108 protein-coding genes and 12 tRNA genes (2 of these 120 cut by a window edge) are annotated in these 115,343 nt (G+C 54.4%); 55 read left to right on the top strand and 65 right to left on the bottom strand.

The window, feature by feature from the left end; translation table 11 throughout:
- Positions 1-40: the 3' end of an Ig-like domain-containing protein gene (locus ACQG22_RS06130; protein ID WP_369706362.1), read on the top strand. It extends 4,118 nt beyond the left edge of the window; 40 of the gene's 4,158 nt are visible here — the last part of the coding sequence; its start codon lies beyond the left edge, outside the window; its stop codon occupies positions 38-40.
- A 30-nt stretch (positions 41-70) separates the two neighbouring features.
- On the opposite strand, the gene mtnK is transcribed toward ACQG22_RS06130, so the two are convergent.
- Positions 71-1,270: an S-methyl-5-thioribose kinase gene (mtnK, locus tag ACQG22_RS06135; RefSeq protein WP_040020582.1), complete on the bottom strand. Its 1,200-nt coding sequence runs from the start codon at positions 1,268-1,270 to the stop codon at positions 71-73.
- A gap of 104 nt (positions 1,271-1,374) precedes the next feature.
- Here mtnK and mtnA point away from each other — a divergent pair, with 104 nt between their 5' ends.
- Together mtnA and ACQG22_RS06145 are read left to right on the top strand one after the other, a co-directional pair.
- Positions 1,375-2,391 (top strand): S-methyl-5-thioribose-1-phosphate isomerase, encoded by a 1,017-nt coding sequence (mtnA, locus tag ACQG22_RS06140; RefSeq protein WP_114519091.1) that lies wholly within the window; start codon positions 1,375-1,377, stop codon positions 2,389-2,391.
- A 43-nt stretch (positions 2,392-2,434) separates the two neighbouring features.
- Positions 2,435-2,905 (top strand): SRPBCC family protein, encoded by a 471-nt coding sequence (locus ACQG22_RS06145; RefSeq protein ID WP_020685647.1) that lies wholly within the window; start codon positions 2,435-2,437, stop codon positions 2,903-2,905.
- Positions 2,906-2,970: 65 nt separating this feature from the next.
- Here the strand turns inward: ACQG22_RS06145 and ACQG22_RS06150 are convergent, their stop codons facing one another.
- The 3 genes from ACQG22_RS06150 to ACQG22_RS06160 are packed head-to-tail and all read right to left on the bottom strand — an operon-like array spanning position 2,971 to position 4,810.
- Entirely contained in the window at positions 2,971-3,513 is a 543-nt protein-coding gene (locus ACQG22_RS06150) for a 1,2-dihydroxy-3-keto-5-methylthiopentene dioxygenase (RefSeq protein WP_100168718.1), read from the bottom strand.
- Complete coding sequence (gene mtnC / locus ACQG22_RS06155; RefSeq protein WP_020685649.1) at positions 3,510-4,199, bottom strand: acireductone synthase; 690 nt, start codon at positions 4,197-4,199, stop codon at positions 3,510-3,512. The genes ACQG22_RS06150 and mtnC overlap by 4 nt, the downstream gene beginning before the upstream one ends.
- Entirely contained in the window at positions 4,196-4,810 is a 615-nt protein-coding gene (locus ACQG22_RS06160; RefSeq protein ID WP_038418893.1) for a methylthioribulose 1-phosphate dehydratase, read from the bottom strand. The genes mtnC and ACQG22_RS06160 overlap by 4 nt, the downstream gene beginning before the upstream one ends.
- Positions 4,811-4,932: 122 nt before the next feature.
- Between ACQG22_RS06160 and ACQG22_RS06165 the strand changes: the two genes are divergently transcribed.
- Positions 4,933-6,093, top strand: a complete 1,161-nt coding sequence (locus ACQG22_RS06165; RefSeq protein ID WP_038418894.1) for a pyridoxal phosphate-dependent aminotransferase — start codon at positions 4,933-4,935, stop codon at positions 6,091-6,093.
- Here ACQG22_RS06165 and ACQG22_RS06170 read toward each other — a convergent pair whose 3' ends face one another.
- From ACQG22_RS06170 to citR, 3 genes are all read right to left on the bottom strand, one after another.
- Positions 6,094-6,720, bottom strand: a complete 627-nt coding sequence (locus tag ACQG22_RS06170; protein WP_013097610.1) for an IbrB-like domain-containing protein — start codon at positions 6,718-6,720, stop codon at positions 6,094-6,096.
- Positions 6,705-7,928 (bottom strand): phosphoadenosine phosphosulfate reductase, encoded by a 1,224-nt coding sequence (locus ACQG22_RS06175; protein WP_045902315.1) that lies wholly within the window; start codon positions 7,926-7,928, stop codon positions 6,705-6,707. The genes ACQG22_RS06170 and ACQG22_RS06175 overlap by 16 nt, the downstream gene beginning before the upstream one ends.
- Positions 7,929-8,099: 171 nt before the next feature.
- Positions 8,100-8,999 carry a DNA-binding transcriptional repressor CitR gene (gene citR, locus ACQG22_RS06180; RefSeq protein WP_045902314.1) on the bottom strand — a complete coding sequence of 300 codons (900 nt, stop codon included), beginning with the start codon at positions 8,997-8,999 and terminating at the stop codon, positions 8,100-8,102.
- Between the two features lie 638 nt (positions 9,000-9,637).
- Here citR and ahpC point away from each other — a divergent pair.
- A complete protein-coding gene (gene ahpC, locus ACQG22_RS06185) occupies positions 9,638-10,201 on the top strand; it encodes an alkyl hydroperoxide reductase subunit C (RefSeq protein WP_008501015.1) in 564 nt (187 codons plus the stop codon).
- A 188-nt stretch (positions 10,202-10,389) separates the two neighbouring features.
- The gene (gene ahpF, locus ACQG22_RS06190; protein ID WP_013097607.1) at positions 10,390-11,955 is read left to right on the top strand and encodes an alkyl hydroperoxide reductase subunit F; all 1,566 of its coding nucleotides are present in this window, start codon (positions 10,390-10,392) and stop codon (positions 11,953-11,955) included.
- A 59-nt stretch (positions 11,956-12,014) separates the two neighbouring features.
- On the opposite strand, the gene uspG is transcribed toward ahpF, so the two are convergent.
- Complete coding sequence (gene uspG, locus ACQG22_RS06195) at positions 12,015-12,443, bottom strand: universal stress protein UspG (protein WP_013097606.1); 429 nt, start codon at positions 12,441-12,443, stop codon at positions 12,015-12,017.
- Positions 12,444-12,623: 180 nt separating this feature from the next.
- On the opposite strand from uspG, the gene ACQG22_RS06200 reads away from it, so the two are divergent.
- Entirely contained in the window at positions 12,624-13,862 is a 1,239-nt protein-coding gene (locus tag ACQG22_RS06200; RefSeq protein ID WP_369706363.1) for a zinc-dependent alcohol dehydrogenase, read from the top strand.
- 107 nt (positions 13,863-13,969) lie between these two features.
- On the opposite strand, the gene rnk is transcribed toward ACQG22_RS06200, so the two are convergent.
- The gene (rnk, locus tag ACQG22_RS06205) at positions 13,970-14,380 is read right to left on the bottom strand and encodes a nucleoside diphosphate kinase regulator (RefSeq protein ID WP_013097604.1); all 411 of its coding nucleotides are present in this window, start codon (positions 14,378-14,380) and stop codon (positions 13,970-13,972) included.
- Positions 14,381-14,647: 267 nt separating this feature from the next.
- Here rnk and ACQG22_RS06210 point away from each other — a divergent pair, with 267 nt between their 5' ends.
- A complete protein-coding gene (locus ACQG22_RS06210) occupies positions 14,648-15,265 on the top strand; it encodes a flavin reductase family protein (protein ID WP_013097603.1) in 618 nt (205 codons plus the stop codon).
- Here ACQG22_RS06210 and rna read toward each other — a convergent pair.
- Both rna and dcuC read right to left on the bottom strand, forming a co-directional pair.
- On the bottom strand, positions 15,259-16,068 hold the full coding sequence (gene rna, locus ACQG22_RS06215; RefSeq protein ID WP_013097602.1) for a ribonuclease I: 810 nt from the start codon (positions 16,066-16,068) through the stop codon (positions 15,259-15,261). The two genes, ACQG22_RS06210 and rna, sit on opposite strands and share 7 nt — an antisense overlap.
- 93 nt (positions 16,069-16,161) lie before the next feature.
- Entirely contained in the window at positions 16,162-17,529 is a 1,368-nt protein-coding gene (gene dcuC / locus ACQG22_RS06220; protein WP_020685657.1) for an anaerobic C4-dicarboxylate transporter DcuC, read from the bottom strand.
- Between the two features lie 581 nt (positions 17,530-18,110).
- On the opposite strand from dcuC, the gene pagP reads away from it, so the two are divergent.
- Both pagP and cspE read left to right on the top strand, forming a co-directional pair.
- On the top strand, positions 18,111-18,728 hold the full coding sequence (pagP, locus tag ACQG22_RS06225; RefSeq protein ID WP_155687007.1) for a lipid IV(A) palmitoyltransferase PagP: 618 nt from the start codon (positions 18,111-18,113) through the stop codon (positions 18,726-18,728).
- 190 nt (positions 18,729-18,918) lie between these two features.
- On the top strand, positions 18,919-19,128 hold the full coding sequence (gene cspE / locus ACQG22_RS06230) for a transcription antiterminator/RNA stability regulator CspE (RefSeq protein WP_002439184.1): 210 nt from the start codon (positions 18,919-18,921) through the stop codon (positions 19,126-19,128).
- 219 nt (positions 19,129-19,347) lie between these two features.
- Here the strand turns inward: cspE and crcB are convergent, their stop codons facing one another.
- Positions 19,348-19,731 (bottom strand): fluoride efflux transporter CrcB, encoded by a 384-nt coding sequence (crcB, locus tag ACQG22_RS06235; protein WP_029882131.1) that lies wholly within the window; start codon positions 19,729-19,731, stop codon positions 19,348-19,350.
- Between the two features lie 67 nt (positions 19,732-19,798).
- On the opposite strand from crcB, the gene ACQG22_RS06240 reads away from it, so the two are divergent.
- Complete coding sequence (locus tag ACQG22_RS06240) at positions 19,799-20,587, top strand: deaminated glutathione amidase (RefSeq protein ID WP_045902313.1); 789 nt, start codon at positions 19,799-19,801, stop codon at positions 20,585-20,587.
- Positions 20,588-20,712: 125 nt separating this feature from the next.
- Positions 20,713-20,916: a twin-arginine translocase subunit TatE gene (gene tatE / locus ACQG22_RS06245; RefSeq protein WP_013097596.1), complete on the top strand. Its 204-nt coding sequence runs from the start codon at positions 20,713-20,715 to the stop codon at positions 20,914-20,916.
- A gap of 81 nt (positions 20,917-20,997) precedes the next feature.
- On the opposite strand, the gene lipA is transcribed toward tatE, so the two are convergent.
- The 14 genes from lipA to leuS form a co-directional block, all read right to left on the bottom strand.
- Positions 20,998-21,963 (bottom strand): lipoyl synthase, encoded by a 966-nt coding sequence (gene lipA, locus ACQG22_RS06250; protein WP_013097595.1) that lies wholly within the window; start codon positions 21,961-21,963, stop codon positions 20,998-21,000.
- A gap of 207 nt (positions 21,964-22,170) precedes the next feature.
- Positions 22,171-23,124: a YbeF family transcriptional regulator gene (locus ACQG22_RS06255; protein ID WP_013097594.1), complete on the bottom strand. Its 954-nt coding sequence runs from the start codon at positions 23,122-23,124 to the stop codon at positions 22,171-22,173.
- Between the two features lie 291 nt (positions 23,125-23,415).
- Positions 23,416-24,057 (bottom strand): lipoyl(octanoyl) transferase LipB, encoded by a 642-nt coding sequence (gene lipB / locus ACQG22_RS06260; RefSeq protein WP_013097593.1) that lies wholly within the window; start codon positions 24,055-24,057, stop codon positions 23,416-23,418.
- A gap of 94 nt (positions 24,058-24,151) precedes the next feature.
- Positions 24,152-24,415 carry a DUF493 family protein YbeD gene (ybeD, locus tag ACQG22_RS06265; protein WP_003858718.1) on the bottom strand — a complete coding sequence of 88 codons (264 nt, stop codon included), beginning with the start codon at positions 24,413-24,415 and terminating at the stop codon, positions 24,152-24,154.
- 105 nt (positions 24,416-24,520) lie between these two features.
- Positions 24,521-25,732, bottom strand: coding sequence for a D-alanyl-D-alanine carboxypeptidase DacA (gene dacA, locus ACQG22_RS06270; RefSeq protein ID WP_013097592.1), 1,212 nt, complete (start codon positions 25,730-25,732; stop codon positions 24,521-24,523).
- Positions 25,733-25,871: 139 nt separating this feature from the next.
- Positions 25,872-26,984: an endolytic peptidoglycan transglycosylase RlpA gene (gene rlpA / locus ACQG22_RS06275; protein ID WP_040020605.1), complete on the bottom strand. Its 1,113-nt coding sequence runs from the start codon at positions 26,982-26,984 to the stop codon at positions 25,872-25,874.
- 16 nt (positions 26,985-27,000) lie between these two features.
- Positions 27,001-28,113, bottom strand: coding sequence for a peptidoglycan glycosyltransferase MrdB (mrdB, locus tag ACQG22_RS06280; protein ID WP_013097590.1), 1,113 nt, complete (start codon positions 28,111-28,113; stop codon positions 27,001-27,003).
- A 2-nt stretch (positions 28,114-28,115) separates the two neighbouring features.
- On the bottom strand, positions 28,116-30,017 hold the full coding sequence (gene mrdA, locus ACQG22_RS06285) for a peptidoglycan DD-transpeptidase MrdA (RefSeq protein WP_013097589.1): 1,902 nt from the start codon (positions 30,015-30,017) through the stop codon (positions 28,116-28,118).
- Positions 30,018-30,045: 28 nt separating this feature from the next.
- Positions 30,046-30,513, bottom strand: a complete 468-nt coding sequence (gene rlmH, locus ACQG22_RS06290) for a 23S rRNA (pseudouridine(1915)-N(3))-methyltransferase RlmH (protein WP_003858701.1) — start codon at positions 30,511-30,513, stop codon at positions 30,046-30,048.
- Between the two features lie 3 nt (positions 30,514-30,516).
- The gene (rsfS, locus tag ACQG22_RS06295; protein ID WP_003858696.1) at positions 30,517-30,834 is read right to left on the bottom strand and encodes a ribosome silencing factor; all 318 of its coding nucleotides are present in this window, start codon (positions 30,832-30,834) and stop codon (positions 30,517-30,519) included.
- Positions 30,835-31,102: 268 nt separating this feature from the next.
- Entirely contained in the window at positions 31,103-31,768 is a 666-nt protein-coding gene (gene nadD / locus ACQG22_RS06300; RefSeq protein ID WP_038420893.1) for a nicotinate-nucleotide adenylyltransferase, read from the bottom strand.
- Positions 31,761-32,792, bottom strand: a complete 1,032-nt coding sequence (holA, locus tag ACQG22_RS06305) for a DNA polymerase III subunit delta (RefSeq protein ID WP_369706364.1) — start codon at positions 32,790-32,792, stop codon at positions 31,761-31,763. The genes nadD and holA overlap by 8 nt, the downstream gene beginning before the upstream one ends.
- Entirely contained in the window at positions 32,792-33,361 is a 570-nt protein-coding gene (gene lptE, locus ACQG22_RS06310) for an LPS assembly lipoprotein LptE (RefSeq protein WP_095440206.1), read from the bottom strand. Before lptE ends, holA begins: the two co-directional genes overlap by 1 nt.
- Positions 33,362-33,375: 14 nt before the next feature.
- Positions 33,376-35,958 (bottom strand): leucine--tRNA ligase, encoded by a 2,583-nt coding sequence (gene leuS / locus ACQG22_RS06315; RefSeq protein WP_213382720.1) that lies wholly within the window; start codon positions 35,956-35,958, stop codon positions 33,376-33,378.
- A gap of 214 nt (positions 35,959-36,172) precedes the next feature.
- Between leuS and ACQG22_RS06320 the strand changes: the two genes are divergently transcribed.
- Positions 36,173-36,655, top strand: a complete 483-nt coding sequence (locus tag ACQG22_RS06320) for a zinc ribbon-containing protein (protein ID WP_014831082.1) — start codon at positions 36,173-36,175, stop codon at positions 36,653-36,655.
- Between the two features lie 149 nt (positions 36,656-36,804).
- On the opposite strand, the gene rihA is transcribed toward ACQG22_RS06320, so the two are convergent.
- The 10 genes from rihA to miaB form a co-directional block, all read right to left on the bottom strand.
- On the bottom strand, positions 36,805-37,746 hold the full coding sequence (rihA, locus tag ACQG22_RS06325; protein ID WP_029882138.1) for a pyrimidine-specific ribonucleoside hydrolase RihA: 942 nt from the start codon (positions 37,744-37,746) through the stop codon (positions 36,805-36,807).
- 120 nt (positions 37,747-37,866) lie between these two features.
- Complete coding sequence (locus ACQG22_RS06330) at positions 37,867-38,592, bottom strand: amino acid ABC transporter ATP-binding protein (protein WP_014831084.1); 726 nt, start codon at positions 38,590-38,592, stop codon at positions 37,867-37,869.
- Positions 38,592-39,266, bottom strand: coding sequence for a glutamate/aspartate ABC transporter permease GltK (gene gltK / locus ACQG22_RS06335; protein ID WP_013097580.1), 675 nt, complete (start codon positions 39,264-39,266; stop codon positions 38,592-38,594). Before gltK ends, ACQG22_RS06330 begins: the two co-directional genes overlap by 1 nt.
- Complete coding sequence (locus tag ACQG22_RS06340) at positions 39,266-40,006, bottom strand: amino acid ABC transporter permease (RefSeq protein ID WP_013097579.1); 741 nt, start codon at positions 40,004-40,006, stop codon at positions 39,266-39,268. The genes gltK and ACQG22_RS06340 overlap by 1 nt, the downstream gene beginning before the upstream one ends.
- A 155-nt stretch (positions 40,007-40,161) precedes the next feature.
- Positions 40,162-41,067, bottom strand: coding sequence for an amino acid ABC transporter substrate-binding protein (locus ACQG22_RS06345; protein ID WP_014883004.1), 906 nt, complete (start codon positions 41,065-41,067; stop codon positions 40,162-40,164).
- A 400-nt stretch (positions 41,068-41,467) separates the two neighbouring features.
- Complete coding sequence (gene lnt / locus ACQG22_RS06350) at positions 41,468-43,006, bottom strand: apolipoprotein N-acyltransferase (RefSeq protein ID WP_038985235.1); 1,539 nt, start codon at positions 43,004-43,006, stop codon at positions 41,468-41,470.
- Positions 43,007-43,011: 5 nt separating this feature from the next.
- Positions 43,012-43,890 carry a CNNM family magnesium/cobalt transport protein CorC gene (corC, locus tag ACQG22_RS06355; protein WP_013097576.1) on the bottom strand — a complete coding sequence of 293 codons (879 nt, stop codon included), beginning with the start codon at positions 43,888-43,890 and terminating at the stop codon, positions 43,012-43,014.
- An 89-nt stretch (positions 43,891-43,979) separates the two neighbouring features.
- Positions 43,980-44,447: an rRNA maturation RNase YbeY gene (gene ybeY, locus ACQG22_RS06360; protein ID WP_003858677.1), complete on the bottom strand. Its 468-nt coding sequence runs from the start codon at positions 44,445-44,447 to the stop codon at positions 43,980-43,982.
- Positions 44,444-45,490 carry a PhoH family protein gene (locus tag ACQG22_RS06365; RefSeq protein ID WP_102751676.1) on the bottom strand — a complete coding sequence of 349 codons (1,047 nt, stop codon included), beginning with the start codon at positions 45,488-45,490 and terminating at the stop codon, positions 44,444-44,446. Before ACQG22_RS06365 ends, ybeY begins: the two co-directional genes overlap by 4 nt.
- A 163-nt stretch (positions 45,491-45,653) precedes the next feature.
- Positions 45,654-47,078: a tRNA (N6-isopentenyl adenosine(37)-C2)-methylthiotransferase MiaB gene (gene miaB, locus ACQG22_RS06370; protein WP_013097574.1), complete on the bottom strand. Its 1,425-nt coding sequence runs from the start codon at positions 47,076-47,078 to the stop codon at positions 45,654-45,656.
- A 135-nt stretch (positions 47,079-47,213) separates the two neighbouring features.
- On the opposite strand from miaB, the gene ubiF reads away from it, so the two are divergent.
- Positions 47,214-48,389 carry a 3-demethoxyubiquinol 3-hydroxylase gene (gene ubiF / locus ACQG22_RS06375; protein WP_058680561.1) on the top strand — a complete coding sequence of 392 codons (1,176 nt, stop codon included), beginning with the start codon at positions 47,214-47,216 and terminating at the stop codon, positions 48,387-48,389.
- Between the two features lie 105 nt (positions 48,390-48,494).
- On the opposite strand, the gene ACQG22_RS06380 is transcribed toward ubiF, so the two are convergent.
- The 12 genes from ACQG22_RS06380 to nagB form a co-directional block, all read right to left on the bottom strand.
- Positions 48,495-48,569 (bottom strand) — tRNA-Gln (locus ACQG22_RS06380).
- Between the two features lie 36 nt (positions 48,570-48,605).
- Positions 48,606-48,680: transfer RNA gene (locus tag ACQG22_RS06385), tRNA-Gln, on the bottom strand.
- 39 nt (positions 48,681-48,719) lie between these two features.
- Positions 48,720-48,796: transfer RNA gene (locus ACQG22_RS06390), tRNA-Met, on the bottom strand.
- A 17-nt stretch (positions 48,797-48,813) separates the two neighbouring features.
- Positions 48,814-48,888, bottom strand: a tRNA-Gln gene (locus ACQG22_RS06395).
- A gap of 32 nt (positions 48,889-48,920) precedes the next feature.
- Positions 48,921-48,995: transfer RNA gene (locus ACQG22_RS06400), tRNA-Gln, on the bottom strand.
- A gap of 23 nt (positions 48,996-49,018) precedes the next feature.
- Positions 49,019-49,103: transfer RNA gene (locus tag ACQG22_RS06405), tRNA-Leu, on the bottom strand.
- Positions 49,104-49,111: 8 nt separating this feature from the next.
- A tRNA-Met gene (locus tag ACQG22_RS06410) sits at positions 49,112-49,188 on the bottom strand.
- A 227-nt stretch (positions 49,189-49,415) separates the two neighbouring features.
- The gene (gene asnB, locus ACQG22_RS06415; RefSeq protein ID WP_013097572.1) at positions 49,416-51,080 is read right to left on the bottom strand and encodes an asparagine synthase B; all 1,665 of its coding nucleotides are present in this window, start codon (positions 51,078-51,080) and stop codon (positions 49,416-49,418) included.
- 249 nt (positions 51,081-51,329) lie between these two features.
- Entirely contained in the window at positions 51,330-52,082 is a 753-nt protein-coding gene (gene nagD, locus ACQG22_RS06420) for a ribonucleotide monophosphatase NagD (protein WP_013097571.1), read from the bottom strand.
- Positions 52,083-52,127: 45 nt separating this feature from the next.
- On the bottom strand, positions 52,128-53,348 hold the full coding sequence (gene nagC, locus ACQG22_RS06425; RefSeq protein WP_061771999.1) for a DNA-binding transcriptional regulator NagC: 1,221 nt from the start codon (positions 53,346-53,348) through the stop codon (positions 52,128-52,130).
- A gap of 8 nt (positions 53,349-53,356) precedes the next feature.
- Positions 53,357-54,505: an N-acetylglucosamine-6-phosphate deacetylase gene (gene nagA / locus ACQG22_RS06430; protein ID WP_013097569.1), complete on the bottom strand. Its 1,149-nt coding sequence runs from the start codon at positions 54,503-54,505 to the stop codon at positions 53,357-53,359.
- Positions 54,506-54,560: 55 nt separating this feature from the next.
- Positions 54,561-55,361 carry a glucosamine-6-phosphate deaminase gene (nagB, locus tag ACQG22_RS06435; protein ID WP_013097568.1) on the bottom strand — a complete coding sequence of 267 codons (801 nt, stop codon included), beginning with the start codon at positions 55,359-55,361 and terminating at the stop codon, positions 54,561-54,563.
- Positions 55,362-55,690: 329 nt separating this feature from the next.
- Here nagB and nagE point away from each other — a divergent pair, with 329 nt between their 5' ends.
- The 4 genes from nagE to chiQ all read left to right on the top strand — a co-directional run bounded on the left by nagE (position 55,691) and on the right by chiQ (position 61,695).
- Entirely contained in the window at positions 55,691-57,640 is a 1,950-nt protein-coding gene (gene nagE, locus ACQG22_RS06440) for a PTS N-acetyl glucosamine transporter subunit IIABC (protein ID WP_020684946.1), read from the top strand.
- A gap of 169 nt (positions 57,641-57,809) precedes the next feature.
- Positions 57,810-59,477 (top strand): glutamine--tRNA ligase, encoded by a 1,668-nt coding sequence (gene glnS / locus ACQG22_RS06445; protein WP_013097566.1) that lies wholly within the window; start codon positions 57,810-57,812, stop codon positions 59,475-59,477.
- 446 nt (positions 59,478-59,923) lie between these two features.
- Positions 59,924-61,321, top strand: a complete 1,398-nt coding sequence (chiP, locus tag ACQG22_RS06450) for a chitoporin ChiP (protein WP_038418907.1) — start codon at positions 59,924-59,926, stop codon at positions 61,319-61,321.
- A gap of 44 nt (positions 61,322-61,365) precedes the next feature.
- Positions 61,366-61,695: a ChiQ/YbfN family lipoprotein gene (chiQ, locus tag ACQG22_RS06455; RefSeq protein ID WP_013097564.1), complete on the top strand. Its 330-nt coding sequence runs from the start codon at positions 61,366-61,368 to the stop codon at positions 61,693-61,695.
- 106 nt (positions 61,696-61,801) lie between these two features.
- On the opposite strand, the gene fur is transcribed toward chiQ, so the two are convergent.
- The 4 genes from fur to ybfF all read right to left on the bottom strand — a co-directional run bounded on the left by fur (position 61,802) and on the right by ybfF (position 64,414).
- Positions 61,802-62,248, bottom strand: coding sequence for a ferric iron uptake transcriptional regulator (gene fur / locus ACQG22_RS06460; protein ID WP_010428651.1), 447 nt, complete (start codon positions 62,246-62,248; stop codon positions 61,802-61,804).
- A gap of 290 nt (positions 62,249-62,538) precedes the next feature.
- Complete coding sequence (gene fldA / locus ACQG22_RS06465) at positions 62,539-63,069, bottom strand: flavodoxin FldA (protein ID WP_008501067.1); 531 nt, start codon at positions 63,067-63,069, stop codon at positions 62,539-62,541.
- A 155-nt stretch (positions 63,070-63,224) separates the two neighbouring features.
- On the bottom strand, positions 63,225-63,512 hold the full coding sequence (ybfE, locus tag ACQG22_RS06470) for a LexA regulated protein (protein WP_013097563.1): 288 nt from the start codon (positions 63,510-63,512) through the stop codon (positions 63,225-63,227).
- Positions 63,513-63,640: 128 nt separating this feature from the next.
- Positions 63,641-64,414, bottom strand: coding sequence for an esterase (gene ybfF / locus ACQG22_RS06475; protein ID WP_102751679.1), 774 nt, complete (start codon positions 64,412-64,414; stop codon positions 63,641-63,643).
- A 183-nt stretch (positions 64,415-64,597) separates the two neighbouring features.
- On the opposite strand from ybfF, the gene seqA reads away from it, so the two are divergent.
- The gene (gene seqA, locus ACQG22_RS06480) at positions 64,598-65,146 is read left to right on the top strand and encodes a replication initiation negative regulator SeqA (protein WP_020684949.1); all 549 of its coding nucleotides are present in this window, start codon (positions 64,598-64,600) and stop codon (positions 65,144-65,146) included.
- Positions 65,147-65,170: 24 nt separating this feature from the next.
- Positions 65,171-66,811 (top strand): phosphoglucomutase (alpha-D-glucose-1,6-bisphosphate-dependent), encoded by a 1,641-nt coding sequence (gene pgm, locus ACQG22_RS06485; RefSeq protein ID WP_020684950.1) that lies wholly within the window; start codon positions 65,171-65,173, stop codon positions 66,809-66,811.
- Positions 66,812-66,914: 103 nt separating this feature from the next.
- On the opposite strand, the gene potE is transcribed toward pgm, so the two are convergent.
- The 9 genes from potE to kdpF all read right to left on the bottom strand — a co-directional run bounded on the left by potE (position 66,915) and on the right by kdpF (position 78,850).
- Positions 66,915-68,228: a putrescine-ornithine antiporter gene (gene potE / locus ACQG22_RS06490; protein WP_013097559.1), complete on the bottom strand. Its 1,314-nt coding sequence runs from the start codon at positions 68,226-68,228 to the stop codon at positions 66,915-66,917.
- Complete coding sequence (speF, locus tag ACQG22_RS06495) at positions 68,225-70,423, bottom strand: ornithine decarboxylase SpeF (protein WP_029883013.1); 2,199 nt, start codon at positions 70,421-70,423, stop codon at positions 68,225-68,227. The genes potE and speF overlap by 4 nt, the downstream gene beginning before the upstream one ends.
- A 258-nt stretch (positions 70,424-70,681) precedes the next feature.
- On the bottom strand, positions 70,682-70,786 hold the full coding sequence (gene speFL, locus ACQG22_RS06500; RefSeq protein WP_003858645.1) for a leader peptide SpeFL: 105 nt from the start codon (positions 70,784-70,786) through the stop codon (positions 70,682-70,684).
- 279 nt (positions 70,787-71,065) lie between these two features.
- Entirely contained in the window at positions 71,066-71,743 is a 678-nt protein-coding gene (gene kdpE / locus ACQG22_RS06505) for a two-component system response regulator KdpE (RefSeq protein ID WP_040020625.1), read from the bottom strand.
- A complete protein-coding gene (gene kdpD / locus ACQG22_RS06510; protein ID WP_102751680.1) occupies positions 71,740-74,427 on the bottom strand; it encodes a two-component system sensor histidine kinase KdpD in 2,688 nt (895 codons plus the stop codon). Before kdpD ends, kdpE begins: the two co-directional genes overlap by 4 nt.
- Positions 74,428-75,003 (bottom strand): potassium-transporting ATPase subunit KdpC, encoded by a 576-nt coding sequence (gene kdpC, locus ACQG22_RS06515; protein ID WP_013097555.1) that lies wholly within the window; start codon positions 75,001-75,003, stop codon positions 74,428-74,430.
- Between the two features lie 12 nt (positions 75,004-75,015).
- On the bottom strand, positions 75,016-77,064 hold the full coding sequence (kdpB, locus tag ACQG22_RS06520; protein ID WP_102751681.1) for a potassium-transporting ATPase subunit KdpB: 2,049 nt from the start codon (positions 77,062-77,064) through the stop codon (positions 75,016-75,018).
- 17 nt (positions 77,065-77,081) lie between these two features.
- Positions 77,082-78,761, bottom strand: a complete 1,680-nt coding sequence (kdpA, locus tag ACQG22_RS06525; RefSeq protein WP_369706365.1) for a potassium-transporting ATPase subunit KdpA — start codon at positions 78,759-78,761, stop codon at positions 77,082-77,084.
- The gene (gene kdpF / locus ACQG22_RS06530) at positions 78,761-78,850 is read right to left on the bottom strand and encodes a K(+)-transporting ATPase subunit F (protein ID WP_014069365.1); all 90 of its coding nucleotides are present in this window, start codon (positions 78,848-78,850) and stop codon (positions 78,761-78,763) included. Before kdpF ends, kdpA begins: the two co-directional genes overlap by 1 nt.
- 309 nt (positions 78,851-79,159) lie before the next feature.
- Here kdpF and ACQG22_RS06535 point away from each other — a divergent pair, with 309 nt between their 5' ends.
- From ACQG22_RS06535 to nei, 7 genes are all read left to right on the top strand, one after another.
- Entirely contained in the window at positions 79,160-79,366 is a 207-nt protein-coding gene (locus tag ACQG22_RS06535; RefSeq protein ID WP_369706366.1) for a YbfA family protein, read from the top strand.
- Between the two features lie 236 nt (positions 79,367-79,602).
- A complete protein-coding gene (gene phrB, locus ACQG22_RS06540; protein ID WP_369706367.1) occupies positions 79,603-81,015 on the top strand; it encodes a deoxyribodipyrimidine photo-lyase in 1,413 nt (470 codons plus the stop codon).
- A 10-nt stretch (positions 81,016-81,025) separates the two neighbouring features.
- A complete protein-coding gene (locus ACQG22_RS06545; RefSeq protein ID WP_023621132.1) occupies positions 81,026-81,769 on the top strand; it encodes a type 2 GTP cyclohydrolase I in 744 nt (247 codons plus the stop codon).
- Positions 81,770-81,783: 14 nt separating this feature from the next.
- Complete coding sequence (gene pxpB / locus ACQG22_RS06550) at positions 81,784-82,440, top strand: 5-oxoprolinase subunit PxpB (protein WP_023621133.1); 657 nt, start codon at positions 81,784-81,786, stop codon at positions 82,438-82,440.
- Positions 82,434-83,366 carry a 5-oxoprolinase subunit PxpC gene (gene pxpC, locus ACQG22_RS06555; protein ID WP_013097548.1) on the top strand — a complete coding sequence of 311 codons (933 nt, stop codon included), beginning with the start codon at positions 82,434-82,436 and terminating at the stop codon, positions 83,364-83,366. The genes pxpB and pxpC overlap by 7 nt, the downstream gene beginning before the upstream one ends.
- On the top strand, positions 83,353-84,090 hold the full coding sequence (gene pxpA, locus ACQG22_RS06560) for a 5-oxoprolinase subunit PxpA (protein WP_020684961.1): 738 nt from the start codon (positions 83,353-83,355) through the stop codon (positions 84,088-84,090). Before pxpC ends, pxpA begins: the two co-directional genes overlap by 14 nt.
- 19 nt (positions 84,091-84,109) lie before the next feature.
- On the top strand, positions 84,110-84,901 hold the full coding sequence (gene nei, locus ACQG22_RS06565; RefSeq protein ID WP_058682128.1) for an endonuclease VIII: 792 nt from the start codon (positions 84,110-84,112) through the stop codon (positions 84,899-84,901).
- 99 nt (positions 84,902-85,000) lie between these two features.
- Here the strand turns inward: nei and ACQG22_RS06570 are convergent, their stop codons facing one another.
- Complete coding sequence (locus ACQG22_RS06570; RefSeq protein WP_369706368.1) at positions 85,001-86,284, bottom strand: citrate synthase; 1,284 nt, start codon at positions 86,282-86,284, stop codon at positions 85,001-85,003.
- Between the two features lie 639 nt (positions 86,285-86,923).
- On the opposite strand from ACQG22_RS06570, the gene sdhC reads away from it, so the two are divergent.
- From sdhC to sucD, 8 genes are all read left to right on the top strand, one after another.
- Positions 86,924-87,328, top strand: a complete 405-nt coding sequence (sdhC, locus tag ACQG22_RS06575; protein WP_020684965.1) for a succinate dehydrogenase cytochrome b556 subunit — start codon at positions 86,924-86,926, stop codon at positions 87,326-87,328.
- Positions 87,322-87,669, top strand: coding sequence for a succinate dehydrogenase membrane anchor subunit (gene sdhD / locus ACQG22_RS06580; RefSeq protein ID WP_008501088.1), 348 nt, complete (start codon positions 87,322-87,324; stop codon positions 87,667-87,669). The genes sdhC and sdhD overlap by 7 nt, the downstream gene beginning before the upstream one ends.
- A complete protein-coding gene (gene sdhA, locus ACQG22_RS06585) occupies positions 87,669-89,435 on the top strand; it encodes a succinate dehydrogenase flavoprotein subunit (protein ID WP_014831113.1) in 1,767 nt (588 codons plus the stop codon). The genes sdhD and sdhA overlap by 1 nt, the downstream gene beginning before the upstream one ends.
- A 15-nt stretch (positions 89,436-89,450) precedes the next feature.
- Complete coding sequence (sdhB, locus tag ACQG22_RS06590; protein WP_008501090.1) at positions 89,451-90,167, top strand: succinate dehydrogenase iron-sulfur subunit SdhB; 717 nt, start codon at positions 89,451-89,453, stop codon at positions 90,165-90,167.
- 227 nt (positions 90,168-90,394) lie between these two features.
- The gene (gene sucA / locus ACQG22_RS06595; RefSeq protein WP_023622290.1) at positions 90,395-93,202 is read left to right on the top strand and encodes a 2-oxoglutarate dehydrogenase E1 component; all 2,808 of its coding nucleotides are present in this window, start codon (positions 90,395-90,397) and stop codon (positions 93,200-93,202) included.
- A 14-nt stretch (positions 93,203-93,216) separates the two neighbouring features.
- The gene (gene odhB / locus ACQG22_RS06600) at positions 93,217-94,437 is read left to right on the top strand and encodes a 2-oxoglutarate dehydrogenase complex dihydrolipoyllysine-residue succinyltransferase (protein WP_095439893.1); all 1,221 of its coding nucleotides are present in this window, start codon (positions 93,217-93,219) and stop codon (positions 94,435-94,437) included.
- A gap of 95 nt (positions 94,438-94,532) precedes the next feature.
- Positions 94,533-95,699, top strand: coding sequence for an ADP-forming succinate--CoA ligase subunit beta (gene sucC, locus ACQG22_RS06605; protein WP_006809579.1), 1,167 nt, complete (start codon positions 94,533-94,535; stop codon positions 95,697-95,699).
- Positions 95,699-96,568: a succinate--CoA ligase subunit alpha gene (sucD, locus tag ACQG22_RS06610; RefSeq protein WP_008501094.1), complete on the top strand. Its 870-nt coding sequence runs from the start codon at positions 95,699-95,701 to the stop codon at positions 96,566-96,568. Before sucC ends, sucD begins: the two co-directional genes overlap by 1 nt.
- A gap of 82 nt (positions 96,569-96,650) precedes the next feature.
- Here sucD and ACQG22_RS06615 read toward each other — a convergent pair whose 3' ends face one another.
- Positions 96,651-97,367 carry a GntR family transcriptional regulator gene (locus ACQG22_RS06615; RefSeq protein ID WP_013097539.1) on the bottom strand — a complete coding sequence of 239 codons (717 nt, stop codon included), beginning with the start codon at positions 97,365-97,367 and terminating at the stop codon, positions 96,651-96,653.
- Between the two features lie 171 nt (positions 97,368-97,538).
- Between ACQG22_RS06615 and mngA the strand changes: the two genes are divergently transcribed.
- From mngA to pnuC, 20 genes are all read left to right on the top strand, one after another.
- Positions 97,539-99,455, top strand: a complete 1,917-nt coding sequence (gene mngA / locus ACQG22_RS06620) for a PTS 2-O-a-mannosyl-D-glycerate transporter subunit IIABC (protein WP_148790822.1) — start codon at positions 97,539-97,541, stop codon at positions 99,453-99,455.
- 23 nt (positions 99,456-99,478) lie between these two features.
- Complete coding sequence (mngB, locus tag ACQG22_RS06625) at positions 99,479-102,109, top strand: mannosylglycerate hydrolase (RefSeq protein ID WP_350362585.1); 2,631 nt, start codon at positions 99,479-99,481, stop codon at positions 102,107-102,109.
- A 670-nt stretch (positions 102,110-102,779) separates the two neighbouring features.
- Positions 102,780-104,348: a cytochrome ubiquinol oxidase subunit I gene (gene cydA / locus ACQG22_RS06630; protein ID WP_369706369.1), complete on the top strand. Its 1,569-nt coding sequence runs from the start codon at positions 102,780-102,782 to the stop codon at positions 104,346-104,348.
- Positions 104,349-104,363: 15 nt separating this feature from the next.
- Complete coding sequence (gene cydB, locus ACQG22_RS06635; protein ID WP_013097535.1) at positions 104,364-105,503, top strand: cytochrome d ubiquinol oxidase subunit II; 1,140 nt, start codon at positions 104,364-104,366, stop codon at positions 105,501-105,503.
- Positions 105,504-105,517: 14 nt separating this feature from the next.
- A complete protein-coding gene (cydX, locus tag ACQG22_RS06640) occupies positions 105,518-105,631 on the top strand; it encodes a cytochrome bd-I oxidase subunit CydX (RefSeq protein WP_003858598.1) in 114 nt (37 codons plus the stop codon).
- On the top strand, positions 105,631-105,921 hold the full coding sequence (gene ybgE / locus ACQG22_RS06645; protein WP_013097534.1) for a cyd operon protein YbgE: 291 nt from the start codon (positions 105,631-105,633) through the stop codon (positions 105,919-105,921). The genes cydX and ybgE overlap by 1 nt, the downstream gene beginning before the upstream one ends.
- Positions 105,922-106,068: 147 nt before the next feature.
- On the top strand, positions 106,069-106,473 hold the full coding sequence (ybgC, locus tag ACQG22_RS06650; RefSeq protein WP_003858593.1) for a tol-pal system-associated acyl-CoA thioesterase: 405 nt from the start codon (positions 106,069-106,071) through the stop codon (positions 106,471-106,473).
- Positions 106,470-107,162: a Tol-Pal system protein TolQ gene (gene tolQ / locus ACQG22_RS06655; RefSeq protein WP_013097532.1), complete on the top strand. Its 693-nt coding sequence runs from the start codon at positions 106,470-106,472 to the stop codon at positions 107,160-107,162. The genes ybgC and tolQ overlap by 4 nt, the downstream gene beginning before the upstream one ends.
- Before the next feature lie 3 nt (positions 107,163-107,165).
- Positions 107,166-107,594 carry a colicin uptake protein TolR gene (tolR, locus tag ACQG22_RS06660; protein ID WP_003858589.1) on the top strand — a complete coding sequence of 143 codons (429 nt, stop codon included), beginning with the start codon at positions 107,166-107,168 and terminating at the stop codon, positions 107,592-107,594.
- 28 nt (positions 107,595-107,622) lie between these two features.
- On the top strand, positions 107,623-108,903 hold the full coding sequence (gene tolA, locus ACQG22_RS06665) for a cell envelope integrity protein TolA (protein WP_102751686.1): 1,281 nt from the start codon (positions 107,623-107,625) through the stop codon (positions 108,901-108,903).
- A 133-nt stretch (positions 108,904-109,036) separates the two neighbouring features.
- Positions 109,037-110,329 carry a Tol-Pal system beta propeller repeat protein TolB gene (gene tolB / locus ACQG22_RS06670; RefSeq protein ID WP_369706446.1) on the top strand — a complete coding sequence of 431 codons (1,293 nt, stop codon included), beginning with the start codon at positions 109,037-109,039 and terminating at the stop codon, positions 110,327-110,329.
- A 35-nt stretch (positions 110,330-110,364) separates the two neighbouring features.
- On the top strand, positions 110,365-110,886 hold the full coding sequence (gene pal / locus ACQG22_RS06675) for a peptidoglycan-associated lipoprotein Pal (RefSeq protein ID WP_006177214.1): 522 nt from the start codon (positions 110,365-110,367) through the stop codon (positions 110,884-110,886).
- Between the two features lie 9 nt (positions 110,887-110,895).
- Entirely contained in the window at positions 110,896-111,690 is a 795-nt protein-coding gene (cpoB, locus tag ACQG22_RS06680; RefSeq protein WP_013097528.1) for a cell division protein CpoB, read from the top strand.
- A gap of 161 nt (positions 111,691-111,851) precedes the next feature.
- Positions 111,852-111,927, top strand: a tRNA-Lys gene (locus ACQG22_RS06685).
- Between the two features lie 27 nt (positions 111,928-111,954).
- A tRNA-Val gene (locus ACQG22_RS06690) sits at positions 111,955-112,030 on the top strand.
- Between the two features lie 3 nt (positions 112,031-112,033).
- A tRNA-Lys gene (locus ACQG22_RS06695) sits at positions 112,034-112,109 on the top strand.
- A 46-nt stretch (positions 112,110-112,155) separates the two neighbouring features.
- Positions 112,156-112,231 (top strand) — tRNA-Lys (locus tag ACQG22_RS06700).
- Positions 112,232-112,253: 22 nt separating this feature from the next.
- A tRNA-Lys gene (locus ACQG22_RS06705) sits at positions 112,254-112,329 on the top strand.
- 191 nt (positions 112,330-112,520) lie between these two features.
- Positions 112,521-113,564 (top strand): quinolinate synthase NadA, encoded by a 1,044-nt coding sequence (gene nadA, locus ACQG22_RS06710; protein WP_045901305.1) that lies wholly within the window; start codon positions 112,521-112,523, stop codon positions 113,562-113,564.
- A gap of 22 nt (positions 113,565-113,586) precedes the next feature.
- Positions 113,587-114,306, top strand: coding sequence for a nicotinamide riboside transporter PnuC (gene pnuC, locus ACQG22_RS06715; protein ID WP_020685075.1), 720 nt, complete (start codon positions 113,587-113,589; stop codon positions 114,304-114,306).
- Here pnuC and zitB read toward each other — a convergent pair.
- Positions 114,303-115,235 (bottom strand): CDF family zinc transporter ZitB, encoded by a 933-nt coding sequence (gene zitB, locus ACQG22_RS06720; RefSeq protein WP_013097525.1) that lies wholly within the window; start codon positions 115,233-115,235, stop codon positions 114,303-114,305. The two genes, pnuC and zitB, sit on opposite strands and share 4 nt — an antisense overlap.
- Before the next feature lie 106 nt (positions 115,236-115,341).
- Positions 115,342-115,343: a 2-nt sliver of a YbgS-like family protein gene (locus ACQG22_RS06725; RefSeq protein WP_020685076.1), read on the bottom strand. Its footprint extends 376 nt past the window's final position; just 2 of its 378 coding nucleotides fall inside the window; its start codon lies beyond the right edge, outside the window; the stop codon is cut by the window's right edge — 2 of its three bases fall inside, at positions 115,342-115,343.

The raw sequence follows: 115,343 nt of genomic DNA on the forward strand, positions 1-115,343 counted from the left end.
TCTCGATTACACCGTGACCACCACGCTCACCAAAAACTGATGCAAAAACCTCCCGAAAGGGAGGTTTTTTTTAACTGTACTGGCGCACTCTTGCCACCAGCTCTTCCACGCTGTCGATGCGATCGGCAATCACAATCAGCGCTTTACCCAGCGTGATGGCGTGGCGCAGACATTCGTGGCGCATCGCGTCGTCCTGAATGGTATCGATGTCCGCGACGTGAGACAGCCCCACACTGCGGCGGATCAGCTCCGTTCCGCAGAAACCAATGGTATCTCTCCAGACCTTTTTCAAAAATTCAGAGGCATAGCCCGGCGCACTCAGCGCGGCATCCCGGGTTTTCTCGTGCGCCAGCGCCTGGAAGCGCTCCGCAAAGGTATTCCATAACGCCTGAATGTCGATCAGACGCTGTTCCCGGGCGGCCGCGGCATCGCGGATGCCTAAATGCCCCGGCAGGCCACAGAAGTTCAGCAGCAGGTTGCCGATGGCGGTACCCACGTCAAACCCAATCGGGCCAAAGTAACCGAATTCGGCGTCGATTGCTTTCAGGCTGCCCTCGGCCACGAAAATCGATCCGCTGTGGATATCCCCGTGCAATAGCGCTTCGGCGTGGGAGAAGAAGCGATGCTTCAGGGAGGCCACGGCAATTTTCAACTGGGCGTCATCGCGCAGGGCGGCGACATCGTTTTCCAGCTCTGCCGGATAGTTGTTGCGCTCGTGGATCTGGTACGGATCGTTAAAGAACAGATCTTCAGTGATCTCGCACATCTCCGGGTTAATGAACTGGGCAACCTGCGCTTTTTTCTGGTGTGGGTGCAGGTAAAAATCGCTGGTGTGGAACAGCGTGTGCGCCAGGTACTCCCCCAGTTGACGCGCAGCCTGCGGGTAGGCGTTATTCTTAATCAGCTCCCCGCGCCAGATGCGATGGTCGGAGAGATCTTCCATCACCATGACCGCCAGTTCCGGGTCAAAATGATGAATTTTCACGGTATGCTGCGGGCTGTGCTTGTAATGCTCCACCAGCGTTTGCGCCTCAAGACGGGCGCGGTCCAGCGTCAGCGGCCAGGACTCACCGACGCAGCGAACGTATGGCAGCGCCTGTTTTACGATGATGCGGCTCACGCCCTGAGCATCGAAAATTTTGAAGACCAGATTGAGGTTGCCGTCGCCCACTTCCTGCGCCTCTACCAGTGATGATGGATTATCAAGGCCGCCAAACTGCCTGGCATACTCCACGGCGTCCTGGGCGGTAAAGGTACGGTATTGCGACATTGCCTGCTCCTCACTGATTTGCGAATAAAGACATTTAGACGTCTATACATCTGGATTTCATCCTGACACAATGTGCTACAACAACGCAACAGGGAATTAACGACATGCAGACATTACAGACGACCAGCCTGCGGGTGGCGGATAATCAGCTCTTTATTCTCGACCAACAGGCCCTTCCGCAGGAGAAACGCTGGCTTGACGCCTCAACGGTTGAGGCGCTGGTGGGGCATATTCACGCCCTTAGGGTGCGCGGTGCGCCGCTGATTGGTCTCTCTGCAAGTCTGCTGCTGGCGCTGCTGGCGGAAAAGGGGAAAAGCCGCGACGAGCTGGCGCTGGCGCTGGAAACGCTGCGCGCTGCCCGCCCAACGGCGGTCAACCTGATGAACAATCTCGACCGCATGAAGCAGGCGCTCTGGCAGGAAGATTTCGTTCCGGCGCTGGTGACGGAAGCTCTGCGACTGATTGACGAAGACAGGCAGCTTTGTGACGCCATTGCGACAGCGGGCAGCGCGCTGGTGAAGCCCGGTAGCCGCTTGCTGACCCACTGTAACACTGGCGGTCTGGCGACCGCAGGCGTCGGCACTGCGCTGGGTGTTATTGCTCGCGCACATCAGGAGGGCAACGTCAGCAACGTCTGGGTGGATGAAACCCGTCCGCTGCTGCAGGGCGGCAGGCTGACCGCGTGGGAGCTCGGCGAGCTGGGCGTGCCGTATCAGCTGATTACCGACTCCATGGCCGCCAGCCTGATGGCAAAAGGGGAGGTGGATGCCGTGTGGGTGGGGGCAGATCGTATTGCCGCCAACGGCGATGTGGCGAACAAAATCGGCACCTATTCTCTGGCGGTGCTGGCGAAATTTCACGGCATTCCGTTCTATGTCTCCGCCCCGCAAACCACCCTCGACCCGGCGTGCCCGAACGGTGAGGCGATCCCGATTGAGCAGCGCGCGGCCAGTGAAGTGACGGGCGTGGCGGGAAGCTTCGGCGCGGTACAGTGGGCACCGGAAAATGCGCAGGTTTACAACCCGGCGTTTGACGTCACCCCAGCCTCGCTGATAAGCGGCTGGGTACTGGATACGGGCGTGGTCACGCCGGAAGCGGTAGCAAACGGGAAATTCGCCTGAGTCCGGCTATCCTTGTAAGGGGTTCCCCTGAGAGGACAACATCGTGACGCTCGATCCCGAAACAGACTTAAAACTGGAACGCGTGGTGGATGCACCGCGCGACCTGCTGTGGCTTTGCTGGACGACGCCAGAGCACATCAAAAACTTCTTTATTCCTGCCCCCCATAAAGTGACCGAATGCGACCTCGACCTGCGCGTGGGTGGACGGTTCAATACCGTTTTCGACGTGGACGGGCAAAAAATGGACAATAAAGGTGTTTTCCTGGAAATCGATCCCGGTAAAAAGCTGGTCTTTACCGACGGCTATACCGAAGGGTGGAAACCAGCCGAAAAGCCGTTTATGACGGCGATTTTGTTGCTGGAAGATCTTGGGGAGGGCAAAACCCGCTATACGGCGATTGCGCGCCATCCCACGAAAGAAATCCGTGAGCAGCATGAACAGATGGGCTTCCATGAAGGCTGGGGGATCGTGCTGGATCAGCTGGTGGGGTATGTGAAGGGATTGAAGCATTGAAGATAGAGCGGCCTGGTGCCCTCACCCCAGCCCTCTCCCACAGGGAGAGGGAGCAATGCTTTCACCTATGCCAGACGCGGATACGCTTCCGCAATCGCATCACCGGTAAACTGCGCCACCCAGCCCTCCGGATTATCGAATATACGGATGGCCGTAAAGTTTGGCTCTGAGCCCATATCAAACCAGTGCGGTGTGCCCGCTGGCACCGAAATCAGGTCGTTTTTTTCGCACAGCACCTGATACACCTCATCGCCAATGTGCAGGCAGAACAATCCCGCGCCTTCCACGAAAAAGCGCACTTCATCTTCGCCGTGGGTGTGCTCGTTGAGGAATTTCGCGCGCAGCGCTTCTTTTTGCGGGTTGTCGGCGCGCAGGCTGATCACATCCCAGCTCTGATAGCCTTTCTCCGCGACCAGCTTGTTGATGGCATGCTGGTAAGCGTCAATGACCACTTCTGGGGCAGGGTCGCGCCCTAAATCACGGTCAGCCGCCCAGCGTTCAAAACGCACGCCTTTGGCGTTGAGCTGTTGGGCGATCTCGGCGGCGTCGGTGCTGTGCCACAGGTGCTTACTCGCGTCTTTATCGGAATAAATGGTTAATGCGCTCATGAAGGGATCTGCTCCGGGTTAATCTCGTCGAACTGGTGAACCTGATGATGGTGGCTTGCACCGTCATCATCACCGCGAATCAGCTGCAGGGTGCGAAAACCGGCCTGTTCAGCAGCGTCCAGCTCCTGATGGATATCCGACAGGAACAGGATCTGCGACGGGGCGATGCCCGTCTGCGCCGCAATATTCTGATAAGACTGCACCTCACGCTTGGCACCAATATGGGTATCAAAGTAGCCGCTGAACAGATGAGTAATATCACCTTCATCGCTGTAGCCAAATAACAGTTTCTGCGCAGCGACGGAACCAGAGGAATAAACATAGAGATCAATGCCTTGCGCTTTCCATTTTTCCAGCGCCGGCAGCACGTCCGGGTAGAGATGGCCGGTAAAGTCGCCGTTGACGTAACCGTCGTGCCAGATAATTCCCTGCAGGGCCTTCAGCGCCGTCGATTTACGGTCTTCATCCATAAAGGTGAAGAGGGTCTCGATAAGATCGCTGACGCTGGCGTGCGGAGTGTCGATTTCATCGCGCAGGTTGTCCAGAATCGATTTGACCGGCTCGGCGTACTGCTGGGCGGTGACGAAGGCCGCCAGACGCTCACGCGCATAAGGGAACAAAACATCATGGACAAAACGGATATCGCTGGTGGTTCCCTCAATATCCGTCACAATCGCGCGAATCATATCTTCTCCAGTTGTCGTAAACGCATTTCGCATTCAAATAAGAATTCCAATCCTTCCAGATGACGGCGGGCTTCGGCCACATCACGTCCCCAGCAGGTTAAGCCATGGCCGCGCAGAAGAAAACCATAATTAAGCGGGCGCTCCTGCACGTAATGGGCGATTCGCGAAGCGAGGGCGTCTATATCCTGGTCGTTATCGAATACCGGAATGGCAACCGTAGCCAGATGCGTGGTCTGCCCGGTGAGGGATTTTTGCATCTCAAAGCCGCTGATGTGCAACTCCGCCTCTTTCACCAGCCGCGAGAGCACCGTGGCGTTCACCGTGTGGACGTGCAGTACGGCGTTGGCCTCCGGGAAAAGACGATAGATGAGCGTGTGTAACCCGGTTTCGGCCGAAGGTTTACGGCCAGAGGGGGCGCGATTGGTGGCGATCTCCACCTGCAGAAAATCATCCGGCGTGAGGCTGCCTTTGTCTTTGCCGGATTCACTGAGCCAGCACAGGTTTTCATCCTGACGTACCGACATGTTGCCGCCGGTGGCGGGGGCCCAGCCTTTGGTACCAATCCAGCGGCAGGCTTCGACCAGTTGCGTGAGTTGCAGGTTGTCTGTCATTTCCTTTTACCCTCTCGGTCAGGAATATTCATATTGTTTAGACGTCTAAGCGTCTTGATTGCCAAAGACTAACATCGTGTTATAGTGGCAGCAACATAAGTATTACAAGCAGGCACCCCACAATGAGCAATAACGCATTGATTCCGCAAAGCAAACTTCCCAACCTGGGCACCACTATCTTTACGCAGATGAGCGCTCTGGCCCAGAAGCACAACGCCATTAACCTCTCGCAGGGGTTCCCGGATTTTGATGGTCCAGGCTATTTGCAGGAGCGTCTGGCCTGGCACGTTGCCCAGGGGGCGAATCAGTATGCGCCGATGACCGGCGTGCAGGCATTGCGTGACGCCATTGCGGATAAAACGGCGGAATGCTATGGCTATCAACCGGATGCCAACAGCGACATTACGGTGACGGCAGGTGCGACCGAAGCACTGTATGCGGCCATCACCGCGCTGGTTCGCACGGGCGATGAGGTTATCTGCTTTGACCCAAGCTACGACAGCTATGCGCCTGCCATCGAACTGTCCGGCGGCGTGGTGAAGCGCGTGGCATTACAGCCGCCGCATTTTCGCCCCGACTGGCAGGCGTTTGCTGCGCTGCTGAGCGACAAAACCCGGCTGGTCATTCTGAATACACCACACAACCCGTCGGCGACGGTGTGGCAGAAGTGCGATTTCGCCGCGCTGTGGCAGGCCATTGCGGAACGTGAAATTTATGTTCTTAGCGACGAAGTGTATGAGCACATCTGCTTTGCCGGGGAAGGGCACGTCAGCGTGCTGGCCCATCCGCAGCTTCGCGAGCGCGCTGTGGCGGTGTCGTCATTTGGTAAAACCTATCATATGACCGGCTGGAAGGTGGGGTACTGCGTGGCACCGGCGGCCATCAGCGCGGAGTTGCGTAAAGTGCACCAGTACCTGACGTTTGCGGTGAACACGCCTGCCCAGCTGGCGCTGGCCGATATGCTGCGCGCTGAGCCTGAGCATTACCGTGAGCTGCCCGAATTTTACCGCGCACGCCGGGATCGGTTTGTGAGTGCCCTGAGTCAGAGCCGTCTGGAGATCCTGCCGTGTGAAGGCACCTATTTCCTGCTGGCCGATTACAGCGCCATTTCCGATCTGGACGACGTCAGTTTTTGCCAGTGGCTGACCAAAGAGGTGGGCGTGGCGGCGATCCCGTTATCCGTCTTTTGCGCCGATCCCTTCCCGCATAAGCTGATTCGTCTCTGCTTTGCGAAACAGGAATCGACGCTGCTGGCGGCGGCAGAGCGTCTTAACGCGCTCTGATTATTTGACCGTCCAGGCTTCTGAATAACGGCGGTCTGCAAAGAGTTCCAGCAGGCCGTTGATTTGCTTGAGGCGTAATACCTCGTCGCTATCCATTCCCAGTTCCTGACTGATTCTCTCGTCGTCCCAGCCAAGCTGCACCAGCTCGCGGACAATATCGGACATCGCATTAATTTGGTGGCGGCCGCGCGCCCGATTGTGGCGAATGGTGGCCGCTATCCGGTCGAACTTTTTCTGCCGCTCTTTACGCAGACAGGTGACAGGCAGATAGCCTTTAAGCTGGCGTTTTAATACCGCCCGGTTGGACCCAATTTCATGCCGATGGAAGCCATCGACAATTTCATAATGCCGGGCCTCACTTTCCGTCACTACAATGGGTTGGGTAAAACCGTCCATCTCCAGCGATTTACAGAGCAGCCGTTTTTCCGGCGGGGCAACGTTGTTGGGGTTGTAATCGTTCGCGGTAATCTCGTCCTGTTTGATCCACAGCACGCAGTCGACAGGCTGTTCGCGAAAAGGGCTATTTTCATGGATGGCCTGGCGAAAGGCGTTAATGGCTTCAATGCGTTTATCTTCGGGAAGAGACTGAAGATAATTTTTCATCTCGTTAATTAATTGCTGCTGCATAAGATCCCCCACTCCTTGCGTTTTGATTTCATCCGTTCGCTGTAACGCTGGTAATGCCTGGGTTTGTTCGGACTGAATGACAGCGCCCGGCACCAGTAGTCATTGTTGAGTAATACCTTGCACACGCGTCGCCAGGACGGGATATCCTTGGCGCCGATATCGCCCTCCTGGGTGTCGGGAATATCGGCCATGCCTCTCTTCTGGTACCAGTGCAAATAGATCGCGATTTTATTGCGGTAATGTTCTGCGGTGGTGTGCGGCATGCTGTCGAGAAGCAGCATGGCGTATTCCCGCCAGCTGAGCGCGTCGGGTTTCAGAATTTTGCGGTGGCCATAGAAGTGATTGTCCTGCCCCGCGTAGACCCCGCCACTGTGCACGCCGTTTACCCGCTCACACATCGCCGCCCAGCGTTCGGGCTCCACAACATGATAGAGCCACAACCCCTGACGCTGCTCCGGGCCAAAGGGTTCACAGATGCGCATATAGCGCGGCGGCACGCCAGCCTGAAACATCAGGTCGTAAAGCGGGTTATAGCACCCGCCTGTTTTCGCAAACCAGGTCCAGATATCGGCGGTTTTCCAGTCATAAAGCGGATAGACATACCAGGCGTGCCCGCCGGGGGCGACGGTGGTCCAGGGTTTGTCATCGGCAAAGCGCTGCTTTCGTGCGTTGGCGATAGTCAAAAAGCGATTGTAGGATTCATCGGCACGAATACCGATCATCATTGCTGCCGGGCGCCTTTTGGCAAACCAGTCGGAAAATTCGCGAACAAAGGCCTCGAAGGTCATGCCGGGCTGGTAGAACGAGAAGTAATCTGGATCGGTTACCGCCTCTTCCGGGGGCGTGCGTACCCAGTTTTTACCCGGCTCCCAGCACTGCCATTCGGGCTGGAATTGTGAAAGTGAATTTTGCGTGGTCAACGGGAGCGCTACCCACCAGCATTTTTCAATCACATCGGCGTATTGTACGATCATGTTATTCACATGCTGAATGGTACAGGTGAACTGTGCTTCCCAGTCGATAAATAACAGACAGATTTTCTTTCCCATTTTTCGGGCTTGTCGGGCCGTTAAATGGAACATAATGGTGGAATCTTTTCCGCCAGAAAATGAAACACAGACCCTTGGCAGATTCTCAAGCGTCCATGTTATGCGCTCTGTGGCAGCGTCAAGGACATTTTGATTAAGTGGATGCTTATAAATTGACAAAGGCAACTCCTCCTGGAAATAAATACCGGACGTTCATGTCAATGCAGGAGAGAGAATAATAGTAGTGAAAATAAAGGCAGGTAAATCAAAAAAGGCAGATTTTTTATTATCTATAAATGAGGGTTATATTTTGATGAGAGAAATGGCTGTAAATATTACAGCCATTCGGATTTATTTTTGCGTAATCTGCTCAACAAACTTCGAGAAAACCGAGCTGTTAAGCGCTGAGCGGTTATAAACCATGAAGACTTCCATTTGAGGCAGCGTAAAGGGTGCGTCAACTTTTTTCAGTCGCAATACGTCACGGTATTTTTCATACAGGACTTCCGGGATATATCCCACTAAATGCGATGCGCTGATCATGGTCATGATTGAAAAGAGAGAGTCGCAGCGAAAACCGATTGTCCTGTCGGCATGCACTTCCTCAGTCTTTGACTGATAGTGTTTCACACCCGCTTCATCGCTCAGGAAGATCGTAAACTTCTCTTTCTGCAGCTCTTCCAGGGTAGCGGTCTCCTGCAGGCGGGGGTGATCCTGACTGCACACCAGAATCATTCGGTAATTAACATAGGGAACGCATACCATTGAGCGATTGTTGATAGGCGCAATGGAGAAAATTAAGTCTGCTTTGCGGTAGGCAAGCAGGTCTTCTGCGGAATCCGCGGACAGCAGCATGTCATGAAGCTCTATTTCATAATTGTGCTCTCGCATCAATAGCTTCATGGGGCTGAGCAGATTGTCGGTTGTCAGAACCTGCGGGCAGTAGATGACAAAATTCTTTTTGAGCGATGAGCCATGCATGATGTTGATGGTCTGCTCAAGCTGATTGAGGTTTTGCTCAAGATGATGATGCAAATTTGCCCCGACGGTGGTGGGAGTGATCCCTTTTCCCGAACGGATAAACAGCGGATCGTTCAGCTGGTTACGCAGCCGCTGCAGGGATTGACTGACCGCGGAAGGCGTTATGTAGAGCGTTTCTGCTGCCTTGCTGATGCTCAGGTGTTGGTAGATGCATTCGAAAATGACCAGCAGATTGAGATCGAATTTTTTTAAGTCGTAAAGATTTGCCATGTTTCATCCTGAGTGTGCTGCGTTGCGTTATCACATCACTGATAACTATAGAAGGAACGTAACCATTTACCATCCTTGATGGTTAGCTCGCTTAATTATGATTGAAAACCAACTTAATATATCACGAACGTAGATTAATGAAATAGAACTTCAATAATGGTTAAGATATTTTTACCTTTAAAATAGAAAACAGAACTGAATAAAAATAGTCAGATTTATATATGGACAAGTAATTATCACTCATTTTTATTTTTACTGGCGTGAGCATTAGCGGCGAAGGGGAATGCTTAGTTTGGTAAAACCTATCACAGCCATAGATATGATTATCCCTTCAATCCATTGCCCTGTCCCGACACGAGTGCTGTAATCGGGGGGCTGTAACGACCTTGATATAAAGGTATGTAGAGCGCAACGCAACGCCAGTCTCACTGGCACTGAAAGTTCCTGTGGAAAGTTCAGGTATCAGGGCCGCCCACCAGGGCGGCCTTTTTACTTTCGGGCTTTTATTCATTGGGTTCACAACGTTGTCTTGTTCGGGTTGTTAGGTATGGCTGATTGATTTGATAAAGCAAACGCATTAGCCCATGTAGCGAAAGTTCGTTACCTTACATCTCAACGAAAACACGGAGGAAGTACAGATGTCTTTGATTAACACCAAAATTAAACCTTTCAAAAACCAGGCGTTCAAAAACGGCGAATTCATTGAAGTCACTGAGAAAGATACCGAAGGCCGCTGGAGCGTGTTCTTCTTCTATCCGGCTGACTTCACTTTCGTTTGCCCGACCGAACTGGGTGACGTGGCCGATCACTACGATGAACTGCAGAAGCTGGGCGTAGACGTGTACTCTGTCTCTACCGACACCCACTTCACCCACAAAGCGTGGCACAGCAGCTCTGAAACCATCGCGAAAATCAAATACGCGATGATCGGTGACCCGACTGGCGCCCTGACCCGTAACTTCGACAACATGCGTGAAGATGAAGGCCTGGCAGACCGTGCGACCTTCGTTGTTGACCCGCAGGGCATTATCCAGGCTATCGAAGTTACCGCTGAAGGTATCGGCCGTGATGCATCTGACCTGCTGCGTAAAGTGAAAGCAGCTCAGTACGTGGCGTCTCACCCAGGCGAAGTGTGCCCGGCGAAATGGAAAGAAGGCGAAGCGACGCTGGCTCCATCTCTGGACCTGGTCGGCAAGATCTAAGTCTGTAAAGTCTGGCGGCGCTGCGCTTGCACAGGCCTACAGTATCGTAGGCCGGGTAAACGACGTGCCACCCGGCAACCCATGGGCGCCCCCCGCGCCCATTTCATTCCAGCACCATGATGCAAGTTGCATTCAGGCCGCCCGTATAAGGCAGCTTGCATGATGACGTTTTTAGAGAGGGAAGAACAATGCTCGACACTACAATGAAAACCCAGCTCAAGGCATACCTTGAGAAACTGACCAAACCTGTTGAGCTGATTGCCACGCTGGACGACAGCGCTAAATCGGCAGAAATCAAGGAACTGCTGGCGGAGATCGCCGAACTGTCACCGAAAGTGACCTTCAAAGAAGCGAACGATCTGGCGGTGCGTAAGCCATCTTTCCTGATCACCAACCCGGGCTCTGATCAGGGGCCGCGTTTTGCCGGCTCACCGCTGGGCCACGAATTTACCTCACTGGTGCTGGCTCTGCTGTGGACCGGTGGGCATCCGTCGAAAGAGGCGCAGGCGCTGCTGGAGCAGATCCGCGATATCGACGGGGATTTCACCTTCGAAACTTACTATTCACTCTCCTGCCACAACTGCCCGGACGTGGTGCAGGCGCTGAACCTGATGTCAGTCCTGAACCCGCGTATTAAACACACCGCAATTGATGGCGGCACTTTCCAGAACGAAATCACCGATCGCAACGTGATGGGGGTTCCGGCAGTGTTCCTGAATGGGCAGGAGTTTGGCCAGGGCCGTATGACCTTGTCCGAAATTGTGGCCAAAGTGGATACCGGCGCCGAAAAACGTGCCGCAGAAGAGCTGAACAAGCGCGATGCGTATGATGTACTGATTGTCGGCTCTGGCCCGGCGGGCGCCGCGGCAGCGGTCTATTCCGCACGTAAAGGTATTCGTACCGGTCTGATGGGCGAACGCTTTGGCGGCCAGGTGCTGGATACCGTGGATATCGAAAACTACATCTCTGTGCCGAAGACCGAAGGCCAGAAACTGGCTGGCGCACTTAAAGCGCACGTCAATGATTACGCAGTGGATGTGATCGACAGCCAGAGCGCCAGCAAGCTGGTTCCTGCCGCAGTCGAAGGTGGCTTACACCAGATTGAAACTGCTTCCGGCGCGGTGCTGAAAGCCCGCAGTGTTATCATTGCCACCGGTGCCAAATGGCGAAACATGAACGTGCCGGGTGAAGATCAGTATCGCACCAAAGGCGTGACCTACTGCCCGCACTGCGATGGTCCGCTGTTTAAAGGCAAACGCGTGGCGGTGATTGGCGGCGGTAACTCCGGTGTTGAAGCGGCTATCGACCTGGCGGGCATTGTTGAACACGTTACCCTGCTGGAATTTGCACCAGAGATGAAGGCAGACCAGGTACTGCAGGATAAAGTACGCAGCCTGAAAAACGTCGACATCGTGCTGAATGCGCAGACCACGGAAGTGAAGGGCGACGGCAGTAAAGTCACCGGTCTGGAGTACCGCGACCGCGTCAGTGGCGATGTGCACAGCGTTCCGCTTTCGGGGATCTTCGTGCAGATTGGTCTGCTGCCAAACACCACCTGGCTGGAAGGCGCCATTGAGCGTAACCGCATGGGCGAGATTATCATCGATGCCAAATGTGAAACCAGCGTGAAGGGCGTATTTGCGGCGGGCGACTGTACTACCGTGCCGTACAAGCAGATCATCATCGCGACCGGTGAAGGGGCGAAAGCGTCTCTGAGCGCGTTCGACTACCTGATTCGCACCAAAACAGCATAATAAAAGTCAGTAAGACTGCACCTGCACCAGGAGAGGCCACCAGAAGGTGGCCTCTTTTTTTATCTCACGACCATCACCGGAATGTGGGTGTGACGGATAACGCTGGAGGCGTTTGAACCCAGCAGATGCGTGGTAATGGACGGATTGCGTGAACCGATAACCACCACGTCGGCGTTCAGCTCGCTCGCCAGCTCGTTAACGGCATCGCGCACGCTGCCAAACCGGACATGCGTTTTAATGCGGGAAGGGTCGATGGTGAAGTGCCCGACCATCGTTTGCAGGCGATTTTCCGCCTCGTGCTGCAGATGCTCTTCAAAGCGGCGTACATCGGCGGCGAAGCGATGCAGACTCAGGCTGGCAGAACCCGGCAGCACGTGTAGAAGATGAATAATCCCGTCCTGCTGCGCCAGAAATTCCGCATGGCGTACGGCCTTGTCGCTCAGCTCCATCTCAAAAACATCAACCGGCATAATAATTCTTTGATACATACCCGTTTCTCCTTGTTTATAAACGCTGGAATCATTCAACCATAAAATGAATATGGTTTTTGTAAGCGCTGCGGCACTTTTCTGTTTTTCCCAGGATAAATCTCAAAAGCCCGCTAATCCCGGGCAGGTCGTCAGGGAACGCTACCCTTAAATACTTACCCGGATCCTTTCGGAGGTCGCATGAAAGCACTCACGTACCACGGTCCACATCATGTTCGTGTCGAGAATGTCCCCGATCCTGTTATTGAACAACCTGACGATATTATCCTGCGTGTAACGGCCACGGCGATCTGCGGTTCGGATCTGCATCTCTACCGCGGGAAGATCCCCAAAGTTGAGCACGGCGATATTTTTGGCCACGAGTTCATGGGCGAAGTGGTGGAGACGGGCAGGGAAGTGAAGACGCTGCAAAAAGGCGACCGGGTGGTGATCCCGTTTGTCATCGCCTGTGGTGACTGCTTCTTTTGCCGCCTGCAGCAGTACGCGGCCTGCGAGAGCACCAACGCCGGGCAGGGCGCCGCGCTGAATAAAAAGCAAATTCCCGCGCCCGCCGCGCTGTTTGGCTACAGCCATCTTTATGGCGGCGTGCCCGGTGGACAAGCGGAATACGTTCGGGTGCCCAAAGGTAACGTCGGGCCGTTCAAAGTGCCTCAGTTGCTCTCCGATGATAAAGCGCTGTTCCTCTCCGATATCTTGCCTACCGCCTGGCAGGCGGCGAAAAATGCCCAGATTGAAAAAGGCTCCAGCGTCGCCGTTTTTGGTGCAGGGCCGGTGGGGTTACTGACCATCGCCTGCGCGCGGCTGTTAGGTGCCGAACAGATCTTTGTGGTTGACCATCACCCGTATCGTCTGCGTTTTGCCGCAGAGCGCTACGGCGCCATCCCCATCAACTTTGATGAAGACAACGACGCAGCGGAAAAAATCATTGAGCAAACCGCAGGCCAGCGCGGCGTGGATGCCGTCATTGATGCCGTGGGGTTTGAAGCCAAAGGCAGCACCACGGAAACCATCCTCAGCAACCTTAAAATTGAGGGCAGCAGCGGTAAAGCGCTGCGTCAGTGTATTGCTGCTGTTCGACGGGGCGGGGTGGTGAGCGTGCCCGGCGTGTATGCGGGCTTTATCCATGGCTTCCTGTTTGGTGATGCCTTCGATAAGGGGCTCAGTTTTAAGATGGGCCAGACCCACGTCCACGCCTGGCTTGGCGAGTTGTTACCGCTGATCGAAAAGGGGCTGCTGACGCCGGAGGAGATTGTCACCCACTATCTGCCGCTGGACGATGCCGAACGCGCCTACCGGATCTTTGAAAAACGGGAGGAGGCGTGCCGGAAGGTGATTCTGGTGCCCGGTGCAGAAACGCCGGAAGCGGCGGAACAGCAGGTTAAAGGGCTGGTGAATGCGTTTCCGGGTGGGGGGGTTTAAGACGGTTCCCTTACCTGCGGCACGATATAGGACGTCCAGGTGAATCTGCGGAAAGAGGATGCGCAGGCATCCTCTGTGCAACGCGGGTCGCGCTTGTTCAGATGGGATTAACGCAGGTAATCGCCTGCCGCTTCTGGCTGGTAGAGCAACGCCAGCACTTCCAGATGGGTCGAGGCACCGCCCGGTAATTCCCAGTGAATGGTATCCCCCGTACGCAGGCCCAGCAGGGCCGCGCCGACCGGTGCCAGCACGGAAAGCTGAGCGCTGCTGTCGGTCATTTGCGCCGGGTAGACCAGCGTGCGGGTTAACTCTTCGCCCGTTGTCAGGTTGCGGAATTTGACCTGGCTGTTCATGGTGACCACGTCATGCGGCATGGACTCCGGGGTACACATCTGCGCCCGGTCGAGCTCTTCATTCAGGGCATCGGCAACCGGGAGCGAGGCGAATTCTGGTTTTTCCAGAAGTCGGTCAATACGTTCTGCGTCAAGTTCATTGATAATGATGGTGGGTCTGGACATTTTTTACTCCATGTCGTTAATGCTGCGTGTAACGCAGAAACCAATCCAAAAGAAAACCCTCGCCGTCTGGCAGCGAGGGTTTAACTCTCCCGATGATACTGTCTGCGCACGCAACTTTGAAGTGATAGAGGTCACATTCATGGGCCATATGAATTTTCGCTGAAATTTATTCAGTCTGTATTTCTGGCGGATTGCGTTACGCTGAACGTTCTGAATCAGGATAGTGGGTAAACGCAGTTCGCGTCTGACCCTCATTAAGAGAGCGCTATGTACTTTTATCAACCGTCACAGGGGCATGGCCTGCCGCATGACCCGCTGAATGCCATTATTGGTCCGCGTCCGATTGGCTGGATCTCCTCCTGCGACCAGGCAGGACAGATCAACCTGGCACCGTATAGCTTCTTTAACTGCTTTAACTACCGCCCACCGATTATTGGCTTTTCCAGCAACGGCTGGAAAGACAGCGTGCGTAATATTAACGAAACGGGTGAGTTTGTCTGGAACCTTGCCACGCGCGATCTGGCTGAGGCGATGAATCTCACCTCCGCTACGCTGCCTCACGATCAAGACGAGTTCTCTTTTTCCGGATTGACGCCAGCGGCAAGCCAGCTTGTAAAGGCGCCACGCGTGGCCGAGAGTCCGGTGAACTTTGAGTGCCGCCTGTCGCAGTGTATTCAGCTGACCGGCGCCGACGGCACGCCGGTAGACACCTGGCTGGTGCTGGGCGAAGTGGTGGGGATTCATATTGCCGAATCGCTGCTGGAAGAGGGGATCTACCAGACGGCGAAAGCGCAGCCCATCCTGCGTGCGGGTGGGCCGACGGCCTATTATGGCATCAGTGATGAACACCGCTTCGATATGGTGCGCCCGATTGTGGATCAGTAACCCACTTTATCGATAACAAACTGTTTGCCACAGTTACCCGGATGTGGCTGTGGCGCAAAAGAGCCGGCAGACAGCGGGTTATTAATGGTGCTGGCCTTAAGCGAGATCTGCATTTCGGTCAGGTAGGCCGGATTACCATTGCAGGTCAGTTTGAACGCTTTGACGTTGTCTTTGCTCCAGCTTTTCGCCACGGCGTTATCAAAATCTTTACGGCTTACCGTTTTACCGTAGTTATCCGCCAGGAATTTACCCACCGCGCTGTTTTTTATCTCCTGATTCATCCGCACCATGGTGCCGAAATAGGCGTCAGGATCAAAGCCGAAGCAGACGCCGTGTTTGGCGTACTCATAGCGTTCCAGGCAGGAGTTACCGCCAGCCCCGGGCATGACGCTGTTCAGCTTTGCGGCACCCGACAGTGATAGCCCGGTTTCGGCGGCTGAGCATTTGCGGCTGGCTTTGGCTTCCGGCATGTTCGGGATTGGGCGGGTCGCGCAGCCAAAACGCATCCAGCGGCGTTCATCCACGCCGCGTGCGGCGATGGATTTTGGCAGGCCAGGCCATAATCCGTGTACGGTTAGATAATCGGTCTTGTTATTGCTCTCTTTTTGCAGACGGCACTCTTCGGGTTCGTTACGGTTACGTTCAGCCATGCTCTGGCAGAACCCGGTTTGCCAGGAAAGCGCCAGAACGTAGCGATCGAAATCGCCATACTGCGTGGCTTTGAGCGGATCCGCCTGCGCGGAGAAGACACAGAGTGCAAGCGCCATGGCGCCAGACGGGATAACGATATCCTTCCTGAACATGTGATTTCCTGATGGGTTAACGCGATAGATTTCTGGAAGTTATTAAAGCACAAAAAGCGCCCGCAGGCGCTTTTTGGATATCGGTCATTTTACTCAGGCTGCGCCAGGAACCAGCACTTCGGTTGCGATAATCACGATGATCAGGCCCACAAGCACCGGGACCGACGTGCGTTTTACCACTTCGAACGGCGAGATTTTTGCCATCCCGGCGACCGCGACTACGACACCTGATACCGGCGAAATGGTACGACCGAGGTTAGACGCCTGCAGCATGGGAATGGAGAGGTAAGCCGGGTTAATACCGGAAGAATGTGCCAGTTTTGGGATCATCTCAACGAAGGCGTAGAACGGCGCGTTGCCTGAACCGGTGGTCATAGCTGCCAGCATGGTCAGCACCACCAGTACCAGCATCAGGATAATGCTGGCAGAGCCGAACGACGTGGCGATGGAGATGAGGCTCTGAATAAAGCCGATAGTGCTCAGACCCTGCGCGAAGACGCCTGCCGCCACCAACAGCATCACGACGCCTGCAAACGCATCGGCCATACCGCGATACGCCACTTCCAGGCCAGAAAATACCTTCTGAGTGTTGAAACCGCGAATAAATTCCAGCATGGCGGCCAGCAGCATACAGATAACCAGAATGGTAATGATGTGCAGCTGTGGTCCCCATTTGCCGTCAAAAATCAGCACGCCGATGATAGGCGTGAACGGCAGAATGGAATAGAACGCCGGGGCGGTGGTGGTGATTTCATTCACGTCCATCATTTCGTGGCTGATGTGCTCTTTTTTATCGAGATAACGCTGCCAGAAGAAATGCGCGATGCCCATGCCCACGATAGCCACAATGGAAATCGGCAGCGTGGTTTTAAAGGCGAAATCGATGAGTGACATTTCCGCGGCTTTCGCCGCCAGTACGACGTCGCCAGAGGTAGGGGAGAGAATAATGGCCGCCGGAGAGGCGCAGATAGCCGCCGCTGCACCACGGCTAATGCCGACGTTAACCATCACCGGGAACAGGGTAGCCATTAACAACACCCCCAGGCCAGTGGCGGACGACACGGCCAGCGACATCAGACAGGCAAGGAAGTAGGCTGCCACCATCAGCAGATACGGGGAGTTGATGTACTGCAGCGGTCTGGAGGCCAGCTTCACGACCATATCGTTGGCACCAATATGGGTCATGTAGGCGGCAAAACCGCACAGCATCATGATCATCATGCCCAGATCGCCACCGCGGCTCATGAGCAGAATTTTAATGTATTCAACAATGTCTGTGGCGGTATACCCGGTGCTCGCTGCGCTGGCGGGTAAGACCTGGTGACCCATCAGGGCGCTAACGATCAGCAAGGCCAGGCCGCCGACAAATAACACGCCCGTGGCGGAATACCCCTTAATGATGTAGCGTGCTACACCGACAATGACGACGACTCCGATAAGGAGCTCGAAAAACGTAAGCATGATTTCCCCTGTATCCTTGCTGCCCGAGAGCACAAATAATCAATAAAAAAGAAGGATGAGAATGTGCCGAATTAATGGCCAGTCCTTGCTGATTAAAATCAATAAATATACTACTAAAGCAGATGTTAGCGATATTTTTGCCATGGTGACGGCAATAATGACATATGGGTATTGACCGGTGACAACAGTGGAGTATGTCATTTAAATGCTAATGAGTTGTTAATTTATTGATTCTATATTAACACGTTCCTGAATAAGAGGGGAAAAGACTTTTCCTGCCGGTGCGCGTTGGTGAGTGGGTCCGTACAGCGTTTCGTGAGAAAGGGGCTGAGCAGCACGAAAACACTGGCTGTAGAGGCTAATGATAATCTTTATACCTTGCAGACAGGGCGTTATGTTTGTCCTGGAAGCCATATTAAATGAAGGGTTATTTTTACCGGTAGGCATTATTAAAAAAGGTTTGAACGCGCCCGTGAGATGATTATTCAACAGGCCACCGTGCCGCTCTCAGAATATTCTCGCAAAGTGGCTGATTAATTAGGAGTAATGCCGATGCCGTTAAGGCTCCATTCAACTATTGTATGGTAAACTTTGCCTCGAATACTAAGAATGGTAATTGCATTGTGATCGTACGTAATAAATTTTTCTTCATTTTTCTGTTTATTTTTGCACAGTTAACGCTCTCTTCTGTGGCACAGGCTGAAGAGAACGCGACGGATAAGGGCTGGTTCTCCACCTTTACGGATAATGTTTCGCAGACCTGGAATGCGCCAGAGCACTATGATCTCTACGTGCCGGCCATCACCTGGCATGCACGCTTTGCCTACGACAAAGAAAAGACCGATAAATATAACGAGCGCCCGTGGGGGGCAGGTTTTGGTCAGTCGCGCTGGGACGAAAAGGGCAACTGGCACGGTATTTATCTGATGGCCTTTAAAGACTCCTTTAACAAATGGGAACCGATCGGTGGCTATGGCTGGGAGAAAACCTGGCGTCCGTTAGCTGACGACAACTTCCACGTTGGCCTGGGCTATACCGCCGGGGTGACTGCACGCGACAACTGGAACTATATCCCCATTCCGGTTCTGCTGCCGCTGGCCTCAATTGGTTATGGTCCTGCAACGTTCCAGATGACCTACATTCCCGGTACGTACAACAACGGTAACGTTTACTTCGCCTGGATGCGTTTTCAGTTTTAACTGAAAAAAGCTGACAAAGCGGTGAAAAAATGCGCAGTCGTTGATTCATATGGGATAAAAATCCGCCAGCGAAAATTAACGCGACTTTAGTCACTTTTTATCAAAGATCCGCTGGACAAAAGGTCCCACAATTGTTGTACTGGTAACCGACACAGCATTTGTGTCGTTTTTTAATGTAAAGGTAATTTTGATGTCTAAGATTAAAGGTAACGTTAAGTGGTTTAATGAGTCCAAAGGATTCGGTTTCATTACTCCTGAAGATGGCAGCAAAGACGTGTTCGTACACTTCTCTGCAATCCAGTCTAATGGTTTCAAAACTCTGGCTGAAGGTCAGCGTGTAGAGTTCGAAATCACTAACGGTGCCAAAGGCCCTTCTGCTGCTAACGTAATCGCTCTGTAATTCAGACGCGTCAGCAAGAATTTCAAAACCCGCTCACTGAGCGGGTTTTTTTCGTTTTGCATCAGCCAAGCAGATACATCTTCAGGAAGCTGGCAACGATCAGCACGCTCAACAACACCACGCCTGCGCTCATCAAACTCTCTTTCATTCTGTCACCCTCGTTCTGTATTGGCACCAGAGTGACAGAGAAAAATTAAGCCAACATTAACGCTTCGGCAGTTAGTGGGGGCTGGCGGAAGAAAATAGCCAGAATGCGATCCCGGTCATCGCAAAAGAGCCGAGCATATTTATCGCAACGTTCAGCAACGCCCAGCCGATACGGCCTTCCTGAAACAAAAACACCGTTTCCGCAGAAAAGGTGGAGAAGGTGGTTAAACCGCCGCAGAACCCGGTGGTAATCAATACTTTCCACATGGGATCGATGTGCGTCATACGGTTAAACCAGGCCAGACCCATGCCAATGATAAACGCACCAATCAGGTTTGCGGCCAGTGTTCCCATTGGAATCGCCTGATGCAGTGGATTAAACCGCATACTCAGGAACCACCGCGCAACGCTTCCCGTCCCCCCACCAATAAAAACAGCTAAAAGGAGTTGTAACACTGTAAATACCTGCTATTTGATGTGTAAGAGTGGCGAGTTTAACGCTGTTTATAATCAGGGGACAAATATGTATGTTGCGGTAGGGCAGTTTGCGGTCACGCCTCGCTGGCATGAGAACGCGGCGCAGTGTGTCTCGCTTATGAAACAGGCACAACAGAAGGGGGGGTCATTGCTGGTGCTGCCGGAGGCCTTGCTGGCACGCGATGATAACGACCCGGATTTGTCGGTGAAATCCGCGCAGCCGCTTGATGGCGCGTTTTTACAGCAATTACTGGCCGAGAGTGCGGGTAATGACATGACCACAATGTTGACGGTCCATGTGCCGTCAACCCCTGGCCGGGCAGTTAACACACTGGTAGCCATCCGTGGCGGCGTCATCATCGCCAGCTATGCCAAGCTTCATCTCTATGATGCGTTCAGTATCCAGGAGTCGCGCCTGGTTGACCCGGGGGAGTGCGTTCCGCCCCTGATCGCGGTTGATGGTTTAAACATTGGGCTGATGACCTGCTACGATTTGCGCTTTCCTGAGCTGGCGTTGAGCCTGGCACTACAGGGAGCGGATGTGCTTGTTCTGCCTGCCGCGTGGGTTAAAGGGCCGCTGAAAGAGCATCACTGGGCCACGTTGCTTACGGCGCGCGCGCTGGATACCACCTGTTATGTGGTCGCGGCAGGGGAGTGCGGCAATAAAAATATCGGGCAGAGCAGGGTGATTGACCCGCTGGGCGTCACGATTGCCGCCGCAGCGGAAGGTCCGGTTTTACTGATGGCGGAGATAATTTCGGAAAGGATAGCGCTTGCACGGCAGCAATTACCTGTTCTTCGCAACCGACGTTTTGCGCCACCGCAATTATTGTGATGTTTTTTTCAACAATGCTTGATTCACCTTGTTACAGGTTGCTATTGTGTGCACGCGCCAAATGACCGTTAATATGATCCGGTTTTGACGCTGAATGCAGCCTGTTTTAAGTAAAGAAGGTATCTATGGGTGAGATTAGTATTACCAAACTGCTGGTGGTTGCCGCACTGGTCGTCCTGCTGTTTGGTACCAAGAAGTTACGCACGCTGGGTGGTGACCTGGGTGCCGCCATCAAAGGCTTTAAGAAAGCGATGAACGACGATGACGCGGCAGCGAAGAAAAGCGCCGAGGATACCGTTCCGGCTGAAAAGCTCTCTCACAAAGAGTAACGGCAATGCCTTAAGGCTTGCGAAAAAAAACCGGCTCAACAGGCCGGTTTTTTTGTATTCCTGTAAGTGAATATTACAGGGTTATTTAACTTCTTCGCCTTTTGCCTGCATATCGGCATGGTAAGAGGAGCGCACAAACGGACCGCAGGCAGCATGGGTGAAGCCCATCGCCATCGCTTCCGCTTTCATCTCATCAAATTCATCCGGGCTAACGTAGCGCTGCACCGGCAGGTGATGACGGCTTGGCTGCAGATACTGGCCCAGCGTCAGCATGGTCACGCCGTGGCGACGCAGATCGCGCATCACTTCGATGATTTCGTCATTGGTCTCACCAAGGCCGACCATCAGACCTGACTTGGTAGGGATATGTGGATGCGCTTCTTTAAAACGCTCCAGCAGCTTCAGGGACCAGTTGTAGTCAGCACCCGGACGCACCTGACGGTAGAGACGCGGTACGTTCTCCAGGTTGTGGTTAAAGACGTCTGGTGGCGTTGCAGTCAGGATATCCAGCGCGCGGTCCATACGACCACGGAAATCCGGCACCAGCGTCTCAATCTTAATGTTCGGGCTTTTCTCGCGAATGGCAGTAATGCAGTCAGCAAAGTGCTGAGCACCCCCATCACGCAGGTCATCACGGTCAACGGAGGTAATGACCACATAACGCAGCGCCATATCAGCGATGGTCTGCGCCAGTTTTTGAGGTTCGTTTGCATCTGGTGCCACCGGGCGGCCATGAGCAACATCGCAGAACGGGCAACGGCGGGTACAGATAGCACCCAGAATCATAAACGTCGCGGTGCCGTGGTTGAAACACTCAGCAAGGTTCGGGCAAGAGGCTTCTTCACATACAGAGTGAAGGCCATTCTTACGCATCGCCGCTTTGATCCCCTGGATACGCGAAGAGTCGGCCGGAAGTTTGATTTTCATCCATTCCGGTTTTCTTAACAGCGCCTCGCGCTCTGTAGCCACGTTTTTAACCGGGATAAGGGCCATTTTATCGGCATCGCGGTATTTAACACCGCGTTCCATCACAATGGGTTTACTCATAGCGTGCGTGTTCCAGTTGCGAATATCGAAGGAAAGCGTTTCAATTCAAGGGAATGTTGTATTTATCAACTATTTTTGAACGAACGACAGGCAGTATATCATTGAAACGGTCGTTAAAGCAGCCTGCCAGGTCGCCAATTTGTAAAATAGTTGTTGTTTTGTGCCTTTTGCCCTGCGTGCGGCAGGGGCTTGTGCTGCGTCAACCTGTCAGAAGGCCTGGCGGATGATGCGGATCACATTTTCAAGTACCGGATCGCGCAGACTGAGCTTATTGTAATGCAGTGAAATCTCAATAGATTCTGCATTCAACTGGCTGAGCGGAATACTTTCCAGCGGCCAGCATTTCCGCAGCAGATGATACAGGCGCGAAGGCATGATGCAGAGCATGTCACTGCTGCCAATCAGGGACGCGGTAGTGAACATATTGTAACTGCTGAAGCTTATCTGGCGCTCCGGGAAAATGTCATCGATACGCTGGCGCAGCGCATGATGTGACTGTCCTTCCGTCATAAATGACGAGTGATCGTAGTTACGCAGATTTTCTATGGTGAGCGGCTCGCTGAGCACCGGATGCTGCTGGCGACAGACCAGCACCAGGTTGTCGGCATAGAGGACATTTTGCCCCAACGCGCGGGCGCTGAAGCTGCCGCTGTCGATAATTAAATCGGTCTGGAACTGGGCAAGCTGCACGTCAGGTTCGCTGATCGGTACATTACGCAGCAGCAGCTGCGGCGCATGCTCTTTTACGGCCTGGTAAATTGCAGGCATAACCAACACCCCCACAGAGGGAGAGCAGCCGATGGTGATGGTTCGCTGTTTGTCGTAGCTTCCGGTTAAATCCAGCGCGCCCAGAATCGACTCCAGCCCCTGGCTGATGTACTCATGCAGATGCGTGGCGTAAGCCGTGGGGGTGACACCCTGTCCCTTACGAATAAATAACGGGTCCGGAAATATAGCGCGCAGCTTTTGAATTGACTGGCTTATTGCAGAGGGCGTGAGATTAAGAATTTTCGCAGCGTTAACGATACCCTTATGGACATATACCGCCTCAAAAATAGTCAATAAATTGAGATCAATATTACGTAAAGTCCGAAAAATTTGCGGCTTGTCTTCGCCACCGGGTTCATTCAGGCGTTTGGCTGGTAAATTATTATACTCCACGCTTTTACTCCGTACACATTCACAACATGAATGATAGTTGAATTTATTTATTATGCTTGTAGAGATTCGTAAAGTGTTGGTTTTGTTTCACTTGTTTATCAAAAACAACCAGTTGAGTGATTATCACGCAAGTTACTTAGGTCCTGCACGCAGCGCTGACGGGAGGCTAAATAATATGGATCGGTAATATTCGAGCGCTTCGAAAATATAGAATCTGCGGATTATTGTAAAGTGTAAAAGCGGCAATTAAATCGTGGCCCGTCAAATTATCGAGCCACAATGTATAATATATTAAGCAGTGATATATTCGTGTGGGGGATTGTTAAGTAGTGCTAACATATTAGCTAAAAGCACAGGACGGATATTTTCTGTTGTTGCCGTATCAACCCACTGGCACATTTGCGTCATTTCCATCCCGGCATAGCCGCAGGGGTTGATGCGCTGGAAGGGCTTCAAATCCATATTAATGTTCAAAGCCAGCCCGTGAAACGAGCAGCCTTTACGGATACGCAGCCCCAGCGAGCAGATCTTCATCTCGCCCACGTAGACTCCCGGTGCGTCGGCCCGCGGATGCGCATCAATACCGTATTCCGCCAGCGTGTTGACGACCGTTTGCTCAAGCAGAGTGACCAGTTCACGTACGCCCAGCTTTCTGCGTTTGAGGTTCAGGAGAACGTACATCACCTGTTGCCCTGGGCCATGGTACGTAACCTGCCCGCCGCGGTCGCTCTGAATAACCGGGATATCGCCCGTCATCAATAAATGTTCCGCTTTTCCCGCTTGCCCCTGCGTAAACACTGGCAGGTGTTCTACCAGCCAGATTTCATCAGGGGTGGTGTCATCGCGTGAGTCGGTGAAGTCATGCATAGCCTGGGAGACAGGCTCATAAGGTTGCAGCCCGAGATGACGGACAAGAATTTTATCCTGATACAAAACGACGTCTCCGAAGACGAGGGACAAAAGATGAGGGGGAGTATATCACAGCGGGGAGAGGGGTTACCCGGCAAACCGGGTAACCGCAGGGGGACTACAGCACCATACGAACAATTTCGATATTGCCGAGCTCTTCGTACAGCGTCTCAACCTGTTCAATGTGTGTTGCGGTAATGGTAATGGATACCGAGTGGTAGTTGCCCTTGCTGCTTGGTTTTACTGACGGAGAGTAGTCACCCGGCGCATGGCGCTGTACCACTTCAACCACCTGATCAACCAGCTCAGGTTTCGCCAGACCCATTACTTTGTAAGTAAATGGGGTAGGGAATTCAAGCAGTTCGTTAAGTTTGGTTTTCATGTCAGCTCCGGCGTAACGTCAAAAAGAATAACTCCCACGTCAGGTGGGAGTTATCAGGATACTTAGTATATGGGGATCAAAATCACACTTTCAAGTGTTCGATTTTTAGCCAAACCAGTGATGGAACATCAATTTAATGTAATCAATGATTTTGCCGAAGAAATTGCCTTCAGGAATTTCCTGCAGGACAACCAGCGGGCGCTGATCGATAGTTTTGCCATCCAGCTGGAAGTTAATGGTGCCTACAACCTGGTTTTTCTGCAGCGGTGCATGCAGCTCGGTGGTGTTCAGCACGTAGCTGGCTTTCAGGTCTTTCATGCGTCCGCGTGGAATGGTCAGGTACAGATCTTTGTCCACGCCCAGGGAGGCGCGATCGTTATCACCGAACCAGACCGGCTCAGAGGCAAACTCTTTGCCTGCTTTTAGCGGGTTCACGGTTTCGAAGAAACGGAAACCCCAGGTCAGCAGTTTTTTGCTTTCTGTCTCACGGCCTTTAAAGGTACGACCGCCCATCACGGCAGAGATCAGGCGCATCTGACCTTCGGTAGCAGAGGCGACCAGGTTGTAACCCGCTTTGTCGGTATGACCGGTTTTGATGCCGTCAACGTTCAGGCTGTTATCCCACAGCAGGCCGTTACGGTTGGTCTGGCGAATACCGTTGAAGGTAAACTCTTTCTCTTTATAGATGGCGTATTCGTTCGGTACATCGCGGATCAGCGCCTGGCCAATCAGCGCCATATCGCGCGCAGAGCTGTACTGACCCTCCGCATCCAGGCCGTGAACGGTCTGGAAGTGGCTGTTTTTCAGGCCCAGCGCAGAAACGTAGCTGTTCATCAGGCCCACAAACGCATCCTGGCTGCCCGCAGCGAAATCGGCCATGGCGACACAGGCGTCGTTACCGGACTGCAGGTTGATACCACGAATCAGCTGAGAGACAGGAACCTGCATACCCGGTTTCAGGAACATTAAAGAGGAGCCTTTAAAGACCGGGTTCCCGGTTGCCCACGCATCGTTACCGATGGTGACCAGGTCTGTTTCTTTAAATTTACCTGCCTTCATCGCCTGGCCGATAACGTAGCTGGTCATCATTTTCGTCAGGCTGGCCGGATCGCGGCGGGCATCGGCATTCTGTTCTGCCAGAACTTTGCCAGAGTTGTAATCGATCAGGATGTAGGATTCCGCATCGATTTGCGGAACGCCAGGGATCATGGTCTTGATGTTCAGGTCATCGGCGTGAGCTGCGGAGAGCGCAGCAGCGCAAAGGGCCGTGGTCAGCGCCATGCGCTGCACAAAACGAGCAGAAAAAGTGGTCTTCATGGTCAGAACTACGACATCCGTGATGGAATTAAAAAAAGTGCCTTACTATAGCAAATGCTATTCAGGCAGGCATCCGACTTTAAGCATGAGTTTGTGAATGACTTTTACACAAACTGACAATTCGGATGCCGCCGATACATTACTTCGCTACAGCGATAAATGACTGGAGTTGCGCTTCATTTTGCAGACGCTGCTGCAGGGTCGCTGCCTGCGATTTGCTGGCAAACGGTCCCATCTGAATACGCCACACAGCCCCGTTTTGCTCAACGCGGCCTGGAACGCCAAACTGCTGGCTCAGGCGCTGTTGATACTGCTGCGCGCGGGCCTGATCGCTGACGGCGCCCACCTGAACGACAAAGCCGCCGCTGGAAGCGGCAGCAGGCGCTGCTACCGCTGCGCTCTGGGTCGTTGCCGGAGCGGTGACGGGGGCAGGCTGCTGCGCGACGGGGGAGGCAACAGGCGCCGGGGCAGGTTCACTGCCTTCCAGCACGCCGGAGGCTAAGGTCGTTGGAGCCCCCAGGAAACCGCTACTCTTTACCGGTGCGCCAGTGCTGTCATCGCTTTGCAACGTGTCGTTGCTGATAGGACGCACTTCGCCTGCTGGCTGAGAAGGCTCGGCCGGCGATGAGACGCTCCCCATGCCACCGTCAAGATTCGGACGGTCGGGAAGGGCGTAGGTCTGTTTCGCCACTGTCGTACACGCGGTACCCGGCCCGGAGAGCGAGCCATCCGGTGCCACGATAATGGGGTCGATACGAACCTTGGTATTGTTCGAGGTGTTCAGGCGGTCGGCGGAGGCGCGCGACAGCGAAATCACACGGTCGTTACCGTACGGACCGCGATCGTTAATGCGGACCACGATCATACGGCCATTCGCCAGGTTGGTGATACGCGCGTAGCTTGGGATAGGCAGCGTCGGGTGTGCCGCAGTGAGTTGCGTCGGGTCGAACGCTTCTCCTGATGCCGTCAGGTTGCTCCCGGGTTCCGCATCATAAATGGCGGCGAAACCCGCCTGGCTGAAACGGGAAGGGTCCTGAACGATTTTGTAGCTTTTGCCGTCGCGCTCATAATCCTGATTCGCGCTGGCGTTGAGCGGTTCATAAACGGGATCGGCGCCGCTGATTTCAACGATTGGGCCATTACACACCGCAGGCTGCGGCGGCGCGACGGTTGCCTGTTGCTGACCATCATCACTTGTGCACGCCGCAAGTAAACTTGCCGCAATGCAGATCCCCAGCCACTGCTTACGCATTCCGATCCCCTTATTTTTATACGCTTTTTGACAACATTTTTCTGTGGGTATGGATCGACATCACGATACCAAACCCGGCCATCAACACGATCAGTGCCGAGCCTCCGTAACTCACCAGCGGAAGCGGAACGCCTACAACCGGCAGAATACCACTCACCATACCAATATTTACGAAGACATAAACGAATAAAATCAACATTAACCCGCCCGCCATGACGCGGCCAAAGGTGGTTTGCGCGCGCGCGGCAATCCACAACCCGCGCATGATTAACAGTACATACAGCGCGAGTAAGATCAAGATGCCGACCAGCCCAAGCTCTTCCGCCAGGACCGCAAAGATAAAGTCGGTATGGCGCTCTGGTAAGAACTCCAGCTGCGACTGGGTGCCGTGCAGCCATCCTTTACCGCGCAGGCCTCCGGAGCCAATCGCGATCTTGGACTGAATAATGTGATAGCCCGCACCCAGCGGATCGGTTTCCGGATCGAGCAGCATCATCACGCGCTGGCGCTGATAATCATGCATCAGGAAGAACCAGAGAATAGGGATGAACGCGGCAACCAGCACCACCGCAATACCAATCAGACGCCAGCTCAGGCCCGACAAGAAGAGAACAAACAGGCCAGAGAGTGCGATGAGGATCGAGGTACCAAGGTCAGGCTGCGCCGCCACCAGCAACGTTGGCAGGAAAATCAATACCAGTGCGATGGCCGTGTTTTTCAGTGATGGCGGACAGACATCGCGGTTGATAAAGCGTGCCACCATCAGTGGAACGGCGATTTTGGCAATTTCCGAGGGCTGGAAGCGAACTACGCCCAGATCCAGCCAGCGCTGTGCGCCTTTGGAGATGGCCCCAAAGGCATCTACCGCAACCAGCAAAATAATACAGAAGATGTAGAGATAGGGGGCCCAGCCTTCGTAGACGCGTGGCGGGATCTGCGCCATGACGACCATAATGACCAGCCCCATCGCGATCTGGCCAATCTTGCGCTCCATCATGCCGATGTCCTGGCCGCTGGCGCTCCAGATAACCAGAGCGCTGTAGACCAGCAGAGCCAGCAGGATCAGCAGCATGGCTGGGTCGATGTGGATTTTATCCCACAGCGATTTTTTATTTGGATTATCCGTCATGATTATTGGTCCTCCGCCGCAGCGGCCGCCGGGTTTTCAGCCGGCAGTTCGGTGTTGTTATCACCCAGCATGATGTGGTCGAGGATTTGGCGCATGATGGTGCCCACGGCTGGCCCTGCGCCACCGTTTTCCAGAATCATTGCCACCGCCACCTGCGGGTTATCATAGGGTGCAAATGCCGTCATGAGCTTATGGTCACGCAGTCGTTCGGCAATGCGGTGTGCGTTATAGGTTTCGTTGGCCTTCAGGCCGAAGACCTGCGCCGTACCGGATTTGGCGGCCACTTTATACGGCGCACCGGCGAAATACTTATGCGCGGTACCGTTCGGGCGGTTTGCCACCCCGTACATCCCGTCTTTGGCGATCTCCCAGAAGCCGGAGTGAATATCCCCCACTGGCGGTTCATGCGGTTGGATCCACGGCACTTTTTTGCCCTCTTCAACGGTACTTTGCAGCAGGTGCGGGACTTTCACCACCCCGTCGTTGATGAGGATCATCATCGCTTTGTTCATCTGCAGCGGGGTGGCGGTCCAGTAGCCCTGGCCGATACCCACCGGAATGGTATCACCCTGATACCACGGCTTTTTAAAGCGCTTTAGCTTCCACTCGCGGGTTGGCATGTTGCCGGAGCGTTCTTCGGCGAGATCGACCCCGGTGTAATGGCCGTAGCCAAATTTGCTCATCCACTCTGACAGGCGGTCAATACCCATGTCGTACGCCACCTGATAGAAGAAGGTATCCGCAGACTCTTCCAGCGATTTCGTCACGTTCAGATGACCGTGGCCCCATTTTTTCCAGTCGCGATAGCGTTTCTCTGAACCCGGTAACTGCCACCAGCCCGGGTCAAACAGGCTGGTGTTGCGGTTGATGACACCCGCGCTCAGCGCCGAGACGGCGACGTAAGGTTTCACCGTGGACGCCGGCGGATAGACCCCCTGCGTGGCGCGGTTGACCAGCGGCGTGTTCGGGTCATTAAGCAGGCCGGAGTAGTCCTTACTGGAAATCCCATCGACAAAGAGGTTAGGGTCGTAGCTTGGCATGGAGACCATCGCCAGAATGCCGCCGGTACGCGGATCGGTCACGACAACTGCCGCACGGCTGCCCGCCAGTAAGGTTTCAATATACTGCTGGAGTTTCAGGTCGAGCGTCAGGTAGACGTCATGCCCTGCCTGCGGCGGCACCTCTTTCAACTGACGAATAACGCGGCCACGGTTGTTAACTTCCACCTCTTCATAGCCGGTCTGCCCGTGCAGGACATCTTCGTAATAGCGTTCAATTCCCAGCTTACCGATATCGTGCGTCGCGGCGTAGTTTGCCAGCTTGCCGTCTTTATCGAGACGCTCAACGTCTTTATCGTTGATCTTGGAGACGTAGCCGATCACGTGCGTCAGCGCGGAACCGTAAGGGTAGTAGCGACGCTTGTAGCCTTTCACTTCCACACCGGGGAAACGGTACTGGTTGACCGCAAAGCGGGCGACCTGGACTTCCGTCAGGTTGGTTTTAACCGGAATGGAGGTAAAACGGTGAGAGCGGGCGCGTTCTTTCTTGAAGGCAGCAATATCGTCATCGTTAAGATCGACAACGCTTCGCAATGCTTCCAGCGTATCCTGCACGTTGTCGACTTTTTCCGGCATCATCTCAATCTGGTAGATGGTGCGGTTTAAGGCCAGCGGGGTGCCGTTTCGGTCGTAAATAATGCCGCGGCTGGGGGCGATAGGCACCAGCTTGATGCGGTTTTCGTTTGAGCGCGTCTGGTAATCGGTATAGCGGACAATTTGCAGATTATAAAGGTTGGCGATCAGCACGCCGGTAAGCAGCAAAATCCCCGTAAAGGCGACCAGCGCCCGGCGCACAAACAGCGCGGACTCAGCCGTATAGTCGCGAAAAGAATTCTGTAGTTTCATCCGCTGCTTAATCTACCCTGGTCAGTCATTACTCGCGGTGATAGGGGTGGTTGGTAGTAATGCTCCACGCGCGGTACAGGCTTTCTGCCACCAGTACCCGAACAAGCGGGTGGGGAAGCGTCAGCGCGGAGAGAGACCAACTTTGTTCTGCCGCCGCTTTACAGGCAGGGGACAACCCTTCAGGCCCGCCAATCAACAGACTGACGTCACGACCATCCTGCTTCCAGCGCTCCAGTTCGTGCGCCAGCTGCGGCGTATCCCAGGGCTTGCCTGGAATATCGAGGGTCACGATGCGGTTTTTGCCTGCGGCAGCCAGCATCAGTTCTCCCTCTTTATCAAGAATGCGTTTAATATCCGCGTTCTTGCCGCGCTTTCCGGCGGGGATCTCCACCAGCTCGAACGGCATATCTTTAGGGAAACGACGCAGATATTCAGTAAAACCGGTTTGTACCCAGTCCGGCATTTTGGTGCCGACGGCGACCAGCTGCAACTTCACGCATTAACCCCAGAGTTTTTCCAGCTCATACAGGCGACGGCTCTCTTCCTGCATGACGTGGACAATCACATCGCCAAGATCGACAACCACCCAGTCAGCGGTTGCTTCACCTTCAACACCGAGCGGTAACAGCCCTGCTGCACGTGATTCCTGCACAACATGATCGGCAATTGAAACCACATGGCGAGTAGACGTACCGGTGCAGATGATCATGCAGTCGGTGATGCTGGATTTACCCTTAACGTCGATAGCGATGATGTCCTGACCTTTCAGGTCATCAATTTTGTCGATAACAAAATCCTGGAGTGCTTTACCCTGCAAGTTTTCCCCCTGGGTGAATGAGATTGTGCAACTATGAATTCGTAGCCAGACAGTATACCTGAACTGACGCCCCTGTCGGGACAAATGTCACCGGCCGGGCTTTTGAAGGCGGGTATCATCCCACCCTCCGCCGGAGATTGCATCGCCATTTTTGTAAAACAATTTCTGTAAAGCAATGAGCGGCGGGAAAGTCTGGCAGCGGAGGATAACAGTATGGCTTACTCTGTCAAGGCAGGATAATCAATAAGGCGCTTTTTGTGCGCCCGGATTATGCGTCTGCGCTTTTCTGATACAACCCGTGCGCGTGGATATAGTCCAGCACTGACGATGGCAGGAGATCGTCACAGGCTAAACCGTGCTGAAGCCGGTCGCGAATGATTGTCGCAGAAATATCAAACCACGGCGTCTCCGCCAGATAGATCTTCCCGGCAGGTTGATTATGCAGATCTTCCACATTGTCGGTCAGATGAGCCTCCAGCCACTGCTGATACTGCTCTTCACGCATGGTCAGCGGATAGCCCGGACGGCGGCAGACGAGGAGATGGCTGTTCTCCAGAATGGTTTCATACTGGTGCCAGGTGGGGAAGTTGAGCAGAGAATCCTGGCCGATGATAAAGGCCAGCGGTTTGTCCGGCCCCTGTTCGGCCCGCCACTCCTGTAGCGTTTGCGAGGTCCAGGACGGGGTGTCGCGACGGAGTTCACGCTCGTCCAGGCTGAAGAGCGGTTTATCCGCAATGGCCAGGGCGAGCATCTCTTTTCGCTGCACGCTGGTGGCCTCAGGCTGAGGCCGATGTGGCGGAACGTTATTGGGCATGATAATCACGCGCTGAAGACCAATCAGATTCGCCAGAATTTCAACCGGTTTCAGATGACCGTAATGGACCGGGTCAAAGGTGCCACCGTACAGGGCCTGTAGAGAGTGCATGCTATCCATCGATAAATACATCTGCCAGCGCCTTGTGGCAGAGCAGCAGAGAAAGGCTTTCCAGTTCCGCCCAGACGGACTGGCCGTAATCTTGTTTTAACGTGAGCTCTGCGCGCATCAAAAGCTGTACCGCCTGGCGCAGCTGTTCATGGCTCAGACGATTAATGGCCTCGGTGGTCATCGCCCGACGGTTTTGCCAGATACGGTGTTTGTCGAACAACGAACGCAATGGCGTATGAGCAGACTGGCGCTTGAGCGTGGTGAGCATTAGCAGTTCACGCTGCAGCGTACGCAGCAATATAACCGGTTCGCTACCCTCAAGGCGTAGCTGCTGCAAAATATGCAGGGAACGCTTGCTCTTTGCCATCAGCAGCGCATCAACCCAGTGGAACGGCGTGAAGTGTGCGGCGTCGTTAACCGCCTGCTCCACGCGCGGCAGAGTCAGCTTGCCATCGGGCCAGAGGAGGGCGAGCCGGTCCAGCGCCTGGGCCAACGCCAGCAGGTTGCCTTCATAGCAGTAGCACAGCAGCTGATTCGCTGCGTCGTCCAGTTGCAGGTTATTCTGCTTCGCTCTTGCCGCCACCCATTTCGGCAAATGGGCCTGCTCAGGCGTCTGGCAGGTGACCAGCACGGCATGAGTGGCGAGTTGGGTAAACCACGCGGCGTTTTCCTGCGCTTTGGTGAGCTTGTTACCACGCACGATTAACAGCAGATCGCTGTGCAACAGGCTGACCAGCGTCGCCAGCTGTTCATTGATGGCCGCGTTCGGACCATTCTCTGGCAGCAGGATCTGGATGGTCTGGCGTGATGCAAAGAGACTCATCGCCTGGCAAAGGGAGAAAAGGGCATTCCAGTCGGTATTGTTATCCAACTGGACGGTGTGGTGTTCATCAAAGCCCTGAGCGGCGGCGGCATGTCGCACGGCATCCAGGCTTTCCTGAAGCAAGAGCGGGTCGTTACCCAGTAGCAGATACGCCGCGCGCAGCCCTTCATTGAGCTGCGCGCGGAGTTGTTCAGGATACAGCCTGATCATCAGTTACCCATGGAGGCAGAAACAGGAGGCGTGTTGGCATCCGGTTTGTCGATGATGTCAGAACCCTGTCTTGTCGTTGCGGCAATGCCTGGCAGCTTACGGATCAGCTGTTCTGCGGCCTTGTCGTACATCTCGTTAATGATAATCTGCTGCTCAGCATCTTTTGCCAGCGCCGTTTGCGGGTTATCAAAGAACGAGCGGTACACTTTGGTATTGATAGGGAAAATGTCTTTACCCGGGATCAATACTGCCGCGTTCACCGTCAGCACCATCTGATATTCCGCTGTACGTCCATCCTGGAAGATCGACGCGGTATCTTTAGCCAGCGATGAGCTTAAGATACGTAATGACGGTACATCCTGGCGCAGGGTGCCTTTTTCGATCAGTTGAACATCGTTCAAACGCAGCTGGTTACGCACTGCCCGGCTGAGTGGACCATTCGGATCCCCTGAGTCGAAAATCATCGTTTTCATCTCAGCGGGCACCGCCGTGGTATTGCGCAGGTGCCAGCCACACCCCGCGGTGACCAGCACCGCCAGAGATAAGAGTATTGTTGCCAGTTGTCGCACGTTTCCTCCCGCGCTTAGCCAACGACCAGATTCAGCAGTTTACCCGGTACGTAGATCACTTTACGTACGGTAACGCCCTCAAGATATTTCGCCACCAGATGTTCCTGGCCAGCACGCTCACGAACCTGTTCTTCGGTTGCATCAACGGCGACGGTAATTTTACCGCGTACTTTACCGTTGACCTGTACCACCACCAGCGTGGTGTTTTCCACCATGGCGGATTCATCAGCAACCGGCCACGGCGCGTTGTCGATATCGCCTTCGCCTTTCAGCTCCTGCCACAGGGTGAAGCTGACATGCGGGGTGAACGGGTTCAACATGCGCACGACGGCCAACAGCGCTTCACGCATTAAGGCACGATCCTGCTCGCCTTCCTGCGGTGCTTTCGCCAGCTTGTTCATCAGTTCCATAATAGCCGCAATTGCGGTATTGAAGGTCTGACGACGACCAATATCATCGGTCACTTTTGCAATCGTTTTATGAACATCACGACGCAGCGCCTGCTGATCTTCAGTCAGGGCAGCAACGTTCAGTGCTGGTGCGTCGCCCTGAGCGGTGTGTTCGTAAACCAGTTTCCAGACGCGTTTCAGGAAGCGGTTCGCCCCTTCAACACCGGACTCCTGCCACTCCAGGGTCATGTCTGCCGGAGAGGCAAACATCATGAACAGACGCACGGTATCCGCGCCGTAGCGCTCAACCATCACCTGCGGGTCGATGCCGTTGTTTTTGGACTTGGACATCTTGCTCATGCCGGTATACACCAGTTCATGACCTTCGACGTCTTTCGCCTTCACGATACGGCCTTTCTCGTCGCGCTCAACAATCGCATCAACCGGAGAGACCCAGTTACGTTCGCCGTTCGCACCCACATAGTAGAACGCATCTGCCAGTACCATGCCCTGACACAGCAGTTGTTTCGCTGGCTCGTCAGAGTTCACCATGCCTGCGTCACGCATCAGCTTGTGGAAGAAGCGGAAGTAGAGCAGGTGCATGATGGCATGTTCAATACCACCGATGTAGATGTCTACCGGCAGCCAGTAGTTTGCCGCGTCGGAATCCAGCATCCCTTCCTGATACTGCGGGCAGGTGTAGCGGGCGTAGTACCAGGAAGACTCCATAAAGGTGTCAAAGGTGTCGGTTTCACGCAGCGCAGGCTGACCGTTAACGGTGGTTTTTGCCCACTCAGGATCGGCTTTGATCGGGCTGGTGATGCCATCCATGACCACATCTTCCGGCAGGATCACCGGGAGTTGATCTTCCGGGGTTGGCATCACGGTGCCGTCTTCCAGCGTGACCATCGGGATTGGCGCACCCCAGTAACGCTGACGGGAAACGCCCCAGTCGCGCAGGCGGTAGTTCACTTTACGCTCGCCCACGCCCAGCGATGCCAGTTTGTCGGCGATGGCGTTGAAACCCTCTTCGAAGCTCAGACCGCTGAACTCACCAGAGTTAAACAGCGTGCCTTTTTCCGTCAGCGCTTGCTCAGACAGGTCAGGTTCAGAGCCGTCAGCCGCCAGAATAACGGCTTTGATCGGCAGGTTGTATTTGGTGGCAAATTCATAGTCGCGCTGGTCGTGACCCGGAACAGCCATCACGGCACCGGTACCGTATTCCATCAGCACGAAGTTTGCTGCCCAGACCGGAATCGCTTCGCCAGTCAGTGGGTGCTTCGCATAGAAGCCCGTGGCAACGCCTTTCTTCTCCATGGTCGCCATGTCGGCTTCTGCCACTTTCGTGTTGCGGCATTCGTCGATGAAGGTAGCCAGCTCCGGGTTATTTTCGGCAGCTTTCTGTGCCAGCGGGTGACCTGCGGCCACGGCCAGATAGGTCGCGCCCATGAAGGTATCCGGACGGGTAGTGTAGACGGTCAGAGTCTGATCGTAGTTCTCAACGTTGAAGGTGATCTCCACGCCTTCAGAACGGCCGATCCAGTTGCGCTGCATGGTCTTAACGGTATCCGGCCAGTGGTCCAGCGTGTCCAGATCGTTCAGCAGTTCGTCAGCGTAAGCGGTGATTTTGATAAACCACTGTGGGATCTCTTTACGCTCAACTTTGGTGTCGCAGCGCCAGCAGCAGCCGTCGATAACCTGTTCGTTCGCGAGAACGGTCTGGTCGTTCGGGCACCAGTTAACGGCAGATGTCTTCTTATAGACCAGGCCTTTTTTGTACAGCTCGGTGAAGAACTTCTGTTCCCAGCGGTAGTATTCCGGGGTACAGGTCGCCAGCTCGCGGCTCCAGTCATAGCCAAAGCCCAGCATTTTGAGCTGGTTTTTCATGTACGCGATGTTGTCGTACGTCCACGGCGCTGGCGCCGTATTGTTTTTGACCGCCGCGCCTTCTGCAGGCAGACCGAATGCATCCCAGCCGATTGGCTGCAGCACGTTTTTGCCCAGCATACGCTGGTAGCGTGCAATCACATCACCGATGGTGTAGTTACGCACGTGGCCCATGTGTAGTCGACCAGAAGGATAGGGAAGCATCGACAGGCAGTAATACTTCTCTTTGCTCTCGTCTTCGGTTACTTCAAAGGTACGCTTCTCGTCCCAGTGTTGCTGGACTTTTGATTCTATCTCTTCCGGGCGGTATTGCTCTTGCATGGCAGCCAGTGGTCCTGTTTTCAATACAGCTACAAATGTAGCCAATGGATGTGGTATTTCAGATCCGCATAGCATAGCCCAAACGCCCGCGTCAAAACAGCCTTTCGCACAAATGCGCTTTGCAGGAATTTACCGGGTCTGTGGTTCACCTGACAAAGCGGCGATGAAATAAGGTCTATTATTAGAAATAGTTACTTACCCGGGAGGCAAAATGATGAACAAGGTTGCTCAATTTTACCGCGAACTGGTGGCAACACTGACGGAACGGCTGCGTAACGGCGAGCGTGATATCGACGCGCTGGTGGAACAGGCGCGTGCGCGCGTGACGCAAACGGGTGAGTTAACGCGAACCGAAGTGGAAGAGGTGACGCGCGCCGTGCGTCGTGACCTCGAAGAGTTCGCGCGCAGTTACCAGGAGAGCCAGGACGAGGTGACCGACAGCGTATTTATGCGGGTGATCAAGGAGAGCCTCTGGCAGGAACTGGCGGATATTACCGATAAAACACAGCTGGAGTGGCGTGAAGTCTTTCAGGATCTGAATCATCACGGCGTGTACCACAGCGGTGAAGTGGTGGGGCTGGGAAATCTGGTCTGTGAGAAATGCCATCACCATATTGCCGTTTATACGCCGGAGGTGCTGTCCCTGTGTCCGAAGTGCGGGCACGATCAATTCCAGCGTCGGCCGTTTGAGCCCTAAATAAAAGCAAAACTGTTTGCGCCCTCTCCCTGTGGGAGAGGGCCGGGAAGAGGGCATCAGGCCGCAAAAGGTAAAAGCAAAACGGCAACCACGTTGCCGTTTTTAGTGTTTGCTCCCTCTCCCCGTGGGAGAGGGTTGGGGTGAGGGCATCAGGCCGCACTATAGTATGCGAGCCTCTCCGCCAGCAAATCCACAAACGCCTGCCGATCGATATCCACCATTAGCGTGGTATTCGGTTTATTGCCCGTCAGCGAATAGTAATCCACCACCGTCATCCCCTGGGTGTATTTCCCCTGGGTCTCCACACCAACCCAGCGCTCTACCGTGGTAAACATCTCAGGCTTCAGCAGCCAGGCAATGGTGCACGGGTCATGCAGCGGCGCGCCGTGGAAGCCCCATTTCTCGGCTTTGTGATATTCCATAAAGAAGTCGAGCAGCTCGGCCACGGTCGTGGCAACCGGGTTGCCAATCGCACGAAAACGCTCGATGTCATTCGCCATAATCTGCGCCCGGTGGGTAACATCCAGTCCGGCCATCACAATCGGCAAGCCCGACTGGAAGACGATCTCCGCCGCTTCCGGGTCAACAAAGATGTTGAACTCCGCCGCAGGCGTCCAGTTACCCAGCCCCATTGCTCCGCCCATAATCACGATACGGGCAATTTTGCTGTGCAGTTCAGGATGGCTGTTCAGCAGCAGCGCAACGTTGGTTTGCGGGCCCGTTGCTACCAGCGTGACGGGTTCAGCACTCTCGCGTAGTACCTTTGCCATCAGCTCCACGGCGGTACAGGATTGCGGGGCGAAACCCGGTTCCGGCAGCGCCGGGCCGTCCAGGCCGCTTTCTCCGTGTACGTTGTCGGCAATGATCAGTTCACGCATCAGCGGTTTGACCGCGCCACCGGCCACAGGAATATCGGGGCGCTTTAGCAAGGTCAGCATACGCAGGACGTTGCGCAGGGTTTTATCCGGCGTCTGGTTGCCGGCAGATGAGGTGACAGCTTTGACTTCAAGTTCAGGGGAGGCAAGTGCAAGGACGAGGGCAATCGCGTCATCATGACCCGGATCGCAATCGAAAATAATAGGCTGTGCCATAGCGTTCTCCATACGTAGCGTTATTTTGTGACAAGGTTAACGCTGCAATGTGACGCCGACGAGAAGCAGAGATTGAAAGCGTGAGACAGTGCGCAATCCGCAGATTGCGCACTGAGAAGATTAATGCAGGATTTTAGCCAGGAAGTCTTTAGCGCGTTCGGATTTCGGGTTGGCGAAGAACTCTTCTTTCGGCGAGTCTTCAACGATCTTGCCTTCATCCATAAAGATCACGCGGTTTGCCACTTTGCGGGCGAAGCCCATTTCGTGGGTCACCACCATCATGGTCATCCCTTCGTGGGCCAGTTCAACCATGACGTCCAGCACTTCGTTGATCATTTCGGGATCGAGTGCGGAGGTCGGTTCGTCGAACAGCATTGCCACCGGATCCATACACAGTGCGCGAGCAATCGCCACACGCTGCTGTTGGCCGCCGGAAAGCTGTGCCGGGAACTTATCGGCGTGCGCAGAAAGCCCCACGCGATCCAGAAGCTTCAGCCCTTTCTCACGCGCCGCTTTTTTGTCACGCTTAAGCACTTTCACCTGCGCCAGCGTCAGGTTCTCGATGATGGAGAGGTGAGGGAACAGTTCAAAATGCTGGAACACCATCCCCACGTGGGAGCGAAGCTGGGCAAGGTTGGTTTTCTTGTCGTTCACTTTGGTGCCGTTAACAACAATTTCACCCTGCTGCACAGGCTCCAGACCATTAACCGTTTTGATCAGCGTCGATTTACCGGAACCGGACGGCCCGCACACTACCACCACATCACCTTTTTTGACTTCGGTGGAGCAGTCGGTCAGCACCTGAAAGTGCCCATACCATTTAGAAACATTTTTCAGGGAAATCATTATACCGTCCTTTTCTTCAGCCAACTGACCAACAGCGACGCGCTTAAACTAATCACAAAATAGACCGCACCTGCGAAGAGCACCATCTCAACCTGCGTACCATCGCGCTCACCGATGGTGGACGCGGTCCGGAAGAAGTCTGCCAGGCTCAGGACATATACCAGAGAGGTATCCTGGAACAGCACGATGCCCTGGGTCAGCAGGAGGGGAACCATGGCGCGAAACGCCTGCGGCAGAATAATGAGTTGCATGGACTGCCAGTGGGTCATCCCCAGCGCCAGCGCCGCGCTGGACTGCCCGCGTGAGATACTCTGTATGCCCGCACGGATGATCTCGGAATAGTAAGCGGCCTCAAACATGGAGAACGCAACCATCGCGGAAATCAGGCGGATATCGGTTTTCGGTGACAGTCCCAGAACGTTTTGCAGGAATCCGGGAACAATCAGGTAAAACCACAGCAGCACCATCACCAGCGGGATAGAGCGGAAAACGTTAACGTAGGCAGTGGCAAACCAGGCGAGCGGTTTAAAGCTCGATAGGCGCATTACCGCCAGCAGGGTGCCCCAGACGATACCGACGATGATGGCGATCGCCGTGATTTTTAAGGTGATCACCAGGCCATCCAGCAGGTACGGCATGGAAGGAACAATGGAACTCCAGTCAAATTCGTACATTATTTGCCCCCCAGATTGCCCGGCAGGCGAATTTTGCGTTCAACCAGGTTCATCACCAGCATGATGAAAGCGTTAATCAGAACATACGCGAGCGTAATTGCCGTGAAGGATTCCCACGCGTGGGCGGAATAATCCAGCAGTTTACCCGCCTGCGCCGCCATATCGACCAGACCGATCGTGGAGGCGATGGCCGAGTTTTTGACCAGGTTCATCATCTCTGAGGTCATCGGTGGAACAATGACGCGGTAGGCGTTAGGCAGCAGGACGTAGCGGTAGGTTTGCGGCAGCGTTAACCCCATCGCCAGACCCGCGTTCTTTTGTCCACGCGGCAGCGACTGAATAGCGGCGCGTACCTGCTCGCACACGCGTGCGGCGGTAAACAGCCCCAGACACATCATCGAGGAGACAAAGAACTGTACGTTAGGATCCAGTTCCGACTTGAACCACATGCCAATATTTTCCGGCAGCAGTTCAGGAACGACCAGATACCAGGTAAAGAACTGCACGATCAGCGGAACGTTACGGAACAGTTCCACATACAGCGTGCCGATAGAAGAGAGAAAACGGTTAGGGACGGTGCGCAGAATACCGAACAGTGAACCGACAAGGAACGCAATAATCCACGCCGTTATCGATAACGCAACGGTAACCTGAAAGCCGCTCCACAGCCAGCCAAGATAGGTTGTGTTGCCGAACGGGGCTTGTTGCAGAAATATGCCCCAGTTCCAGTCTATTGACATAATAAACTCCAGAAAAAAAAGGGTAGCAGCGCTACCCTCGAAGATTGGTGAGAAGCTCATTTTTCGCGCTGAGTGGGGAACGACCACTCAACGTATAGTCTGTCCATGCTTCCCGACAATCGAGAGGGCAGGAGATCCCGCCCCTGTAGTTCTAATTAGTTAAGAGCCTTGTCATTTGGTGATTTGAACAGTGCTTTCATGTCGTCAGACAGTTCAAAGTTCATGTTGAGATTTTTGGGTGGAATTGGGTTCTTGAACCATTTGTCGAACCATTTTTCCGCTTCACCGGAGGTTTGCACCTGGGCGATGGTGTCATCGATCAGCTTCTTGAATTGCGGATCGTCTTTACGCAGCATACAGCCGTAGGCTTCTTTCGACTGGGCGGTACCAACGATATCCCAGTTGTCCGGTTTCTTCGCTTTTGCACGTTCGCCAGCCAGCAGAGCATCATCCATCATAAACGCGACGGCACGGCCACTTTCCAGCGTACGGAAGGAGTCACCATGGTCTTTCGCGCTGATGATGCGCATATCCATTTTCTTCTCGTCGTTCAGCTTGTGCAGCAGCACTTCTGAGGTTGTCCCGGAGGTCACAACAACGGCTTTGCCTTTCAGGTCAGCAAAATCTTTGATGTCGCCGCCTTTTTTGGTCAGCAGACGGGTCCCCACCACAAAGATGGTGTCGGAGAAGGCGGCCTGTTTCTGACGCTCCAGGTTGTTGGTGGTTGAGCCACACTCAAAATCGAAGGTGCCGTTTTGCAGCAGTGGGATACGGTTCTGCGAGGTGATTGGAATCAGTTTTACCTGCAGGTCGGGTTTGTTCAGCTTTTTCTTCACGGCCTCAACGATGGCGTTAGAGTAGTCCTGTGAATAGCCCACGACTTTTTGCGTGTTGTCGTAGTAAGAAAACGGGACAGAAGATTCACGGTGGCCGACCACGATCACGCCGTTTTTGGCTATCTTGTCGAGAGTGCTGCCGGCTGCCGGCGCGTCTTCAGCGTGTACAACGCCTGCGGACATCCCCATTACCAGCATTGCTGTGGCCAGTTTACGTAATTGCATACCCAACTCCTTTCTTATCAGCGTCAGTGACGCATTGATACCCATTGTGATGTTGTTATATCTCGCGCTATGCGAGTGCAGTGTTATGCAAGCTTGTTAACATTTAGTCTGGCTTAATGTAAAGATTTTGCTGCGTTATTGTTTATTTTTGCGAAGCGCGCCGCACCATTCCGAGGCAGAAATCTCTCGTTGCACCGTTTCGGTGCTACCGGCGATCTATGCTGGTGCGACAAGGTTGCACACGAACCCAAACTGCGTTTACCTGAATAAACAAAGCAATAGGCATGCCAGAATTGAAATTTGGGAGGGAACTGTCGGGTGGCGGCTACGCCTTACCCGACCGAAGAAGCGAAATGTAGGCCGGGTAAACGTCAGCGCCACCCGGCAACAGAAGGTAAGATTAGCGACGACGCTGACGAAGGCTCATCAGCACAGCCCCAAAGCCAAACAGGGCGGTCAGGATCCACAGCGGCCAGTTGCCGGTGCGGGCATATGGCGTCAGGCCGCTTGTCGGCGTGACTTTAGCCGTCAACACGTCGCGCGTAAACTGCGGGATCATGGCCTGAATTTCACCCCGCGGTCCAATCACGGCGGTGATGCCATTGTTGGTGCTGCGCAACAGCGGACGCGCCAGCTCCAGTGAACGCATCCGCGCCATCTGGAAGTGCTGCCACGGACCAATCGACTTACCGAACCAGGCATCATTAGAGATGGTCAGCAGGAAGTCCGTATCCGGACGGAAGTTATCGCGCACCTGTTCACCGAGGATGATCTCGTAGCAAATGGCCGCCGTCAGGGCAAAGCCGTGTGCATGCAGCTGCGGCTGCACATACGGCCCCCGACTGAAAGAGGACATTGGCAGGTCAAAGAATGGTGCCAGCGGACGCAGAATCGATTCCAGCGGAACAAACTCGCCAAACGGAACAAGGTGATTCTTGTTATACCGGTCAGTCGAGGTGTAGCTGTACTCGCTGTCTTTGCCGAGCGTAATGATGGTGTTGTAGGTATCGTAGCGGTTCTGCTGATTCAGACGCGCATCCACAATCCCGGTGATCAGCGTACTGTCGCGCGCGCGCAGCAGATCGTTCATCATGTTGAGAAACGGCTGCTGGTTAATTTCCAGATCCGGAATGGCAGATTCAGGCCAGATGATCAGCTGTGATTTACCCATCACCTCTTCAGTGGCGTTGGCGTAAATTTTCAGCGTGTTCAGCAGCTCTTTTTCATCCCACTTCATCGCCTGCGGAATATTTCCCTGCACCATCGATACCTGTGTGGCGCGCTCTGGCATCAGGGTATACCACTGGATATAACGCAGCGGGAAGGGTAGAGCGAAAAGAACCAGCGCCACCACCAGCGGTTTCCAGTTACGCGTGACCAGCGCCAGCACCAGCAGGCCGCTCACCACCATCAGCAGGAAGTTAATGGCTTCAACACCCATTACCGGCGCCAGACCTTTCAGCGGGCCGTCAATCTGGCTGTAGCCAAACTGCAGCCACGGGAAGCCGGTCAGCACCCAGCCGCGCAGAAACTCGGTAATCTGCCAGACCACGGGAGCCGCAATGGCAACGCGCAGCCAGCTGGTTTTAGGCCACAGGCGGGAGAGAATGCCCGCAAACAGACCGGTGTAGAGCGAGAGATAGGCGGCCAGCAGAACCACAAGGAAAACGTTAACCGGCCCCGGCATACCTCCAAACTGGGCGATGCTGACGTAGACCCAGTTGATGCCGGATCCAAACAGCCCCAGCCCCCAGAAGTAGCCAATGGCTGCAGCCTGAACGGGACGACGATTCAGGGTTAACCCCTGTAACCCCATCAGGGAGAGAATGGCTGCCGGCCAGATATCGTAAGGAGAAAAAGCCAGCGTACCGCTGGCTCCAAGTAACAGCGCCAGCAGCAAACGGACGCGCTGGCGTTCAAGCAGTGGGGCAAATGCCATTTACATTAATCTTCCAGTTTTGGCACCGGTGAGTCGTCCGGCGTTCTGACATGAACCTGTATAATACGTCGGCTGTCGGCCATCGCCACTTTGAACTGGTAACCATCGATGTCAACGGTTTCGCCGCGGGCAGGAAGATGACCAAAGGCCTGCATCACCAGCCCACCAATGGTATCCACCTCTTCATCGCTGAAGTGGGTGCCGAAGGCGTCGTTGAAATCCTCAATGGAGGCCAGAGCGCGAACGGTCCACGTATGGCGGCTAAGCTGACGGAAGTCGATATCTTCTTCTTCGTCATACTCGTCTTCGATCTCGCCCACGATCAGCTCAAGAATATCCTCGATCGTGACAAGGCCTGACACGCCGCCAAATTCATCAATCACAATCGCCATGTGGTAACGCTGGGAGCGAAACTCTTTCAGCATCCGATCCACACGTTTACTTTCCGGCACAACCACGGCCTGGCGTAACACTTTTTCCATGCTGAAGGCTTCGGCATCGCTGCGCATAAACGGCAGCAGATCTTTGGCCATCAAAATCCCTTCGATGTGATCTTTGTCTTCGCTGATGACCGGGAAACGGGAGTGAGCGGATTCGATAATCACATCGAGGCATTCATCGAGGCTCTGGTTACGTTTCAGGGTAATCATTTGCGAGCGGGGGATCATGATATCGCGAACGCGCTGGTCGGCGATGTCCATTACCCCTTCGAGCATTTCGCGCGTATCTTCGTCGATAAGATCGTTTTGCCCGGAATCACGAATCAGCTCCAGCAGTTCATCACGGTTTTTGGGCTCACCATGGAAAAGCTGGCTCAGAATGAGGGAGAAAAATCCCTTTTTACTGTTTGTCGTGTCGCTACTGTGTGAATTGTCGTCGCTCATGGCGTTTGTTAAGGGTTCTCTCGTCAGTTCAATGTTTACCGCCGCGCTATTTCCTTACGCGGCGGCATGTTAGTCAGTCGGTTGTCTGACTATTCTTTCTCGGCAATGTACGGATCCTCATAGCCCAGAGCAAGCATTATCTCTGTCTCAAGGGACTCCATCTCTTCCGCTTCGTCATCTTCAATATGATCGTAGCCCAGCAGATGCAGGCTTCCATGGACAACCATATGCGCCCAGTGGGCCTCGAGCGGCTTTTGCTGCTCTTTGGCTTCCTGTTCCACCACCTGACGGCAGATGATCAGATCGCCGAGCAGCGGCATTTCAATACCCGGTGGGGCTTCGAACGGGAAAGAGAGCACGTTGGTTGGCTTATCTTTCCCGCGGTAGGTCAGGTTAAGCTCATGGCTTTCTGCTTCATCCACCAGGCGAATCGTGACTTCTGACTCTTCCTGAAACTGGGGGATAACAGCATCCAGCCATTTCTGAAACTGCGCCTCTTCTGGCATGCCGGAATTATCTTCACAGGCCAGCTGTAAATCGAGGATCACCTGACTCATTTCTGTTCTTGCTCCTGCGCTTCGCGCTTACGTTCTGCGGCCAGTTCGGCCTTACGCTTCTGATCGGCCTCTTCCCAGGCTTCATAGGCGTTAACGATACGCGCGACCACCGGGTGGCGTACCACGTCTTCACTGTGGAAGAAGTTAAAGCTGATTTCGTCCACCTCAGCCAGCACTTCGATGGCGTGGCGCAGGCCCGATTTGGTGCTGCGAGGCAGGTCAATCTGGGTGACGTCACCGGTGATAACCGCTTTCGAGTTGAAGCCGATACGCGTCAGGAACATCTTCATCTGTTCGATGGTGGTGTTCTGGCTCTCATCCAGAATAATGAACGCATCGTTAAGGGTACGGCCACGCATGTAGGCCAGCGGGGCGACTTCAATCACGTTACGCTCAATAAGCTTCTCAACTTTCTCAAAGCCCAGCATTTCGAACAGCGCGTCGTACAGTGGGCGCAGATAAGGATCCACCTTCTGACTCAGGTCCCCCGGCAGGAAGCCGAGTTTTTCACCTGCTTCAACCGCCGGGCGGGTCAGCAGAATACGGCGGATCTCCTGGCGCTCCAGCGCATCAACCGCAGCGGCGACGGCCAGATAGGTTTTACCTGTACCCGCCGGACCTACGCCGAAGGTGATGTCATGGTCGAGAATGTTGGCAATGTACTGCGCCTGGTTCGGTGTACGCGGCTTGATGACGCCACGTTTGGTCTTGATATTGATGGCTTTGCCATAGTCCGGCACGCTTTCTGCGCTCTGCTCAAGCACGCGCGCCTCTTTAATGGCGAGGTGAATTTGTTCCGGTTCGATATCCTGAGTTTCGCCACGCATCGGGGCGGTATCGACATACAGGTTACGCAGGATGTCCGCAGCCGCATTGACGCAGATAGGGCGTCCGGTGAGTTTGAAATGATTATCGCGACGATTGATTTCGATACCCAGACGTCGCTCCAGTTGTTTGATGTTGTCATCAAACGGCCCGCACAGGCTCAGCAGGCGAGCGTTGTCTGCTGGCGTTAGGCTAATTTCAAGCGTGTCTATGTTCAAACTGTTCCTCTTTGATTGGTTAACTGGCCCGGCGCCCTCAGGCGTAATAAAACGGTCATTACCGAAATTATTCACGCCATGGAAAAAAGGCGCAAGCGTTGCGGAAGATATTGGGGACGTTGAGAGGAAATACAAGGCCTGCCGGGAAGGCAGGCCTGAAGGATTATGGCTGGTAAACCCGAACGCCAGAATCGTTTTCTTTACGCGTGCGGGAAATGACGGATTCAGGAGATTGCGCAATGCGCAGCCCCATCTCATCTTCGGTGCGCACCAGTTTTCCGCGCAGCGAGTTGGTCAGCACTTCCACAATCTCGACGTCCACAAATTTACCGATCATGTCTGGGGTGCCTTCGAAATTCACCACGCGGTTGTTTTCGGTACGGCCTGAGAGTTCCATGATGCTCTTACGGGAGGTGCCTTCCACCAGAATACGCTGGACGGTGCCGAGCATGCGGCGGCTCCAGGCGTTGGCCTGCTGGTTGATACGCTCCTGCAGAATATACAGACGCTGTTTTTTCTCTTCTTCCGGGACATCGTCAACCATATCGGCCGCCGGTGTGCCAGGGCGCGCAGAGAAGATGAAGCTGTAGCTGACGTCAAAATTCACTTCGCCGATGAGCTTCATGGTGCGCTCGAAGTCGTCAGCGGTTTCACCAGGGAAGCCAACGATAAAGTCGGAACTTATCTGGATATCCGGACGCGCTTCACGCAGCTTACGAATGGTGGATTTGTACTCCAGCACCGTATGCGGACGCCCCATCAGGTTCAGCACGCGGTCAGAGCCGCACTGAATCGGCAAATGCAGGAAGCTCACCAGCTCCGGCGTATCGCGGTAAACGTCGATAATATCGTCGGTGAATTCCATTGGATGGCTGGTGGTAAAGCGAATACGGTCGATACCGTCAATCGCAGCCACCAGGCGCAGCAGTTCAGCAAAGCTGCCGGTGGTGCCGTCGTAGTTCTCACCACGCCAGGCGTTCACGTTCTGACCCAGCAGGTTCACCTCGCGTACGCCCTGTGCGGCAAGCTGCGCGATTTCAAACAGAATATCGTCTGCCGGGCGGCTCACTTCCTCACCACGGGTATAAGGCACCACGCAATAAGTGCAGTATTTGTTGCAGCCTTCCATGATTGAGACGAACGCGGTCGGGCCATCCGCACGCGGCTCGGGCAGACGGTCAAATTTTTCGATCTCCGGGAAGCTGACATCAACGACCGGGCTACGATCGCCGCGCACCTTGTTGATCATTTCCGGCAGGCGGTGCAGGGTCTGGGGGCCAAAGACAATATCCACATAGGGGGCTCTCTGACGAATCAGCTTACCTTCCTGCGACGCGACGCAGCCACCCACACCGATGATCAGGTCCGGATTTTTTCGTTTGAGAAGTTTCCAGCGACCTAAAACGTGGAAGACTTTTTCCTGCGCTTTTTCACGAATTGAGCAGGTATTCAGCAGCAGCACATCGGCTTCTTTCGCATTTTCAGTCAGCTGGTATCCGTGGGTGGTATCCAGCAGATCGGCCATCTTGGATGAATCGTATTCGTTCATCTGACAGCCCCAGGTTTTTATATGGAGTTTTTTAGTCATCGACTTGCTCAGCTCAGGATTGCAAGCCGTGTATTGTAATGCTTTGGTGGGGTTGTGACCAGTATGAAGGTTATGCGTCTCAGGACCGCAAAAATCCGGTAAACTTAAGGGATTCTCCAATAAGGAAAAGTGACCATGACACTCCAACACACCGAAATTGCCGTTGTCGGCGGCGGTATGGTCGGCGGCGCGCTGGCGCTGGGGCTGGCGCAGCAGGGATTTGAGGTAACGGTTATTGAGCAGGCGGCACCTGCTGAGTTTGACCCGACGGCAAAGCCGGATGTCCGCATTTCCGCCATCAGCGCGGCCTCTGTTGATTTGCTTCGCGGGCTGGGCGTCTGGGAGGCGGTGCTCGATATGCGGGCTCACCCTTACAGTCGCCTTGAAACCTGGGAATGGGAAAATGCCCACGTCGCGTTTGATGCCGCCGAGCTGAAGCTGCCGCGTCTGGGCTATATGGTGGAAAACAACGTCCTCCAGCGGGCGCTCTGGCAGGCGCTGGAGGCGCATCCGAAGGTGACGCTGTGTGTTCCTGCGTCGCTGAAGGCGCTGCATCCTCACAATAGCGGCTACACGCTGACGCTCGACAGCGGCGATGAACTGGCCGTGAAGCTGGTCATTGGGGCTGACGGTGCTCACTCGCAGGTCAGACAGATGGCGGGCATCGGTGTTCATGCCTGGCAGTATGAGCAGTCTTGTATGCTGATCACCGTTCAGTGTGAAAATGCGCCGGGAGAGAGTACCTGGCAGCACTTTACTCCGAATGGTCCGCATGCCTTTTTACCGCTGTTCGATAACTGGGCGTCGCTGGTGTGGTACGACAAACCGGCGCGCATTCGCCAGCTACAGGGGCTGTCAATGGAGCAGTTGCAGCGTGAAATTCTGCAACACTTCCCGGCCCGTCTGGGACATATCACGCCGGTTGCCGCAGGGGCGTTTCCCCTTACACGGCGCCATGCGCTGCAGTATGCCCGTGAAGGGCTGGCGCTGGTGGGCGATGCGGCGCACACCATTCATCCCCTGGCGGGGCAGGGCGTGAATCTCGGGTATCGTGACGTTGACGCTTTACTGGATGTGCTGGGTAATGCACGCGCGCATGCGGAGGCCTGGTCAAGCCATCATGTACTCAAGCGCTACCAGACGCGACGTATGGCGGATAACTTCATCATGCAGTCTGGGATGGATCTGTTCTATGCCGGTTTCAGCAATGATCTGGCCCCGGTGCGTATTCTGCGAAACATTGGATTGATGGCGGCGGAACGCGCTGGCGGCTTGAAGCGTCAGGCGCTCAAATACGCTCTCGGACTCTAATCCTTTTACCCTCTCCCCGTGGGAGAGGGCCAGGGCGAGGGCATCAGGCCGCACAATTCTGTATAAAAACAAAAAAGCCCGCAGAGCGGGCTTGTTTGTTTTAAGTGGCTGGGGTGCAGGGATTCGAACCCCGGAATGCTGGTATCAGAAACCAGAGCCTTACCGCTTGGCGACACCCCAATTGCGTTAAACGTACTGCTTAACGACTTTTTAAATTGGCTGGGGTACGAGGATTCGAACCTCGGAATGCCGGAATCAGAATCCGGTGCCTTACCGCTTGGCGATACCCCAACAATTTTTTATTACCGAAACAGATCGATAATCTTAATATGGTGGCTACGACGGGATTCGAACCTGTGACCCCATCATTATGAGTGATGTGCTCTAACCAACTGAGCTACGTAGCCAGTACTGCGTTCTTCGATGGCTGGGGTACCTGGATTCGAACCAGGGAATGCCGGTATCAAAAACCGGTGCCTTACCGCTTGGCGATACCCCAATACCGCGGAGAACCGCATGATCGAAGAAATATGGCTGGGGTACCTGGATTCGAACCAGGGAATGCCGGTATCAAAAACCGGTGCCTTACCGCTTGGCGATACCCCATCCGTGCAACGCTTACCTGGGAATGGTGCGGGAGGCGAGACTTGAACTCGCACACCTTGCGGCGCCAGAACCTAAATCTGGTGCGTCTACCAATTTCGCCACTCCCGCAAAAAAGATGGTGGCTACGACGGGATTCGAACCTGTGACCCCATCATTATGAGTGATGTGCTCTAACCAACTGAGCTACGTAGCCATCTTTTTTTCGCGTTACCTTATCGGCGTTGCGGGGCGCATTATGCGTATAGACCCTTGCAGCGTCAACACCTTTTTCAACGAAAATGGCCGGAATGTGACTGTTTGGTTAGGTTGCGAACAGCGTGACCGAATATTCGGCAATTATTGGTTATTAATCGATTTTAGACGGTGAAATGTAAGGCAAATAAAAACAGGCCCCGCAGGGCCTGATGTTCAAATACGTGTTTATTTATAGGCAGACTGGTGAACGCCTACTGCACGTCCTGATGGATCGTTCATCGCTTTGAAAGATTCATCCCATTCAATGGCTTTCGCTGAAGAGCAGGCCACTGAAGGACCGCCTGGCACACACTCAGCAGCACTCGGTACCGGGAACAGTTCTTCGAAGATCTCACGGTACAGATACGCTTCTTTAGAGCCTGGCGTGTTGTACGGGAAGCGGAAGCTTGCTGTTTCCAGTTGTTGGTCTGAAACCTGTTTCGCCGCCACCTCTTTCAGGGTGTCGATCCAGCTGTAGCCAACGCCATCCGAGAACTGCTCTTTCTGACGCCACGCCACGCTCGCCGGCAGGTAGGATTCAAAACATTCACGCAGGATATGTTTTTCCATTTTACCGTTGCCGCACATTTTGTCCTGCGGGTTAATGCGCATGGCCACGTCGAGGAATTTTTTATCCAGGAACGGAACGCGCGCTTCAACACCCCATGCGGACATCGCTTTGTTAGCACGTGCGCAGTCAAACATGTGCAGCGCCTGCAGTTTACGTACGGTCTCTTCATGCAGCTCTTTCGCGTTCGGCGCCTTATGGAAGTAAAGGTAACCGCCAAACACTTCATCAGAACCTTCACCTGACAACACCATCTTGATGCCCATTGCTTTAATCTTACGGGACATCAGGTACATAGGGGTGGATGCGCGAATGGTCGTCACATCATAGGTTTCAATGTGATAGATCACGTCGCGGATCGCATCCAGTCCTTCCTGCACGGTGAAATGAATTTCATGGTGCACGGTGCCGAGGTGGTTCGCCACGTCCTGCGCGGCTTTCAGATCCGGTGCACCTTCCAGCCCTACGGCAAAGGAGTGCAGCTGCGGCCACCAGGCTTCTGAACGCTCCTGATCTTCAACACGACGCGCCGCAAATTTCTTGGTGATGGCTGAAATAACGGAGGAGTCCAGCCCGCCGGAGAGCAGCACACCGTAAGGCACGTCTGACATCAGGTGGCTTTTAACGGAATCTTCCAGCGCCTGACGCAGCTCGGCTTTGTCAGTCACGTTGTCTTTTACCGCGTCATAGTCAAACCAGTCGCGCTGGTAGTACTGACGGATTTCGCCATCTTTGCTCCATAGATAGCTACCTGCCGGGAACTCTTTAATGGTGCGGCATACCGGCACCAGCGCTTTCATTTCAGACGCAACATAGAAGTTGCCGTGTTCATCATGGCCCATATACAGCGGAATGATACCAATGTGGTCGCGGCCAATCAGATAAGCGTCTTTTTCGCTGTCGTACAGGGCGAATGCAAACATACCCTGCAGGTCGTCCAGGAACTCAGGGCCTTTCTCCTGATACAGCGCCAGAATGACTTCACAGTCAGAGCCGGTCTGGAAGGCGTAGCGATCGCCATACTCGGCACGCAGCGCCTGATGGTTATAGATTTCACCGTTTACAGCCAGCGCGTGTGTTTTTTTCTCGTTATACAGCGGCTGTGCACCGGCGTTGACGTCCACAATCGACAGACGTTCATGAGCCAGAATTGCTTTGTCACTGGCGTAAATACCGGACCAGTCCGGGCCGCGATGGCGCATCAGGCGGGACAGCTCGAGTGCTTTTTTACGCAGTTCGCCCGCGTCAGTTTTAATATCCAGTACGCCAAAAATTGAACACATAACCTTCTCCGTTAACCCTGTTGCTTTGTAATGTTGCTTGCTTATGAAAATGCCGCAAAGGAGAAGAGCGCGCAAGGGTTTTACCGGGTTAAACGAAAATAGTGCAATGGTGATTGCGGAATGTTGAAAAAAGAGTATGTCATGAACAGTTTTATTGATGATTATGCAATGAACTGTCGTTTTTGTTAGATGTGATTTTATTGGGCGGGGCTATAAATGAAAAACCACGCCCTGAGGCGTGGTTCTGAATCAGATAATGTCAATCTCGTCGACGGAGGGGTAGATCCAGCTCGGCCGGAACGGCATCGAATCAATGTCATCAAGTTGAGAGACACCGGAGAGCACCAGAATGGTCTCCAGACCCGCCTGGAAACCGGCCAGAATATCGGTGCGCAGGTTATCACCGACAATCACCGTCTCTTCAGAGTGGGCCTGCATCGTGTTCAGCGCGGCACGAATGATCCACGGGCTCGGTTTACCGACCACAAACGGTTTACGACCGGAGATTTTTTCGATACCGGCGCACAGTGCGCCGCAGGCCGGATAGAAACCACGGCCGTGCGTATCGGGGTTGGTGGCGATAAAACGCGCGCCGCTGGCGACAAAGTAGGCGGCCTTATGCATCATCTCCCAGTTAAACGAGCGCGTTTCGCCGACGATCACAAAGTCCGGGTTCACATCGGTAATGGTAAAGCCTGCTTTATACAGCTCGTGGATCAGCGCACCTTCACCGACCACGTAGGCTTTTTTCCCTTCCTGACGCTTCAAAAAATCTGCCGTCGCCATTGCGGAGGTATAAAACACGCTGTCCGGTACGTTAATGCCCGCAGTGGCAAAACGGTTCGCCAGATCCTGACCGGTTTGGGAAGGGTAGTTCGTGAGAAGAACCAGCGGCATTCCTTTGTCGATGATGCGGTGTAGAAACTCCGCAGCACCTGGCACGGCGACGTTGTCGTGCATCAGCACGCCGTCAATATCACAAATTACATTCTTAATGGTCATGAACAATCCGACATCAAAAAAAGAAGGCGTTACTATAAGTCCCGATTAGCTTTCCAGCAAATGCTGCAACAGGATCCCGTTGAGCATGGCGCGTTTGACCAGCGCAAACGCGCCAATCGCAGAGCGGTGATCCAGCGTCGAACGCACGACCGGTAAATTCTGACGAAACGCTTTCAACGCCTGGGTGTTAATGCAGCCTTCAATCGCGGGCAGTAACACTTTTTCCGCCTCGACGATTTCACCTGCAATCACCACTTTTTGCGGATTAAAAAGGTTGATGGCAATGGCAATGGTTTTGCCGAGGTGGCGCCCGACCTGTTCGATCACTTCGCAGGCCAGCGCATCGCCTTTATTGGCGGCTTTGCAGATGGTGCCGATTTTACAATCATCCAGCGTCACGCGGCTCTGGTAGCCTTGTTCCAGCAGATGACGGACGCGATGCTCAATGGCCGCGTTGGCGGCAACCGTTTCAAGACAGCCAAAATTACCGCAGTGGCAGCGCTCGCCAAGCGGTTCCACCTGGATATGACCAATCTCGCCCACGTTGCCGTTACGGCCAATAAAGATACGTCCGTTGGAGATAATGCCCGCCCCGGTACCGCGGTGAACACGCACCAGAATAGAGTCTTCACAGTCCTGACTCGCACCAAAGTAGTGCTCGGCCAGCGCCAGCGAGCGGATGTCGTGACCCACAAAGCAGGTCACCTTAAAGCGCTTTTCCAGCGCCTCCACCAGCGCCCAGTTCTCGACCGGGATATGTGGCATATAACGAATGACACCGCTTTCCGGGTCAACCAGCCCAGGCAGGATCACCGAAATGGCGATGAGCTCGCGGATTTTGCGCTGACAGCTTTCGATAAAGTGCGCGATGGTATTGAGCAGCGCGTGCTCCAGTGTCTCCTGGGTGCGCTCCGGAAGAGGGTAGTGCTCTTCGGCAATGGCTTTACTGCTCAGATCGTAAAGCGTCAGGGTGGTGTCATGGCGACCAAGACGAACGCCAATGGCCTGAAAATTGCGGGTTTCGGTGATGATGGAAATTGCGCGGCGGCCTCCGGTGGAGGCCTGCTGATCGACTTCTTTGATCAGGCCGCGCTCAATAAGCTGACGTGTAATTTTTGTCACGCTGGCGGGAGCAAGCTGGCTTTGTTCGGCTATCTGAATACGTGAGATTGGCCCGTGTTGGTCAATCAGGCGATATACCGCCGCGCTGTTAAGCTGTTTAACGAGATCGACATTACCGATTTGAGCTTGTCCGCCTGGTGTCATACTTTTACTTACTCAGTGACGACCTCGTTACCATTAACGATGGTCTTAATAATTTTATAATCGTGTGTGAATGCCGTCAGGTTTGCAACCATGCCTGGTGCAATTCCGCCAAGCTGTTTATCCACGCCGATGGCACGCGCAGGATAAAGGGTTGCCATGCGCAGCACTTCTTCAAGCGCAATGCCGCAATGCTCGACCAGGTTACGCACGCCTTCAATCATGGTCAGGGAGGAGCCGCTCAACGTACCGTTTTCATCCACACACAGTCCGTTGCGGTAGTATATTGTTTTACCGGCAAAAATGAACTGCTCAATATTTGCACCTGCCGGTGCGGTGGCATCCGTCACCAGGCAAAGCTTGTCACCTTTCAGCCGCTTGGCGTTGCGAATGTTGGTGTAATCGACGTGTAAACCGTCCGCGATGATGCCGCAGTAAACGTCTGGCTCATCCAGAATCGCCCCGACCAGCCCCGGTTCACGACCCGTGATATACGGCATGGCGTTATACAGGTGTGTCGCAAAGGTAATACCCGCACGGAAACCGGCTTTTGCCTCTTTCAGCGTGGCGTTTGAATGGCCCGCTGACACGACAATCCCGGCGGCGGCCAGTTTGCTGATCACGTCAGTACCGGTCATTTCAGGTGCCAGCGTCACTTTGGTGATCACATCCGCATTGGCACACATATAGTCGACCAGTTCGGCATCAGGCTTACGCACGTAATCCGGATTATGCGTCCCTTTCTTCACCATATTCAGCCATGGCCCTTCAAGGTGCAGACCCAGAGCCTGATTTGGGTGTTTCGCCAGGTATTCACGCATAACGCGGATACCCTGTTTCATCAGTTCATCGCTGCTGGTGATGAGGGTTGGCAGATAGCTGGTGCAGCCCGATTTCTCGTTCGCTTTCTGCATGATTTCCAGCGTTTCGACGGTGACGGCGTCTGCGGTGTCGTTAAACTGCACACCGCCGCAGCCGTTCAGCTGTACGTCGATAAAACCGGGGGAGATTACTGCTCCATTGAGTGAGCGCTGTTCAATCTCCGGCGGCAGCTCTGCCAGCGGACAAACACGTTCAATCAGGCCATTGGCGATAACAATCGCATGGTCATCCAGAATTTCATGGCCGGTATAAATCCGACCGTGGGTTAAAGCGTACATAACGACCCCCGGTTAAAAAAAGCGGCCGCCTCTTCATGAAGAGGCGGTTATTCAATTACAGACCTTTGATGTTCTCAGCTTCTAACTCGTTGAAGTATTTCAGCGTCTTCACCTTCAGTTCCATCGTGGACGGTTCGTCACAGACGATGACGGATTTTGGATGCAGCTGCAGGCAGCTGATGGTCCACATGTGGTTTACGTTGCCTTCAACGGCAGCCTGGAGCGCCTGCGCCTTCACGCTGCCCAGCACCAGAATCATCACTTCTTCGGCATCCAGCAGCGTGCCGACACCGACGGTCAGGGCATATTTAGGAACCTGGTTCACATCGCCATCAAAGAAGCGGGAGTTTGCCACGCGCGTGTCATGGGTCAGCGTTTTAATACGGGTACGGGACGCCAGTGACGACGCGGGTTCGTTAAACGCGATATGACCATCGTTACCCACACCGCCCATAAACAGGTGGATTTTACCGTAAGAACGGATTTTTTCTTCATACTGACGGCATTCTGCGTCAATATCAGGCGCGTTTCCATTCAGCAGGTTAATGTTTTCAGCTGGAATATCAACGTGATCAAAGAAATTACGGTGCATGAAGCTATGGTAGCTTTCCGGGTGATCCTTCGGTAAGCCGACATATTCATCCATGTTGAATGTGACAACGTGTTTGAAGCTAACCTGGCCTGCTTTGTGCATCTCTACCAGTGCTTTATATGCGGTCAGCGGTGTGCCGCCGGTAGGGAGGCCAAGTACGAAAGGACGATCGGCGGTTGGTTTGAAGGCGTTAATACGGTTAACGATATGGCGAGCGGCCCATTTACCGACTTGTTCAGCAGTTGCCAGGGGAATCAGTCTCATTGTTCACCTCAAGAGTTTAAGTAGAAGAGTGGGCGGATGGGTATCGGGACCTGATACTTAAGCGTAACCTGGAACCTTTCAGGCCGGATCAATCCGTCTTGATTTTTCGAATGATAAAATAAGTTTTCGATGTTAGCCAGTGAAAGGGAGGGTGATAAACGATATTTGGTGACAAAAATCACAAAAAGTACGCTTTTAATTTGCGATACGAATTAATTTTTCACACACTCACAATGCCAGTGAATCATCAACTGTATTTCTAGTTCGTGACACAATAAAAAACATAGTTAATGCACGAGCCTTAACAAGGGTCTCGTAGGGGGAATAGGATGAATATTTTAGGTTTTTTCCAGCGCCTCGGTAGGGCTTTGCAGCTCCCTATCGCCGTGCTACCGGTTGCAGCACTGCTGTTGCGATTCGGGCAACCCGATCTTCTTAACGTGCCGTTTATCGCGCAAGCGGGTGGTGCGATATTTGACAACCTGGCGCTGATTTTCGCCATCGGCGTGGCGTCCAGCTGGTCTAAAGACAGCGCGGGTGCCGCGGCGCTGGCAGGGGCAGTCGGTTATTTCATCCTGACCAAAGCGATGGTAACCATCAACCCTGAAATCAACATGGGTGTTCTGGCGGGTATTATTACCGGTCTGGTCGGCGGTGCAGTGTACAACCGTTGGGCGGGTATCAAACTGCCAGATTTCCTGAGCTTCTTTGGCGGAAAACGCTTTGTTCCGATTGCGACAGGCTTTTTCTGTCTGATTCTGGCCGCTATCTTTGGTTATGTCTGGCCGCCGGTACAGCATGCCATTCATGCAGGCGGTGAGTGGATCGTGTCTGCGGGCGCAATGGGGGCAGGTATCTTCGGTTTCATCAACCGTCTGCTGATCCCAACCGGCCTGCATCAGGTTCTGAACACCATCGCATGGTTCCAGATTGGTGAGTTCACCAACGCAGCAGGTACCGTATTCCACGGTGATATCAACCGCTTCTACGCGGGTGACGGCACCGCGGGCATGTTCATGTCCGGTTTCTTCCCAATCATGATGTTTGGTCTGCCGGGCGCTGCACTGGCAATGTATCTGGCCGCGCCAAAAGCGCGTCGCCCAATGGTTGGCGGCATGCTGCTCTCCGTTGCGGTAACGGCGTTCCTGACCGGTGTTACTGAGCCACTGGAATTCCTGTTCATGTTCCTGGCTCCGCTGCTGTATCTCATGCATGCGGTGCTTACCGGTATCAGCCTGTTTGTGGCCACCCTGCTGGGCATTCACGCGGGCTTCTCCTTCTCAGCCGGTGCGATCGACTACGTGTTGATGTACAACCTGCCGGCAGCCAGCAAAAACGTCTGGATGCTGGTTGTGATGGGCCTGGTGTTCTTCGTCGTCTACTTCCTCCTGTTCAGCGCGGTTATTCGTATGTTTAACCTCAAAACGCCGGGCCGCGAGGATACAAAAGATGACGTCGTAACCAGTGAAGCAAACAGCAATACCGAAGAAGGGTTGACCCAGCTGGCAACCAGCTATATCGCCGCGGTAGGCGGTACCGATAACCTGAAAGCCATTGATGCCTGTATTACCCGTCTGCGTCTGACCGTTGGCGACTCTGCGCGCGTAAGCGATGCCATGTGCAAACGCCTGGGCGCGTCTGGTGTGGTGAAACTGAACAAACAAACCATCCAGGTTATTGTGGGTGCGAAAGCCGAATCTATCGGCGATGAAATGAAAAAAGTGGTTGCCCGTGGACCGGTTGCTGCTGCCTCAACGGATAGCGCGCCTGTGGCTGATGCTCCGGTTGCTAAACCGCAGGCTGTACCAAACGCCGCTACTATCGCCGCGCTGGTTTCACCGGTTACGGGTGAGGTGGTCGCGCTTGAGCAGGTACCTGACGAAGCGTTTGCCAGCAAAGCGGTCGGTGACGGTGTTGCGGTGAAACCAACGGAGAAAACCGTTGTGTCTCCTGCGGCGGGCACCATCGTGAAAATCTTCAACACCAACCACGCGTTCTGCCTCGAAACCGAAAAAGGCGCGGAGATCGTGGTTCATATGGGTATTGATACCGTTGCGCTGAACGGCCAGGGCTTTACTCGCCTGGTAGAAGAGGGCGCAGAAGTGGTTGCAGGCCAGCCGATTCTTGAAATGGATCTGGACTTCCTGAACGCCAATGCCCGTTCGATGATAAGCCCGGTGGTATGCAGCAATATCGACGACTTCAGCGGCCTGGTGCTTCAGGCAAAAGGTCAGGTGGTTGCGGGGCAAACGCCACTGTATGAGATTAAAGGCAAGTAATCGCTCCTGAGTAGAGTCATGCCTTAAGCGGCGGGGGAGATCCTCCGCCGCTTTTTTTTGCAGCAAATGCCCCCATTATTTTCTTCCGGGACGTTTTAAGGGTTGTCACTACGTCCGGCTTATAAGATCATATGCCGTTATACGTTGTTTACGCTTTGAGGAATCCACGATGAGTGAGGCAGAAGCCCGCCCGAGTAACTTTATTCGTCAGATCATCGATGAAGATCTGGCCAGTGGTAAGCACACCACGGTGCATACGCGTTTCCCGCCGGAGCCTAATGGCTACCTGCACATTGGTCACGCCAAATCGATCTGCCTGAACTTTGGTATCGCACAGGATTACCAGGGGCAGTGCAACCTGCGTTTCGATGACACCAACCCAGTAAAAGAAGACATCGAATACGTTGAGTCCATTAAGAACGACGTGCAATGGCTGGGCTTCAACTGGTCTGGCGATATCTGCTACTCCTCTGACTATTTCGATCAGCTGTATGCCTATGCCGTTGAGCTGATCAATAAAGGTCTGGCCTACGTTGACGAGCTCTCTGCGGATGAAATCCGTGAATACCGCGGCACGCTGACGGCACCGGGTAAAAACAGCCCGTTCCGCGATCGCAGCGTGGAAGAGAACCTGGCGCTGTTTGAAAAAATGCGTGCTGGTGGCTTCGAGGAAGGTAAAGCGTGCCTGCGTGCCAAAATCGATATGGCATCACCGTTTATCGTGATGCGCGACCCGGTGCTGTACCGCATTAAATTCGCTGAACATCACCAGACCGGTAACAAGTGGTGCATCTACCCGATGTACGACTTCACCCACTGCATCAGCGATGCGCTGGAAGGCATCACCCACTCGCTGTGTACGCTGGAATTCCAGGACAACCGTCGTCTGTACGACTGGGTGCTGGATAACATCACGATTCCGGTGCATCCGCGTCAGTACGAGTTCTCTCGTCTGAATCTGGAATACACCGTGATGTCCAAGCGTAAGCTGAACCTGCTGGTGACCGATAAGCACGTTGAAGGCTGGGACGACCCACGTATGCCGACCATCTCTGGTCTGCGCCGTCGTGGCTACACCGCGGCGTCAATCCGTGAGTTCTGCAAACGCATTGGCGTGACCAAGCAGGATAACACCATTGAGATGGCGTCTCTGGAATCCTGCATTCGTGAAGATCTGAACGAAAACGCGCCGCGCGCGATGGCCGTTATCGACCCGGTAAAACTGGTTATCGAAAACTATCCGCAGGGTGCGAGCGAAATGGTCTCGATGCCTAACCATCCGAACAAACCGGAGATGGGCAGCCGTGACGTACCGTTCAGTGGTGAAATCTGGATCGATCGTGCTGACTTCCGCGAAGAAGCGAACAAGCAGTACAAGCGACTGGTGCTCGGTAAAGAGGTGCGTCTGCGTAACGCCTATGTGATCAAGGCTGAGCGCGTAGAGAAAGATGCTGAAGGCAACATCACCACGATCTTCTGCACTTACGATGCCGAGACTCTGAGCAAAGATCCAGCGGACGGTCGTAAGGTGAAAGGTGTGATCCACTGGGTCAGTGCATCACACGCGCTGCCGGTAGAGATTCGTCTGTACGATCGTCTGTTCAGCGTGCCTAACCCAGGCGCAGCAGAAGACTTCCTGGCGACCATCAACCCGGAATCGCTGGTCATCAAACAGGGTTACGCTGAGCCATCCCTGAAAGCGGCTGAGGCGGGTAAAGCGTTCCAGTTTGAACGTGAAGGTTACTTCTGCCTGGACAGTCGTCACAGCACCGCTGAAAAACCGGTATTTAACCGTACGGTTGGTCTGCGTGATACCTGGACGAAGATCGGCGAATAATAACGCCGCGCTGGTCAATGAGAAACAAACGCCGCGTAATGCGGCGTTTTTTTATAGAGTGATCATGCCTTTAAAGCAGTAGCCAAATAGCGTTTATTAAAATAACAGGTCAATGTGGTGCTACTTATTTTTTTTAAAAAAAGTTTATCCCCTTTCAAAAGTCTGACACACCGTAAAAAGAATATCATTTAACGCGTTACTTATTGAAAATCGGCCTTTTCCCCCGCCAGTTCTGGCATCCCGTTAAATGTTACAAAGCACTACCAATTATGTGCTCTTCGTCATAATCCTGAGTTTTAGCCACCGAAAAGCATTGATAATTCGCGTCGCGAAAAATAACCTAAAGACGGTAGTTATTCGAGGGTATTTCCGACTACCCCTGACCATCAGGTCTTTTATATTTTTCGCCGTTTTAGGCGTTTTAATTCGTCAAAGAGGAATAATCTATGCGTACGTTCAGTGGCAAACGTAGTGCGCTGGCGCTGGCTATTGCCGGTGTGACAGCAATGTCAGGCCTGGTGGTGACGCCAGACGCTAAAGCAGCAGGTTTCATCGATGATTCAACCCTCACGGGCGGTATTTATTACTGGCAGCGTGAACGTGACCGTAAAGATGTCACGGAAGATAAATATAAAACGAACCTTTCTCACTCTACCTGGAACGCCAATCTGGATTTCCAGTCTGGTTACGCTGCCGATATGTTCGGTCTGGATATTGCCGCCTTCACGGCAATTGAAATGGCGGAAAATGGTGACAGCGGCCACCCGAACGAAATAGCCTTCTCCTCCAGTAATAAAGCGTATAAAGAAGACTGGTCTGGAGATAAAAGCGGTATCAGCCTGTATAAAGCTGCTGCGAAATTTAAATACGGCCCGGTATGGGCGCGCGGTGGTTATATTCAGCCAACCGGTCAAACCCTGTTAGCACCGCACTGGAGCTTTATGCCAGGTACCTATCAGGGGGCAGAAGCGGGTGCCAATTTTGATTACGGTGACGCAGGTGCGTTGAGCTTCTCGTATATGTGGACCAACGAGTATAAAGCGCCATGGCATATCGAAATGGACAAGTTCTACCAGAACGATAAAAAGACCAAAGTGGATTATCTTCACTCGCTGGGCGCGAAGTACGACTTTAAAAATGATTTAGTGCTTGAAGCGGCATTTGGTCAGGCGGAAGGTTATATCGATCAGTATTTTGCTAAGGCCAGTTATAAATTTGACATCGCGGGTAGCCCGCTGAGTACCAGCTACCAGTTCTACGGTACGCGAGATAAAGTCAGTGACGGTGGCGTGAATGATATTTATGACGGCACGGCGTGGTTGCAGGCGCTGACCTTCGGCTACAAAGTCGGTCAGGTAGATTTGCGTCTTGAAGGAACGTGGGTAAAAGCGGAAGGGCAGCAGGGCTACTTCCTGCAGCGTATGACCCCAACCTATGCATCTTCAAACGGTCGTCTGGATATCTGGTGGGATAACCGTTCCGACTTCAACGCCGATGGCGAAAAAGCAGTCTTCTTCGGCGCAATGTATGATCTGAAAAACTGGAACCTGCCAGGCTGGGCGGTGGGGGCATCTTACGCCTACGCATGGGATGCGAAGCCTGCTGATATGGCAACGCCAGACGCATACTACGATCCAAACTATCGTCTCAAAGAATCCGCTTACAGCCTGGATGCGATCTACACCCTGCAGGATGGTCGCGCCAAAGGTACTATGTTCAAACTGCACTTTACACAATACGACAACCACTCCGATATCCCGAGCTACGCGGGCGGTTACGGCAACATCTTCCAGGATGAACGCGACGTGAAATTCATGGTTATCGCACCGTTCACCATCTTCTGATGACTCGTCCGGCGGGGTAATTCCCGCCGGACCGGAGACTACATATGAAAAAGATTGTAATCGTCGCGTTGCTGGCATCGGGACTGGTGGCTTGTGCGCAGAATCAGGCCCCGAAAGAGGACTCCCGTCTGAAAGAAGCCTACAGCGCGTGTATCAATACGGCGGAAGGTTCGCCGGAGAAGATCGAAGCCTGTCAGAGCGTGCTGAATGTGCTGAAAAAAGAGAAAGCGCATGAACAGTTCGCAACCCAGGAGAATATTCGTGTAATGGATTATCAGGCCTGTATCCAGGCGCGTAAAACCGGTAACGATCAGGAAGTCGCGAAGCGTTGCGATCAGATCTGGAAAGAGATTCGCAGCAACAACAGCCATTAACTCGCTGTTATCATGCCCGGTGGCGCTGCGCTGCCGGGCTTTTTTTTTGCCAGACCGCAGGCAAAAAAAAGCCAACCTTGCGGCTGGCTCAGAGTATGAAACGTGTTTATTTCGCGTCGTGCGCGTGATCGTCTTCGCGGCAATCGCCTTCAGCGCAATGACCATACAGGTACAGGCTGTGGTTCGTCAGGCGGATACCGTGACGTGCGGCGATTTCACGCTGGCGAGATTCAATGGAATCATCGCTGAATTCAATGACCTTGCCGCAATCCAGGCAGATCAGGTGATCGTGGTGATGCTGTTGAGTCAGTTCGAATACAGATTTACCGCCTTCGAAATTATGACGGGTGACAATGCCCGCGTCATCAAACTGGTTCAGCACACGATAGACGGTTGCCAGCCCAATCTCTTCGCCCATGTCGATAAGACGCTTATAAAGGTCTTCCGCACTGACATGGTGATTGTCTGGACCCTGAAGCACTTCAAGGATTTTTAACCGAGGAAGCGTAACTTTCAGGCCAGCCTTCTTTAATGCGGTATTGTTGTCAGTCATGCGGAATCTGTCCTGTTGCTAAACGATTCACTTCTGTAGGAAGTGACAGAAATTGCACCCGGGATAATGCGTCTCATTATAGAACTGCCATGGCTAAATGAAAACTGCAAGTCTCAGGTAAAGTATGCTTATAAAAACGTGGTATCACCAACAAACTTGCATTGTGAAAGCCACGTTTTATCAGGGGGTCATTGTACAGGTCTGGGCGAAAAAGTTAAAAGATTGTAGCAATTAATTTAATCGGTTTGACCTGGTTTATGGGCGCAACCACCGTTGCGCCGCAAGCATCATCAGGCGTTGAGAATATCGTCCAGGTGCAGCTCTTCACGGATCTGCTTAACCCATTTTTCAACGCGCTCGGCGGTCAGTTCTGGCTGACGATCTTCGTCAATCGCCAGACCCACGAAGTGATCGTCGTCTGCCAGACCTTTAGACGCTTCGAAGTGGTAACCAGCGGTAGGCCAGTGACCTACAATAACGGCACCGTTTGGCTCAATAATGTCGCGGATGGTGCCCAGCGCATCACAGAAGTACTCTGCATAGTCTTCCTGGTCGCCGCAGCCAAACAGGGCAACCAGCTTGCCGTTGAAATCCACCTCTTCCAGCGTTGGGAAGAAATCATCCCAGTCACACTGGGCTTCACCGTAATACCAGGTCGGAATACCCAGCAGCAGGATGTCATAGCCTTCGAGATCTTCTTTGCTGCTCTTGGCGATGTCGTGCACATCGGCAACGTCTTTACCGAGCTGTTTCTGAATGTTTTTTGCGATATTTTCGGTATTGCCGGTATCACTGCCGAAGAAAATGCCGATAATTGCCATGAGTAAAATAACCTCTTGATACTTAATGGTATGGTGGCGCAATTTGTCCACGGATAAAGGCAATAATAGCAGAACAGGCAACCCTGCGGAAACAGCTATCGCGCAGGACTGCACTCTGTGCTACATGAAAAGGGTAATAAAGGGATTTTTCGGACTTATGCCTTACTGCGCATGGTCTCGAGTTGGGTGAGTAACATCTCTTCGATCAGCTCGCTGCGGCTGATATTACGTGCGTCAGCCAGTTCGTTTAGCGCATCGACAGCGTCGGCGTTGAGCTTCAGTTCGACACGCTTAAGCCCACGATTTTTATCGCGTTTAAGCTGGTTGCGTTTATTAATACGCAGCTGTTCGTCGCGCGAAAGCGGATTCGTTTTTGGTCGTCCCGGTCGACGCTCATTCGCGAACAGATCTAGTGTCGTACGGTCCGTTTGTTCTTTGGCCATGATTCTGAGACTTCGGGGGAAACACGCCGCCCTGCTAATGCCTGGGCGATAAGCGCGCCATCATACATCACCAAAAACGGCACGCCAACGACTGGAAGCCCGCAGCCTTCCAGTCGCTCTCTTTTTAATCAATTTGCCGTATCAGTCAGATAGCGGCGAATGGCGCGTAAGACGGCGTCTGGTTTTTCCGCATGAACCCAATGTCCGGCGCCAGCTATGACATGAGCGCGTGCCTGCGGGAATTGCGCCAGCAGGGTATCGCGACAGGCGTCGGTAACGTAGGGCGAATTGCCGCCACGAATGAAGAGGGTAGGGTGCGGCCATGCCGGTACGGTTTCCCAACCAACGATGTTATCGTACTGCTCCCACAGCACCGGCACGTTGAACCGCCACTGGCCGTCAACGAACGATTTCAGCAGAAACTGGATAACCCCTTCTTCATCCAGATGCTCACGCATAACGACGGCTGCCTGTTGGCGCGTCGAGACGCCAGCGTTGGTCACCGCGTTGATGGCGGCGAAAATCTCATCATGGCGACGGACGTGGTAATCCACCGGGGCGACATCTATGACCACCAGGCCACTTATTCTTTCTGGTGCCAGAGCCGTCAGTGCCATGACCGCTTTGCCGCCCATTGAATGCCCGATCAACGTCACTTTCTCGAGAGTGTTGGCATCCAGCGTATCCAGCAGATCCTGCGCCATGGCCGCATAGGTCATCTCTTCTGAACGCCCGGAAAGGCCATGATTTCGCATATCCACCTGCAAAATATCGTGATCGGTAACCAGATCGCGCGCCAGCACGCCCAGGTTATCCAGGCTGCCAAACAGCCCGTGAACCAGTACGATGGGAGGATTCGTGTTCGGCGATTGTGCAGATTGCGCTCGGGTATTCAATTTCATGGCAAAGTTCTTTTTTTAGGTGTGACAGGTTAGGGTATTATGTTGACCATTCTGCCGCCCGGCTGCAAGGTTCCAGTTTAATCTGACTTTTGCCGCCAACCTGGTTTGACGCTATCCGCTGTTGGGATTTGACTTTATAATCTCAACGACTTGTATTCAGATAAGATATCGCACTGGATTAAGATGAAAACAATCGAAGTTGATGACGAACTCTATCAGTTTATTGCCAGCCAAACGCGGCATATCGGGGAGAGCGCGTCCGACATTTTACGGCGTATGCTTAAAATTTCCGCCGCCTCACCGTCTGCTACCCCAGCCACTAAAGATGTCGTGTCTCAGCCGAGTGTTGTTGCACAAGCAAAACCTGCCGTCGTGCAGGTGAAAGACAAAGTACGTGCGATGCGCGAGCTGCTGCTGTCTGATGAATATGCAGAGCAGAAAAAAGCGGTCAACCGCTTCATGCTGGTGCTGTCTACACTTTATTCACTGGATAACAAGGCGTTTGCTGAAGCGACTGAGTCGCTGCACGGTCGCACGCGCGTCTATTTCGCGGGCGACGAGCAGACGCTGCTGCAAAATGGCAACCAGACCAAACCTAAACATGTCCCTGGCACACCGTACTGGGTCATCACCAATACCAATACGGGCCGCAAGTGCAGCATGGTTGAACACATCATGCAGTCCATGCAGTTCCCGGCGGAATTGATTGAAAAGGTTTGCGGTACAATTTAACCCTTGCATCAGAAGGACCCGGTAATGGCAAATCACAGCCGTGCAGGCCAACCTGCACAACAAAGCGATTTGATTAACGTCGCTCAGCTGACCGCGCAGTATTATGTGCTGAAACCGGTCGTGGGCAACGCAGAACACGCAGTGAAGTTTGGGACATCAGGCCATCGCGGTAGCGCGGCACGCCATAGCTTTAACGAACCGCACATTCTGGCCATTGCTCAGGCCATCGCGGAAGAGCGCGCCAAAAATGGTGTTACCGGTCCGTGCTACGTGGGGAAAGATACTCACGCCCTGTCTGAACCGGCATTCATTTCCGTGCTGGAAGTTCTGGCGGCGAACGGCGTTGATGTAATTGTGCAGGAAAATAACGGTTTCACCCCAACGCCTGCCGTCTCTAACGCTATCCTTGTGCACAACAAAAAAGGTGGCCCACAGGCTGACGGTATCGTTATCACGCCTTCTCACAACCCGCCGGAAGACGGTGGTATCAAATACAACCCACCTAACGGTGGCCCGGCAGATACCAACGTCACCAAAGTGGTGGAAGACCGCGCCAACGCCTTAATGGCCGATGGTCTAAAAGGCGTTAAGCGTATTTCTCTGGATGCGGCCATGGCGTCCGGCCACGTGAAAGAGCAGGATCTGGTGCAGCCGTTCGTGGAAGGGCTGGCGGATATCGTCGATATGGCGGCTATCCAGAAAGCCGGCCTGAAGCTGGGTGTGGATCCGCTGGGCGGCTCCGGTATTGAATACTGGAAACGCATTGCAGAGCATTACAAGCTGGATCTGACCATCGTTAACGATCACGTCGATCAGACCTTCCGCTTTATGCACCTTGATAAAGACGGCGCGATCCGTATGGACTGCTCCTCTGAGTGCGCGATGGCAGGCCTGCTGGCACTGCGTGACAAATTCGATCTGGCCTTCGCCAACGACCCGGATTATGACCGCCACGGTATCGTTACCCCGGCCGGGCTGATGAACCCAAACCACTACCTGGCTGTGGCAATCAACTACCTGTTCCAGCATCGTCCACAGTGGGGCAAAGAGGTGGCTGTGGGTAAAACGCTGGTCTCTTCTGCGATGATCGACCGCGTGGTCGACGCGCTGGGTCGCAAGCTGGTGGAAGTGCCGGTGGGCTTTAAATGGTTTGTTGACGGTCTGCATGACGGCAGCTTCGGCTTTGGTGGTGAAGAGAGCGCGGGGGCATCCTTCCTGCGTTTCGACGGCACACCATGGTCAACCGACAAAGACGGTATCATCATGTGTCTGCTGGCGGCGGAGATCACCGCGGTCACCGGCAAGAACCCGCAGGAACACTACGACGAGCTGGCGGCGCGCTTTGGTGCACCGAGCTACAACCGTATCCAGGCAAGCGCGACCTCCGCACAGAAAGCAGCCCTGTCTAAACTCTCTCCGGAGATGGTCAGTGCCAGCACGCTGGCCGGTGATCCCATCACGGCCCGTCTGACGGCAGCGCCGGGTAACGGTGCCTCTATCGGGGGGCTGAAGGTGATGACCGAAAATGGCTGGTTCGCCGCGCGTCCATCCGGTACGGAAGATGCGTACAAAATCTATTGTGAAAGCTTCCTCGGCGCTGAGCATCGCCAGCAGATTGAGAAAGAAGCGGTAGAGATTGTCAGCGAAGTGCTGAAAAACGCGTAAGTGGTGTTTGGTGCGGGCTGATGCCCTCACCCCGGCCCTCTCCCACAGGGAGAGGGTGAAAACACGAAAAACGGCAACCCTTGGGTTGCCGTTTTGCTTTTACCTAACTATGTTTATTCTTCAATTCAAACCGCGGTGAGACCAGCCCGTACAGCGTCCAGCCCATAAAGGTCACCATCGCACCATAAAGCATCGCCTCCTGGCCGGATGAGTAGAGCGCATAGAAGCTGTAAATCGCCCCAATCAGTGCCACAATATTGGCCGCCCGTGCTTTACGGGGATCGACTTTCGCCACCTTCTGAATGATCACCAGCGCCGCCATCGACAGAATATATGGAATGATATTTGTCACCACCGCCAGGTTGACCAGCACGTTGAACTGGCTGTTCAGCGACGGGCTAATGGTCATCAGCGACAATCCGCTCTGGAAGATGACAATGGCCAGCATGCCCTGCACCGGCGCATCGGCTTTGGTCACGCGGGAGAAGATTTTCGGGAAGTAACCTTCGTCAGCCGAAGATTTAAACACCTGCGCAATGGTGAACTGCCAGCCGAGGAGTGAACCGCAACAGGACATGACCATCAGCCCCATGATCACTTTCCCGACTTCCGGGGTGAACATCTGCGCGAAGGCCAGCCCAAACGGCGCCGTGGAGTTAGCCAAATCCATGTTCGGTACGATACCGGCAATAACGTTAGTGGAGACGATATAGATCACCGCCGCGCCCAACGTTCCGCCAAGAACGGCAATCGGGACGTTCTTTTCCGGGTTCTCTACCACTTCCGCATTAGCACAGGCAGATTCCAGACCGAGGAAGGCCCATAACGTCATGGCGATAGAGGACCCCACAGCGGAAAAGAACGGCACATGGTGCGGGTTCCAGGAGTTCGCGTACAGGGTCGGACTGAACCAGAACCAGCCGATGATGCACAGCCCCACAACCGGGATAATCACGCCCCAGACGGTGATGCTACTCAGCTGGCCGGTGATGCGCGCGCCGCCAAAGTTGGCCACGGTGCAGATCCACAGTACGCCGATGGTCGCCAGCCCAATTTGCACCGGGCTGAGCGTGGCACCAAACAGCTCCGTACCGTAACCCACGGCGGAGATGGCAATCGCCACGTTGGCGATCAGCAGCGACACGCCATAGGTGTAGTTAGCCATAAAGTTGCCAGATTTGCCGAAGGCGTATTCGGCGTAGCCGCCCATCCCGCCTGACTTACGGCTGAACATTCCGCATTTGGCAAATGCCCATGCCAGCGCCATGGAGCCGACCGCGGTTACCAGCCAGGAGATAATCGAAATGGTACCCACCTCGGCAAGTTTGGTGGGCAGCATAATAATCCCTGACCCCATCATGTTGACCATGGTGAGGATGGTCAGCTGCACCACGCCCATCTTGTTGGACTTACTCATAATTTTTCTCCTTTCAGCAGCGCGGGCTGAGCGGCGGGTTGTTTGATGACGTTACAGCGAACCTGTTTGCGTCCGTCACACTCCTCGACGTACACACCCTGCAGTTCCGGTGCGAAGCCCGGTAAAAGATTGATACCCTCCTCCAGCGCGGCAAAGTAGCGCAGGACGGAGCCTCCCCAGACTTCACCCGGAACCACGCACAGCACGCCTGGTGGGTAAGGCAGGGCGCCTTCGGCGGCAATACGGCCTTCCGCATCACGCAGCGAGACCAGTTCAACCTCACCACGCAGATACGCATAGTTTGCGTCCTGCGGGTTCATCATCACGCGAGGGAAGTGAGACTTGCGGAACATCTCTTTTTGCAGCTGTTTCACGTTATGGCGGGCGTACAGTTCATGCATCTCCTGGCATATCTGGCGCAGGGTATAACCGGCGTAGCGTTCCGGGTATTGCTTACAGATAGACGGAAGCACCTCTTTTAATGGCGCATCGGTCTGAAGCAGTTTTTCGAAACGAACCAACTGTGCCACCAGCTGCTGCAGCTTGCCCATATCTTCCGCAGGGGTCAGCAGGAACAGGATCGAGTTGAGATCGCATTTCTCCGGCACGATGCTGTTTTCACGCAGGAAGTTAGCCAGGATGGTGGCGGGCACGCCGAAATCCTCATACTCGCCGGTACGGGCGTTGATGCCCGGCGTGGTCAACAGCAGTTTGCACGGGTCGATAAAGTATTGATGCTCGGCATACCCTTCAAAAGCGTGCCAGTTTTCACCCGGCACAAAGTGGAAGAAGCGCAGGTCGGTGGCAATTTCAGCCGTGTCCCAGCTTTCCCACGGACGGCCATCTACCAGCTCCGGCACGAACGGGCGAATAAACTGGCAGTTCTCCAGGATCAGCTTGCGTGCTTCAATGCCGGTAACCACGCAGTCCATCCACATATTGCGGCCACTCTGCCCCTCGTGCATGCGGGCGTTGATATCCAGTGCGGCAAACAGGGGGTAGAACGGGCTGGTGGAGGCGTGCATCATAAAGGCGTTATTCAGGCGCTTGTGCGGGACATAGCGCGGTTGGCCTTTAATATGGCGGTCTTTCTTGTGAATTTGCGAGGTCTGCGAAAAACCCGCCTGCTGTTTATGCACTGACTGCGTAACCAGGATCCCCGGATCGTTTTCGTTCAGCTCCAGCAGCAGCGGAGAGCAGTCGGCCATCATCGGAATAAATTGCTCGTAGCCCACCCAGGCAGAATCGAACAGGATGTAGTCGCACAGGTGACCAATTTTATCGACGACCTGGCGGGCGTTATAAATGGTGCCATCGTAGGTGCCCAGCTGGATCACCGCCAGACGGAACGGACGTTCGTCACGCGCGCGACCCGGCGCCACTTCCGATACCAGCTCGCGCAGGTAGCTCTCCTCAAAACAGTGGGCATCAATCCCACCAATAAAGCCGTACGGGTTGCGCGCAGTTTCCAGATAGACCGGCGTGGCACCCGCCTGAAGCAGGGCTCCGTGGTGGTTGGATTTATGGTTATTACGATCGAACAGCACCAGGTCGCCGGGGGTGAGCAGGGCGTTTAGCACCACTTTGTTGGATGATGAGGTACCGTTCAGCACAAAGTAGGTTTTATCCGCATTAAACACTTTCGCCGCGTGTTGCTGGGCAATGCACGGCGCGCCTTCATGAATCAGCAGATCCCCCATGGCCACGTCGGCGTTGCACAGATCGGAGCGGAAAAGCGTTTCGCCGAAGAAATCGACAAATTGATTACCGGCAGGATGACGGCGGAAAAATTGCCCACCCTGATGCCCCGGACAATCGAATGCGCTGTTGCCCTGATTCACGTAGTCGACCAGTGCGCGGAAAAACGGGGGGCGTAGCTGGGTTTCGTACTTCTGCGCGGCCGCTTCCAGTTGACGTCCGTAAAAGTCGTTACTGGTCTCTGAACACTCAAACACACCGTGGATGCGCGATAAATATTCAGCCGGAATGAACTCTTCTTTATGTGTCGCAATAAATACGGGAATACCAAACCCGGTAGCTTCTATTTCTTCCAGAGTGCCACTGGAAATATCGCTCACGGCCAGAACAATGGCGGCCACGTCAATATAATCAGAGGTGCTGACATCTACCAGTTCACGGTGAGTGGTAAAGCAATCAGGGCATGCACGGCTGGCTGCAATTTTTAAACTTTTCATCTTTCTCTCTTTATTTAAGGCAATATTCGTCCCTCGATTTCTCGCTAGAAAGAAATCGATAATGTCCGGAAAAAAAAGCAAAGTGTGGCCGCTGATAAAAAAAATCAGTAAGTTGCTTTTTAATGAATGAGATTCAGTCCGCCCGGCTGCGGATAAGTCTGAATTAAATTGAATGAACGCACGCCTTCACAGGCAACGGCCTGTAAAATAGAGTTTTTTCAGGTTAACCTGCAAGCGGGTGCGCCAGAAGTCGAAGGACTACCGGGCATTAAAGAGATGGAAGTCAAAGCAGTTTCGGTGGGCAAACATCATGATATGTGTTGTCCGCCTTATATGGGGCATCAAGCGATTATTGTTTTCCATGTTTCATTTTCCTTTCAGTAATTGAAAGCATGGTCATTTTATCCAGGAAAAAGCGATTAACTGTGAATCAGATCACCCTTAACCGATCAAATCAGAAATAATTATTCGTTTTAGATGAATATCGCAGATCAAAACACTGGTTTGTTGATGGTGCGTTAACGGGTTGTGTTGTTTGTGTTTTGAATGAGCGAAAATAAGCCAAAATTGTCGCTTGTGGCTTATTTAAACGGAATTATGTGGGCGAGTTTGTTTTTATTGGAAATAAAATTGAATAGTTATTCAAAGCATAAACCGATAACCGATACCGGTTTCAGTTAATAAATGGCGAGGACGTGCGGGGTCGGTTTCAAGTTTCTGGCGCAGGTGGCCCATATATATGCGTAAATAGTGACTATGTTCCACGGCGTTGGGTCCCCACACCTGAGCCAGCAGCTGACGTTGGGTCAGCACCTTACCGTGGTTGTTAAGCAAAACCGCAAGCAGGCGGAACTCTATCGGCGTGAGATGGATCTCCTCTTCACCGCGCACAATACGTCGCGAAGCGAGATCGACCTGCACATCACCGAAAGTGTACGTTGGGTCGGCAGGCGTGGCGGCACCGTGGCGACGCAGCGCCACACGAAGGCGAGCCTGTAACTCACCAATCCCAAAAGGTTTAATAAGATAGTCGTCCGCCCCGGCATCCAGCGCGGCGATTTTATCTGACTCTTCGGTGCGTGCGGAGAGCACCAGAATGGGCATCTGGCTCCACTGGCGCACCTCGCGAATAAAATCGATACCGTCGCCATCCGGCAAACCGAGATCGAGGATCACCAGGTCCGGCTTGCGGGTAGCGGCTTCAATCAACCCGCGCTGGAGCGTACCGGCATCATGAACGCGCAGACCGTCACCTTCCAGCGCAGCGCGCAGAAACCGGCTAATGGCGAGTTCATCTTCTACAATCAGGACGTTGATCACAAATCCTCTGGTAATTCATCAAGTTCTGGCGGGGTGTCCAGAGGAAGTGTAACACAAAAACGTGCACCTCCTTCCGGGCGGTTCTCCGCCGAAATGGTGCCGCCATGGACGTCAATAATGGCCTGGCAGATCGCCAGACCCAGCCCAACCCCCGGAATGGCAGACTCTTTATTGCCCCGTGAGAATTTTTCGAATATCGCTTTTTCCTGCCCGGCAGGAATACCGGGCCCGGTGTCCCAGACGTCGAGCCGCAGGGTGTGATCTTCCACCGAAGCATTCACCCCAATTTGCGCGTGTGCTCCGGCATATTTACCCGCATTTTCCAGCAGATTAATTAACACCCGCTCAAACAGCGGGCCATCAACGTGAATTAATGTCAGGGGATCGGGCATGTTCAGGGCGATATGCCGTCCGCCGAGACCGGGCTCCAGCATTTTCAGCGCACTTCCTACCACTTCCTCAAGCGTGAGCCACTCTTTTTTGAGGTTGAACCCGCCAGACTGTATCCGCGCCATATCGAGCAGGTTATTCACCAGCCGCGTGGTGTTCAGCACGTGCTGGCGGATCTCGCTGGCCTGCAGGGCGTGTTTTGAACCTTCAGCCGCCAGATCCAGGGTCAGAATTTCCGACTGGCCAAACAGCACGGTGAGAGGCGTGCGAAGATCGTGTGAGAGCGCCGCCAGCAGCGAGTTGCGAATGCTTTCGCGCTCGCTTGCCAGCCGGGCCTGTTCTTCGCTGGCCGTCAGCGCCAGCCGCTCCAGGGCGCTGGCAACCAGCAACGTAAAGGTCTCGAGCAGCCTCTGCTGCTCGGGGATCATCAGCTGGCGCAGATTAGAAGGCTCGACGATGACCAGCCCCTGATTTTTATCCGCGCTGCGCAGCGGCAGGATCTGATACGGCACGCCGGGGAGGGTGTCTGTCCCTGCGCCTGCCGGTAACCCTTTATCGAAGCTCCAGCGTGCAATGGCCTCATCCCACGGCGTCATGCCCGTGGCCGACGTCAGCGGGCGCAGCTTACCGTGCTCATCCGGGAGTAAAATCAGGTTGCTGGCGTTAAATGTCGAGCGGATAAACTGCTCGCTGGTCTGGACGATATCCAGCGGCGTGCGGCCTACCGCCAGCGATTTAGACATCTCGTATAAATGTCGGGTGCGCTGTTCGCGATAGCGGGCGATACGCGCCTGATAGCGAACGCCTGCTGTCAGATTCCCGATCACCAGCCCGACGGTGAGCATGACGGCAAACGTGAGGACGTACTGTACATCCGAGACGGCAAGCGTTCCGCGCGGGTCGATAAAGAAGAGATCGAAGCTGATGACGTTAATCACCGTTGCCAGGACTGATGGCCAGCGCCCGTAAAAGAGCGCCACCACCACCACGCCGAGCAGGTAGATCATCACCAGGTTGGCGGCATCAAACGCAATCAGCCACTGGCTGGCAATAAAGGTAATCAGGGCGCAAAGCACGACGGCGATAAGGCAACCGCGAAGCTGGATGCGCCATTTATCGGTGAACGTGCGGCTGTCTGGCGCACGGTTGGGTAACGGCGTGGGTTTGTCGTCCAGCGCCACGACCACCAGATCCAGGTCGGGCGCACGCCGGGCCAGTTTGTCGGCAAACGATTCGCGGCTAAACCAGCGCCGGTGCTGGCGACGGCCAATGACAATTTTGCCCAGGTTGTGCTCACGCGCGTAGCGCAGAATGGCTTTATCTTCCTGCGGATCGGAGAGGGTCGCGGTTTCCGCCCCCAGCTCCTGCGCCAGGCGCAGCGAACTCAGGATCGCGCGACGCTGGTTTTCTGGCAGGGCGTGAAGCTGCGGTGTTTCGACATACACCGCGTGCCAGACGCTGCCAAATTTCGCAGCCAGCCGGGCGGCGGTACGGACAAGCTTTTCATTGCCGCTACCGTGACCAATGCACAGCAGGATGGCATCCCGCGTATGCCAGACGCGTTCCTGTCCTTGCAGATCGCGCCAGGCACGCATCTGGTCATCCACGCGATCGGCGGTGCGGCGCAGGGCCAGTTCGCGCAGGGCGATCAGGTTGCCTTTACGAAAGAAGTGTTCGATGGCGCGTTCGGCCTGGCCTGCAATATAGACTTTCCCTTCATGCAGGCGCTGGCGCAGATCGTCTGGCGGCAGATCCACCAGCACCACTTCATCAGCGGAGTCAAAGAACGGATCCGGCACCGTTTCGCGCACCTGAATGCCGGTCACGCCGCTGACCACGTCGTTCAGGCTTTCAAGATGCTGAACATTCACCGTGGTGAAGACGTCAATCCCGGCTTCAAGTAGCTCTTCTACGTCCTGCCAGCGTTTGGGGTGACGCGAGCCTGGCGCATTGCTGTGCGCCAGTTCGTCCATCAGAATAAGGGCGGGGCGGCGGGCGAGGGCGGCGTCGAGATCAAACTCCGTCACCAGCCTGCCACGATGGCTGATACGGCGAGGAGGCTGCGTGGTCAGCCCCTTTAACAACGCCGCGGTCTCTTTACGGCCGTGGGTTTCCACCACGCCGATCAGAATATCGAGCCCCTGAGCCCGAAGCCGCTGAGCTTCTGTCAGCATGGCGAAGGTTTTCCCGACGCCCGCGCAGGCACCGAAGAAAATTTTCAGCTTGCCGCGATGGGCTTCAGCTGTCTGTTCCAGCAGCCTGTCAGGATCCGGGCGCAAGGGCTCGTCGGTCATTTAGTTATTCCTTAGCGCGTCCAGCGCCAGATTCAGCTCAACAATATTTACTACCGGCATGCCAATGAAACTGACCAGCGGCTTTTGCGTGTGCGCTGCCACCAGCTGGCTGACCTGCTCGACGCTCAGATGACGGGCCGCGGCGACGCGCGGTATCTGCCAGGCCACCGCTTCAGGCGTCAGGCTGTAGTCCAGCCCACTGGCGGAGGCGGTCACCAGTTCCACTGGAATCTCCCGGCTGGCCTGCGGGTTGGCGCTGCGCAGGGCCGCCACACGCTCAGCGATGGCTTTGTCCAGTTCAGGATTACTGCCCGCCAGGTTGCTCCCGCCGGATGCCATCGGATTATACGGGCTATCGGCGGTAGCGGAAGGGCGTCCCTGAAAGTACCGGGCATCCGTAAAGTTTTGACCAATCAGGCGGGAGCCGCGGTTTTCACCCTGCTGTATGATCAGAGAGCCATTGGCCTGATCCTTGAACCACCACTGGCCCAGCGCGGTGGTCAGCAGCGGGTAAAGCCCACCGGTAATGAGAGACAGCAGAATAAACAGAAGTATAGCGGGACGTAACATCGTCATTTGATTCACCTTTTAAACCAGCCCGAACAGCGTTAACAGCAGGTCGATAGCTTTAATCCCGATAAAGGGCACCAGCAGCCCGCCCAGCCCGTAAATCCACAGGTTACGGCGCAGCATGGCAGCAGCCGTCAGCGGTTTATAGCTCACCCCTTTCAGCGCCAGCGGGATCAGGAAGACAATAATCAGGGCGTTGAAAATCACCGCACTGAGAATGGCCGAAGACGGGGAGTGCAGATGCATCACGTTCAGCGCGTTTAGCTGCGGATAGGTGGCCGCGAACGCCGCGGGAATAATGGCGAAATACTTCGCCACGTCATTGGCGATACTGAACGTGGTCAATGACCCGCGCGTCATCAGCATCTGTTTACCGATATGCACCACTTCAATCAGCTTGGTCGGGTTAGAGTCAAGGTCGACCATGTTGCCCGCCTCTTTTGCCGCCTGGGTACCGGAGTTCATCGCCACCGCCACGTCGGCCTGTGCGAGGGCAGGGGCGTCGTTGGTACCGTCACCGGTCATCGCGACCAGACGACCTTCCGCCTGGTACTGACGGATCAACGCCAGCTTGGCTTCCGGTGTGGCTTCCGAGAGGAAATCATCCACGCCCGCTTCTGCGGCAATCGCGGCGGCAGTCAGCCGGTTATCCCCGGTGATCATCACCGTTTTAATCCCCATTTTACGCAACTGGGCGAAACGCTCTTTAATGCCGCCTTTGACGATGTCCTTCAGCGCAATCACCCCCAGCACATTCGCCCCTTCGGCTACGACCAGCGGTGTGGCCCCCTGGCGGGCAACGCTCTCAACCAGATTGTCCACTTCCGGTGGAAAATGGCCGTTGTTGGCTTCAATGTGGCGACGAATGGCATCAACGGAACCTTTACGGATCATGCGCTCCTGAATGTTGATACCGCTCATTCGGGTTTGTGCCGTGAAGGGGACAAAAGTGGCGTGCAGGCTCTGCACATCACGCTGGCGCAGATTAAAGCGCTGTTTCGCCAGAATAACGATGCTGCGGCCTTCCGGCGTTTCATCGGCAAGAGACGAGAGCTGGGCGGCATCGGCCAGCGTTTTTTCATCCACGCCCGGGGCAGGTAAAAACTCGGAGGCCTGGCGGTTGCCGAGGGTGATGGTCCCGGTTTTATCCAGCAGCAGCACATCCACGTCACCGGCGGCCTCTACGGCGCGTCCGCTGGTGGCGATAACGTTCGCGCCCAGCATGCGGCTCATACCCGCCACACCAATAGCGGAGAGCAGGCCGCCGATGGTGGTTGGGATCAGGCAGACCAGCAGCGCCACCAGCACGGTGATGCTGACCGCGGTGCCCGCGTAGCTGGAGAAGGGCCACAGCGTGGCGGTAGCCAGCAGGAAGACGATGGTCAGCGCCACCAGCAGAATGGTGAGGGCAATTTCGTTGGGTGTTTTACGACGCTGCGCGCCTTCTACCATGGCGATCATCCGGTCGAGGAAGGTTTCACCCGGGTTGACGCTGCACTGGATCACCAGCCAGTCGGAGAGAATACGCGTCCCGCCCGTGACCGAGGCGAAGTCACCGCCAGATTCACGAATGACCGGCGCAGATTCCCCGGTAATGGCGCTCTCGTCTACCGAGGCGCCCCCTTCCATGACTTCGCCATCACAGGGGATGATGTCACCGGCTTCCACCAGCACTACATCGCCTTTACGCAGCTCATCTGCCGGCACGTGGTCCATCTGCGCGCCGTATTTTGGCTCACGTAATTTACGTGCGAAGGCGGTCTTTTTTACCCCTTTCAGGCTGTTGGCCTGCGCTTTACTGCGGCCTTCCGCCAGCGCCTCGGCAAAGTTGGCAAACAGCACGGTAAACCACAGCCACAGGCTGATGGCTCCGGTGAACATCGCGTTGCCCGGGAGGTGACCCGTTCCCATGGCAAGCGCCAGGACGGTAGTCAGCACGCTGCCTGCCCAGACGATAAACATCACCGGGTTGTGCCACTGTACGCGCGGGCTCAGCTTTTTCACCGCATCCATGAGGGCCTGACGAACTAACGACGGTTCGAACAGGGCCAGTTGTTTACGACTCATGACAATTCTCCGCAAAATCAGCGTAAAGAGAGGGTTTCCGCGACCGGGCCTAACGCGAGGGCGGGGATAAAGGTCAGGGCGCCTACCAGCAACACGGTGCCGGTCAGCAGGCCAATAAACAGCGCACCGTGTGTCGGTAATGTACCGGTGGTGGTCGGTTGGATTTTTTTATTCACCAGCGATCCGGCGATGGCCATCACCGGCACAATCACGCCGAAGCGGCCGACAAACATGCAGAATGCCAGCAGACAGTTCCAGAAAGGCGAGTTGGCGCTTAAGCCTGCAAAGGCGCTGCCGTTGTTGTTCGCCGCAGACGAGACGGCGTAGAGCACTTCACTAAAGCCATGGATACCCGGGTTAAAGATGCCGCTGCGCCCGGCTTCGGTCATCAGTGCCAGCGCGGTGCCGAGCAGCACGAGGGCAGGCGTGACCAGAATGGCCAGCGCGGTTAATTTCATCTCCCGGACGTCGATTTTTTTGCCCAGGTATTCCGGGGTACGGCCAATCATCAGACCGGCGATAAACACCGCCAGCAGCACAAACAGCAGCATGCCGTAAAGACCAGAGCCCACGCCGCCAAACACCACTTCGCCAATCTGCATCAGCCACATTGGGATCATGCCACCCAGCGCCGTAAAGGAGTCATGCATGGCGTTAACCGCCCCGCACGAGGCTGCGGTGGTGACCACGGCAAACAAACTGCTGGACAGGATGCCAAAGCGACTCTCTTTCCCTTCCATGTTGATCGCGCTGTCAGCGCCCAGCGTCAGGAAATGCGGATTACCTTTCCATTCCGCCCACATCACCAGCGCGACGCAGACCACGAAGATCAAAGACATGGTCCACAGAAGGGTGCGTCCCTGACGGCGGTCGTTGACCACATCGCCAAAGGCAAAACAGAGCGCGGCGGGGATCAGGAAGATCGCCAGCATTTCGACAAAGTTGGTCAGCGCTGTTGGGTTTTCAAACGGATGCGACGAGTTGGCGTTGAAGAAGCCACCGCCGTTAGTCCCGAGCATCTTAATGGCTTCCTGCGAGGCCACCGGCCCCATAGGCAAAAGCTGTTTTGCCCCTTCCAGAGAGGTATACGGCGCGTAAGGCAGCAGGTTTTGCAGGGTACCTTGCTGAATAAAGAACAGCGCGATAATGAGGGCAGCAGGGAGCAGTATCCACAGCGTGATGCGTGTCAGATCGACCCATGCGTTGCCCAGCGTGCTGATATTTTGACGCGCAAAGGCACGCGTGAGCGCGAAGATCACCGCAATACCGGTGGCAGCAGAGAGGAAGTTTTGCACGGTTAACCCGGCCATCTGGCTAAAGTAGCTCAGCGTGGTTTCCCCGGCATAGGACTGCCAGTTGGTGTTAGTGACAAAGCTGACTGCCGTGTTCAGCGCCAGATGCCAGGACAGACCCGGCAGCTGCTGCGGATTGAGCGGTAAGCTCCCCTGCAGCATCAGCATGCTGAAGAGGACGATGAGGCCGACAATATTCAGCAGCAGGATCGCCAGCAGATACTGGCGCCAGTTCATTTCCCCCTCCCGAATGCCCAGAACGCGCCAGATCCCTTTTTCAACGCGACCTGCCACCGGCAGCGCCACGTTGTTAATCATCCTTGCCAGCACTGTTCCCAGCGGTCTTGCCAGCAGGAACAACACCCCTAAAAAACTGGCAATAAGCAAAAACGCCTGAGCAGCCATCAGAATGCCTCCGCATTAATCAGGGCATAAACCAGATAACCCAATAACAGGAATACCAGCACGATGCCGGCAATAAGGCCTGCACTCACAATCCACCTCCGGGTGACATTTGTATTTGTGCTAACGGTAGGATTTATGGCGCAAAGATTTCGCAAAAATCAGGACGAGGGGTGTAAAAAAAGTATAAAAATGGCAAAGCCCACAATTTAACTATTGATAAGTAAATCGTTAACTTTTTTGTAACTTAATTACGGTGTGAATGTAAATTTTGGCTAAACGGCTAAAAATAAGTGGTCGGATGAGTAGTAAAATTACAAACAAAGCGATATTATTTTAGCCAGGTCACAGTTTTTGAATTTTCCGGAGTCAGTTTCCGGCCAACTACAGGGGAGAAAAATATGGATCTTTATAAAGAGTATCCGGCTTATATCGTGTTCATGCGTCGCGCTTTCGCCGTAGTGGCTGGCGTGCTGGCCCTGCCGGTGATGTTGTTCTGGAAAGATCGCGCACGTTTTTACAGCTATCTGCACCGCGTCTGGGCAAAAACCAGCGAGAAGCCGGTATGGATGGATCAGGCCGAAAAAGCGACCTGTGATTTCTACTAATAAAAAGACTACACACAGCAATAAACAAACCGCCTACAGCAATGTGGCGGTTTTTTTTGTCCCTCCTGATTCGCGGTTCGTTGGGTGGTTTTCAGGCATATCTTCTTATTCTGAGTCATCAACAGCCACTACCTTATTTCATCCTGTCTACACTTCATGGCAAAGTAGTTCAATGCGTGCCTTTTTCGTTTTACGGCATGCCCTTACGGACATAATGGACAATTGCCTGGAGTTTTATGCCCACCCATCTGGTTTGGTTTCGCGCGGATCTGCGCCTGCATGACAACATCGCCCTGGCGGCGGCCTGTCGCTCTGAACACGCCCGCGTGCTGGCGCTGTTTATCGCTACTCCCGGACAGTGGCAGCAGCATGATATGGCCCCCCGACAAGCCGCTTATCTCTGTTCGCATCTGAATGCCCTGCAACGTTCGCTGGCGGAAAAAGGCATTCCGTTGATTTACAAAGAGGTCAGCGATTTTACCGCTCAGCTCAGCGCGGTACAGGAGGTGTGTCAGCAGAACGACGTTACGCATCTTTTTTACAACTACCAGTACGAATTCAATGAACAGCTGCGCGATCGCGAGCTTGAGCGCATCCTCGGGAATGTAGAATGTCAGGGATTTGATGACAGCGTCATGCTGGCGCCGGGCAGCGTGATGACCGGCAGTCGCGAGATGTATAAGGTCTTTACGCCGTTTAAAAATGCATTTATCAAACGGCTGAAAGAGGCGTTGCCGGAGTGTGTTGCCGCGCCGTCTGCGCGAGGGGAGTGTGTAAACGACCTGCCTGAACTGACGTTTGACTATCCGCAACAGGCGTATGACCACTCTTTATTCCCGGCAGATGAAAAAGCGGCAATCGCGCAGCTGCGCCAGTTCTGCAAAACGGGGGCGGCCGCTTACGAGGCACGCCGGGATTTCCCCGCCATTGAAGGTACCAGCCGGTTGTCAGCCTGTTTAGCGCTGGGCGTGCTTTCTCCGCGCCAGTGTTTACACCGTCTTCTGGCAGAGCAGCCCCAGGCGCTGGAGGGGGGCGCTGGCTCGGTATGGCTTAACGAGCTTATCTGGCGCGAATTCTATCGTCATCTGATGACGTATCACCCTGAATTATGTAAACATCGTCCTTTCATTCGCTGGACCGAAAATGTGCAGTGGCAGCAAAACGAGATGCTGCTGCAGGCCTGGCAAAAGGGTGAAACCGGCTACCCGATTGTGGACGCCGCGATGCGCCAGCTGAATGAAACCGGATGGATGCATAACCGCCTGCGGATGATTACCGCCAGCTTCCTGGTGAAAGATCTGCTTATCGACTGGCGTGTCGGGGAGCGGTATTTTATTTCTCAGCTGATCGATGGCGATCTCGCGGCGAATAACGGCGGCTGGCAATGGGCGGCCTCGACCGGTACCGATGCGGCACCTTACTTCCGGATTTTTAATCCCACCACGCAGGGACAAAAATTTGATGCGGACGGGACGTTTATCCGCCACTGGTTGCCTGCGCTGAAAGCGGTTCCCGCTAAGGCGATCCACGACCCGTGGGCATGGGCGGACAAACAGGGCGTAACGCTCAATTATCCTCGTCCGATTGTTGAACATAAACAGGCGCGCGTCGCCACGCTGGCGGCGTACGAAGCGGCCCGCAAAGCGTAAGAGAGTCATGATGAAAAATACCGAACTGGAAAGTCTGATCAACGAAAAACTGAACAGCAGTGCCTTCAGCGACTACGGCCCGAACGGGTTACAGGTTGAAGGGCGCGACACGGTGCAAAAAATTATCACCGGTGTGACCGCCAGTCAGGCGTTGCTGGATGAAGCCGTGCGTCAGGAGGCCGATGCGGTCATCGTCCATCACGGCTATTTCTGGAAGAACGAATCACCGATCGTTCGCGGCATGAAGCGCAACCGACTGAAAACGTTGCTGGCGAATGATATCAACCTCTATGGCTATCACCTGCCGCTGGACGCTCATCCCGAGCTTGGCAACAACGTCCAGCTCGCGCAGCTGTTAGGGATCACCGTGATGGGTGAAATTGAGCCGCTGGTACCGTGGGGCGAGCTGTCGATGCCGGTACCGGGTCTTGAGCTGGCCTCCTGGATTGAAGCTCGTCTGGGCCGCCGTCCACTGTGGAGCGGCGATACCGGCCCGGATACGGTGAAGCGTGTCGCCTGGTGCACCGGCGGCGGTCAGGGCTTTATCGATAGCGCCGCGCGTTTTGGTGTTGATGCCTTTATTACCGGGGAAGTCTCCGAGCAGACCATCCATTCAGCCCGTGAACAGGGGCTGCATTTTTACGCGGCAGGTCACCACGCCACCGAGCGCGGCGGCATTCGCGCCCTGAGCGAATGGCTGACCGAAAATACCGATCTGGATGTCACCTTTATTGATATCCCTAACCCGGCCTGATGAGAGGTACCTGAGTGCAGCGAGCGCGTTGTTATCTTCTGGGGGAAACGGCGGTGGTGCTGGAGCTGGAGCCGCCCGTCACCCTTGCTACCCAAAAGCGTATCTGGCGGTTAACGCAGCGTCTGGTGGATGTGCCGGAGGTGGTTGAAGCGATCCCGGGGATGAATAACATCACCGTGGTGCTGCGTAATCCGCATACGCTGGCACTGGATGCCATTGAACGTTTACAGCGCTGGTGGGAGGAGAGCGAAGCGCTGGAGCCGGAATCCCGCACGATTGAGATCCCGGTGGTGTATGGGGGCACAGGGGGACCCGATCTTGGCGTGGTGGCTGAACACAGTGGGCTAACCGAAAAACAGGTCGTTGAGCTGCACGCCTCCGTTGATTATGTGGTCTGGTTTTTGGGATTCCAGCCGGGCTTCCCGTATCTGGGCGGACTCCCTTCGGCACTGCATACGCCACGTCGCGCTGAGCCGCGTCTGAGCGTGCCGGCGGGTACCGTCGCGATTGGCGGCGAACAGACGGGCATTTATCCGCTGGCGTCGCCGGGGGGCTGGCAGCTCATCGGACACACGTCTATGCCACTATTTGAACCGGGCCAGGACTCGCCGGTCCTCCTGCGTCCTGGCGACACCCTTCGCTTTATTCCGCAGAAGGAGGGGGTATGTTAACGCTTATTCGCGCCGGGCTTTACACCTCTGTTCAGGATGCGGGTCGCTTTGGCATGCGCCAGTCTGGCGTGAGCTACTGTGGCGCGCTGGACAGACCAGCACTGGAGATTGCCAACGTGCTGGTGGGCAATCCCGGCAATACGGCTGCGCTCGAAATTACGCTGGGGCAGTGTGTCATTGAATTTAGTCAGGAGACCTGGTTTGCGTTAACCGGCGCCGGGTGCGATGCCACGCTTGATGGCAAAGCGGTCTGGACCGGCTGGCGGCTGCGGGCAAAAGCCGGACAGCGTTTAACGCTTAAGCGTCCTCAGCATGGGGTTCGCAGTTATCTTGCCGTTGCCGGTGGGATTGACGTGCCGGAGGTGCTGGGCTCATCCAGTACCGATCAGAAAGCCGGAATTGGCGGCCACGAAGGACGTTTGTTGCGCGATGGCGATCGTCTGGCGATAAAACCGTCAACGCGGCACTTTTCAACCGCGCAGGGTGTAAAACAGCTCCTGTGGGGAAACCAGATCCGCGCCCTGCCGGGGCCGGAGTATCAGGAATTTGATGAGGTGTCTCAGGAGTCTTTCTGGCGCTCGCCGTGGAAGATTAGCCCGCAGAGTAACCGCATGGGGTATCGTCTTCAGGGGCAGCCGCTGACCCGTACGACGGACCGCGAGCTGCTTTCACACGGTCTGTTGCCCGGCGTCATTCAGGTACCGGGTAACGGTCAACCGATTGTGTTGATGAACGATGCACAGACCACGGGCGGTTACCCGCGTATCGCCTGCATTATTGAGGCCGATCGCTACCATCTGGCGCAAATCCCTCTCGGACAGCCGATTCACTTCGTGCAATGCTCCCTGGAGGAGGCGCTGAAGGCGCGGCAGGACCAGCAGCGTTATCTGGAACAACTGGCGTGGAGGCTTGATGGTAAAGATTGATTTAAACGCCGATCTGGGCGAGGGCGGCAGCGCCGACGCTGAACTGATGACCCTGGTCACCTCGGTGAATATCGCCTGCGGTTTTCACGCGGGTGATGCCCAAACGATGCTGGCGAGCGTGCGCAACGCCATCAAAAATGGTGTTGCGATAGGGGCGCATCCGAGCTTCCCTGACCGGGAGAATTTTGGCCGCACGGCGATGGATCTCCCGCCCGAGACGGTCTACGCCCAGACGCTTTACCAGATTGGCGCGCTCGAGGCGATAGTGCGTTCGCAGCAGGGCGCGCTGCGCCACGTGAAGCCGCACGGCATGCTCTATAATCAGGCGGCGAACGACCCCGCGCTGGCAGAGGCTATCGCCCGGGCGGTGTTCGATTGCAACCCACAACTGATCCTGGTTGGCCTGGCGGGGAGCGAGCTGATTCGCGCCGGTCAGCGTCTGGGGTTAACCACCCGCCAGGAAGTGTTTGCCGACCGAGGCTATCAGCCCGACGGAACCCTGGTTCCCCGTTCCCGGCCCAACGCGCTGATCACCGATGAGTCTCTGGCGCTGGCGCAGACCCTTCAGATGGTGCGCGAGGGAACAGTAACAACGGTCGAAGGTACAACGGCCAGCGTTCAGGCGGACACGGTATGCTTACACGGTGATGGCGAGCACGCGCTGCAGTTTGCCCGCCGCTTACGGGCGGCGTTTGCAGAGCAGGGGATCCTCGTCAGCGCCTGAAAATCATAAGGATAAAGAGATGCCAGAAGGCCCGGAGATCCGCCGCGCTGCGGATAGCCTCGAGGCGGCGATAAAAGGCAAACCCCTGACGGACGTCTGGTTTGCTTTTCCTCAACTGAAGCCGTTTGAAGCACCGCTGGTGGGACAAACGGTGACCCACATCGAAACACGGGGAAAGGCGTTACTCACGCATTTTTCCCATAACCTGACGTTATACAGCCACAACCAGCTTTATGGCGTCTGGCGGGTGGTTAACGCCAACGAGCAGCCGCAAACCACCCGCGTGCTGCGCGTCAGGCTGCAAACCGCGGATAAAGCGATTTTGCTGTATAGCGCGTCTGATATCGAAATGTTAACGCCGGAGCAACTGCTTACGCACCCGTTCTTACAGCGGGTCGGGCCGGACGTGCTGGATATGCGTCTGACGGCGAACGATGTCAAAGCCCGCCTGTTATCCCCTAAATTCCGCAACCGGCAATTTTCCGGGCTACTGCTCGATCAGGCGTTCCTGGCCGGATTAGGCAATTACCTTCGCGTCGAAATTCTCTGGGAGGTCGGGCTGGCACCGCAGCACAAAGCGTCGCAGTTGAGGGATGATCAGCTGGAAGTGCTCTCTCACGCGTTGCTGGATATTCCGCGGCTATCGTATAACACCCGCGGCGTGGTAGATGACAACAAGCATCACGGGGCGCTATTCCGCTTTAAGGTGTTTCATCGGGCGGGGAAGAGGTGCGAGCGGTGCGGTGGGGTGATTGAGAAGACAACGCTCTCTTCACGACCGTTTTACTGGTGTCCCGGGTGCCAGAGGTAAAAAGTAAAACGGTAACCCTCAGGTTACCGTTTTTAATGTTTTCACCCTCTCCCGGTGGGAGAGGGTCGGGGTGAGGGCATCAGGCCGCACCCACGTCTTTTAGCGCTTAAGATCAGACTTAAAATCACGCTGCTCGTAGCCGGTATACAGCTGACGAGGACGGGCGATTTTCATGCCTTCGCTGTGCATTTCGTTCCAGTGCGCAATCCAGCCCACGGTACGTGCCATGGCGAAGATGACGGTGAACATGGATGACGGAATGCCCATCGCTTTCAGAATAATGCCAGAGTAGAAGTCTACGTTCGGGTAGAGTTTCTTCTCGATGAAGTACGGGTCGTTCAGCGCGATGTGTTCCAGCTCCATCGCCACTTCCAGCAGATCGTCTTTGGTGCCCAGCTCTTTCAGCACTTCGTGGCAGGTTTCACGCATCACGGTTGCACGTGGGTCGTAGTTTTTGTACACACGGTGACCGAAGCCCATCAGACGGAAGGAGTCATTCTTGTCTTTCGCGCGGCGCACGAATTCAGGAATGTGCTCAACGGTGCTGATCTCTTCCAGCATCTTCAGTGCAGCTTCGTTCGCGCCGCCGTGCGCCGGTCCCCACAGGGAGGCGATGCCCGCAGCGATACAGGCGAACGGGTTCGCGCCTGAAGAGCCTGCGGTACGGACGGTGGAGGTAGAGGCGTTCTGTTCGTGGTCAGCGTGCAGGATCAGAATACGGTCCATCGCGCGTTCCAGCACCGGGTTCACTTCGTACTCTTCGCACGGCGTGGAGAACATCATGCGCAGGAAGTTACCGGCATAGGAGAGGTCGTTGCGTGGATATACGAACGGCTGACCGATGGAGTATTTGTAGCACATCGCTGCCATGGTTGGCATTTTGGACAGCAGGCGGAACGCTGCGATATCGCGGTGGCGTGGGTTATTCACGTCAAGGGAGTCGTGGTAGAACGCCGCCAGCGCACCGGTAATCCCGCACATCACCGCCATCGGGTGAGAGTCACGACGGAACGCATGGAACAGACGGGTAATCTGCTCATGGATCATGGTGTGACGGGTGACGGTGGTTTTGAATTCATCATACTGAGCCTGCGTCGGCTTTTCGCCGTTCAGCAGGATGTAGCACACTTCCAGATAGTTGGATTCTGTGGCTAACTGATCGATGGGGAAGCCGCGATGGAGCAGGATACCTTCGTCACCGTCAATGTAGGTGATTTTGGATTCGCAAGATGCGGTAGAGGTAAATCCAGGGTCAAAGGTGAACACTCCTTTGGAACCCAGCGTACGGATATCAATAACATCCTGACCGAGCGTGCCTTTTAGCACATCCAGTTCAATAACATCACCACCGTTGAGGGTGAGTTTTGCCTTTGTATCAGCCATTTACGGTCTCCTTAGCGCCTTATGCTTAAGACTGCGCTTTACCGGATTTGCTTTCAGCTGTTAATCACCGTTACCAGATTGTTATTTGGCTTACCGCTCAGCTCACGAGGACAAACCAGGGTACAGAGCTATGGCGCCTTGCAGGTAAACGAATGAAATATCAGTGAAACAACAGCAAATCAGCGTTTTTGCAGTCCGAATTTTTCAAACCTGTATATCACTAATAACTGTCCTGATAACTTCGGTCAATACCATCACACTGTTACATAACTATTTGTCAGGTGAAAGAGAGACCTCATAACTTTTGCGCATTATATGCCTTTTCTGATGACGTTTGTAACAATATTGTTTAACATTTGTCAAATCAGATGATTAAAAATTAAAAAGATGTTGTTATCGTGACCCTGATCACTGTTCCAGAGAAAACCCGACAAACTGTATGTAGGTTAATTGTAATGATTTTGTGAACGGCCTATACTGCCGCCAGGTCTCCGGAACACCCTGCAATCCCGAGCCACCCAGCGTTGTAACGTGTCGTTTTAGCATTTGGAAGCAATGTTTTGCATGACGCGCAGTTATAGAAAAGGAACGCTGTCTGACCCGCATCGCAGTCCGGAGGAAGGAAACAATAAGAACAGCATGTGGGCGTTATTCATGATAAGAAATGTGAAAAAACAAAGACCTGTCAATCTGGATCTCAAAACGATCCGGTTCCCCGTAACAGCAATAGCGTCCATTCTGCACCGTGTATCGGGTGTGATTACGTTTGTGGCGGTAGGCATTCTGCTGTGGTTACTGGGCACCAGCCTCTCTTCTCCTGAAGGATTCCTCCAGGCCTCTGCCATCATGAACAGCTTCTTCGTGAAATTCATCATGTGGGGCATTCTGACCGCACTGGCGTACCACGTTGTGGTGGGTGTTCGCCATATGCTGATGGACTTTGGTTACCTGGAAGAGACTTTCGAAGCCGGGAAACGTTCCGCTAACATTTCATTTGTGATTACAGTCGTGCTTTCACTTCTCGCAGGAGTTCTCGTATGGTAAGCAACGCCTCCGCATTAGGACGCAACGGCGTACATGACTTCATTCTGGTCCGTGCTACCGCCATCGTTCTCACCCTCTACATCATCTATATGATCGGTTTCTTCGCGACCAGCGGCACGCTGACGTGGGAAATCTGGAGTGGGTTCTTCGGATCTGCCTTCACCAAAGTGTTCACCCTGCTGGCGCTGTTCTCCATTCTTATTCATGCCTGGATTGGCATGTGGCAGGTGTTGACCGATTACGTTAAACCGCTGGCGATTCGCCTTCCTCTGCAGCTGGCCATTGTCGTTGCACTGGTGGTTTACGTTATTTATGGATTCGTTGTGGTGTGGGGTGTGTAATGAAACTGCCAGTCAGAGAATTTGATGCTGTTGTGATTGGTGCGGGTGGCGCAGGTATGCGCGCCGCGCTGCAAATTTCCCAGAGCGGCCAGACCTGTGCGCTGCTCTCTAAAGTATTCCCGACCCGTTCCCACACGGTATCTGCGCAGGGCGGTATTACCGTTGCGCTGGGTAACTCCCATGAAGATAACTGGGAATGGCACATGTACGACACGGTAAAAGGGTCCGACTACATCGGCGACCAGGATGCCATCGAATATATGTGTAAGACTGGCCCGGAAGCGATTCTGGAGCTGGATCATATGGGTCTGCCGTTCTCCCGTCTGGAAAATGGCACCATCTATCAACGTCCGTTTGGCGGCCAGTCGAAAAACTTCGGCGGCGAGCAGGCGGCACGTACCGCGGCAGCGGCTGACCGTACCGGTCACGCGCTACTGCATACTCTGTATCAGCAGAACCTGAAAAACCACACTACTATCTTCTCCGAGTGGTATGCGCTGGATCTGGTGAAAAATGCCGATGGCGCGATTGTCGGTTGTACTGCGCTGTGCATTGAAACCGGTGAAGTGGTCTACTTCAAAGCGCGCGCAACCGTGCTGGCGACCGGCGGTGCAGGGCGTATTTACCAGTCCACCACTAACGCCCACATCAATACCGGTGACGGCGTTGGGATGGCTATTCGCGCTGGCGTGCCGGTGCAGGATATGGAGATGTGGCAGTTCCACCCAACCGGTATCGCCGGTGCGGGTGTTCTGGTGACAGAAGGCTGCCGTGGTGAAGGCGGTTACCTGCTGAACAAACACGGCGAACGTTTCATGGAACGCTATGCCCCGAATGCGAAAGACCTGGCGGGTCGTGATGTGGTGGCGCGTTCCATCATGATCGAAATCCGTGAAGGTCGCGGCTGTGATGGCCCATGGGGTCCACACGCCAAGCTGAAACTCGACCACCTGGGTAAAGAGGTACTGGAATCCCGTCTGCCGGGTATTCTGGAGCTGTCCCGTACCTTCGCCCACGTCGACCCGGTGAAAGAGCCAATTCCGGTTATTCCTACCTGCCACTACATGATGGGCGGTATTCCGACCAAAGTGACCGGTCAGGCATTGACCGTGAACGAGCAGGGCGAAGATGTGGTCATCCCAGGCCTGTTCGCGGTAGGCGAAATTGCCTGCGTGTCCGTACACGGTGCCAACCGTCTGGGGGGGAACTCCCTGCTGGACCTAGTGGTGTTTGGTCGTGCGGTGGGTCTGCACCTGCAGGAATCCATTGCCGAACAGGGCGCGCTGCGTGACGCGACCGACGACGAAATTGATGCATCGCTTGAGCGTCTGAACCGCTGGAACGGTAACCGTAACGGTGAAGATCCGGTGGAAATCCGCAAAGCGCTGCAGGAATGTATGCAGCACAACTTCTCGGTATTCCGTGAAGGTGACGCGATGGCGAAAGGTCTTGAGCAACTGAAAGCGATCCGCGAGCGCCTGAAAAACGCCCGTCTGGATGATACTTCCAGCGAGTTCAACACCCAGCGCGTTGAGTGTCTTGAGCTGGATAACCTGATGGAAACCGCGTTCGCAACCGCGATGTCGGCCAACTTCCGTACCGAAAGCCGTGGCGCGCATAGCCGCTTCGACTTCCCGGATCGTGACGATGAAAACTGGCTGTGCCATTCCCTGTATCTGCCAGAGTCGGAAACCATGACGCGCCGTCAGGTGAACATGGAACCGAAACTGCGTCCGGCGTTCCCGCCGAAGATTCGTACTTACTAATGCGGAGACAGGACAATGAAACTCGAATTCTCAGTTTATCGTTATAACCCGGATGTAGATGATGCTCCGCGCATGCAGGATTACACGCTGGAAGCGGAAGAAGGTCGTGACATGATGCTGCTGGATGCGTTAATCCAGCTGAAAGAAAAAGATCCGACACTGTCGTTCCGTCGCTCCTGCCGTGAAGGGGTGTGTGGCTCTGACGGCGTCAACATGAACGGCAAAAATGGTCTGGCCTGCATCACGCCAATTTCCGCGTTGCAACGCCCGGGCCAGAAAATTGTTATCCGTCCTCTGCCAGGCCTGCCGGTCGTGCGTGATTTGGTGGTAGACATGGGGCAATTCTATGCACAATATGAGAAGATTAAACCTTACTTATTGAATAATGGGCAAAATCCACCCGCTCGTGAGCATTTACAGTCTCCTGAGCAGCGTGAAAAACTCGACGGCTTGTATGAGTGTATTCTCTGTGCATGTTGTTCAACGTCGTGCCCGTCGTTCTGGTGGAACCCGGACAAGTTCATCGGCCCGGCCGGTCTGCTGGCTGCCTATCGCTTCCTGATCGATAGCCGCGACACCGAAACCGATAGTCGTCTGGAAGGTTTAAGTGACGCTTTCAGCGTATTCCGCTGCCATAGCATCATGAACTGCGTCAGTGTGTGTCCGAAGGGGCTGAACCCGACGCGCGCCATCGGCCATATTAAGTCGATGCTGCTGCAGCGCAGTGCGTAAGTAAGTAGTGAGAGGGGGCGCTGTTCCCCCTCACCCTAACCCTCTCCCAAAGGGAGAGGGGATAGATTGCAGAAACCTTTAAAAACTGCCCTGAAGTCTAGACAGTTTCTAAAGGTTCCTTCGCGGGCCAAAGTAAAAGAGCTCGCAGGTGAACCCCGGCACGTACACGCGGTGTGCGTGGTAGTTTCTACGGCGAAAGTAAGCATAAAAATGCTTAAGGGATCACGATGCAGAACGGCGCAATGAAAGCCTGGCTGGACTCTTCTTACCTCTCTGGTGCCAACCAGAGCTGGATAGAACAGCTCTATGAAGACTTCTTAACCGATCCTGACTCAGTGGACGCAAACTGGCGTTCCATGTTCCAGCAGTTGCCTGGCACGGGAGTCAAACCGGATCAATTCCATTCCAAAACACGTGATTATTTCCGTCGTCTGGCGAAGGATGCCTCACGTTACTCTTCTGCGATTTCCGACCCTGACACCAACGCGAAGCAGGTTAAAGTCCTGCAGCTTATTAACGCTTATCGCTTCCGCGGTCACCAGCATGCGAATCTCGATCCGCTGGGACTGTGGAAACAAGACCGTGTGGCGGATCTCGATCCGGCGTATCACGATCTGACCGAGGCCGATTTCCAGGAAAGCTTTAACGTAGGTTCTTTTGCCATCGGTAAAGACACGATGAAGCTGGGCGATCTGATCGACGCCCTCAAGCAAACCTACTGCGGCTCCATCGGCGCGGAATACATGCATATCACTTCTACCGAAGAGAAACGCTGGATCCAGCAGCGTATCGAATCCGTAGCGGGCCACGCGACCTTCTCGGCTGACGAGAAAAAACGCTTCCTGAACGAACTGACCGCAGCGGAAGGGCTTGAGCGCTATCTGGGCGCGAAGTTCCCGGGCGCAAAACGCTTCTCGCTGGAAGGCGGCGATGCGTTAGTGCCAATGCTGAAAGAGCTGATTCGTCATGCAGGCAAGAGCGGTACCCGTGAAGTGGTACTGGGCATGGCGCACCGTGGTCGTCTGAACGTGCTGGTCAACGTGCTGGGTAAAAAACCGCAGGACCTGTTCGACGAATTCGCGGGCAAACATAAAGAACATCTCGGCACCGGTGACGTGAAGTACCACATGGGCTTCTCGTCTGATATCGAAACCGAAGGCGGTCTGGTTCACCTGGCGCTGGCGTTTAACCCGTCGCACCTGGAGATCGTCAGCCCGGTAGTTATCGGTTCCGTGCGTGCGCGTCTGGATCGTCTGGACGAGCCAAGCAGCAACAAAGTGCTGCCAATTACCATTCACGGTGATGCGGCGGTCACAGGGCAGGGCGTGGTTCAGGAAACCCTGAACATGTCCAAAGCGCGTGGTTATGAAGTGGGCGGTACCGTTCGTATCGTCATCAACAACCAGGTGGGCTTCACAACGTCTAACCCACTGGATGCGCGTTCAACCCCTTACTGCACCGACATCGGCAAGATGGTACAGGCGCCAATCTTCCACGTTAACGCGGATGACCCGGAAGCGGTCGCCTTCGTGACCCGTCTGGCGCTGGACTTCCGTAACACCTTCAAACGCGATGTGTTCATCGATCTGTTCTGCTACCGCCGTCACGGCCACAACGAAGCCGACGAGCCAAGTGCAACCCAGCCGTTGATGTACCAGAAAATCAAAAAACACCCGACGCCGCGCAAAATCTACGCTGACAAGCTGGAAAGCGAAAAAGTGGCGACGCTGGAAGATGCGACCGAAATGGTCAACCTCTACCGCGACGCGCTGGATGCGGGTGAGTGCGTGGTTAAAGAGCTGCGTCCGATGAACATGCACTCCTTTACCTGGTCGCCGTACCTCAACCACGAGTGGGATGAGAGCTACCCGAACAAGGTCGAGATGAAGCGCCTGCAGGAGCTGGCTAAACGCATCAGCACCGTGCCAGACGCCATCGAGATGCAGTCTCGCGTGGCAAAAATTTATGCTGACCGTCAGTCTATGGCGGCAGGTGAGAAGCTGTTCGACTGGGGCGGTGCAGAAACGCTGGCTTACGCGACGCTGGTTGATGAAGGTATTCCTGTTCGTCTGTCCGGTGAAGATGCGGGCCGTGGCACCTTCTTCCACCGCCACGCGGTAGTTCACAACCAGTCTAACGGTTCAACCTACACCCCGCTGCAGCACGTGCACAACGGTCAGGGCCAGTTCAAGGTCTGGGACTCCGTGCTCTCTGAAGAAGCGGTGCTGGCCTTCGAATACGGTTACGCTACCGCAGAGCCGCGTACGCTGACCATCTGGGAAGCGCAGTTCGGTGACTTCGCCAACGGTGCTCAGGTGGTTATCGACCAGTTCATCTCTTCTGGCGAACAGAAATGGGGCCGTATGTGTGGCCTGGTGATGCTCCTGCCACATGGTTATGAAGGCCAGGGTCCTGAGCACTCCTCCGCGCGCCTGGAACGTTATCTGCAGCTCTGCGCTGAGCAGAACATGCAGGTTTGCGTACCGTCCACCCCGGCTCAGGTTTACCACATGCTGCGTCGTCAGGCGCTGCGCGGTATGCGCCGTCCGCTGGTGGTCATGTCACCAAAATCCCTGCTGCGTCACCCACTGGCGGTGTCCAGCCTGGATGAGCTGGCGAATGGCACCTTCCTGCCTGCCATCGGTGAGATTGATGAACTGGATCCGCAGGCTGTGAAGCGTGTGGTGATGTGTTCTGGTAAGGTTTATTACGACCTGCTGGAACAGCGCCGTAAGAACGATCAGAAAGATGTCGCCATCGTGCGTATCGAACAGCTTTATCCATTCCCGCACCAGGCGGTGCAGGAAGCGCTGAAACCGTACGCTCACGTACATGATTTTGTCTGGTGCCAGGAAGAGCCGCTCAACCAGGGCGCATGGTACTGCAGCCAGCATCATTTCCGTGAAGTGATTCCATTTGGGTCTGCTCTGCGTTATGCAGGTCGCCCGGCCTCCGCCTCTCCGGCGGTAGGGTATATGTCCGTTCACCAGAAGCAGCAACAAGATCTGGTCAATGACGCGCTGAACGTCGATTAATTAAAGGATACATAATGAGTAGCGTAGATATTCTTGTTCCCGACCTGCCTGAATCTGTAGCAGATGCGACCGTCGCTACCTGGCATAAAAAACCAGGCGATGCCGTTAAGCGCGATGAAGTGCTGGTAGAAATCGAAACTGACAAAGTGGTACTGGAAGTACCGGCTTCGGCGGATGGCGTTCTGGACGCGGTGCTGGAAGACGAAGGCACCACCGTAACCTCTCGCCAGATCCTGGGTCGCCTGCGTGAAGGCAACAGCGCGGGCAAAGAGTCCAGCGCGAAGTCTGAAGAGAAAGCCTCTACGCCGGCTCAGCGCCAGCAGGCTTCTCTGGAAGAACAGACCAACGACGCGCTCAGCCCGGCGATCCGTCGCCTGCTGGCTGAACACAGCCTTGACCCGGCAGCCATCAAAGGTACCGGTGTAGGCGGTCGTCTGACCCGTGAAGACATCGACAAACACCTGGCGAAAGCGCCTTCTCAGGCAGAAGCGAAAGCCCCTGTGGCAGCCCCAGCAGCACAGCCTGCTCTGGGTGCGCGCAGTGAAAAACGCGTGCCAATGACTCGCCTGCGTAAGCGTGTGGCAGAGCGTCTGCTGGAAGCGAAAAACTCCACCGCGATGCTGACCACCTTCAACGAAGTGAACATGAAGCCAATCATGGACCTGCGTAAGCAGTACGGTGACGCGTTTGAAAAACGTCACGGTATCCGTCTGGGCTTTATGTCCTTCTACGTGAAAGCGGTTGTTGAAGCACTGAAACGCTACCCGGAAGTGAACGCGTCCATCGATGGTGATGACGTGGTTTACCACAACTATTTCGACGTCAGCATGGCGGTGTCTACGCCACGTGGTCTGGTGACTCCGGTTCTGCGTGATGTGGATACCCTGGGTATGGCCGACATCGAGAAAAATATTAAAGAGCTGGCCGTGAAAGGCCGCGACGGCAAGCTGACCGTAGACGACCTGACCGGCGGTAACTTCACCATTACCAACGGCGGCGTATTTGGCTCGCTGATGTCTACCCCGATCATCAACCCGCCGCAGAGCGCGATCCTGGGTATGCACGCCATTAAAGATCGTCCGATGGCGGTAGACGGTAAAGTGGAGATCCTGCCAATGATGTATCTGGCGCTCTCTTACGATCACCGTCTGATCGACGGCCGCGAGTCCGTGGGCTTCCTGGTAGCGATTAAAGAGCTGCTGGAAGATCCAACGCGTCTGCTGCTGGACGTCTAGTCCCTTTTAGCATCACCTGCCCTGTAGGCCGGATACGCCTTGCACCGGCCTGCAGGTTTGAAGATAACGATTACCCTGAAGGATGGATAGAACACATGAACTTACATGAATATCAGGCCAAACAGCTGTTTGCCCGGTATGGCTTACCGGCTCCGGTGGGTTATGCCTGTACTACCCCGCGTGAAGCAGAAGAAGCCGCATCTAAAATCGGTTCCGGCCCGTGGGTAGTTAAATGTCAGGTTCACGCTGGTGGCCGTGGTAAAGCGGGCGGTGTGAAGGTTGTTAAGAGCAAAGAAGAAATTCGTGCATTTGCTGAACATTGGCTCGGCAAGCGTCTGGTCACTTACCAGACAGATGCGAACGGCCAGCCAGTCAACCAGATCCTGGTTGAAGCGGCAACCGACATCGCGAAAGAGCTGTATCTGGGCGCGGTGGTAGACCGTAGCTCACGCCGCGTGGTGTTCATGGCGTCTACCGAAGGCGGCGTGGAAATCGAAAAAGTGGCAGAAGAGACGCCACACCTGATCCATAAAGTGGCTATCGATCCACTGGCAGGTCCAATGCCTTACCAGGGCCGTGAACTGGCGTTCAAACTGGGTCTGGAAGGCAAGCTGGTTCAGCAGTTCACCAAGATCTTTATGGGTCTGGCGACCATCTTCCTGGAGCGCGATCTGGCGCTGATCGAGATCAACCCGCTGGTGATCACCACTCAGGGCGATCTGATCTGCCTCGATGGCAAACTGGGTGCTGACGGCAATGCCCTGTTCCGCCAGCCAGATCTGCGCGAAATGCGTGACCAGTCTCAGGAAGACCCGCGTGAAGCACAGGCTGCTCAGTGGGAACTGAACTACGTGGCGCTGGATGGCAACATCGGCTGCATGGTTAACGGTGCGGGCCTGGCGATGGGCACCATGGACATCGTTAAGCTGCACGGCGGCGAGCCAGCGAACTTCCTCGACGTAGGCGGTGGCGCAACCAAAGAGCGCGTAACCGAAGCGTTCAAAATCATTCTCTCTGACGACAACGTGAAAGCCGTTCTGGTGAACATCTTCGGCGGTATCGTACGTTGCGACCTGATCGCAGACGGCATCATCGGCGCGGTAGAAGAAGTGGGCGTTAACGTTCCGGTTGTTGTGCGTCTTGAAGGTAACAACGCTGAACTCGGCGCGAAAAAACTGGCTGACAGCGGCCTGAATATTATTGCAGCGAAAAGTCTGACGGATGCAGCTCAGCAGGTTGTTGCCGCAGTGGAGGGGAAATAATGTCAGTTTTAATCAATAAAGATACCAAGGTTATCTGCCAGGGCTTCACCGGTAGCCAGGGGACTTTCCACTCCGAGCAGGCGATTGCCTACGGTACGCAGATGGTTGGCGGTGTAACACCAGGTAAAGGTGGCACCACACACCTGGGCCTGCCGGTGTTCAACACCGTGCGTGAAGCCGTAGAAGCGACGGGCGCAACCGCGACCGTTATCTACGTTCCGGCACCGTTCTGCAAAGACTCCATTCTGGAAGCGATCGACGCAGGCATCAAACTGATCATCACCATCACTGAAGGTATCCCGACGCTGGATATGCTGACCGTGAAAGTGAAGCTGGACGAAGCGGGCGTGCGCATGATCGGCCCGAACTGCCCAGGCGTGATCACCCCAGGCGAATGCAAAATCGGCATCATGCCAGGTCACATTCACAAGCCGGGCAAAGTGGGTATCGTTTCCCGTTCCGGTACGCTGACCTATGAAGCGGTTAAGCAGACCACCGACTACGGCTTCGGCCAGTCCACCTGTGTGGGCATCGGCGGTGACCCAATCCCAGGCTCTAACTTCATCGACATCCTGAAGCTATTCCAGGAAGATCCACAGACCGAAGCGATCGTCATGATCGGTGAGATCGGTGGTAGCGCGGAAGAAGAAGCGGCTGCTTACATCAAAGAACACGTAACCAAGCCAGTAGTCGGTTACATCGCGGGTGTGACGGCGCCGAAAGGTAAGCGTATGGGTCACGCAGGCGCGATTATCGCCGGTGGTAAAGGTACGGCTGATGAGAAATTCGCAGCGCTGGAAGCCGCAGGCGTGAAGACCGTTCGCAGCCTGGCGGATATCGGCGAAGCACTGAAATCCATCATTAAGTAAGTCCTCTCTGCGCCCTGAAAGGGGCGCGTTGAAATAAAAAATGTCCGTTTCGACATGGTTGGCCGCTGTAAAGCGGCCTTTTTTATTGCCTGCGTTTCGCCACGAGGGTGAATTTGTAATCGTCGGTATTGAACACGTTGCGGCTGTATTCGAAAACCCGGCCATCTTTCAGGAAACCGCGGGAGACTTTTTCCAGGATCGGTTTTGCCGGATCGAGCGCCAGCGCGGCAATTGCCTCTTCTGAGGGCATGACCGGCACCAGCTCCTGTTCACTGCGATCGATGACCAGCTTTTTGATCTGTTCAACGTAGTGGTATTTCGACTTTTCCATCACTTCCCAGGTGAGGTCGGGGAACATCGCCAGCGGCATCCAGGTTTCTTCCAGGTTTACCGGCTTCTGCTTGATGAAGCGTACGCGCTTGACGTGCCAGACCTTATCATCCTCGCCAATTGCCAGCGTAGCCGCGAGTCTTGTATCGGCTTTTACCACTTCAAAAATTTTAACGTCGCTGTGCGTATCAACGTTGCGATCCGCCAGTTTTTCGTAAAAGCCGGTGAGCTGGTAAATGTCGTAATTGACCCGCTCCTCTTTTACATATGAACCACTGCCCTGGATGCTTTCGATGATCTGTTCGTCGGCAAGCAGTTTCAGGGCCTGCCGGACGGTGACGCGGCTGACGCTAAACGCCTCCTGAAGGCTGGATTCCGTTGGTAGCGCGTCACCCGGTTTTAATTCTCCGGCGTTAATTTTTTCGCGGAAGACATCCGCTATCTGCCGGTATCGCGGTTTATTGCCCATTTTATTGCGCCTGATTAATACCTTTTCTGAGAATTATGCATTCAACTAATGATTTGTAAATAATACAAATTAAATACAAATGTTGATGTTAGTGAAAATGATCACATAAATGTATTATCCGCTCTGCCACAATCCTCCGCAGACTATAACGATGCAACTGTGAGGATCTCTATGAACCTGACGACCCTGACCGATCCGCGTGCTGTCTGCGTTCAGGCGCAGTTTACCCGCCGTGATGAGGCAATACGTCAGCTCGCGATGCGGCTGGAGGCGCTGGGCAAAATCACTGACGCCGAGGCTTTTCTGGTGGACGTTTTTCAACGGGAATCGCTTGGCCCAACCGCGCTGGGTGAGGGGCTGGCTGTCCCCCATGGCAAATCGGCCACGGTAAAAGAGGCGGCATTTGCCGTCGCAACGCTGTGCGAGCCGCTGGAATGGGAAGGGGTGGACGGGCCGGAAGAGGTCACGCTCATTTTCCTGCTCGCGATCCCTCCGGCGGAAGCCGGATCAACGCATATTGAGGTGTTAACGGCGCTCACGTCTCGCCTGGCGGATGACGATCTCAGGGCCCGCGTAATGGCGGCGACCACGGCAGAAGGTGTGCTGACCGCGCTGGACGCCGCACCCGGGGAGCAGGCCGACGCCATCCAGGAGAGTGCCCCGACTATTGTCTGCGTTACCGCCTGCCCGGCCGGGATTGCCCACACCTATATGGCGGCGGAGTACCTGGAAAAAGCGGGACGCAGGATGGGCGTCAACGTGGTGGTGGAAAAGCAGGGGGCGAACGGCATTGAGGGACGCCTCACGTCGCAGCAACTGCAGGAGGCCAGAGCATGTATCTTTGCCGCAGAAGTGGCGATCAAAGAGAGTGAACGCTTTGCGGGGATCCCCACCGTTTCCGTACCCGTTGCGGAGCCACTACGCCATGCTGAAGCGTTAATAGAACGTGCGCTGGCGTTAAAGCCTGCCGACGCTGCGCGTCATGCGACCGTCGATACCGAAACTAAAAAGAGTGTCAAAACCGAGCTCAAACAGGCGCTCCTGAGCGGCATCTCCTTTGCGGTGCCGTTGATTGTTGCTGGCGGTACAGTGCTGGCCGTGTCGGTATTGCTGGCGCAAACCCTGGAGCTGCAGCACTTGTTCGATCAGGAAAATTCGTGGCTGTGGATGTACCGCAAGCTTGGCGGCGGCATGCTTGGCATGCTGATGGTTCCCGTTCTGGCGGCGTATACCGCTTATTCACTGGCGGATAAACCGGCGCTGACGCCGGGTTTCGCTGCCGGTCTGGCTGCCAATATGATTGGTTCCGGTTTTCTGGGGGCCATCGCAGGCGGGCTGATTGCGGGCTACCTGATGCGCTGGGTGAAAAATCACATTCGCCTCAGTAGCCGCTTCAACGGCTTCTTAACCTTTTATCTTTATCCGGTTATTGGCGTGCTGGGCGCAGGCAGCCTGATGCTGTTTGTGATCGGCGAACCGGTGGCCTGGATAAACAACGCGCTCACCGCCTGGCTCAATGGTCTTTCTGGCGCGAATGCGCTGCTCCTGGGCGCGATCCTTGGCTTTATGTGTTCGTTCGATTTGGGCGGGCCGGTTAACAAAGCCTCCTACGCGTTCTGCCTCGGGGCGATGGCCAACGGGGTGTATGGCCCCTATGCGATTTTCGCCTCCGTCAAGATGGTCTCGGCCTTTACCGTGACGGCGTCAACGATGCTGGCGCCGAGATTGTTTAAACCGTTTGAAATTGAAACCGGCAAATCAACGTGGCTGCTTGGCCTCGCGGGCATTACCGAAGGGGCGATACCGATGGCGATTGAAGATCCCCTCCGCGTCATTGGCTCATTTGTGCTGGGCTCCATGGTGACAGGGGCGATTGTTGGCGCGATGGGGATCGGCCTGTCCACGCCGGGCGCAGGCATTTTCTCGCTCTTTTTACTTCATGATGCAGGGCTGAGCGGTGTGGTTGCAGCGGCAGGCTGGTTTGGTGCGGCGCTGGTGGGGACCGCTATCTCCACATTTATTCTGCTGCTCTGGCGACGTCAGGCGGTCAAAACGGGCAAATACATCACTGAAGACGCCATACCGTAAAACGCACAACACAGGAAACGAAGATGAAAGCTGTATCTCGCGTTCATATCACGCCGCATATGCACTGGGACCGTGAGTGGTACTTCACCACCGAAGAGTCGCGTATTCTTCTGGTCAATAATATGGAAGAGATCCTGACCCGTCTGGAGCAGGACGAGGCCTATAAATATTACGTTCTCGACGGACAGACGGCAGTGCTGGAGGATTACTTTGCCGTCAAGCCCGAAAACCGCTCGCGGGTGAAGGCACTTGTCGAGCGCGGAAAACTGATTATCGGCCCGTGGTATACCCAGACCGATACCACGATCGTCAGCGGCGAGTCGATTGTCCGCAACCTGATGTACGGTATTCGCGACTGTATGGCGTTCGGCGAGCCGATGATGATCGGTTATCTGCCGGATTCGTTTGGGATGTCAGGCCAGCTTCCGCATATTTATAACGGCTTTGGCATTACCCGCACGATGTTCTGGCGCGGCTGTTCTGAACGACACGGTACCGATAAAACCGAATTTCTCTGGCAGAGCCAGGACGGCAGTGAAGTGACGGCACAGGTGCTGCCGTTGGGCTATGCGATTGGTAAGTACTTACCTGAGGATGAGGCCGGGCTACGAAAACGGCTCGACAGTTATTTCGAGGTCCTGGAAAACGCCTCTGTCACCAAAGAGATTTTGCTGCCCAACGGCCACGACCAGATGCCGTTGCAGCAGAACCTTTTTGCGGTGATGGAGAAGCTTCGTGAAATCTATCCGCAACGTCAGTTTGTGATGAGCCGCTTCGAGGAGGTGTTTGACCATATTGAGGCGCGGCGCGATGAACTGGCGACGCTGAAAGGGGAGTTTATCGACGGGAAATACATGCGTGTGCACCGGACAATCGGCTCCACGCGAATGGACATTAAAATCGCCCATGCGCGTATCGAGAATAAAATCGTCAACGTGCTTGAGCCGCTGGCGACGCTTGCCTGGACTCTCGGTTTCGACTATCACCACGGTCTGCTGGAGAAAATGTGGAAAGAGATCCTCAAGAATCACGCCCATGACAGCATCGGTTGCTGCTGCAGCGACAAGGTGCATCGCGAGATTGTTTCCCGCTTTGAGCTGGCGGAGGACATGGCAGACAACCTGGTGCGCTTCTATATGCGCAAGATTGTCGACAACATGCCGCAATCCGACGCCGATAAGCTGGTGATGTTCAACCTGATGCCCTGGCCGCGTGAAGAGGTGATGAACACCACGATTCGGCTGCGCGCCAGCCAGTTTCGTCTGCGTGATGAGAAAGGCAACGAGATCCCGTATTTCATTCGCAGCGCGCGCGAGCTCGACCCTGGTCTCATTGACCGGCAGATTGTCCATTACGGTAACTACGAACCGTTTATGGAGTTTGATATCCAGCTCAGCCAGATCCTGCCGTCGATGGGCTACCGTACGCTGTTTATAGAACCGCACGTAGCCGGAAAGGTGCTCTCTCCGGCGCAAAACACCGGTGCCTTACTGGAAAACGCTTTCTGGCAGATTGATATAAACGACGACGGTACGCTGCGTCTGCGCGACAAAGAAACCGGCCTGATTTACGACCGGGTACTGGAGATTGAAGAGAGTTCGGATGATGGCGATGAGTACGACTACTCGCCTTCACGGGAAGAGTGGAGACTCACTTCAGCACAGGGCGAGCATCAGGTTGACGTCATACACGAAGCCTGGCAGAGCAGGGCGGTGATCCGCCACCGTATTGCTGTACCGGCAAACCTTTCTGAACGCGCTGCACGTCAGCGAAAGGGTTCTCTTGATGTGGCATTTGACATTACGCTCAGCCACAACAGCAGACGTATTGATGTGGCGGTGCGTCTGGATAACCAGGCGGATGACCACCGCGTTCGGGTGCTGATCCCCACACCGTTTACGACTCAGCACGTGCTCGCGGATACGCAGTTTGGCACCATGACTCGCCCCGTGCAGGACGCTGCGATGCAACGCTGGCAGGAAGAGGGCTGGAAAGAAGCGCCCGTTCCTGTCTGGAATTTGCTCAACTATGCCGTGCTGCAGGAAAAGCGAAACGGGCTTGCGCTGTTTACAGAAGGATTACGTGAATTTGAAGTGGTGGGCGATACCAAAAAAGCCTTTGCGCTGACTCTGCTGCGCGGCGTGGGGTTACTCGGAAAAGAAGATTTGCTGTTGCGCCCTGGCAGACCTTCGGGGATCAAGATGCCCGTCCCGGATTCCCAGATGCGTGGTCCGTTAACCTGCCGTTTTAGCCTGTTCAGTTTCAGTGGCACCCCTGAAAGCACGGGCGTCGCGCAGCAGGCTAAGGCGTGGTTAACGCCGGTGCAGTGCTATAACAAGATCCCCTGGGATGCGATGAAATTAAACCGTGCGTCGTTCACCATGCCGGAAAGTTACAGTCTGCTGGCGCTTTCCCCGACGGGATGCGTGCTCAGCGCGCTCAAAAAAGCGGAAGATCGGGATGAACTTATTCTTCGCCTGTTCAACCCTTCGGAGTCCAGCGTCTGCGAGACGACGTTATCCGTTAACCCGGCGTTGAAACGGTGCGGCGAAACGGACCTGAATGAACGGTTACTGGATGATCGTGAAGAGCAGGGGATTACCGGCACGTTCAGACCGGGGCAGTCACGAACCTTTAGCATTCTTCTTGCCTGAAAAACGAAAAAAGGCTGCCAAGTGCAGCCTTTTTTCATTAAATAGTCACGCTACGGTGTTAACTTATAGAGCGCGAAAAGTAAATTAAATGTAATTTCGAAGGGTTGCAGTCAAACTCTGGAAAAATAACCTGGCCCGACTACGCTTTAAGGATTGCCCCGCGTCTAAAAGGTGTTTTTCTTTTGCGTTAATTAAAATCACTTCTGTTTATATTTTTTCCCTTCTTCGATAACCAATCACAGCTTTGTATGCACATATCGTTAACATGGTTTTTACCATTCTTACCGCGTTTAAACATAGTTAACATCGGTCGTTGTTTTTGATTTAAATCAAAGTTTAATCCTTGGAAAAAGGTGCTTAAAAGCGCTAAATTGTCCCCGATCAAAATGGTCGAAAAGTGGTAATTTTGCTATAAATTGATCGCCGTCGAAAAACGTAAATATGATTCAATAAAAACCTGTTTATTGTAAGGGTTTTGCAGCGTATTATATTTGCGGGACCAATTTGAGTTTTTTATTAACGTATTTGTAACCTTTCATCACTGCTTTTTCATTCTGTAGAGAATAGGCAACGAAGAAGGGGAGCAGATAACTTTGTATTGGGGCATGCGTGTGGATCCTTTTCCTGGGGTTCACTCTCGGAGTCTTCATGCGATGAGCAAGGAGTCATAATGTTAGACGTAGTCGAACTGTCGCGCTTACAGTTTGCCTTGACCGCGATGTACCACTTCCTGTTTGTGCCGCTGACGCTCGGTATGGCGTTCCTGCTGGCCATCATGGAAACGGTATACGTTCTGTCCGGCAAACAGATTTATAAAGATATGACCAAGTTCTGGGGCAAGTTGTTTGGTATCAACTTCGCACTGGGCGTGGCTACCGGTTTGACCATGGAGTTCCAGTTCGGGACTAACTGGTCATATTATTCCCACTATGTAGGGGATATCTTCGGTGCGCCGCTGGCCATTGAAGGTCTGATGGCCTTCTTCCTCGAATCCACCTTTGTAGGTCTGTTCTTCTTCGGCTGGGACCGTCTGGGCAAAGTCCAGCATATGGCGGTGACCTGGCTGGTGGCATTAGGGTCTAACCTGTCCGCGCTGTGGATCCTGGTGGCAAACGGCTGGATGCAGAACCCGATTGCGTCTGATTTCAACTTCGAAACCATGCGTATGGAGATGGTCAGCTTTGCCGAGCTGGTCCTGAACCCGGTTGCTCAGGTTAAATTCGTCCACACCGTGGCCTCTGGCTATGTGTGCGGCGCGATGTTCATTCTGGGCATCAGCTCCTACTATATGCTGCGTGGTCGTGACTTCGCCTTCGCTAAACGTTCCTTTGCTATCGCTGCAAGCTTCGGTATGGCTGCCATCCTCTCCGTTATCGTGCTGGGTGATGAATCCGGTTATGAAATGGGTGACGTACAGAAAACCAAGCTCGCCGCAATCGAAGCTGAATGGGAAACCCAACCGGCCCCGGCTGCCTTTACCCTGTTCGGTATTCCGGACCAGGACGCCCAGGAAAACCGCTTCGCCATTCAAATTCCTTATGCGCTGGGTATCATCGCCACCCGTTCTGTTGACAAACAGGTGACGGGGCTGAAAGAGCTAATGGAGCAGCACGAAGGCCGTATCCGTAACGGTATGAAAGCCTACGCTCTGCTGGAACAGCTGCGTGCCGGTTCTATCGACCAGGCCGTTCGTGACCAATTCAACGACGTGAAGAAAGATCTGGGCTACGGTCTGCTGCTGAAACGCTATACCCCGAACGTCTCCGACGCGACGGAAGCGCAGATCCAGATGGCAACCAAAGACTCTATTCCACGCGTAGCGCCACTCTACTTTGCATTCCGCATCATGGTAGGCTGCGGCATCATCATGCTGCTGATCATTGCGGCGTCCTTCTGGTCTGTGATTCGTAACCGCATCGGCGAGAAAAAATGGCTGCTGCGTACGGCGCTGTATGCTATCCCGCTGCCGTGGATCGCAATTGAGTCCGGCTGGTTTGTTGCGGAGTATGGACGTCAGCCATGGGCGATTGGTGAGGTGCTGCCAACGGCGGTGGCCAACTCCTCGCTGACAGCAGGCGATCTGATCTTCTCAATGCTGCTGATCTGTGGTCTCTACACCCTGTTCCTGGTAGCTGAACTGTTCCTGATGTTCAAGTTCGCGCGCCTTGGCCCAAGCAGCCTGAAAACCGGTCGCTATCACTACGAGCAGTCCGGTGTGACTACTCAGCCGGCACGCTAAGACAGGAGTCATCAAATGATCGATTATGAAGTATTGCGTTTTATCTGGTGGCTGTTGATCGGTGTTCTGCTGATCGGTTTTGCTGTCACGGATGGTTTCGACATGGGGGTGGGGATGCTCACCCGTTTCCTCGGTCGTAATGACACCGAGCGTCGAATCATGATCAACTCCATCGCCCCGCACTGGGACGGTAACCAGGTGTGGCTGATCACCGCAGGCGGCGCGCTGTTTGCTGCCTGGCCGATGGTTTACGCGGCTGCGTTCTCCGGTTTCTACGTGGCGATGATTCTGGTTCTGGCGTCTTTATTCTTCCGTCCGGTCGGTTTCGACTACCGTTCCAAGATTGAAGACACCCGCTGGCGTAACATGTGGGACTGGGGCATCTTCATTGGTAGCTTCGTTCCACCGCTGGTGATTGGTGTGGCATTCGGTAACCTGCTGCAGGGTGTACCGTTCCACATGGACGAGTACATGCGTCTTTACTACACCGGTAACTTCTTCCAGCTGCTGAATCCGTTTGGTCTGCTGGCAGGCGTAGTCAGTGTGGCGATGATCATCACCCAGGGCGCAACCTATCTGCAGATGCGTACTGTTGGTGAGCTGCATCTGCGTTCTCGTGCAACGGCTCAGGTTGCTGCCCTGATCACACTGGTCTGCTTCGCGCTGGCAGGTGTTTGGGTGGTCTACGGTATTGATGGTTACGTGGTGACGTCTGCCATTAACCACGTCGCGCCGTCTAACCCGCTGACCAAAGAAGTGGCGCGTGAGGCCGGTGCATGGCTGGTGAACTTCAACGCGATGCCTGTGCTGTGGGCTATTCCGGCGTTGGGTGTGTTGCTGCCGCTGCTGACGGTTCTGACGTCTCGTCTGGAAAAAGGCGCTCTGGCGTTCGTGTTCTCATCACTGACGCTGGCGTGCATCATCCTGACTGCAGGTATCGCTATGTTCCCATTCGTGATGCCATCCAGCACCATGCTGAATGCTAGCCTGACCATGTGGGATGCAACCTCCAGCCATATGACGCTGAACTTAATGACTTATGTTGCTTGCGTGTTCGTTCCGATTGTTCTGGCCTACACCATCTGGTGTTACTGGAAAATGTTCGGTCGTATCACTAAAGAACATATCGAAAGCAACACCCACTCTATGTACTAAGTAAGGAGCTGAATATGTGGTATTTCGCATGGATTTTAGGGACGCTTCTTGCCTGTGCTTTTGGTGTCATCACTGCCCTGGCGCTTGAGCACGTTGAAGCGACCAAAGCGGGTGAAGAAAAACACTAATGAAGATTATCGCAACGTTATATGCGGTAATGGATAAGCGCCCGTTACGGGCGCTTTCTTTAGTGATGGCATTACTGCTGGCAGGGTGTATCTTCTGGGACCCTTCGCGTTTTGCAGCGAAGACCAGCGAGCTTGAGATCTGGCACGGCTTTCTCATTATGTGGGCGGTGTGCGCAGGTGTGATCCACGGCGTAGGCTTTCGTCCGAAAGCGATTCACTGGCAGGGCATTTTCTGCCCGCTTATTGCCGATATCGTGCTGCTTGCTGGATTGATTTTCTTCTTCTTCTGAATAAGAAATGTCCGTTAACCATATGGGCTTACCCGAGCCCATAAAAATTTACTCTCCGTTTACTTTCTCCCATTCCAAACCATCATTCCCGCGCGTATAGTAGCGAAGTTTAAAGCATAAACTTTTGTTGCATTACCGGGATGTAAAGTGAATACAACGCTGTTTCGATGGCCGGTTCGTGTCTATTACGAAGATACCGATGCCGGTGGTGTGGTTTACCACGCCAGCTACGTTGCTTTTTATGAACGGGCACGCACAGAGATGCTGCGCCATCATCACTTTAGTCAACAGGTACTGTTGGCTGAGCGAGTTGCCTTTGTGGTACGCAAGATGACGCTTGAGTATTTTGCGCCTGCCAGACTCGACGATATGCTCGAAGTCCAAACTGAAATTACATCAATGCGCGGAACCTCGCTGGTTTTCACGCAGCGGATAGTCAATGCAGAGAACACCGTACTGAACTCAGCTGAAGTACTGATTGTCTGTGTTGATCCAACCATAATGAAGCCTCGTGCGCTTCCTAAGTCTATTGTCGCGGAGTTTAAGCAGTGACTGACATGAATATCCTTGATTTGTTCCTGAAGGCAAGCCTTCTGGTTAAACTTATCATGCTGATTTTGATTGGTTTTTCAATCGCATCCTGGGCCATCATCATCCAGAGAACGCGTATTCTCAATGCGGCTGGCCGTGAAGCGGAAGCGTTTGAAGACAAGTTCTGGTCGGGTATCGAACTGTCCCGTCTGTATCAGGAAAGTCAGGGTCGTCGCGACAGTCTCGCTGGCTCCGAACAAATTTTCTACAGCGGATTCAAAGAGTTTGCCCGTCTGCATCGCGCGAACAGCCATGCACCTGAAGCGGTGGTGGAAGGGGCCTCGCGTGCGATGCGTATCTCCATGAACCGCGAGCTGGAAAATCTTGAAACGCACATTCCCTTCCTGGGAACGGTGGGTTCCATCAGCCCGTATATCGGCCTGTTTGGTACGGTGTGGGGGATCATGCACGCCTTTATCGCGCTGGGCGCAGTGAAGCAGGCGACGTTGCAGATGGTTGCACCGGGTATTGCAGAAGCACTGATTGCAACCGCTATCGGTCTGTTTGCGGCAATCCCGGCGGTTATGGCTTACAACCGTCTGAACCAGCGCGTGAATAAACTGGAACTGAACTACGACAACTTCATGGAAGAGTTCACCGCGATTCTGCACCGTCAGGCGTTTACCAGCACCGAGAGCAACAAGGGGTAAACCATGGCCAGATCGCGTGGACGAGGTCGTCGCGAGCTCAAGTCCGAAATCAATATCGTTCCGCTGCTGGACGTACTGCTGGTGTTGCTGCTGATCTTTATGGCGACAGCGCCCATCATTACCCAGAGCGTGGAAGTTGATCTGCCGGATGCGACAGAATCACAGGCGGTAAGCACCAATGACGATCCTCCGGTCATCATTGAGGTTTCCGGCGTAGGGCAATACAGCGTCGTGGTAGAGAAAGATCGTATGGATCAGCTACCGCCGGAGCAGGTGATTGCTGAAGCGCAACGACGCCTGGAGTCAAATCCGAAAACGGTCTTCTTAATCGGTGGTGCGAAAGACGTGCCTTACGATGAAATTATTAAAGCGCTGAACTTGCTACATAGTGCGGGTGTTAAGTCTGTCGGCTTAATGACTCAGCCTATTTGATCATCCGCGTAGTTTTTGGGAACCGATAGTGTCAAAAGCAACCGAACAGAACGACAAGCTTAAGCGAGCGATAATCGTCTCCGCAGTGCTGCATGTGATCCTTTTTGCAGGGCTGATCTGGAGTTCGTTCGACGAGCATATTGATGCATCAGGCGGCGGTGGCGGTTCTTCTATCGACGCCGTCATGGTGGATCCCGGTGCGGTCGTGCAGAACTATAACCGTCAGCAACAGCAGCAGGCGAGTGCAAAACGGGCTGAAGAGCAGCGAGAAAAACAGGCGCAACAGCAAGCGGAGGAACTGCGTGAAAAGCAGGCCGCCGAGCAGGAACGTCTGAAGCAGCTTGAGAAAGAACGTTTGCAGGCGCAGGAAGCCGCGAAAGAGCAGGCAGAACAGCAGAAGCAAGCCGAAGAGGCCGCGAAGAAAGCCCAGGAACAGCAAAAGCAGGCGGAAGAGGCGGCAGCGAAAGCCGCAGCGGATGCCAAAGCACAGGCTGATGCCCAGGCGAAATTAGCGGCAGAAGCGGCGAAGAAAGCCGCTGCCGACGCCCAGAAGAAAGCGGAAGCGGAAGCCGCGAAGAAAGCCGCCGCTGATGCTCAGAAGAAAGCGGAAGCAGAAGCCGCGAAAAAAGCCGCCGCTGATGCTCAGAAGAAAGCGGAAGCAGAAGCCGCGAAAAAAGCGGCTCAGGAAGCCGAGAAGAAAGCAGCTGCCGAGGCTGCTAAGAAAGCCGCTGCTGCCGAGAAAGCTGCCGCAGAAAAAGCCGCCGCTGCTGAAAAAGCGGCTGCGGAGAAGAAAGCTGCCGCCGAGAAAGCGGCTGCCGACAAAAAAGCTGCAGCTGAGAAGGCTGCTGCCGATAAAAAAGCGGCTGCTGAAAAAGCTGCAGCGAAAAAGGCTGCTGCAGAGAAAGCCGCTGCCGCTGCGGGCGTTGACGATCTGCTGGGCGATCTCAGTTCCGGTAAGAATGCGCCGAAAACAGGCGGTGGGGCGAAAGGAAACAACGCAGCACCGACAGGAAGTGGTAACACTAAGAGTAACGGTGCGACAGGGGCTGAAATCAATGGCTATGCTGCGCAGATTAAATCCGCTATCGAAAGCCGATTCTATGATGCGTCTTCCTATACCGGTAAAACGTGTACGCTGCGTATAAAACTGGCGCCGGACGGCATGCTTCTTGATATTAAGTCTGAAGGTGGGGATCCCGCTTTGTGTACTGCAGCTCAGGCTGCAGCACGTCAGGCGAAGATGCCTAAACCACCGTCTCAGGCAGTCTACGAAGTCTTTAAAAATGCACCGCTGGACTTCAAACCTTAAGTTACATTTTCCCCGTGCAAACGGGGAAAAATAGACCAGGTTTAGTCACAGGGTTTAGTAGTTTTGTCTATTTGGGTTTGTTAACATTCTGCTAAATTATCGTGGGTAAGGTTACCCAGATAAGGGAGATATGATGAAGCAGGCATTACGTGTAGCATTTAGTTTCTTAATGCTGTGGGCAGCTGTACTGCACGCAGAAGTACGTATCGAGATCACCCAGGGGGTGGACTCGGCACGCCCAATCGGTGTAGTTTCATTCCAGTGGGCTGGCCCTGGTGCGGCGCCTGAAGATGCCGGCGGCATCGTGGCAGCTGACCTGCGTAACAGCGGTAAATTCAACCCGTTAGATCGTTCTCGTCTGCCTCAGCAGCCGGGTAGCGCGCAGGAAGTTCAGCCTGCCGCGTGGTCTGCACTGGGCATTGATGCCGTGGTTGTGGGTCAGGTTACCCCTAACCCGGACGGCTCTTACAACGTGGCCTGGCAGCTAGTGGATACCGGTGGTGCACCGGGTACCGTTCTGGCTCAGAACTCTTACAAGGTCACTAAACAGTACCTGCGCTATGCGGCTCACGCTGCCAGCGATGCGGTATTCGAAAAACTGACCGGTATTAAAGGTGCGTTCCGTACCCGTATCGCCTATGTGGTACAGACCAACGGCGGCCAGTTCCCGTATGAGCTGCGCGTCTCTGACTACGACGGTTACAACCAGTTCCTGGTGAAACGCTCTTCTCAGCCACTGATGTCTCCAGCCTGGTCTCCGGACGGATCTAAACTGGCCTACGTGACCTTCGAAAGCGGTCGTTCTGCGCTGGTTATCCAGACGCTGGCTAACGGTGCTGTTCGTCAGGTGGCGTCGTTCCCACGTCACAACGGTGCGCCTTCGTTCTCGCCGGACGGCTCTAAGCTGGCCTTTGCGCTGTCCAAAACCGGTAGCCTGAACCTGTACGTGATGGACATTGGTTCTGGTCAGATCCGTCAGGTGACGGATGGTCGCAGCAACAACACGGAACCATCATGGTTCCCGGACAGCCAGAACCTGGCGTTTACCTCTGACCAGGCAGGCCGTCCACAAATCTATAAAGTGAACATCAACGGCGGGGCTCCGCAGCGTATCACCTGGGAAGGCTCTCAGAACCAGAACGCAGATGTGAGCAGCGATGGTAAATTTATGGTAATGGTCAGCTCCAACGGTGGGCAGCAGCACATTGCCAAACAAGATCTGGTAGCGGGTGGCGTCCAAGTTCTGTCGTCAACGTTCCTGGATGAAACGCCAAGTCTGGCACCTAACGGCACTATGGTAATCTACAGCTCTTCTCAGGGGATGGGATCTGTGCTGAATCTGGTTTCTACAGATGGGCGTTTCAAAGCGCGTATTCCGGCAACTGATGGACAGGTAAAATCCCCTGCCTGGTCGCCGTATCTGTAAATAATAATTAATTGATTACTAAAGGAATCATAGAAATGCAACTGAACAAAGTGCTGAAGGGGCTGATGATCGCTCTGCCTGTAATGGCAATCGCAGCGTGTTCTTCTAACAAGAACGCCAGCAATGACCAGAGCGGCGAAGGCATGATGGGTGCCGGCACCGGTATGGACGCGAACGGCAATGGCAACATGTCCTCTGAAGAGCAAGCGCGTCTTCAGATGCAGCAGCTGCAGCAGAACAACATCGTTTACTTCGATCTGGATAAATACGACATCCGTTCTGACTTCGCTGCGATGCTGGATGCTCACGCTAACTTCCTGCGTAGCAACCCGTCTTACAAAGTCACCGTAGAAGGTCACGCGGACGAACGTGGTACACCAGAGTACAACATCTCCCTGGGTGAACGTCGTGCTAACGCTGTTAAAATGTACCTGCAGGGTAAAGGCGTTTCTGCTGACCAGATCTCCATCGTTTCTTACGGTAAAGAAAAACCTGCAGTACTGGGTCATGACGAAGCGGCGTACGCCAAAAACCGTCGTGCCGTACTGGTTTACTAAGAGAATTGCATGAGCAGTAACTTCAGACATCATCTGTTGAGTCTGTCGTTACTGGTTGGAATAGCGGCCCCCTGGGCCGCTTTTGCTCAGGCACCAATCAGTAGTGTCGGCTCAGGCTCGGTGGAAGACCGGGTCACTCAACTCGAGCGTATCTCTAACGCTCACAGTCAGCTTTTAACCCAACTCCAGCAACAACTTTCCGATAACCAAACTGATATCGACTCCCTCCGTGGTCAGATTCAGGAGAGCCAGTATCAGCTTAACCAGGTTGTGGAACGTCAAAAGCAGATCTTGCTGCAGATTGATAGCCTGAGCAGCGGGGGGGCAGCAGCGCAACCAGCAGCGGGCGATCAAAGCGGAGCGGCCACAGACGCGCCAGCGCCTTCAGCCGATGCCTCTGCTGCGACAGGGGCGCCTGTGCAGAGCGGTGACGCGAACACGGATTACAACGCGGCCATTGCACTGGTACAGGATAAATCGCGCCAGGATGATGCTATCGTTGCGTTTCAGAACTTCGTTAAGAAGTACCCGGATTCCACTTACCAGCCAAACGCAAATTACTGGCTGGGTCAGTTGAATTACAACAAGGGTAAAAAGGACGATGCGGCGTTTTATTTCGCTTCTGTGGTGAAAAATTACCCGAAATCGCCAAAAGCGCCTGATGCGATGTTTAAGGTCGGCGTGATCATGCAGGACAAAGGTGACACTGCGAAAGCCAAAGCGGTTTATCAGCAGGTGGTTGCAAAATTCCCGGGCACGGAAGGGGCCAAACAGGCGCAAAAACGTCTGAGTTCGATGGGATGATTATCGCATGACCAGAAATCGCGTTATTTCTGGTCGTGCAGCATGATTACTAAGCAGTTAAGTGATCTTCATCGAAATTTTTGTTGCGCAGAATTCTTAAATCAGTAATATATGCCGCCGTTGCCACGGGATATCAAACAACGTGAAAGCAGCGTAAAAGTGGGTCGTTAGCTCAGTTGGTAGAGCAGTTGACTTTTAATCAATTGGTCGCAGGTTCGAATCCTGCACGACCCACCACTTAAAGCAGTTCCGGCAGTACAGAGTGGGTGATTAGCTCAGTTGGTAGAGCATCTCCTTTACACGGAGGGGGTCGGCGGTTCGAGCCCGTCATCACCCACCACTCGGGTCGTTAGCTCAGTTGGTAGAGCAGTTGACTTTTAATCAATTGGTCGCAGGTTCGAATCCTGCACGACCCACCACTTCAAATGTGGAACCGAGTAAAATCTTCGAAGTCAGCACCCGAATGGGTCGTTAGCTCAGTTGGTAGAGCAGTTGACTTTTAATCAATTGGTCGCAGGTTCGAATCCTGCACGACCCACCACTTCGAAGAAAAATCCCGCAAGGGGTCGTTAGCTCAGTTGGTAGAGCAGTTGACTTTTAATCAATTGGTCGCAGGTTCGAATCCTGCACGACCCACCAATGTTAAAAAGCGCCCTAAAGGCGCTTTTTTGCTATCTGCGATACAACAAATGCTCCGCACATCTATTCCCGGTGACTTTTCACTCCAGATTCGCTATCTTGTTTAGTATACAAAACACAATTGCCCTGCGTTTTGCTATGTCAGGCAAAAGAAAGGCAATATTGTTAAGCCAGTAAAACGAGAAGCCATAATGAGCGTGATGTTTGATCCTGAAGCCGCAATCTATCCCTTCCCGCCGAAGCCTGTTCCGCTGAACATGGATGAAAAGCAGTTCTACCGTGAGAAAATCAAGCGTCTTCTCAAAGAGCGAGATGCCGTGATGGTGGCACATTACTACACCGACCCGGAAATCCAGCAGCTGGCGGAAGAGACCGGAGGCTGTATTTCTGACTCTCTGGAGATGGCGCGCTTTGGTGCAAAACATCCTGCTTCCACGCTCCTGGTTGCGGGGGTGCGTTTTATGGGGGAAACGGCAAAAATCCTTAGCCCTGAAAAAACCATCCTGATGCCAACGCTGAACGCGGAGTGTTCACTGGATCTCGGCTGTCCGATTGACGAATTCTCGGCCTTCTGCGATGCCCATCCTGACCGGACCGTGGTGGTGTACGCTAATACGTCGGCAGCAGTGAAAGCGCGCGCAGACTGGGTTGTTACGTCGAGCATCGCCGTTGAACTGATTGAGCACCTGGACAGCCTGGGTGAGAAGATTATCTGGGCACCCGACCGCCATCTGGGAAGCTACGTCCAGAAGCAGACCGGGGCAGACGTGCTCTGCTGGCAGGGCGCCTGCATCGTTCATGACGAGTTCAAGACGCAGGCACTGTCCCGCATGAAGGCGCTTTACCCTGACGCCGCTATTCTTGTTCATCCTGAATCACCACAGTCGATTGTCGACATGGCCGATGCCGTGGGTTCAACCAGCCAGCTTATTAATGCTGCCAGAACGTTGCCGCATAAGCAGCTTATCGTGGCGACCGATCGCGGTATCTTCTACAAGATGCAGCAGGCCGTGCCGGAGAAAGAGCTCCTCGAAGCGCCAACCGCAGGCGAGGGGGCCACGTGCCGCAGCTGTGCGCACTGTCCGTGGATGGCGATGAACGGCCTGAAAGCGATTGCCGAAGGGTTAGAAACCGGCGGTGCGGCGCATGAGATCCATGTGGATGCCGCTCTGCGTGAAGGCGCGTTAGTTCCACTTAACCGCATGCTGGATTTTGCGGCTACACTACGTACTTAATTCACTACGTCCCGGGGAAAAGATGGATTTTTTTAGCACACAAAACATTCTGGTACATATACCGATTGGTGCAGGTGGCTATGACCTGTCATGGATTGAGGCCGTTGGCACGCTGGCGGGATTACTCTGTATCTGGCTCGCAAGCCTGGAGAAGATCAGCAATTACGCGTTCGGGCTCATTAACGTTACGCTGTTTGCGATTATCTTCTTCCAGATCCAGCTCTACGCAAGCTTGCTTTTGCAGCTGTTCTTTTTTGCGGCCAATATCTACGGGTGGTACGCGTGGTCGCGGCAGAACAGCCAGCAGGAGGCCGAGCTGCAGATCCGCTGGTTACCCTTGCCGAAAGCCATCGCCTGGTTTGTCGCGTGTGTGGTCGCCATTGGTTTAATGACGGTCTACATCAACCCGGTATTTGCTTTCCTGACCCGCATTGCTGTGGCGGCCATGTCCGGCATCGGGTTACAGGTGACAATGCCTGTGCTTCAGCCGGATGCTTTCCCGTTCTGGGATTCCTGCATGATGGTGTTGTCCATTGCGGCGATGATCCTGATGACCCGTAAATACGTTGAGAACTGGCTGCTGTGGGTCATCATCAATGTCATCAGCGTGGTGATTTTCGCCCTGCAGGGCGTCTATGCGATGTCTCTGGAATATCTGCTGTTGACCTTCATTGCCCTGAACGGAAGCCGGATGTGGATTAACAGCGCGCGTGAGCGAGGCTCTCACGCGCTCTCCAGTTAGTGGTGGTGATGATGTGAATGGTCGGACTGCGCCTCATTCAGGTGGCAATCCGGCCCGTTACAGGGCTGGTACTCCATCTGGATGGTCGCGTGACCAATTTCATAGTGATGTTCAAGAAAGTGCTGGATGCGTTCGAGCAGCGCATCGTGGTCGTGCGGCGGGATCACCTGGACGTGCAACGTCATAACCGGTTTCTCGCCCACCAGCCAGACGTGTACGTGGTGGACGTTACGTACTTCAGGAACTGAACGATGCAGATTACGTTTTAACTCGGCGATATCCACCGAGGCGGGCGCCCCCTCAAGCAACTCATTGACGCTCTCCTTCAATAGCCGCCAGGCGCTGCGTAACACCAGACACGAGACCAGTACAGAAAGAATAGGGTCGACAGGCGTCCAGCCGGTGTAGAGGATCACCAGTGCGGCAACAATGGCTCCCACCGAGCCCAGTAAATCTCCCATCACATGCAGAGCCGCGGCGCGTACGTTAAGGTTCTTTTCGCCACTGCCGCGATGCAAAATCCAGAAGGCCAGAAGATTGGCAAGCAGCCCCGCCACGGCGATCGCCATCATTGTCATCCCGGCGACCGGCTGAGGGTGTCTGAAGCGCTGAATGGCCTCCCAGACGATAAGAAGGGTAATGACCACCAGCGCAATCGCATTAACAAACGCGGCAAGCGTCGTCAGCCTCAGCCAGCCGAACGTATGGCGTGCATTAGGAGGACGACGGGCAAACTGTACGGCCAGGAGGGCAAAAAGCAGCGCTGCTGCATCGGTAAGCATATGTCCGGCGTCAGCCAGCAGCGCCAGGGAGCCGGAGATCAAACCGCCGATGACCTCAATAATCATGAAGGTGGCGGTAACGCCGAAGGCCAGCAGCAGGCGTTTAGCGTTGTCGTCGCCGGAGGCGTGGGAATGTGTGTGAGCCATGTTATCTTTCCTGATTCGTTATTGTTATTAGTGTAGCGTTTTTAATAAGTTACTCAAAAAGAAAGGAGAGCCTGAGCTCTCCTTTCGCAGTTAAATCAATAACCGGTT

This window comes from Enterobacter cloacae complex sp. 309I3 (assembly GCF_050031595.1).
GTDB classification, from domain to species: domain Bacteria; phylum Pseudomonadota; class Gammaproteobacteria; order Enterobacterales; family Enterobacteriaceae; genus Enterobacter; species Enterobacter cloacae.

Excerpts from the sequence above, each read along its gene's own strand:
- cspE (WP_002439184.1), top strand. The coding sequence starts at position 18,919 with ATGTCTAAGATTAAAGGTAACGTTAAGTGGTTTAATGAGTCCAAAGGA.
- sucD (WP_008501094.1), top strand. The coding sequence starts at position 95,699 with ATGTCAGTTTTAATCAATAAAGATACCAAGGTTATCTGCCAGGGCTTC.
- mngB (WP_350362585.1), top strand. The coding sequence starts at position 99,479 with ATGAAAGCTGTATCTCGCGTTCATATCACGCCGCATATGCACTGGGAC.
- ACQG22_RS06320 (WP_014831082.1), top strand. The coding sequence starts at position 36,173 with ATGAACAAGGTTGCTCAATTTTACCGCGAACTGGTGGCAACACTGACG.
- zitB (WP_013097525.1), bottom strand. The coding sequence starts at position 115,235 with ATGGCTCACACACATTCCCACGCCTCCGGCGACGACAACGCTAAACGC.
- cydA (WP_369706369.1), top strand. The coding sequence starts at position 102,780 with ATGTTAGACGTAGTCGAACTGTCGCGCTTACAGTTTGCCTTGACCGCG.
- odhB (WP_095439893.1), top strand. The coding sequence starts at position 93,217 with ATGAGTAGCGTAGATATTCTTGTTCCCGACCTGCCTGAATCTGTAGCA.
- pagP (WP_155687007.1), top strand. The coding sequence starts at position 18,111 with ATGGTAAACTTTGCCTCGAATACTAAGAATGGTAATTGCATTGTGATC.
- citR (WP_045902314.1), bottom strand. The coding sequence starts at position 8,999 with ATGGCAAATCTTTACGACTTAAAAAAATTCGATCTCAATCTGCTGGTC.
- chiP (WP_038418907.1), top strand. The coding sequence starts at position 59,924 with ATGCGTACGTTCAGTGGCAAACGTAGTGCGCTGGCGCTGGCTATTGCC.
- pxpC (WP_013097548.1), top strand. The coding sequence starts at position 82,434 with ATGTTAACGCTTATTCGCGCCGGGCTTTACACCTCTGTTCAGGATGCG.
- sdhC (WP_020684965.1), top strand. The coding sequence starts at position 86,924 with ATGTGGGCGTTATTCATGATAAGAAATGTGAAAAAACAAAGACCTGTC.
- chiQ (WP_013097564.1), top strand. The coding sequence starts at position 61,366 with ATGAAAAAGATTGTAATCGTCGCGTTGCTGGCATCGGGACTGGTGGCT.
- rnk (WP_013097604.1), bottom strand. The coding sequence starts at position 14,380 with ATGTCCAGACCCACCATCATTATCAATGAACTTGACGCAGAACGTATT.
- mngA (WP_148790822.1), top strand. The coding sequence starts at position 97,539 with ATGAACCTGACGACCCTGACCGATCCGCGTGCTGTCTGCGTTCAGGCG.
- ybfE (WP_013097563.1), bottom strand. The coding sequence starts at position 63,512 with ATGGCCAAAGAACAAACGGACCGTACGACACTAGATCTGTTCGCGAAT.
- pnuC (WP_020685075.1), top strand. The coding sequence starts at position 113,587 with ATGGATTTTTTTAGCACACAAAACATTCTGGTACATATACCGATTGGT.
- mrdB (WP_013097590.1), bottom strand. The coding sequence starts at position 28,113 with ATGACGGATAATCCAAATAAAAAATCGCTGTGGGATAAAATCCACATC.
- ACQG22_RS06345 (WP_014883004.1), bottom strand. The coding sequence starts at position 41,067 with ATGCAATTACGTAAACTGGCCACAGCAATGCTGGTAATGGGGATGTCC.
- corC (WP_013097576.1), bottom strand. The coding sequence starts at position 43,890 with ATGAGCGACGACAATTCACACAGTAGCGACACGACAAACAGTAAAAAG.
- rlpA (WP_040020605.1), bottom strand. The coding sequence starts at position 26,984 with ATGCGTAAGCAGTGGCTGGGGATCTGCATTGCGGCAAGTTTACTTGCG.
- speF (WP_029883013.1), bottom strand. The coding sequence starts at position 70,423 with ATGAAAAGTTTAAAAATTGCAGCCAGCCGTGCATGCCCTGATTGCTTT.
- gltK (WP_013097580.1), bottom strand. The coding sequence starts at position 39,266 with ATGTACGAATTTGACTGGAGTTCCATTGTTCCTTCCATGCCGTACCTG.
- kdpD (WP_102751680.1), bottom strand. The coding sequence starts at position 74,427 with ATGACCGACGAGCCCTTGCGCCCGGATCCTGACAGGCTGCTGGAACAG.
- kdpC (WP_013097555.1), bottom strand. The coding sequence starts at position 75,003 with ATGACGATGTTACGTCCCGCTATACTTCTGTTTATTCTGCTGTCTCTC.
- lipA (WP_013097595.1), bottom strand. The coding sequence starts at position 21,963 with ATGAGTAAACCCATTGTGATGGAACGCGGTGTTAAATACCGCGATGCC.
- phrB (WP_369706367.1), top strand. The coding sequence starts at position 79,603 with ATGCCCACCCATCTGGTTTGGTTTCGCGCGGATCTGCGCCTGCATGAC.
- sdhA (WP_014831113.1), top strand. The coding sequence starts at position 87,669 with ATGAAACTGCCAGTCAGAGAATTTGATGCTGTTGTGATTGGTGCGGGT.
- sucC (WP_006809579.1), top strand. The coding sequence starts at position 94,533 with ATGAACTTACATGAATATCAGGCCAAACAGCTGTTTGCCCGGTATGGC.
- holA (WP_369706364.1), bottom strand. The coding sequence starts at position 32,792 with ATGATCAGGCTGTATCCTGAACAACTCCGCGCGCAGCTCAATGAAGGG.
- tolB (WP_369706446.1), top strand. The coding sequence starts at position 109,037 with ATGAAGCAGGCATTACGTGTAGCATTTAGTTTCTTAATGCTGTGGGCA.
- ACQG22_RS06170 (WP_013097610.1), bottom strand. The coding sequence starts at position 6,720 with ATGCAGCAGCAATTAATTAACGAGATGAAAAATTATCTTCAGTCTCTT.
- ACQG22_RS06615 (WP_013097539.1), bottom strand. The coding sequence starts at position 97,367 with ATGGGCAATAAACCGCGATACCGGCAGATAGCGGATGTCTTCCGCGAA.
- ACQG22_RS06240 (WP_045902313.1), top strand. The coding sequence starts at position 19,799 with ATGTATGTTGCGGTAGGGCAGTTTGCGGTCACGCCTCGCTGGCATGAG.
- lnt (WP_038985235.1), bottom strand. The coding sequence starts at position 43,006 with ATGGCATTTGCCCCACTGCTTGAACGCCAGCGCGTCCGTTTGCTGCTG.
- ACQG22_RS06150 (WP_100168718.1), bottom strand. The coding sequence starts at position 3,513 with ATGAGCGCATTAACCATTTATTCCGATAAAGACGCGAGTAAGCACCTG.
- ACQG22_RS06545 (WP_023621132.1), top strand. The coding sequence starts at position 81,026 with ATGAAAAATACCGAACTGGAAAGTCTGATCAACGAAAAACTGAACAGC.
- mtnA (WP_114519091.1), top strand. The coding sequence starts at position 1,375 with ATGCAGACATTACAGACGACCAGCCTGCGGGTGGCGGATAATCAGCTC.
- pxpA (WP_020684961.1), top strand. The coding sequence starts at position 83,353 with ATGGTAAAGATTGATTTAAACGCCGATCTGGGCGAGGGCGGCAGCGCC.
- pgm (WP_020684950.1), top strand. The coding sequence starts at position 65,171 with ATGGCAAATCACAGCCGTGCAGGCCAACCTGCACAACAAAGCGATTTG.
- cydB (WP_013097535.1), top strand. The coding sequence starts at position 104,364 with ATGATCGATTATGAAGTATTGCGTTTTATCTGGTGGCTGTTGATCGGT.
- asnB (WP_013097572.1), bottom strand. The coding sequence starts at position 51,080 with ATGTGTTCAATTTTTGGCGTACTGGATATTAAAACTGACGCGGGCGAA.
- ACQG22_RS06570 (WP_369706368.1), bottom strand. The coding sequence starts at position 86,284 with ATGGCTGATACAAAGGCAAAACTCACCCTCAACGGTGGTGATGTTATT.
- nagB (WP_013097568.1), bottom strand. The coding sequence starts at position 55,361 with ATGAGACTGATTCCCCTGGCAACTGCTGAACAAGTCGGTAAATGGGCC.
- mrdA (WP_013097589.1), bottom strand. The coding sequence starts at position 30,017 with ATGAAACTACAGAATTCTTTTCGCGACTATACGGCTGAGTCCGCGCTG.
- ybfF (WP_102751679.1), bottom strand. The coding sequence starts at position 64,414 with ATGAAATTGAATACCCGAGCGCAATCTGCACAATCGCCGAACACGAAT.
- fldA (WP_008501067.1), bottom strand. The coding sequence starts at position 63,069 with ATGGCAATTATCGGCATTTTCTTCGGCAGTGATACCGGCAATACCGAA.
- nagC (WP_061771999.1), bottom strand. The coding sequence starts at position 53,348 with ATGACACCAGGCGGACAAGCTCAAATCGGTAATGTCGATCTCGTTAAA.
- cydX (WP_003858598.1), top strand. The coding sequence starts at position 105,518 with ATGTGGTATTTCGCATGGATTTTAGGGACGCTTCTTGCCTGTGCTTTT.
- glnS (WP_013097566.1), top strand. The coding sequence starts at position 57,810 with ATGAGTGAGGCAGAAGCCCGCCCGAGTAACTTTATTCGTCAGATCATC.
- potE (WP_013097559.1), bottom strand. The coding sequence starts at position 68,228 with ATGAGTAAGTCCAACAAGATGGGCGTGGTGCAGCTGACCATCCTCACC.
- uspG (WP_013097606.1), bottom strand. The coding sequence starts at position 12,443 with ATGTATCAAAGAATTATTATGCCGGTTGATGTTTTTGAGATGGAGCTG.
- pal (WP_006177214.1), top strand. The coding sequence starts at position 110,365 with ATGCAACTGAACAAAGTGCTGAAGGGGCTGATGATCGCTCTGCCTGTA.
- sdhD (WP_008501088.1), top strand. The coding sequence starts at position 87,322 with ATGGTAAGCAACGCCTCCGCATTAGGACGCAACGGCGTACATGACTTC.
- nadA (WP_045901305.1), top strand. The coding sequence starts at position 112,521 with ATGAGCGTGATGTTTGATCCTGAAGCCGCAATCTATCCCTTCCCGCCG.
- ahpF (WP_013097607.1), top strand. The coding sequence starts at position 10,390 with ATGCTCGACACTACAATGAAAACCCAGCTCAAGGCATACCTTGAGAAA.
- nagD (WP_013097571.1), bottom strand. The coding sequence starts at position 52,082 with ATGACCATTAAGAATGTAATTTGTGATATTGACGGCGTGCTGATGCAC.
- leuS (WP_213382720.1), bottom strand. The coding sequence starts at position 35,958 with ATGCAAGAGCAATACCGCCCGGAAGAGATAGAATCAAAAGTCCAGCAA.
- tolR (WP_003858589.1), top strand. The coding sequence starts at position 107,166 with ATGGCCAGATCGCGTGGACGAGGTCGTCGCGAGCTCAAGTCCGAAATC.
- nei (WP_058682128.1), top strand. The coding sequence starts at position 84,110 with ATGCCAGAAGGCCCGGAGATCCGCCGCGCTGCGGATAGCCTCGAGGCG.
- nagE (WP_020684946.1), top strand. The coding sequence starts at position 55,691 with ATGAATATTTTAGGTTTTTTCCAGCGCCTCGGTAGGGCTTTGCAGCTC.
- kdpA (WP_369706365.1), bottom strand. The coding sequence starts at position 78,761 with ATGGCTGCTCAGGCGTTTTTGCTTATTGCCAGTTTTTTAGGGGTGTTG.
- tatE (WP_013097596.1), top strand. The coding sequence starts at position 20,713 with ATGGGTGAGATTAGTATTACCAAACTGCTGGTGGTTGCCGCACTGGTC.
- ybeD (WP_003858718.1), bottom strand. The coding sequence starts at position 24,415 with ATGAAAACCAAACTTAACGAACTGCTTGAATTCCCTACCCCATTTACT.
- ACQG22_RS06535 (WP_369706366.1), top strand. The coding sequence starts at position 79,160 with ATGGATCTTTATAAAGAGTATCCGGCTTATATCGTGTTCATGCGTCGC.
- dcuC (WP_020685657.1), bottom strand. The coding sequence starts at position 17,529 with ATGCTTACGTTTTTCGAGCTCCTTATCGGAGTCGTCGTCATTGTCGGT.
- ACQG22_RS06340 (WP_013097579.1), bottom strand. The coding sequence starts at position 40,006 with ATGTCAATAGACTGGAACTGGGGCATATTTCTGCAACAAGCCCCGTTC.
- dacA (WP_013097592.1), bottom strand. The coding sequence starts at position 25,732 with ATGAAGACCACTTTTTCTGCTCGTTTTGTGCAGCGCATGGCGCTGACC.
- rna (WP_013097602.1), bottom strand. The coding sequence starts at position 16,068 with ATGTTCAGGAAGGATATCGTTATCCCGTCTGGCGCCATGGCGCTTGCA.
- ybgE (WP_013097534.1), top strand. The coding sequence starts at position 105,631 with ATGAAGATTATCGCAACGTTATATGCGGTAATGGATAAGCGCCCGTTA.
- ACQG22_RS06330 (WP_014831084.1), bottom strand. The coding sequence starts at position 38,592 with ATGATTTCCCTGAAAAATGTTTCTAAATGGTATGGGCACTTTCAGGTG.
- miaB (WP_013097574.1), bottom strand. The coding sequence starts at position 47,078 with ATGACTAAAAAACTCCATATAAAAACCTGGGGCTGTCAGATGAACGAA.
- nadD (WP_038420893.1), bottom strand. The coding sequence starts at position 31,768 with ATGGATAGCATGCACTCTCTACAGGCCCTGTACGGTGGCACCTTTGAC.
- sdhB (WP_008501090.1), top strand. The coding sequence starts at position 89,451 with ATGAAACTCGAATTCTCAGTTTATCGTTATAACCCGGATGTAGATGAT.
- cpoB (WP_013097528.1), top strand. The coding sequence starts at position 110,896 with ATGAGCAGTAACTTCAGACATCATCTGTTGAGTCTGTCGTTACTGGTT.
- ahpC (WP_008501015.1), top strand. The coding sequence starts at position 9,638 with ATGTCTTTGATTAACACCAAAATTAAACCTTTCAAAAACCAGGCGTTC.
- ACQG22_RS06210 (WP_013097603.1), top strand. The coding sequence starts at position 14,648 with ATGTACTTTTATCAACCGTCACAGGGGCATGGCCTGCCGCATGACCCG.
- nagA (WP_013097569.1), bottom strand. The coding sequence starts at position 54,505 with ATGTACGCTTTAACCCACGGTCGGATTTATACCGGCCATGAAATTCTG.
- sucA (WP_023622290.1), top strand. The coding sequence starts at position 90,395 with ATGCAGAACGGCGCAATGAAAGCCTGGCTGGACTCTTCTTACCTCTCT.
- mtnC (WP_020685649.1), bottom strand. The coding sequence starts at position 4,199 with ATGATTCGCGCGATTGTGACGGATATTGAGGGAACCACCAGCGATATC.
- speFL (WP_003858645.1), bottom strand. The coding sequence starts at position 70,786 with ATGGAAAACAATAATCGCTTGATGCCCCATATAAGGCGGACAACACAT.
- ACQG22_RS06200 (WP_369706363.1), top strand. The coding sequence starts at position 12,624 with ATGAAAGCACTCACGTACCACGGTCCACATCATGTTCGTGTCGAGAAT.
- kdpB (WP_102751681.1), bottom strand. The coding sequence starts at position 77,064 with ATGAGTCGTAAACAACTGGCCCTGTTCGAACCGTCGTTAGTTCGTCAG.
- ybeY (WP_003858677.1), bottom strand. The coding sequence starts at position 44,447 with ATGAGTCAGGTGATCCTCGATTTACAGCTGGCCTGTGAAGATAATTCC.
- fur (WP_010428651.1), bottom strand. The coding sequence starts at position 62,248 with ATGACTGACAACAATACCGCATTAAAGAAGGCTGGCCTGAAAGTTACG.
- seqA (WP_020684949.1), top strand. The coding sequence starts at position 64,598 with ATGAAAACAATCGAAGTTGATGACGAACTCTATCAGTTTATTGCCAGC.
- ubiF (WP_058680561.1), top strand. The coding sequence starts at position 47,214 with ATGACACTCCAACACACCGAAATTGCCGTTGTCGGCGGCGGTATGGTC.
- ACQG22_RS06160 (WP_038418893.1), bottom strand. The coding sequence starts at position 4,810 with ATGACAGACAACCTGCAACTCACGCAACTGGTCGAAGCCTGCCGCTGG.
- mtnK (WP_040020582.1), bottom strand. The coding sequence starts at position 1,270 with ATGTCGCAATACCGTACCTTTACCGCCCAGGACGCCGTGGAGTATGCC.
- ACQG22_RS06165 (WP_038418894.1), top strand. The coding sequence starts at position 4,933 with ATGAGCAATAACGCATTGATTCCGCAAAGCAAACTTCCCAACCTGGGC.
- rihA (WP_029882138.1), bottom strand. The coding sequence starts at position 37,746 with ATGGCACAGCCTATTATTTTCGATTGCGATCCGGGTCATGATGACGCG.